The following is a 114,573-nucleotide window of genomic DNA, read 5'->3' on the forward strand; positions in this document are numbered from 1 at the left end:
CGAAGGTGGCGGCCGGTGTCCTCACCGGCCAGAGCTTGAAACGATAAGAAGGAATCGGTCCGCGCTCAGGCCATATCGTCGAAACATGCCAACGGATAATCATTTATCGCCCCGCCTACATTCTGGCCGGTGGGGACACCGGCCGCCACCTTTTGAGAGTGCCCCGGATGCATTTTTCCCACCCCAATGGGCCGAATTCCGCCCAAAACAGGGCCAAAAGTGACGTTCAGGTGAAAATGGGCAGGCGCCTTGCTTTTCCGATTGGGAAAATGCTGAAATCCCGACAAGGTGCGCAGTTCATGCAAACACTGGGCCGAATACTGCTGCTTGGGCTGTTGTTAATGACAACGGCGCGCGGTGCGTTTATCGAGATGCCCGCGACGATGCAGGAGACGCTCCAGCTCGGCGTGCAGGCCTTTACCAATGGCGAGTATGACAAGGCTGCGCAGGCCTTTGACCACCTCACGGAAAAGTTCGGCCAGGAGCCGCAATACCAGCCGCTGATCCCCACCTTGCTCCCAATCCACGGCTACGCTTGTCAGATGAGTGAGCGGCCCGAGGACGCCATCGAGCTGTATAAAAAATTCCTCGCACTGGAAAACCAACAGGAGTCGCGGCGCGCCTTCGTGCTCTACAGCATGGCGCAGGCTTATCAGGCCAGCGGCGACATTCAGGAAGCGGTCGACACCTACCAGCAGTTTATCGAGACGGCGCCGGACTCGCCCGAAGCCGTGCTCAGCGCGATGCGCCAGGCCGAGCTCTATTTCGACCAAGGGGACGACCAGGCGGGCATTGACCGGCTGATCGGCTTTGCCGCCAGTGACAAAGTCCCGCCGACCCTGGGCACACAGGCGCAGCTGCGCGCGTTGCAAAAGGCGCTGGACAACCGCGACTTCAAGCAGGCCCAGTCGATCCTCTTTGGCTACGATTGGAAAGTGGAAGTCATGCCGGAACTGGCGGTGTTGACCTTTGCCGCGCTGGAGGTGGGCAACCACTTGCTCGACAAGCGTGAGTTCGAGGACGCGATCCGCGCTTACCGCCTCGTCACCCCGGCCAAGGTGCTCATGGCCGCGCAGCAGGGCCGCCTGCAGGCGCTGCAATTCGCCTGGAATGAAAAGCAGCAGGAGGCCGGCGAGGGTCACCACGCCGAGGCGATTTGGAACGACTACTACCGCAACCTCATGGGCCGCGTGCAGGGCCAGTTGGAGAGTCTGCAAACCTCGGAAGACTTCACGCCGGGCTTCCAAATGCGGCTCGGTCAGGCTTTCCTTTTTGCGGAGCGCGAGCGCGAGGCGTATATCCTCTTTCGCATGTTGGCCGAGGATGAATCCTTGAGCAACCAACTGCGGGGCTCCGCGCACTACCGTTGGATTCTCGCCGCGAACGCCTTGGAAGACTGGGACGACTCCCTGCGCATTGCGAAGCTGTTCCTCGACCGCTATCCGGACCACCCCGAGGCACCGGCGGCGATCTTCCTCATTGCGAATGCCTATCAGGAGCTCAAGGAATACCGCAAAGCCGTCGAGGTGCTGACCGAGCTGCTGGACAATTATCCTGACCACCGCCTCGCCGTTCGCTGGCAGTTCAGCCGCGGTTACAACCAACTGCTGGCGCAGGATTACCCGCCCGCGCGCAAGGATTTCGAGGCGGTCCTCGCGGGCAAGCCCGACGAATACCTGGCTGCGCAGGCCCGCCTGTGGAACGCGATGTCTTACTTCTTCGCCCGCGATTACGATGAGGCCATGAATCGCTATGAAGAGGCGCTCGCCGCCACCGCCCCGGGCAACCCGTATTACCCGGAGCTCGAATACCGCCGCGCACAGGCGCTCTACTCTGCGCGTAATTACCCGGAGGCGCTCGTCGCCACGGATGAATTTATCGAGACCTATCCGGACAACCTCCGCACGCCGGAGGCTCGCGTGCTGCGTGGCGACATCCTGATGGGCGAGGGCCGCCTGCTGGAGGCGTCCAACCAGTTTGCCCGCGTGGGGCCCGATGCTGACGCGCTCTTTACCTACGCGGTGTTTCAGCGGGGTAAGATTCAGAAGGCCATGGGCGCACACGAGCTGATGGTCGAGCACTTTACCGACTACGTCCGCCGCAAGGATGTGAAGGACAAGACCCGCATCGCCGAGGCGCTTTATTGGATCGGCTGGGCCTACGAGCGCCAGGGCGAGCCCGAGCGCGCGTTCCCGCTGTTTATCGAGGCGATAGCAGTGCATGGCAACGCGGTTAAGGCTGGCGAAACCATTGCCATTCTCCAGGCCCTGCACAAGCAGCACACGCAGTATCACCGCGGCGAGCTGTTGCTCTCCAATGCCGACGGCGATGCGATGGGCCTGCTAACCGAGCCGGACTTTATTCAATGGCTGGACGACCAGCACAAGCTTGCCGTCGAGCGCAAGGAGTGGACCTGGATGGCCCGCATTAATCTCTACCGCGCCATGCTTTACGAGAAGGTCAAGGATCGCGAGCGCGCGGGCAACGCCTTGTTTGAGATCGTGGAAAAAGCACCGCTGAAGGACCTCGACCCCGAGGCATTGGCGAAGGTGGGCACGTTTCTGACCAGCCTGGAAATCGCCTCGGCGGACGAGTATTTCGACTACCTGATTGAAGAGTATCCCAAGAGCATGCAGCTCGGCGCGGCCTACTACGGCATGGCGCAGCTCGCCGTGCAGGCCCGCGAATACGCACAGGCCGAAGCCTGGCTCAACCGCTTTGAGAACGAGACCGCCTTCCATCCGGCAGGCAACGACGCCAAGCTCCTGCGTGGTCAGTTACTGGTTACGCTCGACGAACCCGACCAAGCCATCGAGGTGCTCCAGGAACTGCTTCGGCTCAAGGCCGCCCGTGGCCGCCCCCACGCCAAGGCGCTGCTCGGCATTGCCCAGGCCCACGAGCTCAAGGGCGAGGACGACAAGGCGATCGCCTATTACCAGCGCGTTTACACGCTCTACCGCGCCTACCCGGAGGAAATCGTCGCTGCCTACGTGGCCAGTGCATCGCTCTTTGAAGAACGGGGCGACCTGCGCGCGGCTTACAATACCTGGGAAGAACTGGCCGGCGACCCGCGTTTAACATCGTTTGAAGAAGCCCAGGCGCAGGCCGCTGAAGCCATGGCCCGGCTGGAGCCGATTTTACCACCGGAGCCGGAAGCCGTCACGGCCGAGGTCGAGTCTACCACCGAAGAGGAGGCCCCGCTGTGAGAACCTTAATCGCCATTTGCCTCTTTGCGCTAGCCGCAGCAACCGCGCCCGGGATGACGCTGGAGCAGGCGCAGGCCTCGCTCAACGAACCGCAGGGCCTCGTGCTCAAGGGCCGCCGACCGCTCAGCGGCAAGGCCATGGGCGTGATTGAGAATCAGCTCGTATTCCGCTCGGCGCGCGCGGGTGGATCCCTGGACTACCGCTATAATCTCGACGAGATCGAGCGCCTGCAATTTCCGGGGAACGACGTCGCCTACGCCGCGCAGCAGGCGCTTCGCGCGGGCAACAGCGAAGAAGCGCTCATGCTGATGAAGGCCATGTTTGAGCAGCGCGGCGGCTACCTGCAGTTTTTAACGCCGGGCGAGCTGGAGTTCTTTTATCAGTATGCGGAGCTGGAGTTTCAGGAGGGCGATGCCTATGCGGGCCTTGGTGCCGGGCTGGCCTTGCAGGAGATTGTGGAGGACCCGCGCCTCCTGCGCAAGGTGGACGACCTCGTGCTGCTCGGCCACTACAAGCTGCCGCTCAAAAAGAACACCCGCGAGCTTGCCGAAAAATGGATTACCGAAGCTGAGCCCTACGGGCCCTCGGCGCTGGGCTTTTACGTGGTGGGCCAGTTGGAGTTCGACGCCGAGGAGTATCAGGCGGCGCTGTGGCAGGCCCTGGAGCCCGTTACGCTGAGCAGCCAGTTCCCCATGGATTATTTGAACTACTGCTACGCGCTCGCCATCGCCTCATGCCGGGAGCTGGAGCTGCCCGCAGAGGAGGCCAAGCTCCGCGCCGAAATGGCCGAGCGCAGCCTCACCTGGCCCGATATCGAAGTCCTTGCCGCCTACGAACAACCGCTACCTGAACCTTTAAATACCGAACCAGAACCGTCATGAACGTATCCAAACTGACCAACCGCGCCTTCTTCCTGGGCAGTGCCGCACTGCTGACCGCCACCGCGCTCTATGCGCAAGAGGAAGCCGAGGCCGCTGCGCCCAGCGGCAAAAGCCTCTTTCAGCTGATTGGCGAAGGCGGCTGGGCGATGATCCCGCTGGGCCTGTGCTCGATCTTTATGTTCTTTTTGATCTTCTATTGCTGGAAGGAAACGGTGCGCAAAAAATTCGTTCCTGATGGCGTTGCCCAACAGGCTTCGCAATACCTACAGGCCCGCCAGGTTGCCGACGCGCAAACCATCCTGCAGGGCAGCGACAGTGTGCTCACTCGTGCGCTCGTGCCCGCGCTAAACAAGGCCCGCCCCGAGCGTCCCGACGCCAACCGCGCCAAGGTGGAGACAGTCCTCGTCGAGAATTTAGAGTCCGAGGAAAACGCCGTGGGCCAATGGGTGAACTACCTGAACGTCGTTGCCGCCGTGGCCCCAATGATTGGTCTGCTCGGCACGGTGAGTGGTATGATCAGCGCCTTCCAAACGATTGGCCAAGGTGGCATGGGCCGGCCGGAGCTGCTCGCGGGCGACATTGGTGAGGCGCTTATCACCACGGCGACTGGCCTGGTGATCGGCATCCCGGCGATGGTGTTTTACTTTGTGATGAAGAACCGTTTGGGTAACCAAATGATCGCCACTGTCCAGACCGCCTCCAACCTGATCGACGATCTTGCCGAAGAGCCGGTTTACGCCGAACAGGCTGAGTAGGGGATGACGGCGGGCGTCGAAGGCTATGAGCGCGATGTCGCGCGGTTTGTGACGTCGAGCCAGCAACTGAACTTTCACGAAACGAACCGCGATTTCCTCCCGTTTCTGCCCGCTGCTCCGGCTGCGGTGCTCGACGCCGGGGCTCGCGCGGGCCGCCATGGTGGGGCTGCGCTGCCAGTTCCGCATTGAGAACCAGGCCAGCCTATTCGCTCACAAGCCGGATGTCCGCTGGGCCCGCGTGCTGCTGGAGAAGCCGGCGTAAGCTTTCCACTGATTATTTGCCAATTCGATTTGACTGTATATGCAATAAGTGGAATATTCGTTCCATGGAGATTGTTCAGGTTTACAAATGCATGTGCGACATGCAGCGTTTGAGGATCCTTAACCTCCTCAAGGATGGCCCACTTTGCGTCTGCCACTTGGTGGAAATTCTCGATGCCGATCAGGTGAAAATTTCCAAGCAGCTGCGCTACATGAAGGAGAACGGCATGGTGAAAGCCGAGCGTTTTGCGCAATGGATGATCTACAGCCTCGCCGACCCCGAGAACCCGCTGTTGCAGGACAACCTCAAGTGCCTCCAGGATAGCTTCGGCGACCACACCGCCTTTGCCAGCGACATGCAAAAGCGCGCCAAGCTCGCCGATCGCATCAAGAAGGAAACGCCCGACTGCGCCTGCGCCTTGGAAAAGTAATTTTCCATCACACGATCATGACGAAGCCCAAAGTTCTCATTCTTTGCACTGGTAACTCGTGCCGCAGCCATATGGCTGAGGGCATCCTGCGCAACGCGGCGGGCGACCTGTTCGAGATTTACAGCGCTGGCTCCAAGCCCGCTGGCTACGTGCACCCCAACGCAATCGAGGCGCTGAAGGAGATCGGTATCGACATCTCCGCGCACACCTCGAAGCACCTCGACCAATATATGGAGGCCGGCATCAGCACCGTGATCACCGTGTGCGACAACGCCGACGAAAGCTGCCCGCTCTTCCCTGGCAAGGTCAACCGATACCACTGGGGATTTGAAGATCCGCCCAAGGCCGCTCGCGAAGGCGAGAGTGAGATGGATGCCTTCCGCCGCATTCGCGACGAAATTAAGAAAGTCTTTGAAGCTTACGCGGGTGGTTACCGCGAGGCGTTAAATCATCAATTAGTCAGCTAACGAAACACGGGAAATCTACGATTCCGCCCAGCGCTCCAGTCGGCGTTTGGCACTGATTAAGCAACCATTTGATTTGGCGTAGGTCGGTCTCTACAGAGCCCGATATTTATGGCGGGGCTGACATGCGGATGGCTAATGCCAACCACATACACCGTTACTTCACCAGGATCCGCACGGGTTCGCCCGGGGTGGGATTGGTGGGTGGGGCCATTGGCTGGCCGATGAAGTTGCCGTTGTGCCACAGGCCGGATATGGGCGTTTTGCCGGACGCTGGGTTGAAGATCAGCGTGCCTTCGCCCTCGAAAACGCCATTGGCAAACGAGCCCACATAACGGTCGCCATCGGGAAATTCGTAAACGCCCTCGCCGTGCGGTAGCCCGCGCTCGAAGTCGCCGTTGTAGCGCGCGGTGGTCGGGTATTCGATGGAGCCCTTGCCGTGAGGGAGGTTGTCAACGAAGTTGCCGTGAAATTCGCGTCCATCTGCGTAGAGAATTTTGCCGTAGCCATGGCGTTGGTTATCGCGGAATTCGCCACGGTAGATGTTGCCCTCGGCGTCGGTTAGCTCGCCTTGGCCGTGCCATTTACCGTTGAGAAATTCGCCAATGTAGCTCGCGCCGTCTTCGGTGGTTTGCTTGCCCGGGCCCAAAGCGCGCCCCTGCACGAAACGCGCTTCCAGACGCCCGCCGTTGGGCCCCGTAATGACCGCCTCACCCTGAGTGACGCCGCGGTCGAACTGTCCTTCGATACGTGTGCCGTCTTCGTAAATGAGTACGCCTTTGCCGGCGATTTCGTCGTCGTAGAATTGGCCTTTGTATTCGCCCATGCCGTCGCGAATGTAGCTGCCATGGCCGGACTTTTTGCCGTCCACCCAGTCGCCATCATAATACTCGCGATCGGAGCGGAAGACGCCGCGGCCATGAAATTTACCGGCGCGAAAGGTGCCTTCATACATTTCTCCGGAGGGGCGGCGGCGTTTGCCCTGGCCATCGAGTAAGCCGTTTTTAAACTGTCCTTCCTCCCGCGTGCCATCGGCGTGGATGAACAGGCCCTTGCCCTCAATGAGCCCGTGGTGAAACTGGCCTTCGTAAAAACCTCCATGTCGCCAGGTGAGCTTGCCTTGGCCGTGAAAAAGCCCGTTTTTAAATTCCCCTTGGTAGCGCGAACTGTCGGGAAGTTGCGCCGTGCCGGTTCCGCTCTGCGGATGTTCGGAGCAAGCGGCGACGAACAGCGCAAGCGCGGCGAGGATCAGGCAAATGACGGCGTTTCTCGGCACAGATTAACAGCATGCCAGAAAATAATGGAAACGCCAGTGCGCGCTGCGGGATTTTTTGAAGGGCCAGGCGCAGTTCCGCTGAGTGGGGCAAGCCGTATCGCCGGAGTGGTTCGTTGGCGGTTGGCTTTAGCCATCCGCCTAATTGGCAAGGTCTACATGTCGGCCTCTGAAGAGACCGACCTACGCCACTCCACCGTGGCGGCTTGTCCCGCTCAGCGGGACTGCGCCCTACCTCAGACAGTTGGATTGGCCATTTGCGCAATGCGCAAATCTATCGGTCCAGCCGGAGGCTGGTTAGACTTTGAGGTCGAGGGATTCGATGCGTTTGCGGAGGGTGGCGCGGGTGATGCCGAGCAGCTTCGCCGTCTTGACCTGGTTACCGTCGAATTCCTTGAGCGCACGGATGATCATTTCGCGTTCGATTTCGCTGAGGATGCTTTCATCGAACTGGTCGCGAAGGATTTTATAAAGTGTGTCGCAGGCTTCGCCAATGGTGCCGGCGGGGGCGGCAGAGACCGGCGCGGCGATGGGCTCCGCGGTTGTCGGCGCAGGCGCTGCGGCAACCGGCATGGGCGCGGGCGTTTTGCCTTCTGCCTTGGTCGACGCCTGGTTGGAAGCGGTCGCGGCATCTCCGAATTTGCCCAGGAGCTCGTCGGGCAGGTCCTTGCGCAGGATCGCCTCACCACCGGCGACAACGGCGCTGCGGTAAACGAGGTTTTCCAGCTCGCGAACGTTGCCCGGCCAGTCGTAGGCCGTCATGATCGCCATGGCGTCACTGGAGAATCGCTTGGCGCGCGTCTTGCGGTTGCGGCCCAGCTTTTGCAGGACGAAGTCCACCAGCGAGGGGATGTCTTCCTTGCGCTCGCGGAGGGAGGGCAGGCGCAGGCGGACGACGTTCAAGCGGTAATAAAGGTCTTCGCGGAACTCGCCTTCTTCGACGAGCTTTTCGAGGTCCTTGTTCGTCGCGGCGATCAGGCGGACGTCCACTTTGATCGTTTCGTTGCCGCCGACGCGCTGGATCTCACCCTCTTGGGTGGCGCGGAGAATCTTGGTCTGCGTGGTCAGCGACATGTCGCCGATTTCGTCGAGGAAAATGGTGCCGCCGTCGCACAGCTCGAACTTACCCCGGCGCTGGGTGGTGGCACCGGTGAAGGAGCCCTTCTCGTGGCCGAACAGCTCGGACTCGATCAGGTTTTCCGGAATCGCCGCGCAGTTGACCGCGATGAACGGCCGGCCGTTACGCAAGCTGTGCTGATAAATGCAGCGCGCGACGAGCTCTTTGCCCGTGCCGCTTTCGCCGGTGATCATCACCGTCACATCGCTTGCAGCGACCTGGCCGATGATTTTAAATACTTCCTGCATTGCCTCGGACGTGCCGACGATGCCTTCGCGGTAGTCCTCGCTGTTGAGCGTGGGCTCGTATTCGTCCTTGGACTCGTGGAGGTCGGCGTAGGCGGCGAACGCCTTTTCGATCAGGCCAAGGATCTTGGCGATGTCGAACGGCTTGATGATGTAATCAAACGCGCCGAACTTCATGGCCTCGATCGCCGTCTGCGTCGTGCCAAAGGCGGTCATCAGGATGACCATCGAGTCCGGGCTGGAAGTGCGCAGGTGTTGCAGCGTTTCGATGCCCGTTATGCCGCCCATACGGTTGTCGAGCAGGATGACCGACGGCTTCTCTTTTTCAGCGACTTTCAGGCCTTCCTCTCCGGATGAAGCCTGGATGATGCGGTAGCCGCGCGCCGAGAGCACGCGTTCGAGCGAGTAGCGAAGGCCCTCGTCGTCATCGATAACCAATATGGACTGTTCTTCGGACATAGTTTGCAGTTCTCCCCAAACGGCGCGCTTTCCCTTGCGCGCAGTTTGTATGCAACTAACGTAGAGCTGAATTGTCGAAGCGCAAGTGTCTAACACATCGTGGAAAATTGGCCGTTTGTTCGGCATTCAGCTGGAAATTCATTTCACGTTTTTCCTCCTGCTGGGTTTTTATATATACGTCGGCCATCAGGCGATTGGCTGGCGGGGTTCGCTGACGCTGGGTATCATGATCGTGCTGGTCTTTGTATCGGTGGCGCTGCACGAGCTGGGCCACTGCCTGACGGCGCAGCGCTACGGCATCAAGGTGCCGCGCATTGTGTTCATGGCCATTGGCGGCATGGCGCAGATGGGCAGCATCCCGCGCGACCCGCGCAAAGAAATGATCATCACCATCAACGGCCCGTTGGTAAACTTCGCCATCGCGGCAATCCTCTTCGTGGTGCTGTGCATCACTTACAGAGATGTGGGCTACGTGGCCGAAGGAAGCGTTAACTTGCTGCGCAAATACTTTACCGACGACTACGTGCGTTCGCCGTACAACCCGTGGTCGCTCAGTTGGGTGAGCTTTGCCTGGGGGCTGCTCGGGTGGAACATCGCGATGGGCCTCTTTAACTTACTGCCGATCTTTCCGATGGACGGCGGGCGCCTGCTCCGCGCCGCGCTGGCCAAGAAGTTTAACTACCTGCAAGCCTCCAAGATCGCCGCGACTGCGGCCAAGGTGATCGCCGCGGTGCTCATCGCGTGGGCGCTGCTGGTGTCGCAGCATTACCTGCTGGCGGTGCTGCTGGTGTTTATCTGGATCGGGGGCGACGAGGAGCTGAAGTATGTCGCCGTCATCGAGCAATACGTGGGCAAGACGGTGAGCGATGTCATGGTCGATCCGCCGAAGCTGCCCGACAATACCCCGATGTCCAAGCACGCGCTGCAGGCGCATTGGCTGGTGGACGACCATACAGCGGAAATTTTCTCCAGCGCCGCCGCGTTCCCCGTCCACGCCGAGGGCGAGCTGGTGGGTGTCGTTTACCCGGACCTGCTCTGGGAAAAAGCCGGGCATTGATTTTTCAGAAACAGTTGATTAACTGCACGAAACTTTAACCAAATCTACCATGCCCTCTATTGTTCAACCTTACGTCTTTTTTAACGGCCGCTGTGACGAGGCCCTCAAGTTTTACGAAGCCGCGATCGACGCCAAGATCGACTACGTCATGCGCTTCAACGAAAGCCCGGAACCCGTGCCCGCTGAGCAAGTCCCGGCGGACTTCGATGACAAGATTATGCACTGCAGCTTCAAGGTCGGCGACTGCGTGATCATGGCCTCCGACGGCTGCGAGGAAGGCGTCGATTTCAAAGGCTTCAGCCTGTCCATCACCGTCGAAGACAAAGCCACCGCACATCGCTACTTCAACGCCCTCGCCGAAGGCGGCAAAGTAGAAATGCCGATGGGCAAGACTTTCTGGTCCCCCTGCTTCGGCATGGTCACCGACCAGTTCGGCATGAGCTGGATGATCGGCCTGGCCGGGGAGATGTAGTTTGAGTCGACAATCGCGAATTGCTGCGTTACATTTTTCCTATGAGTGTTAAAGAAATGGCCATGGAAACGATCTCTCACCTGCCGGAGGACGTTAGCTGGGAGGTTGTCAAGGAACGCATTGACTTCATGGCTGCCATTGAACGAGGCATGCAGGAGCTGGATGCTGGGCAAGGAGTTCCGATTGAAGATGTAGAAAACGATCTTCGGGAATGGCTTTCAAAGTAATCGTTGCGCCATCGGCTCGGCAAGATCTCAGTCTGATCATTGAGTATATTGCTCAACGTGATCCAGCTGCGGCCGAGCGCATTGGTTTATCGATCATCTCCACGATTAAAAGGATCGGAGAATTCCCGAGAATTGGGCGTATCGTTCCTGAATTTGGGTGGGACACGATTCGCGAGATCGTATTCAAGAACTATCGACTCATCTATCGAATCAAGGATGAGGAAATGAAGATTGAAGTAGTCCGCATCTGGCACGCCAAACGCGGACATCCGTTAATCCCTTAATCCTCCAACTGCACTTCCTTGTTGCGGTGGCGGGGGCAGCCGGCGCGGAGCCAGCCGTTGACGAATGGGTCGAGGTCGCCGTCCATGACTGCTTGCACGTTACCGGTTTCGACGCCGGTGCGCAGGTCCTTGACCATTTGGTAGGGCTGGAAAACGTAACTGCGGATCTGGTTGCCCCAGCCGATCTGGCCTTTTTCGCCGTAGAACTTTTCCATCTCCTGCCGCTTTTCGTCGAGCTTGAGTTCGTAGAGCTTCGACTTGAGCTGACGCATGGCCTGGTCCTTGTTTTTGTGCTGAGAGCGCTGGCTCTGGCAATACACGACAATGTTCGTCGGCAAGTGGGTAATGCGGATCGCGGACTCCGTCTTGTTGACGTGTTGGCCACCGGCACCGCTGGCGCGTTGGGTGTCGATGCGCAGCTCGTCCGGCGGGATGTCCAGATCGATGTCGTCATCGACTTCCGCAACCACGTCCACCGCGCAGAACGAAGTGTGGCGGCGGCTGTTGGAGTCAAACGGCGAGATGCGCACCAGGCGGTGAACGCCGCGCTCGGCCTTGGTGTAGCCGTAAGCGTTGACGCCTTCAAAGCGCAAGCTGACGCTGGAAATGCCGGCTTCTTCACCCTGTTGCAGGTCGAGAACTTCGACTTTCCAGCCGCGGTTTTCGGCCCAGCGCGAATACATGCGGTAGAGCATGTCGGCCCAGTCGCAGCTTTCGGTGCCGCCGGCACCGGCTTGCACGGAAAGAATGGCGCTGTTGCCGTCCATCGGGCCAGTCAGGAATGAGCCGATTTCGAGGTCGTCGATTTGGCTGTAAAGCGCCTTGGTCGACTTCTCAATTTCGGCCATGTATTCCGCGCCCTCTTCCTCGTCGGCTTCCTCCACTAGCTCGACCATCGCATTGAGGTCGTCCACCAGCGGTTTGAACTTGGTAATGTCCTCAATGGCGGCCTTGCACTGGTTGCTCTCGCCAATGACTTTTTGCGCGGCCTTCTGGTCGTCCCAGAAGCTCGGCTCGCTCATTTTTTCTTCGAGCTCGCCAATGCGTTTTTGCTTACCCGCGACGTCAAAGATACCTCCAAAGATGCCCCGCGCGGCGGGTGATTTCTTCGATCTGGGAACGGACTTCGGGCTCAATTTGCATGGCGTGAAAAGAAGAGCCAGCACCGCGTGTTTTGCAAGCAGGAATGTTGGCGGTGGGGATCTGGCCGCATTGCAAATCGTAGCATAGGCGTCCCGCCTGTGGCCTACTCAATCATTTATTAAATCGTCGTTCAGGGTACAGGCGCGACGCCTATGCTACGGCCATGTTAGATGAAAAATGCTCTAGCCATTCATCGCCACCGTCACGCCCCAGCCGATTGCGATCAGTGCGAGCGGTAGCGCGAGCATGGGTTTGGATTTGCCCAGATCCGGCCAGCGGCGTTGCAGCCAGAAGCCTACTGCACCCAACGGCACGCCGGCGGCAAAGCCCCACACGTGCGCGAGCACATCGGTGTTGCCGCCGCTGAACCCCGTCAGCAAAAGAATGACTATCCCGGCGCCGAGTGGGATGGCACGGTGCTTGAGGCTTGCGCGCTCGGCGGGGGAGAATTTACCCGCCATCGCGTGGCCCACCAGCATGCCCAGTGCGCCGAAGATCGCCGTGGAGGCTCCGAGCGAGCCGTGGTATTCCGGCCAGTAGAACCAGGCGTTGAGCACGTTGCCAATGTAGCCGCTGAGCACGAACAGGGTCCACCCGAGGCCCGCGCCAAAGATGCGGTTGATCAAAAACCCGAAGCACACGCCGGAGACGAGGTTGGCGATCAGGTGGTCGATGCCGCCATGCAGGGTGAGCGCAGTCATCGGCAGTTGCCATTGGCCGTCGCCAAAAATCCGGGTATTCACGCTCACGCCCAGTTCCGTGAAGCGCGGCCAGCGCGACTGTGCCGCGAAGAGTGCGATGATCACCAAAGAGTAGCCCACAAGGCTCAGGGGCGAGGCGGGCTTGTCCGACGGCAGGGCGGTCAGCGGGCGTGGCGGCCAGTTTTTGTTTTCGCGCTGATACTTGCCGAGCTGGTCGTAAATGTCGTCCTTGTGTGCCTCGTCGATCCAGAGGTAGTAGCCGCCTTCGTCGCCGGGCACGAGCTCGTAGCTCAGGCGCATGGAGAGGATGACGAGGCCGTGGTCCTTCGCACGCTTGGGCGAGGTGTAGGGGCCGATGGCAAACACCCCCGGCGGCGGCGCAGGTTGCGGTTCATGAATCTGGTCGGCGGAATCGGCCACGGGATTCACAGGAAAATGCATTGCGACTGCCGTGGAAAGCTTCAAACTGGCCTCAACCGCAAACAACCACGCCATGAGCCTATCCGCACCTGATTCCGTCAATCCGACCGCCGAAGCCGCCACCTTGCTGGACCGTATCGAGGGTGCTGTGGCTGCCGGGGGGGATCGCCCGTCGTGGGATGAGTATTTTATGGCGACGGCCTTGCTGATCTCGTCGCGTTCGTCGTGCGAGCGCCTGCACGTGGGCGCGGTGATGGTGTCCGCCGGGGCGCATCCCAACCGTATCATTGCGGCGGGCTACAATGGCTTTTTGCCGGGCCATCCGCACCAGTCCCGCGTTCGGGACGACCACGAGCAGGGCACCGTCCACGCCGAGCAAAACGCCGTGGCCGATGCCGCGCGCCGGGGCATTTCCGTGCAAGGGGCGACGGCCTACGTCACCCATTTCCCGTGTATTAACTGCGCAAAGATTTTGTTGTCGGCGGGCATTGCGTGCATCAAGTATCGGCACGATTACAAAAACGACCCGATTGCGCTGGAGCTGATGCGCGAAGCTGGCGTCGAAGTGATAAAATTATAAACAATGAAGCGAACCCCTTTTTACCTGATGGCGCTGGCTGGCGCGGTCTCCCTGTTGGCGAATGACTCAATCGACGGGCCGCCGCCCGCTGCCGAGACTGCCGCGGAGGCCCCCGCACCGCAGCCGCACATTGGCCGCTTTCAACTGAGCGAAGCCGGTAATTTTCAATTGGTCATCGATACCGCCACCGGCCGCGTGTGGCAGGTAAACCGCAAGATGGGCGAAGTCACGATGAGCCCCGTCCACTACGAGCATGCCGACGAGGCCAAGACGCCGCTGCCGGACTACACCCCGCCGCCCAAGCAAAAGTGGAGCCCCGTGCCGCTGGACCCCGAAGTCGAGGCCGAGCGTCAGGCCACGGCACAAAAATTTGTCAACGAGACCATCCATGCCTCGATCATGACCTATGCGACGCAGGTCGGGCAGTTCCCAGGCAGCTTGGCGCAACTGGCGACCAACCTCGGCCGCAGTCCGCGCTGGCAGGGCCCTTACATCAACGAAACGCTGATCGATCCGTGGGGCAACCGCTACCAGTATGTCTTCCCCGGCGTGAACAACCCCGACACCTACGACGTGTGGTCGCTTGGCCCGGATGGCGTCATGAGCACCGACGACATCGGCAACTGGTGAGCGGCTGGCAAAACGCCGTTTTCACTGGCAATCGGCAGGGATGCGCGTAGCTTAAACTTGTGAAGATGAGTGATTCCAAGGCCGATTTCGCCGACTTGTCGGGGCAGTTGTTAATCTCGCACCCGTCCTTGCTCGATCCGAATTTCCGCCACACCGTTGTGCTGATCTCCGCTCATACGGACGACGACGGCGCGCTCGGAGTCATCATCAACCGCCCGCTGGGCGTCACGCTCGGGGAGAAAAATGACGACTTCACTTTCGGCCCCTTGTCCGATGTGCCGATCTACGAAGGCGGCCCCGTGCAGACCGATCAGGTAATCCTCGCCGCCTGGTGCTGGGACGACGATTCCCGCGTGTTCCGCCTCCACTTTGGCCTGAGCGAAGAGGCCGCGCGCGAGATGAAGCTCGCCGACGAAGATGCTGAGATCCGCGCCTTCCTCGGCTACTCCGGCTGGTCGCAGGGCCAGGTGGAGCACGAGCTGGAGCAAAACGCCTGGCTCGTCAGCCCCGTCACCGAAACGCTGACGGCGGAGGAGTCCGGCGAAGAGCTTTGGAAGACTTACTTGCATCGCTTGCGCCCGGAACTGGGATTCCTCGCCGACGCGCCGGACGATCCGTCGCTTAATTAATTTCTCCCGTATGAAGCTCCTGAGATTCTTTTTTATTCTGGCGTGCTGCGGCATGCCGCTGTTTAGCCTTTTGGCCGAAGAAGTCGAATACGTGTGGAACGTCACGGTGGATGTGAACAACCGTGATCCGCAGGCCAGCGATGGTGATCCGACCACGCCGTTTCGCACGATCCAGGCGGCCGCGACCAATGCGATGGGCTATGCGCGGGCGGGGAAGTCGGTCCTGGTGCGGGTGCACCCGGGCGTCTATCGTGAGTCGGTTACTTTGCGTGGCAAAGTAGATGAGAGCAATGCCGCGATTAAATTTGAGGGGACCGATCCGGGTAATGTCGTCATCAATGGCGCGCAGATCGTCAACGGTTGGGACATTGGCGAGTTCGATATTTTCGAGCTGCCCTGGATACCGACCAAGGAGAACCCGGCCGTCTTTGTGGAGGGGGCGCGCTTGGTGGAAGTCGCCTCGCCGCGACAGGTCATGCAAGGGCAGGTGTGCTTTGTGCGTGGCAAGGAGCCGAAGATTTATCTGCTGCCGCCGAAGGGAGGAGTCGTGAAAAACGGTACGGTGGAGATCAGCGGAATGGGCGTGGGCATCCGCGCGGAAAATGTCGATGGCCTGTATTTGGAAAGCCTGGCCTTCGAGCGTGGTTTCGACGCGGCGATCGATGTCCACGGCGGCGACGGCTTGATCATTAACAACGTGGCCATCGAATACGCGCACGGCGATGGCCTTCGCCTGGCAGATTTGGACAAGGTGCGCATTCGCCGGTTGATCGTGGATCGCTGCGGTGGCAATGGCATCGTGCTGGAGCGCCTTGGCGCGCTGGCGATGTCGGGCACGGAGGTGAAGTTAAATAACTGGTCGCGGCGTACGGACGATTTGGCGGGGCTGAAAATCTCGGGCTGCGGTCAGGTCAAGGTGTGGTCGCTGAAGGCTTCGGAAAATCACGGTGCCGGGCTCTGGATGGCGGACACTACCCACCAATCCGCGCTGAGCAAAGTGGTGGCGGTCAACAATGGCACGGGTGCGATCTTTGAGAATAATCAGGACATCGCCTCGCTCACTGAGTGCCAGTTTGCGTATAATCGCGATGGCGGGGTCGTGCTGAAGGGCGGCGGGCTTTACCTGATGGCCAATGTTTTCTACGGCAACGGCGGGGCTCAAATTACGCTGGCGGATTGTGATCAGCGCAGCGAGTTGCAGGCTTCGCGCAATATCATCGTCGCGCGCAAGGGAGAGCTCCTCATCGATGTCGAGGCGCGCGATCACGGCCTGCTGGCAGAAAAGAATCTTTACGAATCGCCGTCCAAGGAGCCGTTCCGCGCCCTGGGCGAGCCATTGACTTTTATCCAGTGGCAGGAGGTGGCCAGCCTGGATCTCGACTCCTATCTGGGCGAGGCCAAGCTGCTGGACCCGGAAAACTACGGTTTCACGCCGGCACCGCAAAGCCCCTACTTCAAGATGAGCAGCTGGCCGGTGCGAGAATTGGATTGATCCAGCGCGCAATTACGCTTGTTTAGGCGGCTTGTCTGAAACCCTCCAGCATTACCCTCTCGGGGCCACGATTCCAGACACCGTGCATGCGGTGTGCTGCAGCCTGCCCACGATGGACGACGTGATCGGCTACGAAGAGAAGCGACCGGAGACGATCCGCCAGGTCAAATACGCCTACCCGCGGTTCGTGCTGCACGACTATGTGGTGCAAGCCATGAATCTCGCTGCTGAGCGCTTGGGCCTGTCGGGCAAGTTACTCTACCTGCTGCCTTCGGAAAAGGCCGCGCGCGACTGCATTCAGTGGCTGGGCGCTGAAGCCGAGTTGCGCGAAGAGTTCGATTTCTTTTGCGTCGTTTTGGACGACACCGAGGAGCTTCGCCGTAAGGGCAAGGCGTTCTTACAGCACACGGGCTTGAGCATTTCCTCGCGCCATGCCGAGGATTACTTGAAGTCACACGGTAAGCTAGGCGCTGACGCGAACTTTGCACCGCAAAGTAACTCTGCGCGAGAAAGTAAGGCGCAAGTGTTAAGCGTGCTCAAGCGCTACCTGCCTACGGAGAATATTTATTTGGCCAACTGCGGGATGAACGCCTTCTACGGTGCCCTCCGTGCGGCTCAGCAGGTGCAGGCTCCCAAGGGGCGTCATCACTATTTGCAGCTCGGCTGGCTTTACCTGGACACGCAGCGCATTCTGGAAAGTTTCCTCGATGCGGACTCGAAGCTGACTGTTCACTACGACGTCTTTGACGAGGCATGGCTGCGCGCATTTTTCGCGGAGCATGGCCACGAGCTGGCGGCCATCGTTACCGAGCTGCCAACCAATCCGCTGATCCAGACTCCGGACGTTGCGCTGCTCGATGAGCTCTGCCGCGAGCACGGCGTGGTGCGTATTTTTGATCCGACCATTGCCAGCATTGCGAGCGTGGATGTGCTCCCGCATACGGATCTGCTGGTGACGAGCCTGACGAAGTACGCTTCGCACGAGGGCGATGTCATGATCGGTGCCGCCGCGGTGAATCCCGGCAGCCCCTTTGCCCGCGAACTGGCGGAGGCCATGCCCGGGCAATGCGAGCCGCCCTATGCGCGTGACCTCGCCAAGCTTGCCGCGCAGATCGATAAGATGCCTGAGGTGGTGGACCGCCAAAACGCCAACGCCAAAGCGCTCGCCGAATGGTTTGAAGCGCATCCGGCGGTGAGCAGGGTTTGGCATCCGCGCGTGGGCAAGTCCGCGAAAAACTTCGACGCCATTGCGCGCAGTGCCGACTCCTGTGGCGCGGTGTTGACGATCGAGCTCAACGTGCCGCTCACCCAATTTTACGACCGCGCCCGCGTGGTCAAAGGCCCGAGTTTTGGCACATCATTCACGATGATGTGCCCCTTCATGTATCTCGCGCACTACGATCAGGCCAGCACCGAGCAAGGCCGCGCGGAGCTGCGCGCCTGCGGCTTAAACCCGGAGCTGATCCGATTGTCTGCCGGAGCTGAAGATATTGAGGCGATTAAGCAGGCCCTCGGAGAGGGTTTGGAAGATTAAAGTGAGCAAATTAAAAATTAAAGAGTAGCGGCTGCTAGCTGTTTAGAATCCGATCTCTTTAATTTTTAATTTGCTCACTTTAATCTCCACCCACTACTTCGTCTTCATCACGAAGACGCCGTCCCAGTTTTCGCCCGGGGGCTCTTCCATATAGTAGAGGCAGCGGGCCAGGAGGACGTCGCTGGGAGTGGTGGGGGCCTCGGCGTTTTTCTCCGGTCGGTTGGGCTCGAGTTCCACGGATTGCTCAAAGTATTCGATGGCACCGTTGAAGTCCTGCTTGAGGTAGCGTTCGATGCCCTTTTGATAAATTTCCAGGCAGCGCTCGGTCTCGCTGTCGAGGTCTTCACGCAGGCAAACGAGCTCATACATTTCGGCGGGTTGGCTGCGGCCTTTGACCCGAATCTTGTCGAGGTAGCGGAAGACGCAGGCGTCGCTGGCGGCTTCGCAAGCGGCGCGGGTTTCGCCGGTGACCATGATGTAAACGCCGTAGGACTTCGCACCGGATTCACTGCGGGCGGCGAGGTTTACGGTGTCGCCCATCATGGTGTAGTTAAAGCGTGACTCCGAGCCCATGTTACCAACGACGGCGGGGCCGGTGTTGAGGCCGATGCGGGTCTGCATCTTGGCTACAATGTCGGGCCAGTCGTCACCTTCTTCCCGCCATTTGGCGCGTAGCTCGAGCTGTTTCTTCTGCATGCGGGCGGCCGCCATGCAGCCGCGCAGGGCGTGGTTCTGCACCGGCAGGGGTGCGTTGAACATCGCCACCATGGCATCGCCAATGTATTTATCGAGCGTGCCCTGCTCCTCTTGCAGGATGTCGGTCATTGCGGTGAGGTACTCGTTCATGAGCGTCACCAGACGGTCCGCCGAAAGCAGCTCGGAGAAAGTGGAAAAGCTCTGAATGTCCGAGAAAAACGCGGTGATCTCCACCTCTTCACCCCCGAGCTTGGGCTCCTCGCCGGACTCCACCATGTTGTTCACGAGGTCGGGCGACAAATAGGCACCAAACATCCCCTTAATGCGGCCGCGCTGCTTCTCCTCCACGATGAGCTGATACACCGCGCCGGCGAGTGTCGTCGTGATCGCCGAAGCGACAGGTGCCACCAGCGGAATGACCAGGTGGATGGAGCTAAACGCGGCAAATGCGATGAAGATATAACCGAGCAAGACGGCCCCGCCCGCAAACTTCATCCACACGTTATGCTTGCCGTTGTAGGTGCCTAGCGCGGCGACGATGTAAGTGATTACCAGAATGATGACTGCGTGCTGCCACCAGTTGAGTCGCTGGATGAATTTACCAGAGAAAATGGTTTTCACTGCGTTGCCATGCAGGCCGACTTTGGGGACCGGCACGGTGTCGAACGGAGTTGGTGCCAAGTCCTGTAGCGTACGGTCGACGGGACCGATGAGCACCACCGCATCTTTAAACATCTTAAAGAATTCTTGTGCCTCTTTTTTTTGCTCTTCGGTGCCGTGAAGCATCATGTAGTTGGCATCCATCACCATCCCAAAGCTGGCTCGCGGGTTGTTCTCATGATCCAGCCATGGCGAGAACCAATTCACTTCGGTCAGCTGGCTATGGCTCATTGGAATGCTTCGGAACGGCTCGCCGTCCTTCATGAAAATCATCTCATCCTCGTTGATGACGATGTCGTCCTGGCTGATGCCCAAATGCTTTCGGGCCAGCTCAATGCTGAAGTGGTAAAACGTCTGCTCGGTATTGAGTGGGAAAAGCTCGGTCTTGCCATCCATTCGGAAGACTTGCACGGACTCTCCCGGTGGCACGTCTTCGTCGGTCAGTTGAAGGAATTTTTTATTGTCTGAGGTTTCTTCGGGTGAGTTTTTAAAGATCGTCTCTCCGAATTTCAGCCCCATGTGATTTTCATAACCCTCGGCTAAATTGAGGGTGTAGTATGGCCCTTCCGCCTTTGCATAGAGCGGAATCCACCGGGGAACGCTGTCGGCTGACAGGCTGGAATCTTCTGCGATTAGTCCAATGCCGTCTGTCTGCGTATCGAAATCAATCAGCGGGTAGGTCGGCATCTCCGGGAAGGTATTGCGTGGGGTGTAGAGGTATTGGGCCCCATATTTTTCGCTCATGTAAACCAGGGGCATGTTGCGATTGCCCAGCTCCACCAGCTCACCCTTTTCCGCCTTCTCTCGTTGCTCAAACGTCGGTGGCATGGGCACCTCCGTGTAGTTGGCGGCCATCACGATGTTGTCATGGTTTTCGAGAATATTTCTGAATTCCTGATCGCTCTGTCGTACATTGGCGATGGGCACCATTTCCGAGCTGGTGAACTCGGAGAAAATAAAGTCAAAGCCAACTACGCTGGCGTCGCCATATTCCACGAGGGCGTTGGCGACTTGGGCATAGCGGTGGCGGGGCCAGGGGCGTTCGCCGAGCTTGGCGATGCTGGGCGCGTCCATATCCACATAGACCACCTTGACCTCGGGTGACTCAATGGGCCCGCGCACGCGGAAACGCCAGTCCATGGCGAGGTTTAGCAATTGCTGGGAGAAGTCTTTTGCGAACGATGCTTCGGTAAATACAATCCAGAATAGCGGGATCGGTAGCAGGCAAAGGAGTAGCTTGAGTCTGCCGCCAGTAGAGTTAGCTGCCATGATCTAGTGTTTATAAGGGTTTCTGGCATCGGGAAAAGCCTAAAGGGTTAACCACAGGCCCTTTGAAGCAAACCATCGACGCGTCGTTTCCCGCCTGACTGTAGGGGGTCTGGGGGCTCCCCTGTAGGGGCCTGAGGTATTTTTAGCTTGAGACTACTTTCTCAGGGGAGATAAAACCCTCTACGTTCTTGCTATGTCTGACGCCACTCTTGCCGACCTGATCCAACTGGCTGCCGCCGATGGCGGCTTGTCCTCAGAGGCGGCTCATAACGCCGCGCAACACCTGGTCTCCGCTGAGGTTTCCGCGGAAGAAAAGGCCACTCTGCTCACCACCATGAACGAGCGCGGGGAAACCCCCACTGAGCTGGCCGCCTTCGCCGCCGCCTTTCGTGAGATGGCCCGCGACCCCGGCCTGGGGGAGATCGCCAGCCGCGCAATCGATATCGTGGGCACGGGTGGAGACAAGTCTGGCAGCTTTAATATTTCGACGACTTCGGCCTTTATTGTCGCCGCTGCGGGAGTGCCGGTGCTCAAGCATGGTAACCGCTCCATCACCTCCAAGTGCGGCAGCGCGGACTTGCTTTCGGTCTTGGGTGTGGACTTGGAGGCATCGCTGCCGACGATCCGCCATTCGGTGGAAGAGCTGAACTTTGCGTTCTTTTTTGCTCCGGCCTTTCATCCGGCGTTTAAGGAGATCATGCCCGTGCGCAAGGCTTTGGCCGAGCAGGGGCGTCGCACGATTTTCAACCTGCTGGGACCGCTGATCAACCCCGCCAAGCCGGCCTATCAACTGCTCGGCGTCTACCCGGCGCGCTGGGTGGGCCCCGTGGCTTATGCGCTGGAAAGCGTGGGCCTGAAAAACGGCTTGGTCGCACATTGCGAGATCGGCGAAGACTCGGGCATGGATGAGTTTTCCACGGCAGGCATCAACCTCGGTGCGGGCGTTGGCCAGTTGGGGCCGTCGGGCGAAGACATTCGCTGGACCGCCGATGCGCCGCTCGATCTGGCCGGGCTCGGGCTCGAAACGGCCGGCGCGAGCGACCTCAAGGGAGGCGATTTGAATGACAACCTGCTGATCCTCGACCGCCTCATGGCGGGCAAGGCACCCCAAGGCCTCGAAGACACCGTGAGCCTCAATGCCGGCGCGGCGCTGTGGGTGGCAGGTCGCTGCAGCTCGCTCAAGGAGGGCATTGGCGCGGCGCGGGAGATCATGACCGGTGGCGCGCTACGCCGCTGGTTGACGCAACTTAAAGAATTTTACGCGGGATGAAGCTAAAATATTTCGGCACAGATGGGATTCGCGACCGCGTTGGCGGTGAACTGCTCAACGACGCGTTTGTGCGTCGCGTGGGCTATGGCGTGTCGGCCTTTTTGCGCAAACATAACCAGGCCAAGCCGATCACGGTGGTTGTTGGCCGAGACACCCGCGCCTCCGGTGAGCATCTGGAGGCGCTGATCACCGAAGGCTTCTGCCAGAATCAGATTCACGTGATCCACCTCGGCGTTGTGCCGACACCCGCCGTGGCCATGAGCCTGCGCGATCTGCATGCGGACTTCGGCGTCGCGATTACCGCCTCGCACAATCCGGCGAGCGACAACGGCCTGAAATTCTTCGACAACCGTGGCCTGAAATTTTCCCAGGGTGCCGAGGCCGAGATCGAGAACTTTATCGACAACGTGGAGATCAACCCCGCCAAGCAATGCGCTGACTGCGGCCACGCCAATGATGGTGCCGCGTTCTACGTCAACGTCATGCGGGCGATGATGCACCAGGGCTGCCTCAAGGGCTGGAAAGTCGTCCTCGACACCGCCAATGGTGCCACGGCGTTTACCACGCCCAAGGTGTTTCGCCATTTCGGCGCGGAGGTCATCCAATTGGGCGGTGAGCCTGATGGTAAAAATATTAACGACGGCGTCGGCAGCGAGCACCCGGATAAGCTGGCGGCGGCCGTGCTGGAGCACGGGGCCAAGCTGGGCATTGCGCACGATGGCGACGGCGATCGGCTGGTCGTTTGCGATGAGCTGGGCCGCATCGTGCATGGTGATTGCCTGCTGGGTCTACTGGGCCTTTATGGGCTGACCACCGGCCGTTTGCGCAAAAAGACCCTCGTGGCCACAATCCACAGTAACATGGGCCTGGACCGCGCGATCATGAACGCCGGCGGCAAGGTCGAGCGAGTCGACGTGGGCGACCGCAATGTGCTGCATCGCATGATGGAGGCCGATTATAACTTTGGCGGTGAGTCCTCCGGGCACCTGATTTTCCGCGACTATTCGGTGGCTGGAGACGGCCTGCTGGCCGCGATTCAATTGCTCGCGCTGATGCTCGACACCCGCAAGCCACTCTCCGAGCACGTGAATGCAATCGAGCTGTTTCCGCAGGTAACCCGCAATGTGAAGGTCGCCGAGAAGATTCCGCTTGCCGATTGTCCAACGCTGAGCGCGACGATGCAGGAGCTGGAGCAGGAGTTAACGGGCCGTGGACGCATTTTGGTGCGCTACTCGGGCACCGAGCCCAAGCTGCGCCTCCTGGCCGAGGGCGAATCGGAAAACCTCGCCACGGAAGCCATCGGCCGCCTGGAAAAGGCTGCCCGCGCCGACTTGCAGGTGGTGGGGTAGCAACTGCCCGCGAAGCTTGCCTTCTGGCAATTATCGCTAAGTCTGTTGGGCATGGCAGAGGCATCGCAGGCTCAACCGGTATCCCGTGCTCGTTGGTGGGCGGCGGTTGTGCTGTGGGCCGTTAGTTGGCCGCTGGGTTGGTTGATTGGCGGCGAGTCGGGGCGCTTGCTGCCCGCGCTTTGGCCCAGCATCGTGGCGCTGGGGGTGGTTTACCTGACGCGGAATGCGCTGCTCGGGCTGGTGGCCGGGGCCGTTGGCGGGGCGGTCATTTTGTCTGACGGGCGGCCACGGACGGCGTTTCTCTCGCTGATGGGCGATCACTTTGCCCCGCATTTTACCAGCGAGTGGAAGATGAGCGCGGTCGCCTTTACCCTGTTGTTGGGCGGGTTCGCGGCGGTGCTGGAGCGCAGTGGCGGGCTGGAGTATTTTTTGCGGCGATTCCTGCTGCGTGGCGGCGAAAGCCCGAAGCGGCTGCAAGCGGGCGCAGCGGGGCTGGGGCTGGTGTGCTTTTTTGACGGCCTCGCTAATAGTGTGCTCGTGGGGCGGCTCGTCAGCCCGATGGGCGAGCGGCACGGCGTGTCGCGGGTTAAGCTGGCCTACATCGCTGATTCGACCAGCTCGGCCGTGGCCTGTGTGGCGTTTCTTTCGACCTGGATTGCCTACCAGCTCTCGATGATCCGCGAGGGCTTCGCGCAGATCGGCGAGGAGACGAACCCCTACGCGTGGTTCTTGCGTTCGCTGCCGTATAACTACTACTGCTGGTTTACGCTGCTGATGGTGGCGCTGGTGATCTTCCGCAATTTCAACCCCGGGCCCATGGGTGCCTACGAGCGGTCAGCCCGGGAAAACATCGGCCATGGCAAGACATCCGCGCCGGAATCGACCGCCAAGGCTGGCGGGCTGGTCTTCTGCGCAATCAGTCTCGGCAGCCTTCTGCTCACGCTGCTCATCGGCCTCTATGGCTTTGGGCTGCCCAGTGCACTGGGAGAGGGGGCCGCGTATTTTCCGATAACCGCCGACAAGCTGACCGCTGCCTTTGGCAGTACTGCCGGGGCTTTCGTGTTGGTCTTTGGCGGGACGATTGCCTCACTGATCGCTCTCGGGCTGTTCCCGATGAGCGGGCGCAGCTACCCCGAGGCGGGCCGTGCGTTTGGTGCCGGGGTGAAGCACCTGCTCGCGCCGGTGACGATCCTGGTGGGCGCGTGGATGCTGAGCTCGACCCTGTCTGCGCTCAATACGGGGGATTTGCTCGGAGAGCTGGTCGGGGCCTGGGCACCGCTGTCGCTGCTGCCGGTGATTATTTTCCTCTTTGGCGCGTTGATCTCGTTTTCCACCGGCACTTCCTGGGGGACCATGGGCATCCTGATGCCGCTGGCGATCCCGCTGATTGCCAACCACCCGGATGCCGTTAACGCCGACTTGGCTCCGTTCTACGCGGCGGCCGTGGGGGCGGTGTTCAGTGGGGCGGTTTTTGGCGACCACTGCTCGCCGATTAGTGACACGACGCTGGTCAGCTCGATCACCTGCGATGTCGCGCCGCACGACCACGTGCGCACACAGCTGCCCTTTGCGCTGATGTCGGCGCTGGCGGCCGCATTATTGGGCTTTATACCCGGCGGGTTTGGGCTGGCTCCCTGGATTGGTCTGGCCTTGGGCGGTGCTGCCTTGATTAGCGTGACCTTTATAATTAAGCCTGCCCGCTGACGCCTCCCGCATTGCCATTGCCGGAAATTTTGTTTTCATGAGCACTGTGAAACTTACCCGGCTGCTTTGCTTAACCTCGATCCTTGGGATGGGCTTGGTTGGTTGTTCCCGTCCCGGACCCAACAGCGCGTTGCGGCCACGCGCCGATGACCGGGCTGAGTCGATTCGCGCGCAGTATATCGACCGGGAGGCAACGGTCGAGGCGTCCATGGAAGACCGAATCGCCTATCAGCCGCAGCCGCTGGATGAGTATTTGCGGCGGCAGTTGCTGCTGGGGCCAGAGTCATTAACCAAGCTGCCCGAGGGGAAAACGCGCGAGGAGTCCCTGGCGGATAACCGGCATTTCATCGCGAAGCATGTCGAAGAGCCGAACTGGACGGACAATCTCGTGGTTGCCCAAGCGTGCCTGGCCCTGCTGGAGGACGCCATTTTACTCGGGCAAAAGCCGGGTGACGAGGATTACGAGCAGGCGATAACCTGGCTGACGGAGATTATCAACGCCTCCGGCCGCTTCGCCGAGCGACCCGGTCCCGTCCTTGAGTGGGATACCATTAACGCCGCGTTGATCCGTGCTGCCTATCGGTCATCTCTGATTGGTGACAACCGACTTAAGGACCAGACGTACTTTGCCTTTCTGCCGCTGTGGTACATGCATCATTTGCAACCAAGCAGAGAGGATGGGTCCTATGAAACGCTTCTGGCGCTGATCAACAACTCGCTGATTGACCAGAGCCTGCTTTACCCGTCGGCCGATATCAAGTGGTGGCTGGAGACTATTCCCGAGGAGCCGGTGAACTCAGCCTTAATCCCACCAGCGCTGGCCGCGGTCGAGATCCCTGAGGATTTTACGCCTCCGCCGCCGTTTGCCGTTTATCCGCGTGCGGCAGTGCTCTTCTGGCGTTCCAACTGGGCTCCAGGCGCGGATGGGTTGGTGGTGTATGGTGCCCTTGATGACGATCTCAGCACATTCGAGCGCGCTGGACAGGTTGAGTGGATTGCGCACGGCGACCCGGTGTTGATTCAGGCAGCCCAAGCGTCGGAAGTCGTTGCGGTCGAGGCCAAGCCAAATCCCGACGGCGAGCTTACCCCGCAGTTCATTCCGAAATACAGCACGATGCTCATCGGTGACAACTTGCCTAAACCAGGGCGGGCACCGATCATTGCCCGTGACTTGAACGCGCTCGGTGGCAATCTTCGCGTGGATGGCTCGGCGATCTACCCGGAGTTGAGCCTCTGGCATCGTGATTTATTCTGGGAAGCCGGCGGCGAGCTTCGCATCATCGACACCGTGCGTTTTGACTTCGGTCAACGCGACCGGACGAGCTTTTACTGGCATCTCAGCGCCACTGAGCCGGTGACGATCGAGACCGACCGCTCCCGCTCGATTGTGGAGTGGGGCGAAAATGCGATCGTCTTTCAGGGCAACTCCTTGCTGGACCTGGAGCAGTTTCTCGTGCCCGACTCGGAAACGGGCGACGGTGTGCACGTCGTCATCCGGCTGAGAACGATTGGGCGCCCGCATTCACTGCGCCTGCTGACCCGCGTCCTGCCCCGCGAAGCCCCGGAAGAGGTGGCGGAAACTGACGCCAGTTCGCCGGAACCGATAGACAACTAAGCGCGCGAGAATAACGCGGTGCCGATGTGGGCGCTGAGGGCGATTTCGCCTTGGCCCTTTTCGCTGGAGGCGTCGACGAAGGCAAAGCCCAGTTTTTCGAGTTTGGCTTTTAGCTCCAGGCCGGGCTGTTCGGGCTCGTGCCACTCGATCAGGAGGTGCTTGGCCTTGGCGGCGAGCCAATCGCCCCAGTGTTCCAGCAGGATGGCCTCGGCCCCTTCGATGTCGATTTTCACCAAGTCAATCTGCTCACCGAGCTTGGCGGCGAGCTTGTCCAGGTCGGCCACGGGGCGGGTGACCTTCTTCCCGCGTGAGCCGAGGGAGGTCAGGCGGGATTTATGCGAAGTTTTGCCCTCGTAGAAGTCGATTGTCGCCACGCCGCGGGGGCCGACAGCGGCTTCAACCAGCTCCAGCTTGGTCTCGGGCTTGCTGATGGCAATCGCGTCGCGCGCGGCGGAGAGCGCCTCGGCGTTGGCATCGATCAGCACGGCCTGGCGTGGGGCAGCCCAGCCGTTTTTGCGGGCGGTGGACTCCATCAGCAGGCTAAACATCCCGCAGTTGCAACCGAGGTCGAGCCAGTTGGCCACAGGGCCGATTTTGGCGATAAAGGGGTCGTATTCTCCCTCGATGAAAATTTCGCGCAGGATGAGGAAGTCGCCGCGATTGCGCAGGACCACGGTGCAGCCCGGCCCGAGCTCCAGTTGGAGATTGGTCCAGGGGAAAAGGCGCCAGGCCAGCGAGCGCTTCAGGTCATCCAAGGCTTTCATGAGCTACGTTAATGGGGGCGTGGCCTGATGATGGCAAGTCCAAGCATTTTCGGAACGGCAGCCGGAAATTCGGGTCTATAAAAATGAACCAGCGGGGCGACCCGGTATGCCAATTGCTCAGTTACATTCGGCGGCAAACTGCATTTGAATGTTGATTTTCCGGCTTACTTCTTCAAATTAACACCTAACCCGAGAGGGCCAACCCATCATGAGTGCTCACGATTTCGATAATTCATCCGACGGAGATTGGGAAAACAGCGAAGAACTGAGTTGGAACGAATTTGATTGGCAGCGCTACCTCAAGCAAAACGAGAAGGAAATCGCGGAGTTTTTGGGGCATTATCACCGCCTCAAGCACAAGCCCGGCCACCTCGACGAAATTGCCCAGCTGATGCGCTGGGAAGTCGAAGACTGGAGCGGTGCTGATTTTGACGATTCCGACGAAGACTTCGAGCAAGAGGAAAAGGACGCAATCGACGCCAGTGATTTCGACCCTTACTCCGTGCACAAGCACCCGGTCTACATAGTCAGCCACGGCCTTTACCAACACCTCTTTCACTGCTGGGAGCATTTCCTGACGCAGTCCAAGGGCACCGTTGACGCTGTCATGGGAGCGCGTTTTGCCTCCAGCCTGCACGCGGGCGAGTTCAATGCCGTTATGGGCATCAATGCGCTCGACATGGGCGACTTCAATTTGGCCGTGTGCCACCTGAAAAACGGCCTCGCCGCGGTCAACCACACCATGGCCGTCCTGCAGGAAGTCCGTTGCGAAAACGTGCGCCTGCTCCAGGCCTTCCAGGGTGAAGTGCTCCAGGTGCTCTTTGACCTGCGCGACCTCTGGCTCCGCGTCATGAACGACTGCCGCGAAGAAGAACGCCGCCACAAGGAGCGGTAAGCCAGCCGGAGGCTGGCGTTGGAAGGTTTGAAAAGTTCGAAGGTTGGAACGTTCGAAAGGTTAGAATGTTGTACGTTGGAACGTTTGGCGGATGATCTCGGTCTGAGTGGATTGTTGTAGATTCTCGGGCGGAAGCTTGCGTTTGGGCGAATTGATCGTTGCCAGAACATTCGAACCTCCAAACATTCATACCTTCAAACTTCCCATTTTCGACTTTCCATTATGGCGATTAAACCCCGTTGCTTTTTCACACTTTTCCTCGCGTTGGCTTTAGGCCTGGCCGCGCATGCCGTGCAAATTGCGTCCGGGCCGATGGTCGGCGCGCCGGAGATGCGGGCCATGCCGCTGTGGGTGCAGCTGGATGGTCCCGCCAAAGTGTCCTTCGCCTACTGGCCGCAGGGACAGACCGGCGAACGCCAAACGACCACCCCGCAAGATGCCACGGAGGACAACGCCTTCGTGGTCGAGTCGATGGCCGGCCCGCTGACGCCCGGAACCGTTTACGAGTACGAGGTGCTTATTGACGGGCGCAAGGCGTCGGTTGATGCCGAGACGAAGTTCAAGACGTCGCCGTTTTACACCGACCGCGCGCCGCCACCGGACTTCACCGTAGCCCTTGGTTCGGGCAACTACGTGAACGAGGCCGCCTACGATCCGCTCAACCGCACACCGGGCGGCGGCTACGAAATCTTTCTCGCGATCCAGGCCAAGCAGCCGGACCTGATGATCTGGGCCGGTAACAGCGTCCACCTGCGCGAGCCCGACTGGGGTTCGCGCCCGGGCATGCTGGCGCGCTACTCGAAGAACCGCGCACAGCCCGAGCTGCAGCCACTGCTGGCTTCCGTGCCGCAAGTTGCCGCCGTCGGCCAAGGCGAGTTTGGCGCGCCGCACGCGGGCAAAAACTTTCGCAACCGCGAGGATGCGCAGGATGTGTTTCAGCTGTTTTGGGCCAATCCGCCGACGGTGAACGGCCTCGACAGCCTGGGCACCACCGTTCGCTATGGTGACGCCGAGTTCTTCCTGCTCGATGACCGATCGAACCGCGATGTCAGCCACGATCTGGAGAAATTCCGTGCGATCCTGGGCAAGGCGCAGGTGGATTGGTTACGGCAGGCGCTGCGCGAAAGCACGGCGGATTTCAAGGTGATCGTTACCGGCTCCTCCGCGCTTAGCCCCTCGAAGTCCGAGCTCAATCACAAGCTGGCCGAGTCCGAGCGCGACGACATGCTGGAGCTGATTAAGGGCGACCGCATCGGCGGGCTGGTCTTCGTTTGCGGCGGTAAGGACTTTGGCGAGCTCACTAAAATGGTCCGCGCCAATGCGCCCGACGTTTATGAGCTGAGCCTGGGCCCGCTAACGGCGCGCCCCACCGACTCCACCCGCGAGCTGAACTTCTACCGCGTGCCCAGCACCTCGACCTTCCAGCGCCAGTTCGCGCTGATGAAGTTTCACGGTGCTGAGAATGACCGCCAACTGACCGTCACGGTTTACAACGGCCTCGGCGATCAGTTGTGGACGCAGACGCTCGCGCTGAGCAGCATGCAATTTTAAATGACAGCCGGGCGGGGCGAACGTGGAAGTTCGCGATCCGTTTGGCACCTCAATTTCTTTAGCAAATACTATGGCAACTCCCGTAAATCCCTTTGCCGGCATCAATCCGGATTTAGTTAAGAAAAACGCGGGCAAGGCCCAGATGGCGGGCATTATCCTGATCGTGCTCGGCGTGCTGGCGGTCATGTTGCCGGGGCTGTTTTCGCTCGGGCTGGAGTTGTTTCTGGGCTGGCTGATCATCCTGGCCGGCTTCACCCAGATCGCCGCCGCGTTCTCGCACAAGGGCGTGCATGGGCAGGGTTGGGCGCTGCTCAACGGCGTGTTCGCAGTCATCGCAGGGGGGCTTCTCGTGGCCAAGCCAGTGCTGGGTGTCATCGCCCTGACCGCGCTACTAGGGATTTTCTACGCAGTCGACGGCGTCTTTAAAATCATCGCTTCGATCCAGGCTCCGAGCCAGCCCGGCCGCGGTCTTGTGCTGATCAATGGCGTCTTCGGCCTGATCATTGCCGGTATTGCCTTCTCCGAATGGCCCTCAGCGGCGCACTGGTTCATCGGCATCATGGTGGGCGTCAATTTTCTCATGGTCGGCATGACCTTGCTCAGCCTAGCCACCGCTGCGAAGAAAAGCGTGTAGCCCAGCGTTCTGCTGGACCGTGGTTAGTTAGGAGGTGGCGGCCGGTGTCCCTACCGGCCAGAGGCGAGTTCGAGTAGAGGGAATCCGTCCGCGCTAAGCCTATATCCGCGAAACATGTTTTCGCTAATCACGACTCTTTGCCTACATGATGGCCGATAAGGATATCGGCCGCCACCTTCGAATTCGTGGCGATGACGCATTTTGCCAGCCTAATTCTTGCTCGATGCTTCGTTGCCGGGTGGATTGAGGCGGCGGGATTTGGGCTCAAAGGGTTGCAGGAAGGCTTCGCGGAAATCGTAGCCGCCGGCGAAGTCCTCGGGCTGGTCGTTTTCGGTTTTGCCCAGCACGCCCCATTCGACGAGGTTAAAGACGATGTCGCCAAAGTCCTCGCAGCGCTTCACGCCCCAGTGGCTGAGCAGCGTGTAGGCGAGGGGGCCATACTGGTCGAGCGCATAATCGCGGATGCCGGAGAGCAGCTCATGCCCGGAAACATGGCGCGTTTCGCGCTCGGGCTCTTCCTTGAGGGACTTGATGGTGTGATCCAGCCCAAGCCGCACAAAGTGGTAGGCCCCGGCTTCAAAGCGCGAGTCCTCTTTGCGTATCAGCGATACGACTTCATCAAAATCCTTCGAGGGCATGGCTCACTAATCAAAATCCTCCCGGCTTCGGGGTCAAGGCCAAGCGCGGGATTGCTGGGGGGCGGATACTTGTAATTCAGATCAGCTATCCGCGCGAATGATTTCGAAGACTTTAACTTCTTTCACGGCGTGGTCAGGATAATAGCCGACGGCATAGGCACCAATTAACTTTGTGAAAATGGTGCGTCCTTCACGGTCAGTTTCGGGGAAGTCGCCCTCCTGGAACGGGTCCTCCGCCAGCGAGCGAATGAAGCTCCGAATCTCGTGCTTGTCCTTAGAGCGCAAGGTCATCAATACGTCGATTGCCTCATCATCGACGAAGATTTGGTAAGCGCTGCTCATTCACAACCGAGGCGCTTTTCCATTTCTTCAAGGCTAACCCATTTTGTGTCCTTTGAGTCCAGTTTATCTGCGATCCTCGCAGGCCGTTCGGGGTCCATCACCCGGCGAAGCTGGAGAATGTAGCTGGTTAGCTCCTGAAGAGCGGGGGCCTCCATGCGCCTTAACTCTTCTTTGATTTCCTGAACTGACATGGAAACAAGTTTATCCTCAGTTGGCCTTGCTGCAAGTGCAGAACTGCATGAGGCGTTGGGTGATTCGCAGATGAATCTAGGCCAGAAACTCTCTCAAATCAAGGCCACCCTCACCAGAACTTCGAGATGAAATACCGATTGTTGGCGACGCGGCGGTAGCCCCATTCGCTGAGGGCGCGGAAGAGGCGGCTTTTTTCGTAAAAGCGCTTCGTCCAGCGCCAGCCGGGGGCGTGAGCGAGGGCGCGGTAGATGGCCTCAGCGGAGTGGTAGATGCCGCCATCGGGCTCGACGAGGTGCACGGCTTTTTCGAGCTCGGCTTCGGGGATTTCGGGGAAGCGCTTGAGCATCGTCTGGTAGGCGGCGTAGTCGATCTGGTCGCCAGTGCGGCGCTGGAGGCGTTGGGCTGAGCGTTTGCAAAAGCCGCAATCCCCGTCCCACAGCATGAGCGGTTTGTCCGGCGGCGATTGCACGCGTTGCGTCATGCGGGCAATGTGGAGGCCGGGCCAGAATTTGTCGAATGAAGATGCCGGGTGGGGTAATCATTGCGGAAAATTTCCAGGGTGGCGGCCGATATCCTTATCGGCCAGAGCCTGTAACAAACAGATGGAGTAGGTCCGTTGCTGAGGCTATATCCGTCAAGAGTTACTTTCAGCCAATCATTTAGGTTCGAACTCGCCCCTGGCCGATAGGGATATCGGCCGCCACCTTATTGTGTTTACTGGCGGTGCAGCCCGGTGAGGTGATATTGTCGCTTTGCAATTTATTGAACACTGCCTTAATTGTGAGGTCACGTTGATTGCCCATGAGTCGTTCCCCCACGATTGCCAGTCTCCTGTTGCTAGCTGCGGCACCCTTGTGCGCGGCGGGTGGGGATGCCTTTGCCGCAGGGGAGACGCTGAGCTGGCATGACACGCGCATGCTGATGGCCGAGTATTGCTTCGACTGCCATGGCGGGTTCCTGACGGAGGGTGGGGTGGACCTTGTCCAGACGCAGTTTGAGCGCACCGTCGCCGAGACGCCGGAAAAGTGGGAGAAGGTCGTTAAAGCGTTGCGAATTCACTACATGCCGCCGCTCGACCACCGGGAAATGCCGCCCGAGCACCGCGAGGCCCTGCTGCGCGCCGTGGACGCCCGCCTCCTACAGGTCGCGGAGAAATCCACGCCCGACCACGAGACGCTGCGCCGGCTGAATCGCTACGAGTTTGCCAACACGCTCAACGACCTGTTGCTGGTGGACTTCCCCGCGCGTGAGCAATTGCCGGGTGATGACACCGGCTACGGTTTCGACAACAACGCCGACGTGTTGAAAGTTTCCCCGCTGCTCTTGGAGCGCTACCTGAGCCTCGCGGCGGATGCCGCGGAGTGGGCGGTGCCGCTGCCCGCCAAGACGCGTGCGGATCGCTACGCGGGCAGCATGTTTGACGGCAGTGGCGGCGACCGCGGCTCGGGCCAGAGCGTTTACGCGAGCGGTATGGAGCAGGCGGCCAAAATCGATCTCTCCTTGCCCGCGCGGGGTGTTTATCGGGTGAAGCTTCATTTGGCGGGTGACCAGGCGGGCGATGAACCGGTCCGCGCGCGGGTCCATGGCCTGGGCGAGGCGCAGGTGGTCGACGCGCCTTCGGCCGACATCGGTGCGCCCACGATGGTCGAGCTGGAATTCTCGCAAAACCAGCCTGGCGAGCGCCGCCTCGCCGTCGAGCTGGCCAACGATTTTTATGACGAGCACGCGCCGCCGCCGAATGACCGCAACCTGGTCTTGGTTGCCATGGAGCTGGAGGGGCCGTTTCAAACCGAGGCCGACTTGATGACGCCGTTTCTGGAGCGTCACTTTGGTGGGCTGCCGGAAGCCGTCGCCCCCGCGCAGATGCGGCAGGGGATTCAGCGTTTCGCCAGCCGCGCCTTTCGCCGCCCGGTGACCGGTGAGGAGCTGAATTCGCTGTGGATGGTTTACCAGCAGGAACTCAAGCGGACGGATAATGACCCCCGCCGCGCCTTGCATGCGGTGATGGACACCGTCATGGCCTCGCCGAACTTCATTTACCGCGTGGAGCCCGATGATGCGGCCAACGAATACGCGCTGGCCAGTTGGCTCTCGTATTACCTGTGGGGCTCGATGCCGGATGACCGCCTGTTCGAGCTCGCGCGCAAGGGCGAGCTGCGGGCGGGCCTCGACGCCGAGATCCAGCGCATGCTGCGCGACCCGCGTTCGCGTACGCTCACGGAAGAGTTCGCCGCGCAGTGGCTGCAGTTCCGTGATTTGCACAGCCTGCAAGTCGACCGCAAGACCTACCCCGACTACAACTGGCGGCTGCGCAACGCGATGTGGCAGGAGAACACGCGCTTCTTTAAAGACCTGATCGCGCAGGACCGCTCGATTCTGCGGGTGCTCGATGCGGACTACACCTTCGTTAACGACATCCTGGCCGAGCATTACGGGCTCGCCGACAAGCCCGGGCGTGGCTTTAAGCGTGTCTCGCTGGCGGACACCAACCGGCGCGGCATGTGGAGCCAGGCTGGGGTGCTGACCGTTACCTCGCACCCCGACCGGACCAGCCCGGTGCTGCGGGGGAAGTTCATTCTGGAAAATTTACTCGGCATGGCCCCGCCTCCGCCCCCGGCGAACATCCCTTCGCTCAGCGCGGCCAATGACCACCCGACGCCCAAGGATTTCCGCGAAAGTCTGGCGCTGCACCGTGCTGATCCCAACTGCGCCTCCTGCCATAACATTCTGGACCCGATCGGTCTGGCGATGGAAGGCTACGACGGCATCGGTGCCGAGCGCGATGAGGCCGCCCCGGCCGAAACCTTGTTCGATGGCGCGGTGATCGACAGCCCCAGCGCGCTCGTGGCCTACCTCGTCGAGACGCGGCGCGAAGAGTTTGTGGCGACCTTTACCGAAAAGCTGGCGACTTACGCGACTGGCCGCGGAGTCAACTACCGCGACCGCCCTGCTTTGGAGCAGATTGCCGCCGAAACCGCCGCGCAGGACTACCGCATCGGCGCGCTGATCACCGCCGTGGCCCGCCACTACGCCCCGGGCGGGGCGAACTGATTTCGCTTTTTATTTTAAAATAACTGGATATACTGCGTAGCTCATGTCCACGCCCATCCCATCCCAAGCTTTGCACCGCCGCACGTTTTTGCGGGGGCTGGGGTCGGTGGTGGCGTTGCCGTTGTTTTACTCGCTGCCTGGCAGTGCGCTGGCGGAGTCGCTAGCGCCGGCGGTGAAGCCGATTGGGCTGACTCCGGATGGCAAGCCGCTGCGAATGGGCTTCATTTACCACCCCAACGGCGTGATCAACGAGAACTGGTTTCCGGCGGCCACGGGGAAATTATCCTCATTGCCGCCGACGCTGGAGCCGCTGGCCGGAGTCATTAACAACGTGCGCGTCGTTTCCGGGCTCAAGCACGACAAGGCGGCGGGCAATGGAGATGGCGCTGGCGATCACGCCCGCGCGAATGCCACGTTTTTAACCGGCATGCAGGCGCGCAAGACGGGCGGCGAAGACATCCAGATCGGCCAGTCTATCGACCAGGTGCTCGCGCGTAAGATGGACGGCGTCACCGATCTGCCGTCGATGGAGCTCTCGTGCAGTCGCCAGCGCAAGACGGGCTCTTGCGACAGCGGCTACAGCTGCGCCTACCAATATAATCTTTCCTGGCGCACGCCGACCACGCCCAACGTGCCGGAGGTCAACCCGAAGCAGGCCTTCGAGCGGATATTTGGCGCGAGCGACCCAACCAAGCGCCGCCAGATCGAGGAGCGCTGGGCGCGCCGCCAAAGCGTGCTCGATGGTGTGCGCGACGACACCCGCCGCCTCTATCGCCAGCTTTCGGCTGAGGAGCGCGACAAGCTGGCCTCGTATTTGGAGTCGGTGCGCGCGGTGGAGAGCCGCATCCAGAGCAACCTGGAAATGCCGCGCCCACCCGAGGATTACGAGCTGCCGGTGGGCATCCCGGCCGACTACAGCGAATACCTCGACGCGATGTTCGACATCATGGCGCTCGCGTTCGCCTCGGACTGCACCCGGGTGGCGACCTTTATGCTCGCGCACGACGGCAGTAACCAGATTTTCCCCGAGATCGATATTCGCAGCGGCCACCACAACCTGTCGCACCACGAAAACGACGGTAGTAAAATCGAGCAGCTCAAGAAGATCGACCGCTTTTACCTGGAGGCCTACGCGCGCTTTTTGGAAAAACTCGCGGCAACGCCCGATGGCGAAAACGGCCGCCTGCTCGACTCCTGCCTGCTGGTTTACGGCGGCGGCATCAGCGACGGCAACCGCCACAACCACGACAACCTGCCGGTGCTCCTCGCCGGCGAAACGAAAGCCATCGGCGGTGGCGAACACGTCCGCGTCAACCACGAGCCGATGTGCAATCTCTACATCGACTTGGCCGAGCGCTTCGGCGTGGGCATGCAGTCCTTCGGCGATAGCACCGGGCGCTTGCGGATGGCGTAGGAGCGGACGTTTTCCAGCGGAACGATTTCTTAACCACGAAGGACACAGAGAGCACTAAGTTGCTTTTATGGTTAAATACTAAGAATCGTCGCCAAAACCTTCGTGTCCTTCGTGCTCTTCGTGGTTAAATTGTCCTGCCTCCAAGTCTTGTTGAGTCTCTGCTCAAATATCGGTTGATTTGCGTCATTTTTATTTAACGCAAAAGTGATTGAAAAAACTGGGCTGCCGGTCTTTAGTAGTAGTCTGATTTTTATGCCTAAGTATCCATTCGTTAGTTCAACGAACTCTAACCAAAGCGAGACCCCACGCGTTGGCGGCTCTCTGCGATCCACCGATTCTTAATGGGAAAAGCGCCATTTGGAAGAGGACGCGGCCGCAATTTTAATCGCGGCCCACGCAAAAACGAACGCATCCGCGTGCCAGAAATCCGGGTCATCGGCCCGGACGGGAAGCAGGTGGGCGTCATGAAAACCAAGGACGCCCTGGACTTGGCCAAGCAGGCCGGGCTGGACTTGTTGGAAGTTTCTCCGAACGCGCGCCCGCCGGTCTGCCGTATTCTGGACTATGGTAAGTTCCAGTACGAGCAGAGCAAGCGCGAGAAGGACAGCAAGAAGCACCAGGCCGCCACCCGCATGAAGGAGGTCAAGTTCCGCGTGCGTATCGAGGAGCACGACTTCATGACGAAGCTCCGACGCGCCGAAGAATTTCTCGATCATGGCTCGAAGCTGAAGATCACCCTTATGTTCCGTGGCCGCGAAATGCAGCACCAGGACTTGGGTTTCGTGGTCGTCAAGCGCGCCATCGAGGATCTTAGCCACATTGGCCATTTGGACAGCCCGCCGAAATTGGTCGGACGCAACATCACCACCACGATGTCGCCGCTGCCTGCCAATAAGAAGCAGCCGCTCAAATACAGCCACCACCACGGCGAAGATCCGGACGAGCACGACGACGAAGAGCACGAGCACGACGAAGAGCACGACGAGCAAGAAAAGGAGTAATGACCTTTCGCGCAGGCCAGCCCGACATGTCCTCACTCGCGTCGACGCTCCGCCGCCTTCATCTGAATCGCGTCATCTGGCTGATGATCGCCTGCATCGTTGTGGGCGCATCACTGGCCGATGCGGTGACGATCAATGGCCACCGTTACGTCTCGCTGCCCGATGTGGCCACCCGCTTTGGTATGGACCACTCGTGGCTGGTACGCGGCAAGGAGGCCCAAGTCGGCAGCCAGTGGTCGGACCTGCGCTTTACCCTGCACAAGCGGGACATCACCTACAACGGCGACAAGATCTACCTCGGTGCGCCGGTAGCCCTGCACAACGGTGTGCTGCACATTACCGAGGTGGACTACGAGCAAACGCTCAAGCCGCTCTTTTTCCCGCAGCAGTTCGACCCGAAGCCGAAGCTTTACCACATCGTGCTCGACCCCGGGCACGGCGGTAAGGACGGCGGTGCACAGAACCCCAGCCTCAAGCTGCAGGAGAAATACCTGGCGATGGACCTCGCCAACCGCGTGAAAAGCCGTCTCGAAAGATATGGCTACAAAGTCTCGCTGACGCGCACGACGGACAAGTATATCTCGCTCAGTGAGCGCCCGGCGATCGCCAACCGGCTCAATGCCGACTTGTTCGTGAGCCTGCACTTTAACGCCATTAACAACAGCAAGGTCGACGGCATCGAAACCTTTGTCATGACGCCGCCCGGCCATGCCTCGACGAATTCCACCAGCGCCGACAGCCGCAGCTACGCGGGTAACAAAGATGCGCCGTGGAGTCTCATGGCCGGTTATTATATCCAATCGGCAATGGTCGAAAAAACCCGGGCCGACGATCGCGGGCTTAAGCGCGCGCGCTTTGCGGTGCTCAAGTCACTGGAGTGCCCTGGCGTCCTGGTGGAAGGCGGCTTCGTGAGCCACCCAACCGAGGGGCGTAACATCGGCAGCTCGGCCTACCGTGACAAGCTGGCCGACGCGATCGTCACCGGCATCCTCAATTACCAAAAGGCGATCAACCGCGCGCGCGGCATCGATTCATGAACGCGTCGCAACTGCTCTACATCGCCATTGGCGGCGCGCTGGGCGCAGTCAGCCGCGCGATGGTGGGGCATTGGCTGAAGTCGGATTTCCCCTGGCACACCTTTACGGTCAACGTGCTGGGCTCGTTCATTATCGGGGTAATCTTGGGCTGGTTCAGCATCAAAAGCGACGCCCCCCACGCACTGCGTTTTCTTTTTGCGACGGGTTTTTGTGGGGCGTTTACAACGTTTTCCACGTTCAGCTTTGAGACGCTGGCCCTGCTGCAGGAGCAGCGCTGGGCGGCGGGCTTTGGCAACATCGCGCTCAACGTTGTCCTGTGCCTGGTCGCGACTTATTTCGGGATCAAGCTGGCCATCAGCCTGGGCAGCACCTAAGTTCCGCGCCATGCGTTTCTTTATCCACACCCTGTGCCTGCTCTTGGCGGTGAACCTCTTTGCGGTGGAGCCGCAACAAGTTGTGGTCGTCGCCAACGAAAACGACCCGGACTCGCTTGCCATTGCGGCGTATTACATGAGCAAGCGCAAGATCCCCGAGGCGAACTTAATCAAGATCGCGTGCTCCAAGGAGGAGCGTCTGAAGGGGGAGGAATTCATTGAGCAAATTTTCAATCCGCTCCGCGAAAAGCTGGTCGAAAAAAAGTGGCTCAATGCGGTGCTTTCCAACGATTACGACAGCGCCGGTCGCCGGAAAATGGTCCCCATGGGCCACAGCATCGGCTACCTGGTGCTGTGCCGACTGCCCTATCAGGTGGATGGCTATTCGGAGGCGACATTGAGAGGTTTGCCGAGTGATACTCAAGGCGCGATGGCCAACAGCCAGGCCTCCGTCGACAGCGAGCTGAATTACCTGGCCGTGGTCGACACCCCGCTGGCCGGCCCGGCCAAGAACCCGCTGTTCAAGCAAAAGACGCCCGACTACATGCAGCTCAACAGTATGGTGAAGGTTGCGCGGCTCGACGGGCCCAGCGTGGCCGCCGTGAAGCGCCTCATCGACAGCGCCCTCATTGGCGAGGCCAACGGATTGCGTGGCCGCGGCTACATCGACAAGGGCGGCCCGCATGCCCAGGGTGAAAAATGGATGGACGAGGCCATGGCCCAAATCAAGCAACTGGATTTCCCCGTGAGCCTCGATGAGAACAAGCCCCGCTTCCAGTGGACACACCAGTTAGACGCGCCGGCGATTTACTTCGGCTGGTGGACGCATCCGCCGGACGGCCCGTTTGAAGACCCGGAGTATCGCATGCCGCCCGGAGCCATCGCGATTCACATCAGTAGCTTTTCCGGACAGGCTTTGCGTCGGCCAAGCGCCCGCTGGACGGGTGCCTTTGTCGAGCGCGGTGTCGCGGCCACGGTGGGCAATGTTTACGAGCCCTACCTGCAACTGACGCACCAGCCCCACCTGTTCATGGAGGCTCTGGCCGACGGCATGCAAACCGGCGATGCCGCGTATTACTCGATGCAGGTCTCGAGTTGGATGGGGATGTTTCTCGGTGATCCGCTATACCGGCCCTTTAAGGTGGGTTTAGCCAAACAATTGGAGCGCCTCGACCCCACGGATGAGCTTGCCCAATATGTCGTCATGCGTGAGGCGGAGAAAATCCGCAAAGCCGAGGGCGACGATGCCGCATTTGCGTATCTGCGTCGGCAGTTTCACTACGCGCCCGGCCTCTCCATCGCTTACGAAATTGCCCTTGGGTGGCAGAAGCGGGACGAAAGCGAGAAGGCGATTGCCCAGCTGGAGTTTGTTTCGCAGATGACTTCCTTTACGCCCGAGAATGCCGGGCTGGCGTTCCAGATTTCCGAGCTGCTCATTACCCTAGGTGAGCGCAAAATGGCCTACCCGATCATGCGCGCATTGGCCGAAGGGGCCAGCGTACGCGGTGAAAAGCTGGCGTTCCTTCCGCAGGCGATCCCGCTGGCCAACCAGTATGGTGACCGCGTGCTTGCCACCAAGTGGCAGGAAGAGCTGGCCGCCGAACGCCAGAAAATCAAAGAAGAAGCCGAGCGCCGCAAGGCCGCGCGCGAAGCCGCGAACAAAAAATAAGGCGTGGATTGCTCCACGCCTCATTGGGATAAAATTTAATTCGCCGGCTTAGAGCGGGCCTTCGAAGATCGCGTCGGCCAAGCCGTATTCGATGGACTGTTGGGCGTTGAGATAGAAGTCGCGGTCGGTGTCCTTGCGAATTTTCTCGATGGATTGGCCGGAGGCACGGGCGAGGATGCTGTTGAGCTCTTCGCGGAGCTTTTCCATCTCCTCGGCCTGGATGTTGATATCGACTGCGGGAGCGACGATGCGGCCCATGATCAGCGGCTGGTGGATGAGCACGCGGGCGTGCGGGAACACGAAGCGACGGCCCTTGGTGCCACCGGACAGCAGAATGCTGCCCATCGAAGCGGCCATGCCGTGGACGATGCAGCTGATCGGCGAGCTGATGATCTGCATGGTGTCATAGACAGCCATGCCTGCGGTGATCGAGCCGCCGGGGCTATTGATGTAAAACTTGATCTCCTCGCCGGGTTTCTCGGCCTCGAGGTAGAGCATTTTTTCCATGATGGTCTTCATGGACTCATCATTGACTTCGCCCCAGAGAAAAATCTTCCGCTCCTCGAGGAATTTTTTTTCCATCTGCAGCTGGATGCCGCCCTTACCGGCGTCTTTGCTCTTCTCGTCGTCGCAGTCAAAAAGTGGAGTTTTCGCTTTGGATTCGATCATGATGGGTAATGTGATGCGGAAAGCGCAGAATTTCCAATCAAAAAGGTGTTTTGCGGGTAAGTCTCTCGACCATCGTAGCATAGGCGTCCCGCCTGTGCCTTAAATCATCACTTATCTTCAAGTTTTTCATCAATCCGATCAGTGCCGATCGCATCTTCCGCTAAATCGAGTCCCGCCTTGTTGGGATTCTCCAAAATGTATTCGCGGTAGTGCCGCAACTCAGCTTCATCCCGAATAATTCGACTGTAAGATTCACTCTGCCACACCGCGCCAGCACGTTCGGACGGCCGATTCAATCGCTTTGCCGTGAAGGATTTCCATGAGTGAAGAATGTCCGATAGCGCATGGTTGATGAAGGGAAGCACGATCAGATGCACATGATTCGGCATGATCACCCAATGATCGAGATGGTAGCGTTTGCCATCGAAATGCTTCCGCGCGTTGGCGACGGTTTCAATCGCTGGCCTTTCGGAAAGCAGGCAACTGCCCATGCCAGCGTCGAGCCAGGTTTCCAAACGGGCGGGGAAACGCTCATCATAGGCGGCCTGCTGCTGGTCGGTGGTGGGTTGACCATGCTGTGCTAACCAGAGATCGCGTTCTTCGCGCCATTGCCGGAGTTTGGCGGCTGGGATGGAGTCAGCTAGCCGAAAGGTGACGAAATAGAGGGCGTCGTCCTGCCGTCATTGAGGAAGGTTGCGATGGGTCGTTTCCAGTTCCTAGTGTGGATTAAAGAACACCGTTATGGAAATGATGGATTAGGGCACAGGCGGGAAGCCTATGCTACGGGCGTGCGTTGGTTAGTTGGATTTGGGGCACAGGCGGGACGCCTATGCTACGGCGCTTTTGCTAGATCAGGCCCAGCTCCATTTTGCCCTCTTCGGTGATCATGTCTTGGGTCCAGGGTGGGTCCCAGACGATGTCCACTTGGGCGGAGGTGACGCCGGGCACCGACTCGACGCGGCCTTTGGCGTCTTCGGCGATGGCCGGGCCCATGCCGCAGCCGGGCGCGGTGAGCGTCATTTGCACGGAAACATGGTATTGGCTGGCCTCTTCCATGACTTCCATGGAGTAAACCAGGCCCAGGTCGACGATGTTGACCGGGATTTCCGGGTCGTAAACAGATTTGAGTGCATCCCAGACGGCTTCGTCCGAGGGCGGTCCCTCGTGGTCGTCGCCGCCAGCCGCGGCTTCGGTCTTGGCGGAGTCGGGTGTTTCCTCGCCAAGGGCGTCGGCGTCGGTCCCGAGAATGCGGAACATGCCGTAATCGCAGACGACGGTAAAGTTGCCGCCGAGGCGGTGCGTGATGTCGACTTTGGAGCCGCTGGGCAGGGTGACCTTGTCACCGGCCGGGATGACCGTGGCTTCGACGTCGCGGGAGAGAACTCGCTGGTTGTTGGCGCTCATGATTGGGAATTTTCTGATTCTGGCTTTGGCTCAGGGGCGGCAGCCTCGATTTGAGGAAAGGGCGCCACCTTTTCACCCGCAAGATGAATCGTTTGCGTCGGAAATGCAAACTCGATGCCCGCTTCGGCGAAGCGACGCATGATTTCCTCGTTCACGCGCTGGCTGAACTCCATGAAATCCCAATACAGGGGCGGGTGGAACCAGTACATCATCAGGATGTTGAGCGAGTCGGCGTTGAATTCGTTAAAGAACACCCGGGGCGGAAAGTCCGGTTGGTTAATGCGTTCATTGGGGTGCTCCTGACTCTCGCCAGGCGCTTCCCCCTCGGGCAAGGCCAGGATTTCGCGGATGATCTGGACTGCGAGCGGGATTTTCTCCTGTGGCGTGTCGTAGGTGATGGTTATGCTCGACACGCGGCGGATGTAGGGGCGCATGCCGATGTTTTCAATGGAGGCATCGGCGACTCTCTCGTTGGGGATCGTGGTTACGTGGCCGTTGAGCAGGCGAATCTTGGTCGAGCGCAGGCCGATCTCTTCGACGGATCCGTCAGCACCCTCTATTTTAACGCGCTGCCCTACGCGGAAGGGCTTATCGAGCAAGATCATCAAGCCGCCAAAAATATTGCGCAGCATGCTTTGGGCGGCGAGCGCGATGGCCAGACCCGTTACGCCGGCACCCGCGATCACGGTGGCCAGGGAGAAGCCGACGTGCTGCAGGCCTTTGATTAATATCGCCAGGCAAATGATGATGCTGACGATGCGAATGCCGATACGCATCAGATGAGAATCGAAGCTTTGGTAACGGTAGCGTTCTGCTTTGACGGCGAGGTCGGCCACCAGCGTGCCAATCATGTAGGTGATGATAATGGCAGAAATCAGGATGATCGAATAAGCCACATAAACGACCACCTGGAACACATCTCCAGTGATAAAAATTTTGTCGTCGATCAGGTCGTAGGCAAAATAACAAATTCCGATCGCGTAGGCTGGGATGATGAGGTGAATCGCGTGGCGTGCGGTGGGTGCCATTTTCCTACTAATGCGGCTAATGATGAGCTGCATTAGCCAAACGGATAGCCCGGCCAGGACGATGACAATGAACATTGAAGCCCACTGCCAGACGGTCTGCTCGTAGAAATCCAATAGTGCCCAGTCCGGCAGGTTATCAATCCACTCCGACGGGATAACCGGGTTGGGCGTCAGGAAAAAATAGTAATAGAAATCTTCCGCAGCCTTGGTCTTGTAGGGCATGTCACGGATTTCGTTGAAGAGTGGTTTCACCTCTTCGATAGTTTCCTGGCTGAAGACGTAGTGGCCCTCCTCATCGCCGCTATCGACGCGGATGATTTCAAACGGCATTTCCGGCAATTGCCACCGCGCCGGGAAACCGTTCTTAATCGCCTGTTGCATGATGCGCTCGTCGGGAATTTTGTCGATGGGTGGCAGGCCGACGCGGTCGATCACTTCACGCAAATAGATCGCACTGGCCGAGGCGTAGTCGGCACGGAGGGACGGTGCGATGTTGCGCAAATCAAAGAAGTCCTGCATCTGCCCGAAGAGATGGAATACTTCCACGCGATCTTGGGGAGAATAGTTCTCGCTGGAGATCAAGTCATGAAAGCGCTGCGTCATTTTCATGAAGCTGATCATGGTGTCGCGCGGGCTGCTGGTGTTGGCCGGGTGCAGTTGGTAGGCTTCGCTTAAATGTTCGTCATCGGTGGCGGAGAGCTCGCTCAGGAGATCGAGGATTTCAGTCGGATCTTCGTAGGGAGTGACCGGGTTGTAATCCTCTTCTTGTGCCAGCAATAGCGCGGGCTGGGCAATGATGAGGCAAATGATCAATGCCAATAGTTTATGCGGCTGCATGATGGCGCTTAGCATCGTAGAATGTTTCACCTTGCTCAATGCTCTATTTGCTCTGTTGGGTGTCATGGCTGTCTGGGGGTGTCGCCCTTGATTTGTGGAAACGGTGCGGGGTTGGATTACCCGAACGCCAAGCTGGCAGCCCAGAAAGATGAATAACCAATAATAGTCCGCAGTAACATGCGGCTCATTGTGTGATAATTCTCCGACTGGCCAAGCCCGAATGAGCCCTTGACCCTGCTTTGGCGACAAAATGGCGCGTGGTCTCGTCGCGAAGATATCGCTGGTGAATCGGGAATTGAAACCTGAAGCGCGTGCGGTCGTAATGGCTGCCCATGAGGGTCTCCATGCGGCAGATAGCCAAGCAGCTTGGCGTCAGCATCGCCACGGTGTCGCGTGCGCTTAATCACGACCCGCGGGTGAAGCCGGAGACGCGTGAGCGCATCGAGCGGCTGGCGGAAGAGCTCGGCTATGAGCCCGATCCGGCGCTGTCGGCGCTCAATGCCTACCGCCACGAGTCGCAGCGCCATGCCTTTCGCGGAACGCTGGCTTGGCTGACGAATTACCCGGAGCCCGAGGGCTGGCGCAGCGTCCCGACGAGTGTGCGCCTGCACGACCACCTAAAAGACCTCGCCCCCAAGCGCGGCTACAACCTGGATGAATTTTGGCTGAACGCCGATGAGATGCCCGCGCGCCGATTGGACCAGGTGCTGCGCTCCCGGGGCGTGCGCGGCATATTTCTGTCCTCACTGCCGGTCGGCGTGAACGAAATCATGTTCCCATGGGAGGGCTACAGTGTCGTCTCTCTCAGCGAGACCGTGCAGCGCCCGCAAACCCACAGCATTCAAAAGAGCACGTATTTCGACGTGCGGCGCTGTGTGCGTCGGCTGGTCGAGGCGGGTTATCGCCGGCCAATTCTGGCTGTGCACGATCGCTTCCACCGTGGGATGCAGGGCGTTCACCAAGGCGCGTTTTACGCCGCGACCCAGGAGTATCTGGGCTACGATTGCCCCTGCCACGTAGCTCCGATAGCCGAGTTTCATCAGCGCGTGGAGGGCTGGGCGAGAGATTTCCAAGCGGATTGTCTGCTCAGCTCGCTCGCTCCGCCAGTGGATTACGAGTCGCACCGCATTCCGTGGATCGGCTTTACGGGAGATCTGCATCCCAGCCATCAGGCCGCCATCGTGCACGATTTCCGCAACCTCGCCAAGGCAGCGCTGGATATCATGGTGGTGAAAATCCAGCATTCCGAGTTTGGCCTGCCGGAGGCACCGCTCATCCTGCGTATCGCGGGTAAGTGGACCGAAAATGGCCTGCAACGCCGGAGCTAGCGGCCTTTTCTGCCCAAAATGTTACAGTTTGCATAATCGGGCGCGGGACTTTCCGGCGCTCATGGGTTTGGATGTGTGTATTGAGCCGTTCGTGGAAGTCACCTCCAGTCGACCGTCAGCCGACGGCTCATGTTTCAATCCTCAACATCCCCAAGCACAATGTTTACACTTAAGCAAATCTCGGGCGTCGCGCTTACTTTGGCCGCGTCTTTCAGCCTCCAAGCCGTCGTGATCTTCCAAGAGGATTTTAACGGAACACCCGGCTCGAACCTCGATGGCACGACGCCGACAATCACTACTGGTGGCGCGACCTGGAATGCCAATCCGGTTTTTGACGCCGATGGTTCCGTGGCCGATACGGCCGACGGCGGGGCCTGGCTGGCTTTCGCTCCGCAGGCCGGCGAGATTTATCAACTCACGGCAAGCTTCGATGTCACCGGCGGCGGCACGAACTGGCTGAGTCTGGGCTTTGCCGACACCACTGCCGACCAGCGCGCGGTGATTACGGGCTACACTTCCTATTTGCAGCGCAACAACGCCAACGTGGTAACCTTTACCGGCTTGGGCGTCTCGGCGGGCCGCATTGATTACGACGGCGTGCTGAGCAATGCCAACGTAACCGTCACCATGGTGCTGGATGCGACGGATGCCTCTTCGTCGAACTGGACAGTGTCGATCTTCGCCGAAGACTCATTGGGCAACACCGTCTCACGCCCGGCCTCCTTGGTGGGCAGCGGCAACTACGACGACATTTCCGCCGTTGGTTTCAGCGTCAACGAAGGTGCGTCCGCGCAAATCTCCAGCTTCGAGCTGAGCACAATTCCCGAGCCGCAGACGACTGCCCTGATGCTCGGCGCGCTGGCCATGGGCGTATTGCTCGTGATGCGTCGTCGCCAGAGTGGTCGCTAACGGACTCCGTTCAAAGCAAAGCATTTCAGCAGAAGCGGTGTTCGCCGCTTCTGCTTTTTTGTAGGAATTTCAAGCCGCCCACTGCCTAGCTGGCGAACTTCTTTTGGACGAGCTTGCGGACGTTTTCGCGGAGCTCTTCGTTGCTGATTTTTTCGATGATTTCCTCAAAGAAACCAAAGACCAGCAGCTGGTAGGCGGTCTCGCGGGGGATGCCGCGCGCCATCAGATAGAAGAGCTCGTTTTCGTCGACCTGGCCGGTGGTGGCACCGTGGGAGCACTTCACGTCGTTGGCCTCGATCTCCAGGCCGGGAAGGCTGTTGGCCTCGGCGGTTTTGGAGAGCAGCAGGTTGCGATTGGTTTGATACGCGTCGGTCTGCTGAGCGTCCTTGGCGACCTTGATCAGGCCGGAGAAAATCGTGCGCGAGTCGTCGAGCAGCGCGTTCTTAAAGAGCAGGTCGCTCACGGCGTTGGGCGCTTCGTGGATTTGCAGCGTGCGTTGGTCAAACTCCTGCTCGTCGCGGCCAATGGTCAGGCCATACATTTTGACATCGGCGCCGGGGCCCACGATGCGGGTGTGGTTCTGCAAACGCGCATACTTAGAGCCGAGGTTGACGGCGATGGTCTTCACCTGGCTGTCGCGGTTGGCGATGTTGGCCTCCAGTTGAACGGAGAGGCATTCCTCGTTGAAATTCTGAACGATCTTGCGGAAGACCTGGGCACCCTGGCCGGCGTAGATCGTGCCGACGCCGCAGGAGAGGGTGGAGCAGCAACCTTCGTCGAGGCTGCCGTAGTAATCCACAAAGTCGACCTTGGCGTTGTCTTCAGCCACGAGCAAGGTGTGCGGGAAAATGGCTTCGTTGCAATCAGCTGACCAGTAGTAGGCGCAAAGCGGCTTTTCGATTTCCACGCCCTTGGGGACGTAGAGGAAACTGCCGCCGTGGAAGAACGCGTTGTGCAGTGCCAGCAGCTTTTCCGAGCCGAGTAGATTCTCCTCTTCGAGGAAATACTTTTTAACTAGCTCCGGGTGCTCCAGTACCGCTCGCTGGAGCGGCATCCAGATGACGCCCTTGCTGGCGAGCTCTTCGCTGACGCCCTGGAACTCCAGCAGGTAGTTGTCGCCAAAGACGAGCTTGCCAGCGTAGTTGCTGACGATGTTGCTGCGCTCAATGGCGTCGGCTTTCTTGGCTTCACTGGGCTCCTGCGCCGGGCGGTAGCCCTCGAGCTTGAGCTTGCGAATGTCCGTAAAGCGGTAGCGCTCGTCGCTGCGGGTGGGCATCGGCAGCTCTTGAAAGCGCGTCCAGTTTTCTTCCTTGAGCTCCTGCACCCAGGGCGCGTTCAACCAGAAGGCATCCAGGTGGTGGCGGAAGTTTTCCTCGGTGAATTTTTCGGTGTCAGGTGTGGTCGTGACGACAGACATGGTCTTTTTATTCTAAAAAGTGTGCTTTGGTTTTTGGTTCTTAGTGCTTGGTTGGTAGCTCAACATAGAACTAAGAACCAAGCACCAGAGCACAGTTGGCGTTAGCCAACCGAGCCTTCCATTTCCAGGTCGATCAGGCGCTTCAGCTCGACGGAGTATTCCATCGGGAATTCGCGGGCGAGGTCGTTGATGAAGCCGTTGACCGCGAGCGACATCGCTTCGCCCTCTTCGAGGCCGCGCTGCTGCATGTAGAAGATCTGCTCGGCGCTGACCTTGGAGACGCTGGCCTCGTGCTGGACGGAGTTGTGGTCGCCGCGGACGGTGATCGCCGGGTAGGTGTCGGTGCGCGAGTTGGTGTTGATGAGCAACGCGTCGCACTCGGTGTTGTTCTTGCAGTTGGACAGCCGCTTGGGAATGTGGACCTGGCCGCGGTAGGTGCTGCGGCCTTCGCCGATGGAGATCGACTTCGAAATGACGTTCGAGGTCGTGTTCGAGGCGGCGTGGATCATCTTCGCGCCGGTGTCTTGGTGCTGACCGTCGTTGGCCAATGCGATGGAAATGACTTCACCGCGGGCGCGCTCGCCCTTGAGCACGACGCCGGGGTATTTCATCGTCAGGCGGCTGCCGATGTTGCAGTCGATCCAGCGGATCTCGGCATCTTCCTCGGCCATGCCACGCTTGGTGACGAGGTTGAAGACGTTGTTGGACCAGTTTTGCACGGTGATGTATTGGATCTTCGCACCCTTGAGGGCAACGAGCTCCACGACGGCCGAGTGCAGGGTGGCGGTCTCAAACTTCGGTGCGGTGCAGCCCTCCATGTAGGTGACTTCCGAGCCCTCGTCGGCGATGATCAGCGTGCGCTCGAACTGGCCGAAGTTTTCCGCGTTGATGCGGAAGTAGGCCTGCAGCGGTTGCGCTACCTTCACGCCCTTGGGCACGTAGATGAAGCTGCCGCCGGAGAAGCAGGCGCTGTTCAGCGCGGAGAACTTGTTGTCGCCGATCGGGATGACCTTGCCGAAGAATTTCTTGAAAATTTCGGGGTGCTCGTGGAGGCCTTCATGGGGGCCGACAAAGATCACGCCGAGCTTTTCCATCTCCTCCTTCATGCGGGAGTAGGCGGCCTCGGAGTCGAACTGTGCTTCCACGCCAGCGAGGAAGGCGCGCTCCTGCTCGGGGATGCCCAGGCGCTCGAAGGTTTCCTTAACGTCGTCCGGCACGTCGTCCCAGGTGCGGGATGGCTTTTGCCCCTTGGAGAGGTAGTAGCGGACGTCCTCGAACTTGATGGAGTCGAGGTCTTTGCTCGCCCAGTGGGTCGGCATGGGCTTGTCCTGAAAGATCTTCAGCGCCTTGTGGCGAAACTCGTTTACCCACGCTTCCTCGCCCTTGACCTTGGAAATGTAGTCAATGGTGTCGGGCGAGAGGCCGATGCCGGCGTCGTAGGCGTAATCTTCGGCATAGGAGAAATCTCCCTTGCTGCGGTCGATGTTAATTTCTGGTGCTTCGGTGCTCATGGCTGAAATAAGTTGGAAAGTTCGAAGGTTGGTGGGTTCGAAGGTGGTTATTCGGTGGTGCCAGCATTGGCTGGTTTTTTAGGCATGACGCGGCGGCGAACCATTTGCGGTTGTTTATTCTCCAGCCTGTCGATCACGGCCTTGGCAGCGCCTTCGGCGGAGGCCGGGTTCTGCCCGGTGATCAGGTTGCCGTCGACAATGACATTGGGCTCGAAGTTTTTCACGCGGACGTATTTGCCGCCCAGCTCGACGATTTTGTCTTCGAGCAGAAATGGCATTTCGTCGGTCAGGCCAACGGCGTCCTCTTCGGCATTGGAGAAGCCGGTCACTTCGCTGCCGGCGAAAATCCAGTTGCCGTAGTCGTCAGTCGCGGTGAGTAGGCCAGCGGGGCCGTGGCAAACCGCGGCAACGGGCTTACCCACGCCGTAGTGCTGCACGACAATCATGCTGACCTCCATATTGTTGGCCAAGTCGAACATCGGGCCGTGCCCACCGGGGATGAACACGGCGTCGAAGTCGTTGCCAACCACGTCGTCGAGCTTCAGGGTGCTGGCGAACAAGGCCTGGGCCTGCTCGTCGGCCTGGTAGCGCTTGACGGATTCCGTGACGCCGCGGCCTTCGAGGCTACGCGGGTCGATGGGCATCGCGCCACCCTCGGGGGAGGCGACCACCACTTCGTAACCCGCGTCGACAAACGCATAGTACGGCGTGGTGACTTCCTCCAGCCAGGCACCGGTAGGCTTATCACTGCCATCTCCCATCGTCCCCATGCTGGTGACGATGAACAGGATGATCATCTGGACGGTTTCGGTCATGAAAGGTTCGTAATGTTCGTACGTTCGTAAAGTTCGAAAGGTTGTTCGGGTTCGCTGGTTTGAAATTTAGCACCGCGAAAATCTGTATTCCGCAGATACTTGATGAGGCCGTTGATGCGGACCTCGGTCATCGAAGCATCGTTGTAGATATTCTCGAATTGTGCTTGGCCGATGTGCCCCACGTCCAGCAAGACGTAGAGTTGGCTTTTAACTTCAGCCAGGGAGCCGCGAGCGATGTGCAGGAAGTTTAGAAATTCCTTTACCCCGCCACGGGCAAATCCTTCGGCAATGTTAGACATTACCGAAACGCTGCTGCGCTGAATTTGATCTCGCAGTCCGTAATCTTTAGCGGCACTACCCTGATTGGTAGCCGTATAGACATTACGAGTCAGCGTCCGGGCTTTCTGCCAGGCGTCAATCTCCTCGAATGTCGTCCACGTTGCCATAACTTTACGAACCTACGAACATTTCAAACTTTCGAACCTTACGCCGCTACGCAGTAGCGCCGGCAAACTCCTCCTTCACCCAATCGTAGCCCTTGGCTTCCATTTCGAGGGCCAGGCTCTTGTCGCCGGTTTTGACGATGCGTCCGTCCCACATAATGTGGACCACGTCTGGCACGATGTAGTCGAGCAGGCGTTGGTAGTGGGTGATGACGAGGAAGCCACGGTCGGGAGAACGCATGTTGTTAACGCCCTCGGCGACGACCTTCAGCGCGTCGATGTCGAGGCCAGAGTCGGTCTCGTCCATGATGACATACTTCGGGTCGAGCATCTTCATCTGCAAAATTTCGCAGCGTTTCTTTTCACCGCCGGAGAAGCCGTCGTTGACGGAGCGGGCGGAGAAGCTGCGGTCGATTTTTAGCTCGTCCATGATGGCGCGAAGCTGCTTGTAATACTCGGTGGCGACGATTTTTTCGCCCTCTTCCAGGCGTGCCTGCAGGGCCGCGCGGATGAAGTTGGCGATGGTCACGCCGGGAATTTCCACCGGATACTGGAAGGCGATGAACAGGCCGAGGCGGGCAATTTCGTCTGGCTCCATGCCGACGATGTTTTCGCCGTCGAGCAGGGCCTGACCGCTAGTGATATCATAGTCTTCGTGACCGGCGAGGGCCTTGGCCAGGGTGCTCTTACCCGTGCCGTTGGGGCCCATGATCGCATGGACTTCGCCTGCGGGCACTTCCAGGGAGAAGTCGCGCAGGATCTGCTTTTCGCCGATGTTGACGTTGAGGTTCTGGATTTCGAGTGACATGATTTGTAAAGGTTCGAAACGTTGGAATGTTCGAAAGGTTGGAAAGTTGGGAGGTGTGGAAGTTGTTTCGATAATTTTCAGTTGGACGGTAACCAAGAACTAAGAACCAAGAACAAGGGCACTGTCATTATAAGGAATTGGTATCCAGATCTTGAGGGGCGTATCCGGTGAAGGTCAGCTTGACCTTGTTGGCCTCGAAGCCCTTTGGGAGGATTTGCGAAACCATGCTGCGGAAGTTCTCGGGGAGCAGGATGTCGTAAACGCGGCCATTGGCCTCGTCGAGAAAATGGGCGTGCTCGCCGTCGTTGGGGCAAAAGCGGCTCGGCTCGCGCTCGTAGTTTAGCTTTTTGACGAGGTTGCAATCGACGAGGGTTTCTAAGCAATTATAGACGGTGGCCAAGGAAATCGTGGGCATGACTTCCTTAGCGCGCGCGTAGACTTCGTCGGCCGTGGGGTGGTCGCGCCGCTTGAGTAGCACTGCATAGATTTGCTCGCGCTGACGCGTTGACCGCAAGCCACTGCTGGCAAGCGCGTCATCAAGGTGGGCCTTGGCTGCGTCGGTTAAATTAATCATAATCTTGTAGGCTAAATTGGAATGATTCCAAAAATCAATCTTATTTGAGAACTAATTTCATTCCAAATAGCGGATTTTCAACCGCGGGTTCCGAAAATATCGTAAATAAATCTAATCGGGTGAAATATTCATTCTCAATTACCCTTCACATGGTAATATAGCCTTGAAATTGTAACCATGCATCTTAGTCTTTTCCTCTCCAGTCTTCGTTAAATGAAAATATCCCCCTATCTTGCTTTCCTGGCAGCGTCTTCGCTTGCCATCACCGCCAATGCCGCAACCACGGATCCCATGGGTGGAATGGTTATTCCGGTTAAAGGTGAATCGGATACGCGTATTAGCGTGCCATTCAGCCGAGCGGTGACTTTCGAGGGGCGCATTGATTCGATTTCTGGCTCAACGCTCACCATTCTGGGCAGCCCTAGCTGGGATGACGGAGAATTCCTCTACGGCGACGCGGATTCCAGCGATCCCGCCAACACCTACTATGCGGTGTTTCTAACGGGTGCCAAAGAAGGGCTGGCCCTTGAAATCACAGCCAATGACGCAAACTCCATCACCGTAGCCTTGGGCGATGAAGACCTGACCGGCGTCACGTCCGAATCGGCAGATGGCTCAGGCAATGGCGACATCATTCAAATTGTCCCTTACTGGACCCCCGCAACATTGTTCTCCGGAACGACTGTGCCGGAGGGTTCAATATTGTATCGCTACATTAATTCTGGTAATGCTGTTAATCGCTCAGCCGCTGATGTATTAACCTATTTTGATGGTTATGGCTGGTACGATAATGGTGGTAATTTATCTGATGATGATACTCTGGATATTGCCGAAGGCGTTATCATACGTACACCAGCTGGAAGCTCTGATTTTGATCTGATTCTTTCGGGTGCCGTGCCAATGTTTAAAACACGCTACATTTTCTCTACGGATGATTCCGGGCAATCCAATGATATTATTTTCAGTGTTTATACTCCTGTAGATGTATCAATCGGGGATTCGGGGCTTGGTGGTGTAGCTGATCAAGCAATACTCTACGCCTACAACAATGACAGTGCAGACTATAATAAATCTGCATCATCTGTTTTGACTTATTTTGAAGGCTACGGTTGGTATGACAATGGTGGGAATCTAGTTGATAACACCTTTCAATTGGAGCCTGGCCAAAACTACATTCTGCGTAAGCCTGGAACCGTATCAAATGATTCTTTTGTTTGGTCCTACTTGCCATCCTATCTCGAATAACCTTACGTGCACTACTTTATACCTACACTTTTATGAAATTTAAATATGTACTGTTAATTTGCTCGGTAGCTAGCTCTAGTTTGCTTGCTACTACGTCGTTCCAGATTAATCAAAATGGTTTTACTGATTCAATAGGAGGTAGTGCAACTCCTGGGATGTCATGGGGTCTGCTGTTTGATGTTAACGGTGATGGTCTGACTTTAGGTTTGTATGATCCTTTTGATATTACCTCAAATTATGTAGAGCTCACCGCAAATGGTCTAGCTACCGGCGATGTTTTTATTTTCAGCGGAGATGCGTCATCCACAACGCCACCAACGACTCTTAACTTTGGACCGAATCAAGGTCGCGTTACTGGAATTGAAAATGTGCTTTACACCGGTCCTAATGGCTCGCCCGCTCTAAGTGATAGCCAACTAACTTCTTCGTTTGGAGTTATGTGGTTTCCATCTAACACTGCAGTAGCTGGATCTACTTACGGCTATGCAACTAATGTCGAAATGAATGGCATTCCTGCAGATGGCGAAAACTTTTCAACGACTACAGCAATCGCTCCGCTCGACCCTTTGTATACGGTTGTTCCGGAGCCCAGTACTTACGCAATGCTTCTAGGTGTCGCGATTCTGGGCTTCGCGGTGTGCCGCCGCCATCGTTAGTGTCTGTGAGACTTCTTTACCGAGCCTTCCTCCACCGTGGGGAAGGCTCTTCTGTATGTTGAGCTATGAATTTCTACCGTCAGATTCTTACTGCCTCCAGCTTCATCGCCACATTTTCGTGGTTAGGGGCAATTGGCGTCTACACACAAGGATTACATGAAATCTCAGAGAATGCATCAACGGTAAATCAGAATCGGTCTAAAGTGAGTTCGGATGTTCGGTCATTAATTCTAAAGCACCGAAAGGCTATGTTTGGCCAGCGCGACTCGGATGCGATTGTAGCTTTTCGTATGGATGGAATTTACGAGTTTGGTGGGGAAAGATATCCATTCGTAGTGCGGAAAATGAGGCCGCAATTATTCCGTCTGGAATTAACAACGCCAAACGGGATAATGATTCAGGGTTATGATGGCTCTCGTGGCTGGTTGACGCCGATTGGTGCTGATCCGTTGAAGGGTAGTCAATGGATGGACCGACATGGTGATTCGTCAATGCAGCGGGATGCAGTTTTGTTCAACTATTTGATAGAGCAGGGCAGTGATTCGATTAAAATGGATCCGCTCACGAATGATGCGGGTGTGCCCGGTGTTAAGGTCACGCTGCCCAATGGGGGTTTGGTCAATTACTGGTTGAACCCGGAGACGATGCTTGTGCAGCGGGAGATGAAGACGGACTTTGAGGATGGGGCGGTAAAGTTTCGAACGATTGAGCTGTCGGACTATCGCGAAATTGATGGCGTGCAAATCGCTCACCGCGCCGTGGGCTATGTGAGCGGGGAGCTGGAGTCGGTGATGAATCTTGAGCAATTTGAGTTTGTCGATGGTTTTGACGAGGCGATTTTTCAGTTTCCCGGTGCACCAAAACTCGAGGCTGACTAGTTTTTCTTTGCCTTGTTTTAATGGCTACTTATCCAAGCTTTATGGACATCGAAATTTTCCCGAATCCCGCCCCTGGGCGTAACTATGTCATCCAGCACGTGGCGGAGGAATTTACTTCGCTTTGCCCGAAGACTGGCCACCCCGACTTTGGCACCATTGTGCTTACGTTTGTGCCCGATGCGACTTGCGTGGAGCTCAAGGCCTACAAGCTGTATCTGCAGGATTTCCGCACTAAGGGCATCTTCTTTGAAGCGGCTTCTAACTCCATTTTCGACGAGATGTATAACCTGCTCCAGCCCCGCTGGATGCGGCTTGAGGCGATCTGGCGCGGTCGTGGCGGTATCCGCTCGAACGTCATCGTGGAAAACGCCAAGGAAGACTACGAAGGCCCGATCCCGCCGTATTTTGAGTAATGTTCGAAAGGTTTGAAATGTTCGAAGGTTCGTAAAGTTTGCTACCAAACTACCAACTTTTCGAACCCTACTAACTTACGAACATTTCGAACCTCTTAAAGAACGCGATACAGCTTGTGCATTTGCCAGCCGGCGCGGAAGGGGGTGCCGCGGAGGCGGACGGTTTCTGCAATCAGGGCGAGGATGTCCGGGTTGTCGCGTTGATCCCACTCCGGGTGCAGCCAGACGTGGCGGTCGGTGCGGGTTAGCTCGTTGCCGAGCTTGTCTTCCCAGTAGCGGATGCTGTCGGCGTTTTCGATGATCAGCTTCAGCTCATTGGCGCGCTGGATCAGCTCGGGCAGTGGGTCTTTGTAAACCTTGGGGCTCACGGTGACCCAGTCGAAATCCCCTTGCAGGGGAAAGGTGCCGCTGGTCTCGATGTGCACCGGAAGCCCGGCGGCATGCAGACCGTCTGTGAGCGGGCGCAGGTCGTGCACGGCGGGCTCGCCCCCGGTGATGACCACGAAGTCCGGCCGCCCGCTGCTGGCGAGGTCGACCAGTTCGCTGGCCGTCATTTTGGGCACATTGTTGGGGCGGTGCTCCGGGTGCCAGGTGTTGGCGGAGTCGCACCAGGGGCAGCGCACCGGGCAGCCATAGGTCCGGATGAAGTAGGCCGATCTACCCGCATGTACCCCCTCTCCCTGAAACGTATGGAAGTGCTCCACTAGGGGGTATCGTCGATTGCGCGCTTGTAAATCGTATGTCATAATTATCTTTACAGCCATAGGGGTTCGACATTCTATTACGATATACCCCTATAATATTCCTCAATTCTCTCGATGACTCTACCTCAGCTTAAGAAATTTTTAAAAACCGCTACCAAGCAGGATCGTTGGTGGGTGGCTGTCGGCGAAAATGTGTTGGACGAAACGCAGACGATGTCGGAGATCAAGGCCCTCAGCGAAAAGTATCCCGACTGGGAGATCTGCATGCTGCACGAATCGCAGACCGACAAAGACGGCGAATGGATTCTGCTGACCGAGGAAGAGGTGGAGGGCGAGCATAACCCGTTCCGCCCGGCTGGCCCGATCGAGACGATGCTTGGCGAAATGTCTAAGCTCAAGGCCGACTTGGCCGACGCCCACCGCATCGTCGACATCCTCCGCGAGTTTACCACCTTTAACGATCAATACACCGCGCGCAAGGAGGAGCTCGAAGAACGCGAGCGCTATTTGCAGGAGTCGGAAGACGCCTTGATGGAGAAAGCGCAGCACCTTGAAGAGCTGCGTGTGGAGCTCGAGCACAAGCAGGAAAAAGCGGCGGCTCGCGCTCGCTAACAGGCTACTGTTTGGCGGGCGGCGCATACGTGGCAGCGTTTTTACTGTCTTCCTCGATCTCAACTTGGGCGACCCACACGCGGCCGCCGGTGTGTTCGCGCACGAGTGCGTTGAAGACCTCGTAAACATGGATCGCCAGGCCTTCGTTGGAGCAGTCGTCAACCACGTAGACCTTCCATGCTTCCGGTGCGGCGTTGACGAGTTGGTCGAGCAGCGGGTCGTCCTTGTGGAACACACAGGCGTGGTCGAGGTTGTCGTTGATCCAGTCTTTGAGGAAGCCCAGCTTGCCGTAGTCGACGACAAAGCCATTCACGTCTCGCTCGGTGCAGGCGAAGGTGACCGTGATTGACCAGTTGTGCCCATGGATGAACGAGCAATGCCCGTCGTGAAACGGCTGACGGTGGCCAAAAGGCACGTCGTGGTATGTCTTGCGGCAAGTGATCATGAAAGCCTCCAGAATTGTGCGACGAGTTCCTCGACGCTCGGGGCGTCGGCCTCGTAGGGCGTCGGGTCGTCGACTTCTGCCAGATAAAATGCCTCGCGCCGCTCGATGCAGGTGCCGCAGCGGCCACAGTGCTTTTCGCCGCCCTCGTAGCAGGACCAGGTGTCGGCAAAGGGGATGCCCAGCTCGCTGCCGCGCTTGGCGATGTCGGCCTTGGTCCAGTCCACAAATGGCCGGTAGAGCTTCACGGCGTGCCAGTCGGCCAGTTGGATAGCGGCATCGAGCGCGTCGGCGAATTCGCGTCGGCAGTCCGGATAAATGGCGTGGTCACCCGAGTGCGCGGCGTAGGCGACGTTGTCGGCCTTTTGGCTGATCGCCCAGCCTGCGGCGACGGACAGCATGATCATGTTGCGGTTGGGCACGACGGTGGCCTTCATCGTGGCCTCGGTGTAGTGCCCTTTGGGGACGGCGGTGTTGGGATCCGTCAGGCTGTTGTCGCCCAGCAGCGGGGCCAGCGTGCGCAGATCGGCCTCACGGTGCTCGATGCCCAGCGCGGCGCAGTTTTTGCGGGCGCAGTCGATCTCGCGGGCATGGCGTTGACCATAGTTCACGCTCAGCGCGGCGATCTCAGTGCCGGCGGCGTGCAGGTGGTAAAGGAGAACCGTGGAATCCAGGCCTCCGGAATAAATAATGACAGATTTCATGGCGCATTCAGTTACGTTGCCTTCGTTGGCGACCCCTGGGAATGGCTTAGCAGGGAGATGGCCAATGTGAGGCGCGGCGCGGCCAATGTCCATCGAAAAGCCCCGCGGCAGTGAATACTTCGCCCGATTCCGTCCTTCACTTTATCGGTGAACAAGTCTTGCGCCCGCGGGTCCCAACGTCTTACCTACGGCCTTTCCAATTCCTTGCACACCACGAATTTCAATTGCTTGAACTACCGCTACACGATGCCTGATCAGGCCCGCCGCGCAGCAAACGCGTTGGCCCGCCGATGGAAGAACCGGTAGTTGAGCGCCCAATAAAATACCCATGGATATAGCACTTGTGACCGGCGCCGAGCGCGGCATTGGCCTGCAGATCGCCCGGAAGTTAATTGAACTAGGATTTCGCGTTTACGGATTCGCTCAGGACTTTTCCAAATGTCCCTTTGAGCATCCGGACTTCATCGGCGTCAACTGCGACCTTACCGCGCGCAGCGAGCTCGAGAGCGCCTTTGCGCAAATCCAGGAGCGCGACCCAATGGTCAACGTGGTCGTCAACGCCGCCCGCTACACGCCGGCTGAGTCCTTTGAGGCGACACCGCTCGAAGAGCTGGAATACGCGCTCCAGACCGAGCTGCTAAGCGCCGTTTACCTGACGCGCCTCGCCTTGCCGTCGCTGATCAAATACCACGGCTACGTGATCAACATCGCCTGGAACGGCCAGGGCAACGCCGCAAGCGTCACCTCCGCCGCTGGTCAGGGTGGGTTGCATCTCTTTGGCCAGCAGCTGTTTGAGGAAGTGCGCGACACTGGCGTCAAGGTCAGCACGCTTTACCCGCAGCCCAATGCTGGCGAGGCCGATCCCAAGGCGCGCGTCCAAATGGAGCCGCAAAGCGCGATCGAAAACGCCCTCTTTGCGCAGGCCGTGGAAACGGTTCTCCGCTTTAAGGAGAACAACTGCGTCAGCCAGATCGTCATCCGACCGCAGGGCACGCGCGAGGAGCCCAAGATCCCGGTCGCCGTTTCCCCGCTGCCCAAGGCCGCACACAAGGTCGTGCTGCCCGAGCGCAAGAATTACCCCGTCGAGCCCGAGCTCATTTACACGCCGCCGCGTCAACGCCCCGCCGACGCCCCGCCCCCAGGCGAGGACGACGATTGGGACGATGATGATGAATGGGAAGAGGACGACGAGCTCGACGAGCTGCTTGAAGAATCGCGCCGCCTGATGAAAAAGCAGAAGGAAGAGGCGCGCAAGCAGCTCGACCGCACCCGCGAGCGCAAGCAGAAGCAAAAGGACCGCGGCCGCGACAACCGGGGCCGTGATCAACGGCAGCAGGACAAGTCTGAAGGCTCCCAGGACGACGATCAGCAGACCGGCGATCAGTCCGGCGGTCAGCCAAACCAAAACGAAGACGACCAAGAGGACGGCAACAAGAAGCGCCGTCGCCGCCGTCGCCGTGGAGGCCGCAACCGCCGTAATCGCGACGGCCAGGAAGGCAATCAGCAAGGTGGAGACCAGGGCGGAGATCAGTCGCGTGGTGATAACCAACAGCGCGGCGACCAGTCCCGCGGGCGTCACCAGGATCGCCAGCGCGGCGATAATCGCGAAGGCGGCAAGCCGCAGGGCGACCAGCCCAAGCGCGACGACAACCGATCGCGCGAAAGCAACCAACCGCGCCACGATCAAAAGCCCCGCGAGTCTGATCAACCGCGCCAACCGCGCTCCCCCAGTGAGCTGGTGAAGCCGAAGTCTTCCGACGCCCCTAAGCCATCTTCCGAGCAATCTAAGCCATCTGGCGACAACTCTTCTGCTGAAAAGCCCAAGCCGTCTGCCGAAAAATCTTCGGAAGACAAACCGAAGCCAGCGAAGAAGGCCGCCAAGAAAGCGGCGAAAAAAGCAGTCAAAAAGGCCGCTAAAAAAGCGACCAAGAAGGCTGCGAAGAAAGCCACTAAAAAGGCCACGAAGAAGGCAGCGAAGAAAGCCGTGAAAAAAGCGGCTAAGAAGAGCGCTGAGCCGGCTGAGTCTTAATCAGGCTCGCCAAGTGGCAATAGAGGGGTTATGCGTTTGGGCGCGTAACCCACACCACTATTTGCCATGAAGAAAGCTCACCTTGTTTCGCTTGCTGCGGGCGCATTGCTCGCCGTTCACGCCTTTGCTTTGGACAAGACTTTGGTCCAGGCCGAAGCCAATCATTGGGAGACCAAGGAAGGCGGGGGCTGGGGTGATTATCCGGCTGCACTCGCCATCGATGGCGAGGTATCGGGGAAGTCCTCTTGGCGCGGCGAGATGCAGCCTGGCGTTGAGGGCGCTTTGGATCAGCCGCCGACGATCACCTTCACTTTCCCCGAGCCGGTCACGCTCGACGGCGTGACGATTATTTTCCTCAAGCACTTCGAGCGCCAATACACCATCGATATCCTCGGTGCCGCCAGTGACACCGCCGAGTGGAAGATGCTCGAAAAGGGCGCGAAGAATCCCGGCGAGGGCGAAAACGAAACCGTCTTCGACTTCAAGCCCACCAAGCTCAAGAAGCTCCAAATCGTCGGCCACGGCAACAGTGACCAAAAGTTCGGCGACTGGACGAACATTATTGAAATCTACTTCAACGAGCCAGCGTAGCGCGCAGGCAGCGCTTGTCGTAGCATAGGCGTCTCGCCTGTGCCTGATTCGATCACTTTTTTAAATCGTTGAATGGGGCACAGGCGAGACGCCTATGCTACATCTACGACTACCGGCCCAGGAACTTATCCCGGCCCGCGACGAGGGCTTCGATTTTCCGGTCAGCGACGGAGCGCTTGAGCATCCAGAAACCGCAGTCTGGGTGGACCCATTTTACGCGGCCGGGGCCGAGGGCTTGGACCGCCTTGTCGATGCGGCTGGCGACTTCGTCCGCCGTTTCAACGTGGTTGACCTTGATGTCGATCACGCCGATGCCGATGGCAATGTGCTCGCCGACTTCCTTGAGCGCGTCGAGGTCGGAGTCTGGCCGGTGCGCCAGCTCCAGCACGACGTGGTCCGTGTGCAGGCCATTGAGAAAGTCCACGAGCGGCTTCCAGGCACCGGACTGAATCGTCTGGCCGCCGTAGTTGCCAAAGCAGAAATGGACGGCCTTTTGCGCCGTGACTTTGTCGAGAATACGGTTGATCGCGGCCTGCGCGAGCGGGGCCTTGTCGGGCGCGCCGGGGACGTTGGCTTCGTCGACTTGCACGCAGGCACAGGGCAGGTCGGCGACTTGCTCAGCCAAGGCGTCGGCAATGGCCAGGGTCAGGTCGTCGAGGTTGCCGTAATGGTTGTCCAGCAGCGTGCGCGCGAGCATGAACGGGCTCGTCAACGTGAACTTCAGTGGTCCGCCGGCCACGGACGCCGAGCGCGAACAGGCTTCGTAAAGATCAAGCACACCTTCGGTGATGGGGCCTTCGACCACCGCGGCCGGCTTGCGGCGAAAGGACATCTCCTGCTTGGCGCGGAAGGCGGTGCCGTCACTGCGGCCCACCTCGGAGCGGATGCCGCCCAGGCGCGAAACGAAGTATTCAATCATCCCGTTGGTGTCGGGGTGGCTCGGGTCGTAGCGGTAGAGCTCGCCATCGGTCGGCAGGTCGATGCCGGCGCGCTTTTGCGTGTTGATCACGACCGAGGTCGCGTCGAGGACGGCCTGCTCGCTGGGTAGCGCGGCCAGCCAGTCAATCGGCGAATACGACCCAACGGTTGTTGTGAGAATTTCGGGTGAGGTGGGTAACGACGGGGTGGTCATACGTGTTATGAAAACATGCGCTCGCGCTTAATGCACGCCTTAACTGCGCGGCAGGCGGTAGGTGATCTCGTCTTCCTGGCCGCCCTTTTTGATGGTCAGGGTGATCTCGTCACCGTCGGCGTGGTTCATCTTAAACCACGTCAGGAACTCGCGGGTGTTCATGTCCTCGCGCATGCCGTTGACGGCAACGATTTCCGCGTTGGGCGTCAGGCCAGCCTTGGTCGCGGGGTGGTTGGGCTTGCCCTTGGTGAAGGCCTTGAGCGAGAGCGAGCCCTTGCCCTGGTTAGGCCCCTTGAGCGGGAAAAAGCCCGGGCTCGGGCCGATGGGGCCGTCGTAGATCGACTTGCGCCAGTAGTTTTTCGTTTCCTTCCAGTTCTCGTCGGTTTGCAGGACGGCTTGTGCAGGCTGACCGTTGCGATTGTAGTAAACGGCGATCGTGGCCGGGCCATTGCTGGCGCGGTGGAGCGCCCCGCGAAAATCGGTGCTGCTGAAAAGTTTACGGCCATCGGCGACCATGATCACATCGCCCTTTTGCAGGCCGGCCTTGTCGGCAACGCCGCCCGGGGTCACCTCGGTTACGAGCAGGCCTTCGTCGATGTCGAGCTTCATGCCGACGTTTTCCGGGAAGGGCCAGTCGTAGAAATCGGTGGCTTTGTTGAAGTCCGGGCTGGCCATTTTTTCCGAGCGGATGATGTCGTTGACCTGGTGGCAATGCAGGCAGGGCTGGCTTTTAAGACCAGGGCGTTCGCGCAGGTAGCTGCTGGCTCCGGGGAAGTCATACGGGGTGACGGGGCGGCCGCTCAGATTGGGAATTTCGCCATCGATGTTCCACTGCGGGCGACGCGGATCGTAGTGGTGGGCGAGCACGCGCTCCATGGCATTGGCCAGGCCGTCCTCGCTGATCCGCGTCTGGTCGGAGACTTCGTCTTTGCCGCCATAGACGCCGTAGATCTGGCCGTCGGGCGAGAGGAAGTAGCCCCACCAGGACATGTCGAGGTCCTGGAACTCGCGCACTTTGAAGACACGCTCATCGAGGTATTTGGCGTCGGTGATGCGGGCTGTGACGAACTGCTTGTAGAGCGGGGTCAGCGTGTTGCTGCCGCGCAGGACCACGGCGTCAAACCACGAGCATTGGTCGCAGGGCGGGCAGCGAAAGGTAACGAACAGCGGGCGGTTTTCGCGCTTGGCCTCGGCAAAAGCGGCGTCGAGATCGTCGCGCCACTCGACGTTTTGCTGGTAAGGGGCGGGCACGGTCCCCTCGTTCGGGCCCATGACTTGACGCCAGTCCGTGGCGGCAAACGAAGTGACCGCGACCAGGCTTACGGCGAAGGATAAAAAGCGACTACGAAGGCTCATCAGTAAACGGGGTAAAGGTGGATTGGATCAGTAATCAACCGATGAATATAACCTCAGCTAATCCGTCTGCAAGCCGCATCCTATCATGATATGCAGTCTCACTGCTTCCAGAGTAGGTCTCAGTTTCGAATGGGTCCGTAGCCCATCTTGGGCAGGGTGGTGCGGCTCATGGAACATCCGCCCGCGATAGAAAAATTGCATCCGAAGCTTGAGGCGGGGGCGGCGATTTCCATGATGGGTAGCTTGTCCAACACCATCGACAGTTCCACGGCACCGCAGATCCGCGTGCTGCCCGACCGCGTCATTAACCAGATCGCGGCGGGCGAAGTCATCGAGCGCCCGGCGGCGGTGGTCAAGGAGCTCGTGGAAAACTCACTCGACGCCGGCGCGACACGGGTCGAGGTGGAGTTCCGCCACGGCGGCAAGAGCTACATCCGCATCGAAGACAACGGCTGCGGCATGGCACCCGACGCCGCGCTGCTCGCCATGGAGCGCCACGCCACGAGCAAGCTCCGTGAGGCCGAAGACCTGCATAAAATCACCAGCCTGGGCTTTCGCGGCGAGGCCCTGCCGTCCATTGCCAGCGTGAGCCGGTTCACCCTGAAGACCCGTCCTGCCGACCGCGAGCACGGCACGGAAATTTTCATTAACGGCGGCAAGTTCATCCACCAGCGGGAGTGCGGCATGCCGCCGGGTACGCGCATCGAGGTGGCGCATTTGTTCAACAGCGTGCCTGCGCGCCGGAAGTTTTTAAAGACCGACAACACCGAGGCCGCGCACATCATCCACCTCGTGCGACTGCTCGCCGTGGCGCGGCCGGAGACGGCGTTCACGCTGATTGAGGACGGGCGCACGGTGTTTCAATCCCCCGAATGCCCGACGATGAAGGACCGCGTCGCGGAGATTTGGGGACGGCAACTGGCCGGGCAACTCGTGGAGCTCCCGGAGGTCTCAGGCAACAGCGGTCTGCGGCTCAAGGGGCTGATCGGCCAGCCAGGCGTCGGCCGCACCACGCGCAAGGAAATGATCGCCCTCGTCAACGGGCGCGCGGTGGACAGCCGCACGCTGAACTACGCGCTGATCGAGGGCTACCACACGCACATTCCCAAGGGACGGTTCCCGCTGGCGTTTCTCTTTCTCGAAATCGACCCCGCCGCGATCGATGTCAACATCCACCCGGCTAAGCGCGAGGTGCGCTTTCGCGACGAGGGTGGGGTGAGGCGCTTCGTGCTCAACGCCGTGCAAGACCGCCTGCGCGAACTGGCCACCTTTGAACTGAAAAAATCCGTGCCCGAGGAGCCGGTGGATGACGCCGCGCGCACCGCCAAAGAGCAGCTCGCCAAAGCCAGTTTGCCGAAGCCGGCGATTACTCCGCCTGCGCCTGAACCACCCGTCAAACCGCCGGCGCCCTCCAGCTACCCGCGCACGAAGCCCAAGCCTGTTTCAGAAGATTTTCGCGCGAAATACGTCGCCAAGGAATCGCCCGCCAAGCCGGTCGCGAAGAAGCCGCTGCCCGACGAGCCCGCAAATGCTGAGCTGTCGACGTCCGCTTCGTCGACACCGCAGTCCCCCGCAAGACCGCCTTCGGTTAAAGCCGAGTCCGCTCCAATAGAAACGCCCGAATCCGAAGCACCGCTAGCACCCACACCCGAGCCCAAGGCCACGCGTTTCAAGTGGCGTTTTCTCGGCCGGTTCAAGGTGGACTTCGCGCTCTTTGAGACCGAGACCGCGCTCACTCTGGTGCGCCTGCGCGCCGCGCATGAGCGCATTTGGTATGAGCGCATTGCGGGTTACTTTGCATCGCAAAGTCAGGCACGGCAGCAGTTGCTCTTTCCCGTGCCGTTGGAGTTCGAGCCGCGCACGGCAGCCGTGATTCAGGACCACCTGGACTGGATCGATGAGCATGGCTTTACGCTGGAGGAATTTGGCCGCAACTTCTACCGGCTCGAAGCGCACCCGGACTGGTTGCCCGAGGCGCAGGCGGAATCCTTTTTGCGCGACATGATCGACCGTCTGCTCGCGGGCGAGATCGACCCCAAGCGCACGCAGCTTGCCCACGAGGCCCTGGCCAAGATCGCCGCCACCCGCGCGATCCGCTACGATGACAACCTGCCCGATGCCGCGATCGAGCACCTCGTCGAGCAGCTCCTCGAATGCCGCCAACCCTTGTCCTGTCCCCGCGGTCGCCCCACGATCGTCGAGCTCTCCGCCAACGAAATGCGCAAGCGCTTCGGGCTGGGTTGAGGGAAGGGAAAAAAATAAAGGAAAAGGGCGGGACTTATCGTAGCATAGGCGTCCCGCCTGTGCCCCAATCTATGACATGTCCACGTCGCGCTGTAGGGCTCGCGCTTGCGCGATGCCGCATCCTGCTGGTCGTGAGGCAATGGCGGCGTCGCGCAAGCGCGAGCCCTACATGATGACGCAACTTTAAGGTGATGGTATTGAGCACAGGCGAGACGCCTATGCTACGTTAGGTCCGCGCTTTAGCGGCGGCGGTAGATCACGCAGACGATGCCGAGCAGGCCGACCAGCAGCGCGTAGGTGGACGGCTCGGGGATGGCCGCCACGCTCAGGCGAACGTCGTCAAAGAATGCTTGGTTTGCGACGGACGTCGTGCCGCCGCCGGTGCTGCCGACTTGTCCGTAGGCGGCGACAACCACGCCGATATTACCCGAGCGCAGCAGGTCGGCGGCGACGATGGTATAGTTGAAAGACATGTCGCCGAAGGTGCCGCTGTCGATACCCGTTGGCGGTGCGGTAATCTCACCTGAGTTGGCCACGGTGTTGCCCCGCAAGGTGCCATCAATCAACGAGCCGGACGCCAAGCCATCGGTCAGACCGAAGAAGGACTGGTCCGACCAACTGGGGCCAGCCGTGCGGTCACCCACGGAGACGGTTAAAGTCAACACATCGCCGACGCTCAGGCTGGACCACGCCGTTCCCGAGACTTGCCCAATGCTAGCACCGGACATCAGGCTCATCACCTGGCTGCCATCGGGAGGCGTCAAATCCTTGAAGCCGACGGCGGTTTGCTCTCCAGAGCTCGCGTTGAGGTTTTGCGTGGTAATCACCGTCCACCCCGTCCAGGGGCCGACGTCATCAAAGGCACCAGCGTTAAACGCTCCCCCGCTATCGGGATTCACTTGGGCCTCGAAGCTGTTGTTCGAAATGGGAATCGCTTGCGCCTGGAGCGTCACGTTGGAAAGGCCGAAGGCACCCAGGGCGAGCACGGTAACACAGGTAAGTTTCTGAGGCAGGGGGAAGTGGTGCGATAATTTCATGTTCTCTGGAGTTAGGGTTAACGAGTTTGATTCTAGACGACACATGACTTAGCGCAAACGATCGGTATTGCACAAAGCCATCCCGGGCTTGCACTTTTTCAACCTGCGTTGCGCAGTCGCATCTGCTGGCGCGGTGCGCAACGGCGGTTAATTTCCCCCGCGCAACCGCTTAACCCTGCGTCGCCATTTTGCCAGTCCGCCGAAACTCGCTGGGGCTGATGCCTTCCTTGAGCTTGAACTGCCGCGAGAAGAAAGCCGGGCTTTGGTAGCCCACTTGAATGGCCACCTCTTTGAGGGAGCGGTCGGAATTGGCCAAGAGATCCTTGGCTCGCCGAATGCGCAAATCGGTGATGTATTCCTTCGGCGGCTTGCCGACGACTTTGGTGAAGATGCGGGTAAAGTGGTTGATGCCGTAGCCGGCCGTTTTTGCCAGGGCTTCCACGGTGGGCGTGCTCTGGTTGTCGTCCTCAATCGTGCAAAGGATATTCTGGATAATTTGTCGGTGCCGCAGGCTGACGCCCGAGCGGTAAGGCGTCTGCTCATGCTCGGCCTGATAAAGAAACTCCAGCACCAGGGACTTAAACAGATTGTCCGCGAGTGATCCCAGAAAGCCGTCTGGCGTCTCGGCCGGTATTCTCAGGTTGGTGAAGAGCGGCGCGGATTCCCAAAAGCGAAACTTCATATCCACATCCCAATAGCCGGCGACGTAGCGACGCTCCGGGGGCAGTTTCTTGCCGCGCTGCTCGTTGAACATTTCCCAATGCAGCTCCTGAATGCGGCGCAGCATGCTGTCGAACAGCATCTCTCGCGTGCGGGCCAACGTCGTGGGTAAGGCATCCGGAAAGAGCTCCGTGACCGGTGAGCCTTCGTCATCCAGAACTTGAAAAGAGATGTGGGTAATGCAGGCCGGGTCCTCCAAGTCCTGCCAGCTTTCGTAGCGGCTATCGGCTTTGAGAAAAAGCAGTGACCCGCTGTTGAAGCGTATCGCCTCTGCACCTTCTTTTTGGATGTAGCCAACGCCGCGCCACACGTGCCAGATTTCGTTATGCTCCATGGTGCGCGGTTTGTTCCAAACCGGGTCGTTGCGCTGCCCCGGAATGCCGCGCCGACTGCCCAGCTGCAATAATCGAAAATGACAACGATGAAGTAAATCCGCAGAGGGGTAGCCTTTGGATTGACCTTTCATGTTAGGACTCAAGCAGGTCTTTGGCGCGGAATCAATATCGGATCGTATGGAGCGCTATTGCCTACTGATTGAAACGCATGGCGCTCTAGGCACGATAAAGCCCCCGCTGGGTTGGCGGGGGCTTTGAGGAGTGTGGATTATTTTTCGAGGGCTATGGCGCAAAGCTAACCACATCGACCTGGAAGTTATCGAAGTTGGTCCGGTTGTGAACTTGCGGGCAATCATCATGAACGCCGATGCCGCCAGCGGTGAACGTGCTTAGCGCCGTAGGATCGGTATCCGTGTAGCTGAAGTCGACCGAGCCGTCATCATCGGCGTCGACTTCGATCGTGATGCCGGTCCCATTCTGCCGAACGGTAACGAAGTATTCGCGCGCTCCATTGTGAGGTAATTCAATGTCGGAGTCGGTGGCCAGAATGGTTTGCACGCCGTTCATGATTCGGATGAGGCGTCCATTGTCGCGGCTGATATCCAGCCAGTAGGCATTGTCTTCGTCGATGGTAAGCACCGTGACCCCGCTGCCAATGGCGACATAGGCGTTCTTCGCGAGGAAGTATAAGTCATACTCTGCCCAATCGGCGCCTTGCTCGGTGATTAGCCACGAGATGCGCGTCTCGCCGTTGGCGCCTTTGGGTGAGAACAAGGCGTTGCGGTCAGGCCCGTTGGTATAGATTACCTCGTTGAGGTGATCATCGTAGCCGCTCGGGCGATACCAACTGAGGCCTTGCGTCGCGACATCGTTGAGCCAGGGGTCGACATCCTTGTAATGGCCATCCTCGAAATCGTCGACGAAGGTCGTCTTCAAGTCATTGTAGATGATGGGCAAGGGTTCCGCCGCCGGTGAATTGCCGGGCTCTTCCCAAGCGCCGATGTCGGGGCGTAGGTCGATCAACGTGCCGGCCAAGTCTTCGCCGGGAAGTATGGTTGGCGCGTACTCGTAGGTGCCAGCATTGATCGCGGGGCTCGTGGATTCCAGTGCGCCGTCGAAGTCTGCTGCGTTCACGAGTTCGTAATCGACGCCCACCTGAGTGAAGCGTCCGAAGGCGCGCCGACCATCCACACCTTTTGGTGATTGAACTGGATTCTTAAGTAAGATGTTCCAATCGAGAATATCGATCTCGGCTCCTGGATCCACGCCAATCTCAACCAGGTTGTTGTTATAGATTTGCACGCCGGTGGATTCCCCAATGCGCACCTTGTGGTTATCCAAGTGCCAACGCCCGAAATCGCGGCCTTCGGGAAAGTATGCGATCGTATTATGGCGGAAGATGAGGCCATCCGTTGCGGCTGCATTGTTGAACAAATTAGCGTTGGTCGGGCCGAACACGTTGTATTCGAAGGTGATGTTTTTATTACGCAAGGTTGATTCGTAATAGTTGTTGAACTGCACGCCTTGGGATTCGACATCGAACAGCACGTTATAGCGGAATACGACGCCGTTGTTCTCCATGCCTGGGGAACCATCGCCTTGGATGAAGATGTGAATCAAGTCGCAGTGGAATGACGGAACCCCTTCGCCGTCGGCCGCGCCGTCATCAAAGCGACAGATGATATTGTCCTCGACCAACGAATTCCACCAACCGGCTACCCGTATTCCGTCGTGGGTGCCGTCGTGGATGTAATTGCCGCGCACGGTAATATCATGTCCGCTTCCACCAATGCCGGTGCCGGTATTGGTGATTTCACAACCTTCAATGGTGATGTCTTTGCCAGTTTGGAAAGAGACTGCTGCTTTCTTCAACGCTTCTACTGATCCGTTATGGGGAGGTAATCGCTCAATCAGGCAATTGTAGAGGCCCCAGTGCTGGCCACCTTTACTATCCCAGCCATCTCGTATTATCAGGCCTTCGAGCCGCAGGTATGCCTTGTAGCCGCCAATCCGCCCCTGGCCGCCGGAATCGGTGGGCCCCAGGATTGTGAATCTTCCAATTTCAGGTGCGGCACCTGGGGCGGGCTTGATCGTCACCCAGTCGTTGAAGAGGTCGCCATTTTTATACAGGCTAAAGTTTCCGTAATGGCCGTCCTGCAACGCGATGGTCTCGCCTCCAACGGCGACGTTGTTGAGCACATACTGCAAGGTCTGGTAGGGGTTGCCCACGGAGCCATCCCCCGTAGTGTCGCTGCCGTTATTGATGTCCACATACAAGGCCGACTCGACGGAGTTCGCACTAATCGCATAAATGACGGCCTCGCGCTGCTGCCAGTTATCACTGTCGTGGATTGCCAGGGTGAAGCCGATCAGCTCCTTGGTGTCATCGAGCGCAAGGGGATCGTCAAAGGTCCACAGCGTGGCTGTGACATCGCGAATCAGGGAATAGTTGCCGGCTTGCGACCAGAGCTTGTCCATGGTCAGGGCGGCGACGATGTCTGGGTTGTCGGGTGTGCCACCGGAGTTGGCTTCAGGGAAACCGGTTTCGCTGGAGGTCTTGGGCGTGCCGGGTGATTCGTAGATTAACTGCGAGTCCACACCGCCGAAGCCGTCATCGTAATCGGCATAGATGTAGACTTTGCGATTGTTGCCGGAGACCAGGAAATTACAGCTATCGTAATGCCCCTGCTGAGCCACCGGCAGATCGATGGAGGTGATTGTCCCGGGGTTGCCCGTGCTACCGGAGTGGGGACGAAAGACGCGGACGACATTCGATGCTACCGGCAGGCTAGGGGTGGTTCCAACTGACGGCTGCACGAATCCACCGACTGGCTCGGCATCGCGCATGGTGCTCAGTTGAAAGTCGCCGTAGCTGGTCGTCACGACGCCGTTGGCGGGGAGGCCGGAGGTTGCTTGGTCATCCCAGCAATAGAGTCGGCCAAAGTCCGTGCCGAAGGTGTGCTCGCCAAAGATGTTTGGAACCATGCGGGCACCCTTGTTCCAATCGCCGGGCGGGTCGTAGAGGTAGGCGTGATCGGCTTCGGCCGTGGAGATGTAGCCGTCGTAGTTGTAGCCAACGGTCAGATCCAGCGGGATCACTTCAGCAATCAGGGAAGCTGCACCAGCGCACAGCGAAGCCACGAGGGCCAGTCCGGTTTTCCATCCGGAAACGGGGGTATTTTTAGACATATTGGGATGGGGGTTGAGGGGGAGCGAAAGCGAATCACGAATCATCACGGCATTGCCTGCCTGGGATTTTGTCATGCTTTCAAGGATGAAGGGATACGAGCCTGATCCTAAGCTAGCCTCAGGTTAGCGCAATCCATAGCCCTTGCATAACCCCACCTCTGGCTTGCACTTTTTCACTCGCCGCCTGCCCGAAGCACCAGCCCACCAACGCTTCTACGTCAAACCACGTCTCGCTGACTTTGCGCTCGGGCGAACGGACATTCAACTTTCAGTAAATTTGCCCCAATGGGGCTACGCAACCATCGCCCAGGGTTAGCTTGAGGCCGCAGAGCGGCTGAACGCCTACCTTGGGAATAACAAATACGCAAATTGCTATCCCAACGGGATTGCGTAAAACGACAGCTTGCGCAGCCCCGTTGGGGCAGGGAGATAACCGAGCATCCAGTTTCCCAGGGTGGCGCTTCCCGCAAGCGGTTCGCTTTAACCCTGGGCTATTGATGCGTAGCCCCGTTGGGGCAGTTTTTGCAGCGATCAAGATACAAAATCAATGTCCGTTGATCCTAGGGCTAACGGATATTTAGAAGCATGAATCACCCTCCAGTTAGATTATCATAAATACTTAAGATGAGCACCAAAGGTGCGAACTCATCCTAGCCTAGGGTCAGCGTAAGTCGCAGGGCGACTGGAGCGCAGCCCTAGGTATTGTGGTCAACCAGCAGCCTAAGCCCTGAAGGGGCGACTTCAAGAGGCCGTGCTTACAGCACTCCAACAACACAATGTTGATTATTCCTAGGGCTGCGCTTCGTCGCTTCGCTCCTTGCTGACCCTAGGCTAGGATGAGCCCGCGCCCTTGGCGCTAGAATGAATGTCCGTTAGCCCAAGAATAGGCCTACCGGATCTTTTCCGAAAGGCTACTGCGGCTTTTTCAAAAAGCCCTATGCTTCTTTTCCGAAAAGCCTACTGCTTCTTTTTGAAAAAGCCCTATGCTATGTTTCTCCAACAACACCACTGTTATTGCCTCAACATAAGCAGTGTTGTTGACCCAACACCACTACTGTTGTTTTCGAAAAGCCTCATTAGGCTTTATTGCATCACCCGCGGCGGGGAATTCGACTTACCCGCGGCGACGGCGAACCATTACGGCCAGCAGGGCGGTTGCCCCCAGCAGCGCGGCCACGGTAGACGGCTCGGGGACGGCGGTCAGCGTGATGTTGTCGAAGCGTGGGTTTTCGACGCCGCTGTTGAAATCCGTGAGAATGGTGAACTGTGTCAGGTCACCCAAGAGGTTCGCAAACTCAACGCTAGTCGGCGCAATTCCGGTGGTGTCGACCAGCCAGCCGGCTCCCGCTGTGAGATCAATGACCGTCGTCGACCACTCTCCGAGCGTTGGCGAGCTGAGGTCATAGCGAATCGTCATGCCGTTGCCCGTTAGCTCCACGTCATCGTTGAAGTTGGTCGGCGAGCTGAGGTTGTCGGTTTGCCAATCAAAGGACAAGGTCCCGCCCACGTAGGCCGACCGATCGCCGAGAAATTTCGCGGGCGCGCTCATGCGGTCAACCCCGCCATTGGCGGCCTCATCGTAGAGGATATTCCCGCCTGGGTTGCCGCCAGTCGCTTGCCATAGCACTTGCGAGGCGCTGTCGCCATTACTCTGCATCCAGCCATCCGCATCGGTATCGAACGTGCTGGAAATTGAAATCGCATGCCCATGAACGCCGGCCAACGCAAGGCCCGCGGAAAAGAGAAGTCCGTGTAATTTCATCGCTGTAGTAGTAATTGAATGAATTTCGTAGTCGTGACTACCCCTACCAGCTAAGCGCGCATTCGCCAAGCGTAAACCACGTCCCGCTCGGCTGTTGCCAGAACAATTCTACCGGTTGTTGTTTCGCTGGAGAGCGATGGCCTCTCATCACCAAGCGGTGCTTAGGCTGCTTAGCAATGAGAGACCGCGTCGAGAAACCTCGTCTATTTATCGGCTGGCGTTTAACCTCAGGAAGACGGTGGGCAGCTGGCTTTGCGGCTTGTCCAAGGCGTAGGTGCGCCGCTCCAATGTCGCGGATACCGGGCTGGTTTCCAGAAGAATTGGGTTGGCGTCGACGCTGCCCCAATTTTGCAGATTGGTGGCCACTTCGATGTTGAGCGTGCTGCCGAGCAAGTCGACCGGCCACAGGATCTGGAACGTCGGGTAAGTTTCGCCGGGCTCAAAGCCAGAGCTGGGATATTGCGTGTTGAGGCTGGTGCCCGTTTGCAGCACGGCGGGCTCAGTCAAATTCAGCAAATCGCTTTGGGCGGGATTCAGCCCGTAGAGGAACTCCAACAGGTTGGAGATTGAATCCAAGTCCGGGTCATCCGACGGGCTACGTTGGCCAGCTGGGAGTGACGCGACGAAGGCATCAAAGGCGTCAGGCTCCGTGCTGTTATCGGTGAAGACGCGCACGAGTCCAGTTTGGCGTGTTTCGCGGAACGAGGAATTCGTCTCACTGGAAATGTAGTAAATGCCGCCTTCCGGATCAATCACACCAAAGCCGATAGGGTGATGGTTCACGACGCCAAAGTTACGGAATGCAAAGCCATCGCTCGCATCGTAAGTCGGATCAAAGGTGCCATCCGGATTCAGGCGCACGTGGCCCATCGCTTGATTGCTTCCATAAGCTTCAAACTCTCCGTAGACGTAAACACGTCCCTGGCTGTCCGTTACCATGCCATAGACATCGTCTTCAAACTGAGTGCCCGCCACATTGAAGCTCAAATCCCGGGTGCCATCAGGCAAGAGACGGCGGACCTCACGATTACCCGAAACACTCCGGTAGTAGATGGTGCCATCGGCGGCGATGTGGTCGATGGTATCGCTTAGCAAAGTTTCCCTGAAGGTTTCATGGGCAAAAGTGTTGTCCAAGGTGCCGTCCGAATTGAGACGCCGCCAGTTCACGAATTCATCGTTGGGGAATCGTCCTGACACGCTGATGTAGACTTTCCCACCTGGGGCCGCTACGATTTTGTTGCCAACGGGCGGGAAGTTAGTGCTGGAATTCTTAATGCCGAAACCTAAATCGGACACGAAGTTACCCGCATAGTCGAACAGGGCAATGGGCGGCATCGGCACGCCGTCGAGCTCGGTCCCGCTCGCCAGCGCCAGGATGTAGCCGACGCCCGGCAACTCGGCAGCTCCGTTAATTCGTATTGTCGTGCTTTCGAATACCACGGGGGTGAAGGCGGGATCATTCGCCAGTGTATCGAGATCATAGCGGGCCAGCGTAAACTCCCCCCAGCCCATCAGGCGTCCCTGCGAATCGATGAAGCCGTTGCGTATGCGGCTGTCACCGGCACCGGTGCGTGTGGCCAGCGTTGCACCATTGCGATCGAATACGTGCATGCGCGGCGCTTCGATTTGCACAACGCGGCTACCGGGTGCCATCACCGCGACGCCACGTATCGGGTTCACCGTTTGGCGGAAGCTGACGTCCTGGTTGCCAGGCCCGCTGGGAATGACTTGGATGTTGATCGAATTTTCCAACTCAACATTTCGGTCGTCACCGGTTACCGTCAGGTTCAAGTTGCCACTTTCCGTTGGGAAGAAGCTCAGGTCGGGCAAGGTGGCGCCCGGAACTGGCTCTCCGTTGAATGTCCACTGGTAGTTAATGTTGGGACCGACCGCATAGGCCGATACGTTCAGGGATAGCCCGACATTCGCAAACAGACTCGAAAATTGCTTGGATGGATCGTCCACCATTCGCGTTTCCAAGCTGAGGTCCAGGGAGTTCAGCGGGCGGCGGTAAAGACGATTCTGCCCATCAACATTCGCCAGGGCAAAGAGATGCGTGCCATTGGGCTCAAGCCAGTAGGCATTGACGCTTCCGGGCAAGCCAGTGGTGTCCAGGTCCTGCCAGGTCAATCCCTCGGAGGCGGAGAACTTAAAATTACTACCGGAGGCCGCAAACAGGTGATTGCCGTTGCTGCGGATATCAGTCCCGAGCCCGCTACTTGGCCCCTCGTTTTGGCGCCAGGTTTCACCATTATCAGTGCTCGTGTAAACGCCAGCGTCGGTCGTGATGGCGCCTGAAGTTGAGATCGCGATCGTATTGTTAATTTGCGCCAGTTCGCCCACCGAGCTGGCCGGAACGCCCGAGTAGCTCCAGCTACTGCCGGAATCGCTCGACTCGTAAACTCCACTTTGGGCGCCAGCCAGGATCGATAAAAACAGTTTGCCATTCCGGGCGGCTACGGTGTCTCCATGAAAAAATGTGCCGACGCCAGGTAAGGACATTGCGGGCAGCCCATTGTTGCTGGCCTGCCAAGTGACGCCATCCGTTGAAATATAGGATCCGGCATAGATGCTGGATGCGATGTAGGTTCCCGTGGTCGCGTCATAAGCAATATCTTCAACGCTGTCGCTAATCACACTGTCGGGCAGGTTGAGCTGGGAAGCTTGTGACCAACTGGACTGGCCGTTCTGAATGCGGTGCAGCGGCGTATAGCCATTGTTGCCAGTCACGCTGTCCGTAGCCGTTCCCACGTAGATAAAGTTGTTGGCCTTCTCCACGAATCGCAGCGCTGCGAGGTCCAAGTCGTAAGACTGGCCCGAGACATCGTTCGCGAACGCAAAGGAGTCTCCGTTGTTATCACTCCGGTAGATTCCGGTAGCCCCAAGCAGGTAAATGGTGGAGCCATCGGCCAGCATTGGCCCGATCACACTGTCAGAAATGTCGCCGGGCACATTCACCGTAATGTCGATCCACTCGGATGGATTGCCAGTAATATACGGGCTTACCACGGCTGCGTCCGAATCAACGCTGCCGCTGGCATTCGTCGCGCGCACCCAGTAGCTCTGCGCTACTGCGCCAATGGTGACCGAAAGCGTATTCGACGTAGCGCCCGAGACGGCGTCACTGTCATCGCCGGATTCACCCCGATACCATTGAAAAGTCTGCCCGCTGCCATCTACTTGCACGGAGAGGGACACGCTGTTGCCTTCGTTTCCGGCAACTGATGTCGGCTGCTGGGTAATGGCGAAGTCCACACTACTGCCTGCCTCGGCGTCTTCTACTGAGTAGCTGCCCTGCCACGAGCCCCAGCTACTAGAAGAAACGCCATTTCGCACAGATCCGGTGTACGATGACTGACCAGGCAGAATTGTTACTTTGACGATAGCTGTCTCACCAACACCAATGACACCTGCATGGACAGCGACCGACGCTAGACCGGAATCGTCTGTGTAGATGTCTGTGCCATAGACGCCACTGTAGGAATTACCCGTAACTTGGAAGTAGAATACCGCATTATTTTGTCCGCGATATGCCGTCATGCTGTAGGGCGTTGGCGTCGTCAACACTGCCCCTGGCGGTAGCGATGCAAATGAAGGGAGCGCCATCAACGCTCCAAATAAAAGTAACCAGCACGAACGAATGAGGCAGTTTAAACAGTGGTAGGACATAATGTGTGTAGGAGAACTGTGGGTGAAATATAGCACATGCGTAAGGCACAAAGTCGTATGAGTTGTAAGCGGCTACTAGTATTCCACGTAAGACGAAATACCCTGCTCATAAACCCCTTTTGGTCAATAAAAACAACCAGTGTGCATACTGATATTGGTCATTGGTGGCCATTCGCTCCAAGCAGGCAAACGCAGATTTTAAACATCTGGCCCTTGCCCACCATCACTCCGGCTTAGCCCCCGCTTCAGTACCTCTTCAATCTGCTCTAGCTCAATCAAGTCGTCAGCGTCAGCGTCGCGGGCTCCTTCTTTACGACGTTGGGCGTCGAAGGTTTCGTAGCGATCTTCGGCGAGGGTGTGGGCTTCGTGGCTGCGCGCACAACCAAACACTGCGAGCGCTTTACCTACGGCTCATCGAAAACAGCAAACCGAAGAAAGTGCCCCTAACCGGCTCATGCGTAAGCTCATCTTCATGCTCAACGCCATCATCAAAAACCCAAACTATAAAATAGCATGAGCTCGAATAAAGACAGTTGCTCCAGCGATTATATCACCATCGGCCACGGCGAGACATCCCCATCGGTTACGCCAGTACAACCCAATGTGATGACACTACAGATCCTCATGTGTTGATGCAACAGATCGTAATGTGTTGATGTAACAGATCGTAATGTGTGCTTAAAAACGATCCTAATGCTTTTCCCAAAACGATGGTAATGCGTTTCTTAAAATGATCCTAATGCTTTTTGAAAAACGATGGGGATCGTTTTTACGGAAAGATGCCTAGGGGGCTGGACGTAGAAGTGGCGATCATGTCGCTTTGCCTGTCCAACGATTAATTAACCACGAAGCGCGCGAAGACCGCCCAACCCCTCAAAAATAAGGGGCCAAATAAATCGCTAAACCCACTCTCGAATAGGGTAATGACTTCAATGATCGTTCGGGGCATTTTCTCTGTCATTTTCATTGGTCCGCTGTTGGGGCTCTTAGTCTGGTTCTTCTGGCAGATGCGGAAGTTCAAGCGAAGCGCGCGCCCGTTTTCCAAGGAGACCTCGCGCCCACCGGGCGAAAGCCTGCGCCGCGAAATCATGGCGCTGGATGAAAAGATGGTGGAGTGTTTCATCTGGCCGGTATTCGCCGCACTCGTTGGCGTGGGTCTCTGGTTCATGCCCCAACCATCACCAACGACCGAAATGCCTCCTCTCTGGAAGACGTTGGTTAGCATTTTGGGAATTGGTACTGTCGCAATCGCGGCGCTTTGGAATGCCGCCCGCTTGCGCGAATATCTGGAACGCTACCGCAATCTGAGCCTCGGGTTCGACGGCGAGCGCCACGTCGGCCAGGCGCTCAATCGGCAAATGCGGCGACCGGAAGTAAACTGCGTTTACCACGACTTTGTTTTCGAGCACGCGGGTAAGAAGTTCAACATCGACCACGTCGTCGCCGGGCCGGGCGGGGTGTTCGTCATCGAGACGAAGACGCGCCGGAAACCCCTCGACGCCAATCAGAAAAAACAACACAAGGTCGCCTACGACGGCGCGCGCCTCAAGTTCCCCCATGGCAGCACCGAGGAGCCCATCGCGCAAGCCGAGGCCAACGCCCGCTTCTTCCAGGAATGGCTAACCGGCCAGCTCGGCCACGCCATCACCGTCACCCCGATCATCGTCATCCCCGGTTGGTGGATCGACTACCAAAACCAGGGCCGCGGCCCCGCCGTCATCAACGACGCCATGATCAAAAGCTACGCCTTCCACTCCAACAACCCCCTCGAACCCATCACCCTCAACCGCATCGACGCCGCCCTCTGGCGCGAGAACGCGGAGTCGTTGAATTAGTTCTGGGAGATAAACTTTTTTATCGTGATTTGTAATGATATATAAACGATTGACTATGGCACCAGTGAGCAGGATATTATAGTGGCTTTGCGTATCTCTTATTGTAAATTTAACTGATTACTCTTTACCATTAATTATGCCTTCGAGCTTTTTTTATCTTGGTGCAGAAAAAACGCAAGAGAATGAATTTATTCTCAACGGCTTTGCTCAATATGCAGAGCAGAATAATCTGCAGACTTACATTATAGACAGGCCTCTAGGGGAGGACAGATATACCTATGGATATGAAAAGTCTTTTCTCTTACTAATTCCAAAGCATAAAATTACATTTATTAACTATGGACCGCAATCCATAGACTTCGACGATTACATAGAAGACTTCTTGGAAGACCTTGGGTCTATATCTGACAAATTCAGGTATAAAGAGTTTATTGGACGGCCTAGAAAATGGCGTAGCGAACTAGTAGCCGATTTTCAGGTTGATTCCACTTCTTTTGATCCTGAATGTATAATATCCCAAATAGCGTTAACGGAAGGAGAAAAGCAACGTAGCATTGAATTGATAATCTCACTGCTTACGGGAAGCATTAATGACATATCTAAGCTTCAAAGGGATATGCCGGAGGCGATACTTGATAAGTTGAAGCAAAAGATACTGCTATTCGATGGTGAGCAAACTCGATTCATTTATGATGTTCCAGTGGGTAATGAAGTCATAATACAAGGATTATCAGGAACTGGAAAAACCGAGCTTCTGTTACATAAGCTAAAGGAAATATATACAGCTGATAGTGAAAGCAGGATTATTTTTACTTGCCATAACAAGATTCTGGCATCGAATTTGAGACAACGTATACCTGAGTTTTTCAACTTCATGAAAGTTGAGGAGCAAATAGAATGGGATCATAGACTTTGGTGTATTAGCGCTTGGGGTTCTAGCTATGATAGGAATAGCGGAACGTATAGGTATATTTGTGATAAGTATAACCTGAGTTTTAACAGGTTCAGCTACACGTATTCATTTGACGACGCCTGTACGCAAGCAATTGCTGAACTAAGTAAAATTGACGGTTTTGATTTCGCATTCGACTATGCCTTGATTGATGAGAGTCAAGATTTCCCAGAATCTTTCTTTGAATTAATGAAGCTGGTTACCGCTAAAACAGTATACAGAGCAGGGGATATCTTTCAGAGTATTTTTGATACAGACATAATAAGTGAAATAGCTCCAGATTTCCTGCTGAGTAAATGCTACAGAACTGATCCCAGAACTCTAATGTTTGCCCATGCGTTAGGTATGGGTTTGTTTGAGAAAGACAAGCTTCGATGGCTAGAGGACCCAGAATGGCAAGCATGTGGGTACGTTGTAAACAAGGATCCTGCTGATAATAACTATACGCTTACGCGAGAACCCCTAAGGCGATTTGAAGACCTTGTTGAAGAAGGAGATTCCAGCGTGGAGATCGTGGAAGACGATCTACTTCTCGCAGCAGATTTTGAGTCTGAAATTATCAGTCTACTAGTGCAAATCGTATCTGAGCACCCGACCGTCCAGCCGGATGATATTGCGGTCATATTTATCGATAGAGCTAAATACACTTATAATGTTGGTGACAGGTTGTCTATTTCGGTTCCTGAAAGAATGGGCTGGCGCGTAAATAAAGCTTACGAAAGCAAGAGGAAGTCAAAGGGTGCGTTGTTCGTTAGTAACAAGAACAATGTGAAAGGTCTAGAGTTCCCCTTCGTAATATGTGTCACCCAGAACGTACTTAATACTAGAAGCTACAGAAATGCTCTCTACATGATGATGACTAGATCCTTCTTGAAGTCATTTCTAATTATATCTAAGCAAAATAATGAGGAGTTTATCGATGCTATAGGTGGCGGATTGGAATCAATTAATGAGACCGGAAGTCTTATATTCAAAGAACCCACGCAAGCAGAAAAATCAAAAATTAAAACTACAATACTGCAAGCAGATAAGCATACGTCGTTCTATGATTATGTATACGAAATATTTGATGAATTTGGAGTCGAAACTAAATATCGAAGCAGATTATACAAGACTGTCGAATCCTTGTTGGGGCCAAAGTTTGACCATGACTCTATATACGAAGTTATAGCATTTAGCTACTCAAGAATTCAAGAAGGATAGCCAAGTGAAGCGATTCAACTTTAATTTATCGGAGATTGAAGCGAATTATCTCCAGAAGTCATCAATTAGAAGCAAGGAAACATCCATACAGTTTCTCATTGAGTCAATTAAGCTCATGGCTGTTAAGAAGCCTAGCGCGCACATTACAACCTCCTCACGCATATCATTGATCGTTTCAAATATGAGCAGGCTGTTTTTCAGTCACGGAAACAAAATAGTAAGCGTTAATATTCCATTCTACATATATCAAGGCGAAGATGGTTACTTACACTTTGAATCAAAGGCAATTGGCGAAGTAACACCATTTCTCACGTCCCTAGCGCTTTCAATTGTAAGTAGTAGTCATTTTGGGAAGTGGAACTCCATTTGGGATTACATTGATTTATTTGATCTTCATGACGATCAATCTGATACAAGAACCGAGCAATTTCTTATGGATTTCAATAATTTCTTCTTTAATTTAATGTGCACGGAAGATGGCTACTTGAGATACGATTACGATAACGACCCCGACCGAGTTGATCCAGAATATCACCCAGAGCATCACATAGACATATTTTACTCCACTAGTAATACTTTCAAGGTTGGGCTTCGTGGTGCTTTGAACTGTGAAGATGTCATATCAATATTGGACATTGAATCCAAATGCCACTTCATCCTTCCACCAAATTGAACATAGCCCGCCGGAAGGAACAACACGTGATCAAACGTAGATCTCAAACATCCGCCCCTAACCCAGCATCACTCCGGCTTCGGCCGCTGCTTCAATCCCTCTTCAATCTGCTCTAGCTCCATTAAGTCCTCGGCGTTGGCGGCGAGGACTTCTTGTTGGCGGCGGTGGGCGTCGAAGGTTTCGTAGTGGTCTTCGGCGAGTGTGCGGGCTTCCTCGGCGGTCAGGGAACCTAGGCGGTCAAGGACGGGGCGCTCGTTGAATTCGAGGAGGCGGTCGACATTGCGGTGCCAATAATCGAGGGTGAGGTCTTGGCGCTGTTTGGCGCGTAGCTCGGCCTGCTCCAGGAAGATCACTACGAGGCGGTTGAGCATATCGATCTCGTCGATGGTGAATTGGGTGGCCGCGCGTGGGGCTATTGGTGTGAAATTGACTTGGGTGCGTGGTGCGAGTTTGGGGTGAGGGCTAGTCAAATAATCTGGTCAAGTGGAGGGCGACGCTCCGTCGTCGCCGTTTTCAGATGCATGGGGCGGCGACGACGGAGCGTCGCCCTCCAGTGGGTTTTGAGATGGATGAGGCGGCGACGACGGAGCGTCGCCCTCCAGTGGGTTTTCAGATGGATGGGGCGGCGACAATGGAGCGTCGCCCTCCAGTGGGTTTTGAGATGGATGAGGCGGCGACGACGGAGCGTCGCCCTCCAGTGGGTTTTGAGATGGAGGAGGCGGCGACGACGGAGCGTCGCCCTCCAGTGGGTTTTGAGATGCATAGGGCGGCGACGACGGAGCGTCGCCCTCCAAGATAAACGGAGGGTTGTCTTCCAAGGTTGGTTGAGGGGAGGCGGCGATGATGGAGTGTTGTGCTTTAGGTGGCGCCGCTAGTCGTGCCAGAACAATACATTCAGCTCACCCTGAAATGGCCAATTTTCTGGTGAGTCGACCAAGCCATGGCGCACGGGATTGTTTCTCACATAGAGCCACTTTGCGGAATAGCTTTCGCCGGAGCGCAATTGGCGGTCCCATCCGTCCATCTGCCAGATTGGCTGATCCTCCTTGGCTGGCCATTGGCGGGATGCGGTTGATTTCCAGTAGGCGACCCATTTCTTCAGCGGAAGGTGATCGACACGCGCTGGCGAACAAAACAGATGAATGTGGTCCGGCATGATGACATAGCGTCCAACCCGCCAATGGTCAGCCTCTTGCCAGCATTGCCTTAAGCGTTCGTGAGCGGCATGGTTTGCCAGAATTGGTTTTCGCTGAGCGGTGCAGACGGTCAGGAAGATGATATTTGCCCGATTGAATTGATCATAAATGGGCTGCCGGGCTGGGCGTTTTCGATCTGGGAGAGGTTCCGCCATTGAGCGACTGAGTGTTAGGTTTTCTCATCCGATGCACAACACTATTGACCAATATTGGAGGGCGACGCTCCGTCGTCGCCGCCGTTGCTGAGCGGTGATTTTCAACGGTGATTAATCAACCAAACTAACGTTCGGCGACGACAGAGCGTCGCCCTCCAGAGGTTCAACGGCGATGACAGAGCATCGCCCTCCTCAGATGCAGCGGCGACGACGGAGCATCACACTCCAGAGGTTCAGCGGCGACGACGGAGCGTCGCCCTCCAGGGGGCTAGGTGTTCTTACTTTGCGATGCAAAGCGACTACCACCCCAGATGATGCCGAGGTTAATCAACACTGCCCAGAGGCCGGCGTGGATGCCCAGGGGTTTGGCGATGACGGCGTCGGGCCAGTAGGCGTGGCCGATGTGGAAGAACAAGACGATTGCTATGCCCGCGATGAGGCCAGCGAACACGGCGCGGCTATTTACCTTGCGGAAGTGGATGCCGCAGAGGAGGGCGGGGGCGGTTTGGGCGAGCAGCTCGACCTTGATCTGGATCAGCGCCCAGATGCTTTGGGGGAGGTTGATTGAGAGCAGCACGCAGGCGATCATGACGCCGGTGGAGATTACTTTGCCCAGCAAAGTAAGTTGCTTTTGGTCGTTGGTTTTGAGGAGGGGGCGGAAGAGGTCTTGCGTGGCCGAGGAGGCGATGGCCAGCAGCACGCTGTCGGCGGTGGACATGATGGCGGCCACGACGGCGGCGATGAACACATACACGACCCACTTGGCCGCCGGGTGCGTGGCGGCGTAGTCGTTGAGCACGAGCATGGTGATGCCCTCGCTGCCGGCTTTGTCGAGGCCGGGGTGCGCGATGTTGCCGAGCAGGCCGATCGCAACCATGAGCAGCGTCGTGACCAGCGGCATAAACACCATGACCTGCAGCGAGCGGCGGAGCACCTTGGGGCTTTTCGCGGCGTAGATGCGCTGGATGGCCTGCGGGTAAAGCGAGAAGCCGAGCGAAACAATGATCGCCGTGGAGACCCACGTCAGGCAGCCGCCGAAGTCGAGCGGCTGCCAGAAAGTCGGGCGGACTTCCTGCAGGCGCTCGGCGGCGCCGGTTAGCCCGCCGAGGTTGGAGAGCGTGGCGGTGAAAATGATTGTGCAGCCGAGGAGCAACAGGATGCCTTGCAAAACATCCGTCCACGCGACGCTGCGCAGCCCGCCGAGGGTTTCGTAGATCAGGATGATTATAGCCAGGATCACGATGCCTTGCGCGGGGGAAAGGTAGTCGCCCGCGACGACGGCCGTCATTTGGCCCATGGCCTTGAGGTTGGTGATCATGAAGTTGCCCAGCGCGACGATGCCCGAGATGGCGATGGCGGTCGTGAGCCAGCGGTGCTGATAGCGGCGTTGGATGTAGTCGCCCAGCGTGATGAAGTCGTGCTCGCGGGAGAGCTTTTGCAGCTTGGGCGCGTAGAGCAGGTAAAAGCCGATGCCGGCCATCATGAAGGGCAGGCTGACCAGGTAGGCAAAGCCGTTGCGATACGCCGCGCCGGCAAAACCGATGAGCGTGTTGCCGCTGTATTGCGTGGCGTAAAGGGTGAGCAGCAGGACGACAAAGCCCAGGCTCCGGCCGCCGAGAAAGAAGTCCCCCAGCGAGTTTTCCTTGCGGGCAAAACGGCCCGCCACACCAATCGCGATCATGATGCCCAGGTAAACCGCGATTACCGCGATGCCGCCGGGCCCGAGATTGGAGGGGGTTTCCGAAGCGGCCGCGAGGGGGATCATTGGCCGTCCTCCGTGTTGGCGCATTTATCCCAGCAGCGTGCGTAGGACACCGCTACGAACACCGCGTAACCCGCGGACATGGCAATCGTATAAACCGCCCACAGCGGCAGACCGGCAACGGTGGTTTCGCGTCCGCCCAGGAGGAAAACCCACGGGGCGGTCAGGGTAATGATGATGAGATGGCCGAGGAGATAACGGAGCATGGAAGGCAGTGTTTAAAACGGGAGAAGCGTCACGCTGACACCTTGCCGCCCATCGTGCAAAGCGATTTTCGAATGCGGGGGTGGGGACATGAAAAAGGCAACGCGCGGTGCGTTGCCTTGGGTGGTGGTGGTGTTTGAGAGAGGTTGGCAGTGAAAAAGGTAGCGCGGAGCGTCCCCGCTCCGCAAGCCACCGCTGTTTGAAATGTCAGTTCGTTGAATCGGTTTAGCGCAAGGCGCGTTGCGTGAACCTTATAATGCTTTACCTCAATCCTTGCGGACCGAGACGGTCCGCGCTACCTGAGAGTCGTCGAATAGGGCCACTCTAACGTGGCGGCTTGCCTGGAGATCGCCGCTGAGCGGGACAGGCTCCGCCCTACCTTTGGTGAGTTGGATTGGCAATTTGCACAATGTGCAAATCTATCGGTCCAGCCGGAGGCTGGTTAGTCGCGGGAGAGGGCGAAGAGGTAGAGCAAGTTGGCGAGGCTGCTGACGAAGGCGGCGACGTAGGTCATGCCGGCGGCGTTGAGCGTCTTGACCACGCCGGGCATTTCGTCTTGACCGACGATGCCGAGTTTGGCGAGTTGCACGCGGGCGCGCTTGCTGGCGTCGAACTCCACGGGCAGGGTGACGAGCTGGAACACGGTGAGCACCGCGTAGCAGAGGACACCGAGTTTGATCAGCCCAAGGGCACCGAAGAACATACCACCAAGGATCACAAACGGCAGCGCTTGCGAAGCGATGGTGGTGAGCGGGATCAGGCTCATGCGGGCCTGCAATGCTTTGTAGCCCACCTTGTGCTGAATGGCGTGGCCGGCTTCGTGTGCGGCGACGCCGACAGCGGCCAAGCTGTAGCCACGATAGTTTTCGCGGGAGAGGGCCAGGCGCTTGTTGGCCGGGTCGTAGTGGTCGGTGAGGTGTCCGGGCACTTCAACGATGTCCACGTCGTAGATGCCGGCGTTGCGCATGACGGCGTCGGCGGCTTCGCGTCCGGTGATACGGCTACGGGTTGGCACGCGCTTCCATTGGTTGTAAGCGCTGCTGACCCGGTGCTGGGCCCAGAAGCCCAGGATCATGGTTGGTACGATAAGAAGTAAAAAGAGTCCCATAGTTGTTAATTGGTTGGTAAGGGATTAGCAGGGTTGGTTCCAGCTATTCCATGGGGCAACCATTACCGGATTTAGCCTGAATGCAAGCGGCGTCGGTCGGTTTTCGATGGAACTCGTTCGGCCACTGGGCAGCGTAACGGTGGCGCAAAATGACTCAGGGATGAGACATTTTTGCGCGCAGTGATGTAGGGCTCGCGATCGCGCGATGCCATTACCGCTCAAGACGCGCCACCTCATGCGGCGTCGCGCAAGCGCGAGCCCTACATTAGGCAGAATGCTAAGAATGATTGTTCGCTAACGGATCGCGATGAGGCGCACAAACTGGACTTTGACGCCGGTGTCCGCTGCGCGGACGGTGATAGTCTCCATCCCAGCTTCCGGCGTGTCGGCCTCCACGGAGACTTGGTAATTCTCGTCCAGCGGATCGATGCTGGTCCAGCTGTCGGGAGCCAGGTCGGGCGAGACTTCGAGCATCAGTGTGACGTCGTCACGGCCAGGCTTACGCGTCATGGTGTAGAGGTAGCCCTCAGCCTCATCGAGGTAAAAGCGTGGCGCACTGGGGTGATTGGCATGGTTGACCAACGGGTCGAGACCGAGCGCGTATTTAATGATATTGGGCAGGCCGTCGCCCATCGGGTTGGCGTCATCCGCCGCGTCGCCCGTGGACTCATCCGTGCCGAAGTATTGCTGACGCCAGATGGTGATGGTCTCCGTTTCGCCCCCGGGCGTGCCGACCGTCAGGATCAACTTTGGCGGCGCAGTACTGCTGTCTGAAGCATGGAAAGTCATGTAGTAATTGGCAGTCGAGTGAAGCGCATCGGGCTTCACGGTGAGGAAAACGTATTTCTGACCCGTGGTTCCGAGCTCTTGCTGAAGCCAGGTCAGCAGCTCGCCGTCTTCGGTGGTTGCGATGCCGTTGTCGTTAACCTGGCCCGCCTGGATGGGGAACCAGTCGTCCACGAGCAGCGTACCGGGATCGGTGTAATCGGTGGCGATGGTGGTCGCGCTGTTGGCGTCCGAGCGGGCGCCATACAGATCGGCATTAGATAAGTGTCGCACCCAGCTCGCGGCTTCGCCCTCCTGCGTGAGGATTAGCTCTGCGGCTAGGATGGTGTCGCCTTCCAAATCCGGAATCCAAAATGGCATGACAATGCCCTGGCTTTCGTCACTGCCTCTGGAGCCAATGCGCACCGTAGCATTGCCGTACCACCCCGAAGTTTCGCCAGCGGAATACCATGCCTGATCCAGCGTATCGGGATTCAATTCGATGCGTAGGCCAGCCAGCGCATCGAGCACTTCGATGACATCGACCTGGGTATCGGTGTGGCTGCCGCCAGGCCCGGTTGCGGTGAGCGCAACGGTGTAGTTGCCCGCAGTGTCGTAGGTGTGGGTGACCGAAGTTTCGGTGGTGGCGAGGGTATTGCCATCGCCAAAGTCCCACGAACGGCTGGAAATCGCGCCGGTGGATTCATCGGTGAAGGTGACCTCCAGCGGCTGTCGGCCTGACACCGGAAATGCGGTAAACGACGCCACGGGAGCCGGAGGCGGAGGCGGCGGGGGCGGCGGGTCAAAGCCTTCGGTCCCGGCCGTTTGGATGATCAGCTTGGGCCGCACGGAAGACGTGGCATGCCGGTTCATCACGCGCGCCCAGTTTTGCCAGGAAACCGAGGTCTCGGAGTGCAGGCGCACGGTCATGAGCTTGCTGGGATCGTTAAGCAGGATTTCGTAAACCATGTAGGACACATCGATGGTCACGGTGCCGCCCGGCACGGGGAACTGGTCCGCCGCTTCACTGGGGATCGCCTCGTTGATGTCCGGCATCGTGTCATAGGTGATGGTGGTTTCATCCCAATCGTCGTCGCTGTTCACGCCCAGCGCCGCTTCGATCACCACATTGCTGCCGGTGACGTTGGAGTCGTCGATGCTCAGCACGAGCTTGGCGCTGACGAAGTTGACGTTTTGCTCCACGGACGAGAGGTCAAAGCGCAAGTAGCCCATATAGCCATCAGCGACATGGAGAGCCGGTTCGTATGAGCGGGAGGTGTAGCTGGTGCTGTTCTCGCGGACATATGCGCTGGCCTCCGCCTCGACGACTTGCACATCGAGCCCGACCACAGTCAGGCTAAAAGATTCCTGCGCGCTTTCGCCCAGCGCGTCCGTCGCTTCCACGGTAAAGTCGAAGTCGCCGATCTCGGTTGGCTTGCCGCTGAGCACGCCGCGCGTTGACAGGGTGAGCCCGGCGGGGAGGCTGCCGCTAACGACTTGCCAGGTGTAGAGCGGGTTGCCGCCAGTGGCTTCGAGGGCGGCGTAGTAGTCGGTGTCCCAGTTTGCCTCGGGCAGGATGGCAGCCGTTACGACGACGTCGGCAAGCGTCGCGTCGAGGTCGATGCTTTGCTCAGCGGCCAGGCTGGAGTTGTAATACGTGCCGCCGCCGCTTGCTTCCAGGCGAACTGCCTTCACCTGATAATACCACGCGCCGCTTGAGACGGAGTCGTCCACATAGCTGGTTCCGGCGATGGGCGCGGTGGTTAAACGCGTGAAGGGGCCATCCGCGCTAGCGGAACGGTAAACATGATAACCGATAACCTGCGGCTCGCCAGCGGGCGCGGTGGACGCACTCCACGAAAGCGTTGGGTTCGACGAACCGGTGACTTGCAAATCCGTGGGCGGTGGAAACATGAACAAGCGCAAGGCCGGGTCGCCCATGTGGTTCATGAACATCGGCGAATTGGCATTGTTGTAGATGGTGCCACTTGCCCGGTTGCTCATGCTGGCGCGCATCATGTCGCCCGCATTGCCGCCCATGCCGAAGCGGTGATAGAGGAAGTTGACGTCCCAATTGAAAAGGGCGATGGACCACGTGTAGCTGAGGGTGAAGTTGTCCTCTGCGAGGCGACTGGACATGGCGTTTTGGCTACTCGTCACTGTGGACTCAAACCAATAGCCCCAGTGGCTCTGCATGCCGGTCCAGAAGACTGCCTGGCTGCCATTGCTGATCCCGGGGCCACCGTTGCCCTTGAAGTAGAATAGGTAAGGATTGCCCTGGGCGGTGTAGGCAGCGTCGGCGTCCAGATTGTCCGGGACGTTGGGCAGCTCGCTGGAACGCGTGAAGTCCATATTCTCCATGCCGACGACGCCAGGCATGGAGCCCATGAATTCATGCGCCAAGGCGCCAAAGCCGGAGCGGTGAACAGCGCGGCGCCCCGGGCGGAAGTCGGGGCTCGCCGTCTTGTAGCGGTGCAGCTTGTTGAAGTAGTTGCGCAGCGAGGCATACTCGGCGCCGATCTGGTTGGAGAAGTCGATGCGGCCAAAGCCGAGCTCGAGGTTTTTATTGGGGCCGCCGACCTGGCTCATCTGGTCAGGGTCGAACTTATTGTCTCCGGGCACATTGATTCTTCCCTGGCTGATGGCGGTGCTCAGGCTGCTGCTGTAGGAGCTAAGATTGCTGCCGGTATCGGTCCAAACGCCGTCCATGTCCGCATAGTAGGCGTCGGCGCCAGCGGAGTGCCGGTTGCCGTGACCATCGGGGCCGATGTACCCGACGCCGCTGCGCGCGACCGCGACTTTACCCACGATGGACACGTTTTTCACTTCGCCCGGGTGGTCATTGTAAATCTGGATAATCTGGTTGCGAATATTGATGTGCTCGTCCGGGTAAGGCGCGCCAGGGACGCCATTGGCGTCGTTGGGGCCGGTGCCGTTGGAGGTGTAGTCGGCGGCGCGCGGTGTGGTGATTTCGTGCACCAGCCAACCATCGCGTTTGAGGTCTTCCTTGTATTGGCCGTATTCCTCGGGCAGCTCGGTTAACACGTCTTCGGCGACCACGATCACGATGCGCCCCTTGGCGTCGGTGCGGTCCACGTTGATGCCGGCAATCACGTTGCCATGGGCATACTTCAGGTAAAGGCTTACGTTGTCATCGACGATTTCAGTGGGATAGACGCCGTATTCGTAGGCCACGCCGGGCGTTACATTGCTGTCCGTCCAAGTGGTGACTGTATCGCCGATGGTCACGGAGCCAATCGCGGCGCCCCAGCTCAATGCGTCAGGATCTTTGCGAAAAATGTCGTAGGTTCCGCTGAGGTCGGTGTCATAAACACTGGAGCTGCCGAACCCGGGCGATGAGTCCGGCGATGAATAAAACTTGAGCGTAATTTCCGCCGGGTCTTCGCTGACCACGGCCTCCATCGGCACCGTGATTACTCGGCTGGGTTCGTACTGCGTGCCGAAGTGGTTGGCGGGCGGCGTCCAGTCGCCCGTGCCCGGATAGTTCCACAGTGCATGTGCGACGGGGGCTAGGATTAGGGATAAAGTTAGGCTGCTCCAAAGCAGACCGAAGGCTCGCTTACGATTCATCAAAGGGTGGGGTTGTTGGGCGTTGCGGCGTGTCGTAGGTTTTTCTCGCCGACAAGGATTACATGGATAAGAGGCACAACCTAAATTGTTATTCCTGCCAAGGCAAGCCTTTGATTGAGGTCTTTTGTCACGGACATAGCCTGCGGTGTCAACCCGCTGGACATGGGTAAGCACGGGCAAAGGTTGCGGGCAGGGTGATACGCCACCACATGCCGAACCATGCAGTCACCGAATGGGTGGAGACTGTCGACTGGGTGCCGCTACACCTCTTGCAGCAGGCCAGCGCGTCGGAGGAGGGCGTCGGAGTCCGGGTCGCGTCCCATGAAGTCGCGGAAGAGTTTTTCGGGTGGTTCGCTGTCGCCCTTGGAGAGGATGCAATCGCGGAAGGCGCGGCCGGTTTCGCGGTTGAGCACGCCTTCTTCTTTAAAGCGCGTGAAGCAATCGGCCTCCAGCACCTCGGCCCATTTGTAGGAATAGTAGCCGCAGGCGTAGCCGGTGGGTCCGGAGAACAGGTGGCCAAAGCGGCGCACGATGGAGGGCGGCTTGGTGGCGTATTGCGCGGAGTAGCCGTCGAGGATTTCATCGATCAGCGCATCGAGGTCGCGGTCGGCGGCGTCGTTGGCGTGATTGATATGGAGGTCCAGGTCGAGCTTGCCAAAGGAGAGTTGGCGCATGGTAGCGTTGCCCTGCATGTAGTTGCGCGCGGCGAGCATCTTGGCGAACAGGTCGTCAGGGATGGTCTCGTCGTTGGCGTAATGTCGGGCGAAGAGGTCGAGTGCCTCGCGTTCCCAGCACCAGTTTTCCATGATCTGTGAGGGCAGTTCGACGAAGTCCCAGGCGACGTTGGTGCCGTTGAGTGAGCGGATTTCCACCTTGCCGAGCAGGTGGTGGAGCAGGTGGCCGAACTCGTGGAAAATAGTCTCCACCTCGCGGTGCGTCATGAGCGCGGGCTTATTTCCGGTGGGCTTGGTCATGTTGCCCGCCATGAGGCCGAGATGCGGGCGGAAGCCCTTCTTGGTCGGGCCGCCAGTGCGCAGGGCGTTCATCCAGGCACCGGCGCGCTTGCTCTCGCGGGGGAACCAGTCGGCGTAGAAGGAGCCGAGGTGCGTCTCGTCCTCATCGAGCAGGTCGTAGAAGCGCACGTCAGGGTGCCAGACTTCGATTGGGTCGAGGTCGCCGGGCTCGTCGGCGTGCTTTTCTTCGCCGGTTTTGGGGTCGCGGTAGAAGGTGCTACGTTTGACAATGCTCACGCCGAAGAGGCGCTCGGTCAGCGCGAAGAGGCCGTCGATCACGTGGTGAATCGGGAAGTAGGGGCGCAGCTCTTCTTCGTCAAAAGAGAACTCGGCCTGGCGACGCTTTTCAGCCCAGTAAGTAGTGTCCCACGGTTCCATTAGCTCGTCGGGCGCGCTGCCGGTTTGGCCGGACTTAAAGACGCGCAGTTCAGCCATCTCTTCGCGGAAGGGGGCCTCTACTTTGTCATGCAAAGTTTCAATGAACTCCAGTGCGGCCTTTCCGTTTTTAACCATGCGCTGGGCCAGGGTCAGTTCGGCAAAGTCCTTGCGGTCGAGCAGCTCGGCTTTGCGCTGGCGGAGCTTTAAAATCTTGCCGATCAGCGGCGTGTTGTCGTGGCCTTCGGTGTGGCCGATCTTGCTGCTGGCCTCCCATACTTTGCGACGCAAAGCTTCGTTACTGCAATACTGCATAACGGGCAGGTAGGACGGCATGTGCAGGGTGATACGCCATTTCGGCGAGGCTTCATCGCCATGGCCCTTGGCGGCGGCGTCTTCCTTCATCGCCTCTTTGGCGCTTTCGGGGATGCCGGTCAGCTCGGCCTCGTCGTCCACGATCAGCTCCCACGCGTTGGTGGAGTCCAGGACGTTCTCGGAATACTTTTGCGTGAGCTGGGAGAGCTCGGTGGAGAGCTTTTCAAACTCCTCGCGGCGGTCGTTGTGAAGATCCGCGCCGTGGTCCTTAAAGCTGCGCAGGGTGTCCTCAACGAGGCGCTGATGGACGGGCGGCATTTGTTTAATCTCTGGCTTTTCGGCGACGGTCTTGATCACCTGCCACAGCTTTTCGTTGAGGTAGATGCGGGTGGAGAACTCGGTGACCTTCGGCAGCATGGCGTTGTAGGCCTTGCGGATTTCCGGCCCCTCGCAAACGGAGGAAAGGTGGTCGGCGTAGCCCCAGGCGCGGTAAAGCTCCTCCACGGCATCTTCGAGCGCGAGAATGGTCGACTCATACGTGGCGGCCTCGGAGTCCTGGCTGGCAATGGCGTCTACATTTTGCTGCGCCTTGGACATGGCCAAGGTGATGTCGGCCTCAATCGCGGCCGGTTCGAGGCTGCTCCAAGCAACGTGGAAAGACGGGTCAAGAAAGGGGTGCGGCTGTGGTTCTTCGCTCATTCCCTACTGATCGCCGAGAGCGGGCGTAAAGTCAATTGCCTATGCGGGTTGAGGAGTTGAGGAGCTTCTGGTCGGATTCAATGTTCATTATAGCTGCTGGCTAATGCAAAATGCCCTTTGCGTTTTGGGTGACCTTGGATTCATTGAATGTATGGAAATCCAAGCCCTGCGATATCATGAGCACGGCGCGCCTGGCGACGTGCTGAAACTGGAAACGATCGACTGCGCTCAGCCTGGCCAAGGCGAGGCTTTGGTGGCGCTGCGTGCGGCGGTGCTGCATCCGTCGGACCTCGGTATCATCGGCGGAAGCTATGGCAAGCTACGTGAGCTGCCTGGTGTGGCGGGCCGTGAAGGCGTGGGCGAAGTGCTGGCCGTAGGCGAGGGCGTGGCGCGCCTCAGCATGGGCGACCTAGTCCGCATGCCGGAGGAAAGCGTGCTCGTGGACGCCGTGTGTGCCGACGCGGATGCCTTTGAGAAAGCGCCGCGAGACCTGGCTCCGGAGCTGGCAGCCATGGCGTTTATCAATCCGCCGACGGCGTATCGCTTGCTCAAGGATTTCGTGGACCTCAAGGCTGGCGACTGGGTTATTCAAAACGCGGCAAACTCCGCCGTTGGCCAGTGTGTGATCGGCTTGGCCAGGCACCTGGGCGTGCACACGATCAACCTGGTGCGCGACGTCGCCAAGTGGGAGGCCCCGCTCAAGGAGATGGGGGCCGACGTCGTCCTGGCCGATGGCGATGAATTTTACAAGCAGATCGAAGACGCTACCGGCGGCGAGAAGCCGGTGTTGGGCCTTAACTCAATTGGCGGTGAGAGCGTCATCAAAATGATTCGCTCCGTGGCGGACGAAGGTGTGGTCGTCACCTTTGGTGGCATGGTGGGCGACAAGGTGCGCTTCCCGACACGCAACCTGATCTTTAATGACGTTTGCCTGCGCGGTTTCTGGATGGATAAATGGAGCCGCAAGGCGAGCGCGGATCAGCGCGGCGCGATGCAGCACGAAGTCAACGAGCTAATGCGCCAGGGCGTCTTCCAGATGAGTATCGCCGGCAAGTATTCGCTGGCCGACGGCGTGGCTGCTTTTGAGGCTGCGCAAGCCGGTGGTCGCGATGGCAAGGTAATCATCACCGGGGACTTCACGCTGTAGTTCCGGAGCGTTCGCTGCCGTTTTAAACACCGTGTAAATCACTTTTCTGATTGGCATGCGCGCGTTCTTCGTCATCCAAGGCATGGCATGACGCAAGGGCCTTCGCTGAACAGCATTGACGTATCCCCGGACGGGGCGCCGCTGCATTGGCGTCTGCTGCTGCCGCCTAACCTGCCGCAGTGCGCGCCCAAGGACCGCATCCCGGTGAAGCTGGAGGCGGAAACCGGCGGCGAAATTTACCCGCCTGAGCGTTTGCCGAAGCAGCCGTATTGGCCGGAGCCGCCGCATTTACTGGCGGCGATGCTCGTCGAGAGTTGGGCCAACGGCAAGGCACCGAGCATGATGCAGCTTACGCGCGACCAGTTGAGCCAGCTGCTGCAACCGCTGACCGGCGAGCCGTCGGTCTTTTCCTTTCGCAATCCCAAAGAGCCGATGCCCTGGGTCGATGGAAAACTGCCCGACGTGCACCCGCATTTGGTAGTCGAGGCCAAGGCACCGCCCAAGAAGGACACGCCCAAGCCAATGCCGCTGGCACCAGAGAAAAGCCGCCGCGAGATGGAGCGCGATTTGACGCCGATGGTTGTCGATGGCTCTACGAATTATTTGGCCATTACGCTGCCCTCGCGCGAAAGTATTGTTTACGACGAAGCCCTGGAATTGCTCAAAAGCCACAGCTTCAAACTGGAGCCCAGTAACCGCAAATGGTGGCTGCGCGACCGGCACAAGACCCTGCAATTTCTGGCCGAACACTGGGACCGTTTAAAGAATCACTACCGCGCGAAGTTCACGCCGGCTTTCCGCAAATACACGAAGAAGCTCAAGCCGCTCGAAGCACGCATTCATCTGCGCAAAGATGGCGACGATTTCGTGGCCGACGCCGAGCTGGCCGCGCCGGGTATCGAGGCTGGGCAGATCGCGCAGGCGCTCAATAAAGGCCAGCCATACCTGGAGACGCACAAGGGCGTGTTCCTGCTTGATCATGGTAAGCTGAACACGATGCAGGAGGCGCAGCGCCGCCTGACGGGTGATGCGGATCGCCTGCTCACGCCACGCGTCACGAAGCGCATCACGACGGTCGAGGCCGCCGCGGTGAACCAGCAACTGGAGGCGTTGGACCTCGCCATCGAAGCGCCCGAGGAGTGGAAGCGCCGCAGCGGTGCGCTCAGTGATCTTTCCGCGCTGCAACCCCCGCCTGCGCCCGAGGCATTGCTCAAAATGCTGCGGCCGTATCAGGCGCTCGGCGCAGCGTGGCTCTGGCATTTGTATAATAACGACCTGGGCGGTATCCTGGCCGACGAAATGGGCCTGGGTAAAACCGTGCAGGCGCTAACGGTGCTTTCCGCGATTCATCAGGAAACGCAGAAGCCATGCCTGGTGGTTTGCCCGGCGGGTCTGGTGGAGAACTGGCGCCGCGAAGCCAAGAAGTTCGCGCCGGACTTAAAAGTATTTGCGCACCACCGTGCGTCGCGTTTGGAGTCGGCGGAGCACGCGCTGCAATACGGCTTGGTGGTCACGTCTTACAACACCTTGGCGCGCGATGAGGAAATTTTCCATACCGCGCCGTTTGCCGCGGTCGTGGGGGATGAAGCGCAGCACGTGAAGAACCGCCAAACGCAAAACGCGAAAGCGCTGCGCGGCGTGCTGGCCAAGCGCCGCTTCTTGCTGACGGGCACGCCCGTGGAGAATTCGCTCGATGACCTCGCGGCCTTGTTTGAGTTCGTGCTCCCGGGCTACGTGCAACCGCCGCCAGCCGGTGCTTCGCGGGAAGAGCGCGAATGGCACGGCATGCGGATTAAGGACCGCGCGGCGCAATACATTTTGCGTCGTTCCAAGCGCGAGGTCGCACCCGAGTTGCCGGAGAAAATTGAGCAAGTATTCTATTGTGAGTTCAGTGACGAACAGGAAGCTTTGTATCGCAAAGTTGAGGAGTCGGCGCGCCGCGAAGTCTTTGAGCTGGAGATGGCGAACGCCTCGGAGGGTAAGCTCCGTGTGGCCGCCTTTAAGCAACTGCTGCGCATGCGCCAAGCGTGTATCGACCCGCGACTCGTGGAGAAAGAAGCCGCCGATGCAATCGCATCGACAAAGCTCGACGCCTTCCGCGAACTGCTAGAAGAATCGATCGACGGCGGTCACCGCATGTTGGTGTTCTCGCAGTTTACCTCGGCACTGGCGCTACTGAAAGACGAGCTAGAAGCGCAGAAAATGCCGTATCTTTACCTCGATGGCTCGACGCCGAATCGCGCCGCACTCTGTGAGCAGTTTAACGAAGACGACTCGATCCCGGTGTTCCTGATCTCGCTGAAAGCGGGTGGCACGGGCTTGAATTTAACCGGCGCAGATACCGTGGTGCATTACGACCCATGGTGGAACCCGGCCGTCGAGGCGCAGGCAACCGACCGTGCGCACCGCATTGGCCAGTCGCGCACGGTGACGAGCTATAAGCTGATCGTGAGCAACTCCGTAGAAGAGCGTGTGCTCTCCATGCAGCGCCAGAAGGCGGCGCTGCTCAAAGACCTGTTTGAGGCCAGTGAAGCGGCCAATGCCAAGATCGGCTTTGCCGATATGAAGGCACTGATGGGCGAAGAGTAGCTTTGTGACGCATCGGTGGAGGTGGGTCGCTCACGCAGTTTTGATATCGGGTGAATCCGTCATGCGACTGGGTTTTATACCGCAGATGAGTAAATGCGATTGAACCCGGTCCTGTAAAATATATGTTAGCACATTACTACCGCGATGGTTCATCCATCATTGATTCTTACACTACTGTCTGGAGGTTTCCATGTTCACACGCTCTCTTTTATGCGTATCGCTCATCTGTTCTAGTGCTGCTGTTGCACAAAATACCTACGTAGAAACTTTTGAAGACCCGTCTTTTGACGCTTCGGTTTCGAACCCGAGTTGGAACAATTACGGAGGCACTATTACTCGGCAGACGGGCACGGTAAACGGTGTCTCGGCCAGCAGCGGCACTGCGTTTGGTCTGGTGCTGGATCCGGCGAACGATGGTGGTGTCTTCAGCCGGCTTGGTGGTTCGCAAACCGACTTTATGGACGGCTTCACGGTCTCACAGGATTTCTACGTGGACATGTCAGATCCGTTGATCAATAGCGGTAATTTTGGTGACTACTCCTACGATTTGACCACCGCGACCAACGACACTTCGGAGGCCTACCAGCGCGATTTCTTTTTCAACGTGGCCAGCAGTGGCACGGGCGAAGTATGGGTGACGACGACGAACCAAACCTTCTTCGGGCCCTCGCCGGTAGACCGCTTTGACGACCGCGCAGTCATCAATTCATCGGGCTGGTACACGATGGAATGGCAGTTCACGAGTAATGGCTCCAATGCGGCGCTAAACTCCATCATCCGCAACAGCGCGGGCAATTCAATATGGGCCTCGCAGGAGGTTAGCCCATTCCCCATTGCCACGACGGGCGGCCACCGCTACCTCTGGAATACCTTTGAAGACACGACCAACGGCCTCGCCTTGGACAGCTCTTTCTCGGAGGGAGTGGATATCATTACGCTGACCCCTTCTACCGTCGAGATCGTCGACGGCGGGAACGAAATTGGAAATCAGCTTTTCCTTATCGACGGCGCGCAGACCTCGGATGCGGTGTCGGTCGAGAATGTGATGGGCGGGCAAACGACCCTCAAGCTCAACCCCGGTGCTGTGGTCACATCGGACGTCACGGTTAACGCAAATGGAATTTTGGCGGGCACGGGTGGCATCATCGGTAGTGTGGCTATCCACGTGGACGCGATTCATGCGCCGGGCAGCTCACCCGGAGTGCAGACAATCACTGGAAGCTACGACAATGACGGCTCATTGGAAATCGAAGTGGCAGGCCCCAACGGTGCCACCGGCACTTTCGCAAACCCGGTGTCCGGCGATTATGATCAGCTTTTTATAGATGGCGATGTGGAGATCACCGGAGACATCATTGCGATGCAGTTCGGCGGTTATGATTTCAGCATCAATGACCGGCTGGCCATTGTCTTGGCAACTGGCGAAATTACCTTTACCGGAAACGCCGACCTGTCTTCGCTGACGGGGTTGGCGAATGCACAAATCATCTTGGGCACCGAGGAGTTCGACGGGCAAACCTACAATGCATTGCTTATCATTCCCGAGCCGCGTGATTACGCGCTGTTGGCTTCGCTCGGTGTGCTGGGGGTGGTGTTCGTCGCCCGTCGCCGTAAGTAAGTCGCGGCTGGCGGCGATACTTTGCATCGCAAAGTTAGCATGCCATGATTTAGCAGTATTGCACTGTCGACTTGCTTGAGGGCGTTATTCGTTCCAAAGCGTGGTAACGACAGAGCGTTGCGCTCCGGTGCGCAATGTTAGAGCAGCGGGCTGGCGAGGCGGACGATGTTTTCCAGAATGCGCTCCTGCTTCGGGCGCTGCGCCCAATCTGAGGCCTGGAGCTCTTCGCTTTGCAGGATGTATTGCCGCTGCTGGTAGCACAGGTGATCGCAGAAGGCGTGGTTGTAAACGAAGAGTGTGACCTCGTGGTTTAGCCACACGCTGCGCATGTCGAAGTTAACCGAGCCAACGAGGCAGAATTCTTTATCGACGCTAATGGTCTTGGCGTGCAGCAGGCCAGCGTTGAAGCGCATGATGCGCACGCCCGCCTTCAGCAAGCTGTCGTAGTGCGAACGCGAAGCGTAGCGCACGAGCCAGGAATCATTATGCGCCGGCAGGATAATCGTTACCTCCACGCCGCGCGCCGCCGCTGTTCGCAGCGCGGTGTGCAGCGCATCATCGGGCACGAAGTAGGGCGTGGTAATGATCAGCTCTTCGCGCGCGCTGTATATTGTGGTGAGCAGCAGTTGGTAAATGGCGTCGGGGTAGAAGCCCGGCCCGGACGGCACCACCTGCACCATCGCGTTGCCCTTGGCCTCTTGGCGGACCACGCCGGTGTCCTCGTTGAGGTCGATTTGCCGGCCTTCGGTTTCCACATCCCAGTCAGCGAGAAAAGTTGTAGCCAGCACCTCGACGGCGGGTCCTTGCACGCGGACCATGAGGTCCACCCATTGGCCGACGCCAGCGTCCTGCTTGAAGTAGCGCGCATCGACGAGGTTGAGGCTGCCAGTGTAGGCGGTGTGGCCATCGATGAGGACGATCTTGCGGTGCAGGCGCAAATCCTGACGGCGGAAGATTGCGCGGAAAATTCCCGCCGGAAGCGCCTCGACAATTTCCACACCGGCCTTGCGTGCGCGTTTGCAGTTGGCGGACTTCAGGAAGTCTTTGCTGCCAACAGAGTCCAGTAGGACGCGGGTAATAACGCCGCGGCGACGCGCCTTGATGACGGCCTCCAGCACTTCGTCGGCCACGCCGCCGTTGTGCCAGATGTAGAACTCCATGTAGAGTGTTTCTTCGGTGCGGTTGATGTCTTCAATGATTGCACGCAGCACGCCTTCGCAGTCATCGAGCAGCTCCAGCGAATTGCCGGGCAGGGTGGGCGTGCCCTCGGAGCGGGCAGCCAGGCGGTCCAGATATTTCGCGGCGTCCGGCGCGTTGGTCCAGTCGACCTGATAGCCTTCGGACAGTGATTGAATCCACTGTTTGTAAGGATCGATCAGTTGGCGGATGCGGCGTTCGCGCCGTTTGCCGAGCCGCATTTCGCCCAAGAGCAAATATACGCCTACGCCGACATAGGGGAGGAGCAGCATAACGCTGACCCATGCCAGCGTAGCACCGATGTTGCGCCGCTTCATGATGATGCGAAAGCTAAACGTCAGCGAGAGCAGCCAATGAAATAAAATTGGCGAGAACAACCAGAAGCCTTCGGAATCTTGTGACACGCATTCAGTTAAAGCTCAACGTGATGTGATGGGAAGGCAAATCCTTGGGCTACCTTTGGGCTGGAGCTATGAGAGCTCGCGTTTGAATGTCGCTATTACCCACCTGGTGCTGCCGTAGGCTTCGTTGGTGTCAAAGACAGAGACGGCTTCCCAGCCCTCTTGCCCAGGGGCATTCATCTTTTGCTCCATGTCTTGCATGTCGACCTTGCCACCGAGAATGCCTTTTCCGTCAAACTTGATCACCTTGTATTCGAAGCGTTTCATGAGCGCATTTTATTTTTTATAGGAGGATTTGGGAATTACAATTTTTGCCCCCATTTAGACTCAGTAGGATTCCATAAAAAAGCCCCGGCATTGCTGCGCGGGGCTTTGGTGAAAACGGAGTCGCCTTTTAGAAGTTATACCGGGCACCTGCGTAGTAGGTGCGGCCGTCCAGGGGCTCGATGCCGCCCGTGCCACCGCGCACGCGGGAGTAGTATTTCTTGTCGAAAAGGTTGTTGATGCCGGCGAGGATGGTGAAGTCCTCAATGGGCGTGAACTCGATGCTGAAATCCCAAACCTGGTAGGAGGGGATGGTCTGCGGGTTTGAGTTGGAGGCAACGGGCGTAGCGCTGCCGGAATTGGTGTTGGCGTCGTTCCAGTATTGGCTGCCGACGAACTGCGAGGTCAGGCCAATGCGCAGGTAATCGCGGTAGTCGAAGACACCACCGGTCTTGATCAGGTAGGTCGGTGCATAGCTGGGCTTGTTGCCGTTGAACTGGCCGCCGGTGAACTCTGCCTGCAGCAGTTGGGCGTTGGCAAAGAGCGAGAGCGCGCCGACTTCTTCGGAGAGCTTGGTGCCGTTTTGTGCATCGAGGAAGGCAAACAAGTCGGCATCCACTGCGGCTTCGATGCCGTAGTAGAGCGCGTCGCCCGCGTTGTTGACGATGGTGTTGTTTGCGCCGACGTTGACGGTTTCGACGATGTTGGTGTTGTAGTCGACGAAGAGGCTGCCGTCGTAGCTGAACCACGAGCTGTAGCTGCCGCGGCTGCCGAGCTCACCCTGGTAATTGTAGGCTACTTCGTTAGTTGCCGTATTGACTCGTTTACTGGTGGGGTTGCCGATATCGCCATAGGTTTTGGGCGTGTAAGAGGTGGCGAAGCTGGTGTAGAGCTGCTTGGTGTCGTCGAGCTCGTAGGTGAGGCCGAGCGCACCCAGGGGCACGACCGAGGTGACGGTTTCGTCGAAAAGTGCACGCGTGATGGTGGGGTCAAAGTTGTATTCCTCCTTCGCGCTGATGGTCGGGATGTCCAGGCGGAAGGCGGGGATGACGGCCAGGTCACCAAAACGGAAGATGTTTTCCACGAAGGCAGCGCCGTAAACCGTGGAGTTTGCCACATCGAAGACCGGTGTGCCTGTAGTGCCGGTGGCGAAACCGGTTTCGCGGGTGCGCGGCGCATCGGAGTAGTAGAAGGTGATGCCGGTGGCGAGGGTGTTGTCGCCGTCGGTGAAGTCCGTCTCGTAGTCCTTGCGGATGCGCGCATCGAGGCCGTAGAAGTTAAACTGGCGGTCGTCGATGTTGGTTGCAGTCGCTGCTATTGTGGAGCCTCCTTTGGCGCGGCGGGACAGGCGATCCTGGAAGCCGCCCCAGGTCTTCACTTCGATCAAGCCGTCTTCGATATCGCGAGTATAATAGATGGCCGGATAGTAGCGCTCGATCCAGACACGGTCGATCGGGCGGGTGGTGGTCTGCGGGTTGGCGTCCCACTCAGTGGGCGTCAAGCGGCCGGCTTCACCATTGCTGGAGCTGTAGGCGTCGAAGTCGAACTGGATGCGCTGGGCCTCGTCGATTTGATAGGCGACGGTTGCGCCACCGGTCAGCACGGCGTAGTCGGCATTGGCGCGGGCACCGTCGGCACCGGTCGCCTGGAAATCGGCTGCGTAGCCAAAGCGATCCTGCGTGCCGCTGGCCTCAAGGTAGGTCGAGTAGAAGCCGTAGCTGCCGCCAAAGGCTTGAATGCTGCCGCCGAACTCGGTGTCGGTGCGGGGTCCGGCGCTGACGTAGTTGATAACCGGGCCGGGCTGCGGGCCGTAAAGCAGCGAACCGCCGCCACGGATGATTTCCACGCGGGCGATGGACTCAATCGGCGGGACGTAGTATATGGTCGGGTAGCCGAACCAGTCGCTGTTTAGCGGGATGCCGTCCTTCATCGTCAGGATGGATGACGACTCGTGCGGGTCGCCAATGCCACGGTAACTGATGTTGGCATGGGACGGCGTGGCCTGCTCGGACACGGTGATGCCCGGCGTGGTGATGAAGACCTGAGCGTAGTTGTTGTCGACGATCTCGGGAAGCTCTTCTAGGGCGACGTTGGTCGTCTTTTTCGCACCGATGATCTTCGTGCCCTGAACCTCAGGCAGGTAAAGCATCGCGTCGGGGATCACCGGTGAGTACATGTGGACCGGCTCCAGTTCTTGCACGGCCTCATCTGGTGCGACTTTTTCTTGCGCAGTGAGCATTGCGGGAGTGGCGGCCAACAGCAAAAGCGACGGCTTGCCGACTCGGGAGAGAGCGGATTTCAACAGCATTGTCAGTATTTCTGGTCTAGGGTTTTTGACGGGAGGGGATATTTAGACTCAGTCTTATCACCTTCTCGAAGCGAACTACCCCACGCAAAAAGCCAGATGCGTCAACTAATTAAATGGGCTAATGTTGAGCAATCCTTGCAGCACTATCTTTCATCTCGATTCGAGAAGCCCTATATTGATAGGGTTACAGGGTATAAGCCGCAGCTGGCTTCGTCAGGTCCCGTGTAGCTCGCGGCTCACCGGACCATCGTAAGCGATTGAGGCTTTATAGGGCTCATGCCGACCGTTTTTTGCGGGCTCTGCGGTCTTGGCCAGCAGGGCGTCGATGGCCTCTTGGCTCATCGGCTGGAAGGATTGGGCGGCGGCCACATTTTGGTCGACCATGTCGTTGGTCGTCATGCCGCAGACGATGGTGCTTACCGGCTGCGACCACGCGAAATTCAGGCAATCCTGATAAGTAACGGCACCGGAGCGGAGCAGATTGCCGCCACCGCCGCCCATGGTTTTCATGGCGATCACGCCTGCCCCGCGGTCGACGATGTAAGGCACGGTGCCCTTGATGAAGCTATGATAGTGGGGGTCGAAGGGGTTGACCGGCATTTGCACGGCGTCCCACTCATAGCCGGCGACCATCATGTTGCTCAGCACTTCGGGATACTTGTGGCCCGTGAACCCGATGAAGCGGACCTTGCCGTCTTGCTTGGCCTGATCGGCGGCGGCAATCGCGCCATCGTCACCAAAGATCCAGTCAATGTCCTGCTGATAGCCGATTTCGTGAAATTGCCACAGGTCGATGTGGTCGGTTTTTAGCCGCTTGAGCGAGGTCTCCAGCTGCTCCATGGCCTCGGCTTTGGTTTTGCGGCCGTGGTGCTTGGTCATCAGGAAAACTTTCTCGCGGTAGCCGTCTTGAAGCATCTGGCCCATGCGCTCCTCGGAGCGACCGCCGTGATAACACCACGCGTTGTCCAGGAAAGTGACGCCTTTATCGATGGCGCGGCGGCCCAGCTTGATCGCGGTACGCTCGTTTTTTATTTGGCCAAAATGATGCCCGCCCAGGCCGAGCATCGCCACATCGACGCCGGTCTTGCCCAAGGGCCTTAGCGGCACGCCGCCATCGTTGGTGGGTGAATTCTCGGCGGCGGTTACCCACTGCGGTGCCATGGCACTGGCGGCGAGGGCGAGGGTCGATTGTTGGATGAAACGGCGGCGGGTCGTATGCTGGGAGCTCATGGCAAGGAACGGTTAAATGGAGTTGCGTCGCTGCCACCTTACCTACGTTGGTGACGACCTGCAAGTTAACTCGCCCGATTCCCACCGCTGCTCAGCAGGAGAATGATTGGTTTGCCCCGCTAAGCACGCTCGGCAAAAGGCGACCGGGTAAAGCCGAACGGTGCGCGGGTGGAGCTTTCCTTCTCCCACTCATAGATGCCAACGACGATCTCCATCGGTAGGCCGACGGCATCGGTTTGTGGCTCGCCGGGTAGGGAGCGCAGGCGGCGGGCCGAGCGCGCCATGATCGCCAGCGCCATGGCGTCGAGGATGTCGTCGCGGGCCACGTCTTTGCGCTGCGTGGAGTCCACCGCATAGTTGTAAAGATCGCGGGCGTGCGGATAGTGGCGTTCCAGAACCTTGAGCCGCCCTTGGAGCCCGGCCTTTTGCTTTTTGGAAATTTGCAGGGCTTTGCGGTTGTTCATCGCGGCAAAGGCCAGCTCGGGGTGCGCCTCGCGGACTCGGCCCACATAGTCGCGGTGGCGGCGCAGGATGTCGTCGAGCTGTTTGATCTTGGGCGCAATATTGAAGCTTTGGCGGCTGATTTTCTTGCCGATAATCGTCTCGCTCAGCGTGCAGGCATCTTCGTAAAAGCTGACATCGAGCACGCGCCGGGGCGGGGGCGGAAACACGCGGGAGCCGAGGCCTTTGCCCAGGAGTTTGCGCGCGATGACGTCGCATTCGCGGGTGGGCGTCATCGAGTCGGGCAGTCCGATGGGCATGTCGATCAGGATGGTATCGGCCGTCGGGTGCATGATCAGCGCGCGGTAAACGGTGTCGAACACGCCGACGGAGCCGTTGCCGCGGTTGTCGATTTCGACCGCGATCCATCCGGCTTTACAGCCATCTATACCCACCGTGTGCATCCTGAATTGACGTATGGTGTTCCTGCCCGTTGGATTAGCTGGAGGTAAAGTAACTTTTCACCACATGGCAACAACAAGTAATTCCACCCCGACAGTCGGCGTTATCATGGGCAGCGCGTCCGACTGGGACACCATGCAACACGCGGCAGACACCCTCATCGAGCTGGGTGTGCCGTTTGAGAAAATGATCGTCAGCGCGCACCGCACGCCGGATCGCATGGTCGACTATGCCCGCAGCGCCGAAGGGCGCGGCATCCAGGTGATCATCGCCGGTGCCGGTGGAGCCGCCCACCTGCCGGGGATGACTGCTGCGCTCACGCACCTGCCGGTGCTCGGCGTGCCCGTCCAGAGCAAGGCGCTCAGTGGCGTGGACTCGTTGCTTTCGATCGTGCAAATGCCGGCCGGCATCCCGACGCCCACCTTGGCCATCGGCCGCGCAGGCGCGGTCAACGCCGCGCTATCGGCCGCCGCGATCCTGTCTTTGGCGGACAAGGAACTTCGCGACCGCCTTGTCGCTTACCGTGAGGGCCTCAAGGCCAAGGTTGAGGCCATGGAGCTGCCGGAGGAGTAAGGCAGAGTCTGAACATACACTTTCGTTGCTAAAAGGGCAACGTGATGGCAATCAGGCTGCCGTGTTCATGGATCAGCTCAATCGCATCGATCATCACGATGGCGGCAAAAAACCAGAATACTTCTCGCAGACCGCGTTCTAAGGCCGGCGTTGAAATGCGGATGTTTGGCTGGCCTTGGCGATAACCGCTAAATGCTGGCATCAGCCTTGGGGTGGATCGGCGGTAGTCCAGATACTCCTGACCAAAGAGAAGTGACAACCTAGCCTCTTCACTGCGAATGACGTAGGTGTAATATGCATTGAAAATGCAAGCCATGATCACCGTTAGCAACAGACTTTGTAGGGCAAGACAGATACCCAACACTCCAATGAACGAAAAGAGGTATAGCGGATTGCGGCATAGCGAATACGGCCCCTCTTGGCAAAGCTCGTGGTCTTTGCGGCCAGCAATATAGATCAGGCACCAGACCCGACCAAGTCCGGCTATAATTAGGAAACTAAAGCCGAGGTATTCCAGCAGCTCGCTAAAATTGCTCTGAAAGCCCGCAGGTACGGTGAATAGCGCCGCCGCGATTAATGACGCTGCGACTAGTGCTGATATCGGTTTACGCAGGCGCTCAACTGGTGACTTATATTGCTTTATCATTGAGGGATTAGACCCCCGAACACCCCGATCGTTCAGGTATTTTACCAGTCTTTTCACTTCCAGTTGGCCTATTTGCCCAATGGGCAAATCTATCGATGCAAGGCTTCGACAAGCTCAGCCCTGGCCGTACGCTGCCTAGATCTTCATGGCGTCGGGGATGGAATTCTCCCAGACCTTGCGGAGTTCGTTGGTGTCCCACTCGATTGGGTTGTCCAGATTCGGCGCTTCGATGTGGAGCACGCCATCGTCGTTGGCTTCGCCCAGAATGTCGGCATGGATGTCGTAGCGCTCGGCGTCGTGGACGACGTGATCGGCGCGGTTGGCATCGACGGCGAGCAGGATACGGCCTTGGCTTTCGCCGAAGAAAAGGGCGTCCCAGCGATCGATGGGCAGGTCTTCCAGATTGAGGTCGGCACCGAAGGTCTTGCCCTTGGTGAAGAGCATTTCGCAGAGTGCGACGAGCAGACCACCTTCGGAGATATCGTGCGCGGCGTGGATGCGGCTCTTTTGGATCTGAATTTGAAGGAAGTCCATCAGCGCGGCCTGCTTTTCGAGGTCCATCGCGGGCGGTTTGCCGGTTTTCAGGTCGTGGAGGACGCGCAGGTAGGCGCTGCAGCCGAGCTCGTTTGGCACGTCGCCGAGCAGGATGAAGGCTTCGGTGCCTTTCTTGATCTGGCTCGAGGTGATGTATTGGCGGCTGTCGATGATGCCAACGACGGAGACGACCGGTGTCGGGTCGATCTTGGCGTCGAGGTTTTCATTGTAGAGGCTGACGTTGCCGCCAACCACGGGCACATCGAAAAAGTCGCACGTTTCAGCGAGGCCGCGAACGCACTCCTTGAGCATGTAGAAAGACTCGGGCTTGTTCGGGTTGCCGAAATTGAGGTTGTTCGTCATCGCGAGCGGACGGGCCCCGGAGCAGGCGAGGTTACGAATGGCCTCGGCGACGGCGATCTTGCCGCCCTCGTAAGGATCGGCCCAGCAGTAGCGGTTGTTGCAGTCGTTGCTGATGGCGATGTATTTGTCCTTATCCGGACCACCGCAGCGCAGACGCACGACGGCGGCGTCGGACTCGCCGGCATGCTCGATGGTGCTGGTCATGACCATCTGGTCGTATTGGCGGTAAATCCACTGCTTGCTGGCGATGCTTGGGTCGGCCAGGAGCTTGGGTAGCGCCTCGAAAACACCGTCTTCGGTCAGGTCGGTCAGGCTTTCCAGATTCCAGGCCTGCACTTCGTCAAGGTAGGCGGGGCGCTTGGCCTCGGGATTGTTCAGCGGGGCTTGCTCGGTGAGGTCTTGCGCGGGGATGCGGGCGACGACTTGGCCGTGCTGCTTGACGACCATGTCCTTGCCGTCAACGACGGAGCCGACCTTGGCGGCGTGGAGGTCCCACTTATCAAAGATTTTTTCAACTTCCTCTTCGCGGCCAGCCTGCACGATGACGAGCATGCGCTCCTGTGATTCGGAGAGCAGGATTTCGTAAGAATTCATGCCGGTTTCGCGCTGTGGGACGAGGTCCAGCTCGATCTCGACGCCGGTGTCGCCACGGGCGGCGGTTTCGCAGGTGGAGCAGGTGAGGCCGGCAGCACCCATGTCCTGAATGCCCACGACGAGGCCATCGACGGCCATCATTTCGAGGCAGGCTTCCATGAGCAGCTTGCCCATGAAGGGGTCGCCCTTTTGGACTGCCGGGCGGTCGTGGCCAGACTCCGAGGAAAGCTCCTTGGAGGCGAAGCTGGCGCCGCCGAGGCCGTCGCGACCGGTCGCCGCGCCGACGTAGTAAACGGGGTTGCCGATGCCGGAGGCCGCGCCGCGCTTGATCTGGTCATGCTTGAGCACGCCGAGGCAGAGCGCGTTGACGAGCGGGTTGCCCTCGTAGCAATCGTCGAAATAGGTGTCACCGCCGATGTTCGGGATGCCCACGCAGTTGCCATAATGGCTGATGCCGTGGACGACGCCGCGCATGATGCGGCGTGAGTCGGCCGAGTCCAGCTTGCCGAAGCGCAGGGAGTTGGTGAAGAGCACCGGGCGTGCGCCCATGGTGAAAATGTCGCGCAAGATGCCGCCTACGCCGGTCGCTGCGCCCTGGAAGGGCTCGACTGCGCTGGGGTGGTTGTGGGACTCGATCTTGAAGCAGATTGCGAAATCGTCGCCAATGTCGACCACGCCGGCGTTTTCCTCACCTGCCTTGACGAGGACTTTGTTACGGGAGTCTTCGTCGAACTTCTGGGTGGGGAACTGCTTGAGCAGGCGGCGCGAGTTCTTGTAGGAGCAGTGCTCCGACCACATGACGCTGAAGATGCCGAGCTCGGTCAGGTTGGGCTCGCGGCCGAGGATGGATTTGATGCGCTCGTATTCTTCCGGCGTCAAGCCGTGTTTGTCCACCAGTTCAGGCGTGATGGGCGCGTTGAGCGTTTCGTCGGGATTTGGCGCGGGTGCTTCGGTGGCCATGGAAATTTAGGAATGTTCGATTTTCAGTTGTCGAATATCAATCGTCAGTTAGGCGTTTCGCTGAAGTAATTTTGCGTGCTGACGGTTGATTACAGGTAATTTTGACTACGCCTTCTGGCGGGCCATTTGGGACTTGAGAAACGCCTTGAAGACGCCGATGCCGTCGCGACTCGGGTGGAGGTCTTCCACGGCGCGCTCAGGGTGGGGCATCATGCCGAAGACGTTGCCTTCCTTATTGCGGATGCCAGCAATGTCGGCCTTGGAGCCGTTCGGGTTGTTGGCGTAGCGGAAGAGAATTTGATTGTTCGCTTCGAGTTCGGCCAGGCCGTCGTCATCGATGCGGTAGTTGCCCTCACCGTGGGCGATCGGGATGTCGATGGTTTCGCCGAGGCTGCTCTGGTTGAAGTAGTCCATGCTATCCTCGACCTTGAGCTTCGACGTCTCGCAGATGAACTCCATGCCTTCGTTGCGCACGAGGGCACCGGGGAGCAGGCCAGCTTCGCAAAGAATCTGGAAGCCATTACAAATGCCGATGACGGGACCGCCGTTTTGGGCGAACTCCACGACGGCTTTCATGACCGGCGAGAACCGGGCAATCGCACCGCAGCGCAAATAGTCGCCGTAGGAAAAACCGCCGGGCAGGACGACGCATTCGGCCCCGGCCAGGCTGGGGCGCTTATGCCAAAACAGGCGCGTCGGCTGGTTGAAAACGCCCGCCAGCGCATAATAAGCGTCGCGGTCGCAATTGGATCCGGGGAATTGGATGATGGCGATCTTCATGTGGGCGGGACCTTCCTTTTAGGCGAGCTCGTAGCGGTAGTCTTCGATGACGGGATTGCTCAGCAAACCGTCGCAAATCTTATCGATCTGCTCGCGTAATTCCGGGGTGTCGGTGCCGTCGACATCGAACTCAATCGTCTTGCCTACGCGGACATCGCTGCTGGGATTTAGGCCCAAGTGCTCCATTGCGTGACCAACAGCCGCGCCCTGGGGATCCAGCACCGTTTTCTTTGGAGTGACAAATACCGTGACCTTCATGGCACTAGTTGTGCGGGTCTGCGCTTCGCTGACAAGTGTTATTCGCCGTCTGGCCGTGAATTCGCGTGCTTAGGCCCCCCGCTGGGGGGATTTGCCGTAACTTTGGTCCCTGCTGGTATACTGAAAAGGCATGGCCGTGAAGCCATGCCTTGAAAGGAGTCGTCCGACTTGCGCGTTTTGCGTTAACCGCAAGGGACGGCGTCGGTTTCCATTTCCGACTGGGCGGTCTCGCCGGACTTAACCGGGAAATAATAAGCCAGGGGCACCGCGTAGAGCCAGTGGCGTGTCATCGAGAGCACCGGAAAGAGCAGGCCGCCCTCCAGCCCCGCAATGCCCAGTCCGAGCAGCGGAAACAGCAGGAACCAGACGAGCATCACCGTTTCCAGTGTGGTGAAGACGAGGGCGCGGAACCAGCCCGGGCCAAACAGAGAGGGGGCCAGCGCAGCGTAGATTGCCGCCAGGGCCACCCCGTTGCCGTAGTGCATCAGCAATGCGACGGGGAAGGGAACGCCGACGGCGTCCGCGAGCACGTGGGGGATGTCCCACCAAGTGCTGGTGAAAAGGAAGCCGGTGACATCGAACAGTAGCGTTCCAATAACACCGGCGAGGAGTGCTTTGATCCAGTTGATTTTCATGGTCGTGGTATGGTTGGTTGTTGGTGTGGATGTTGGTTGGTGTGGGTTTCGGAAAGTGGTGAAGATCTCTTTGAAGCAGAGGTGCCGTCATGATGTAGGGCTCGCGCTTGCGCGACGCCGCAATAGGTGGCGCGTCTTGAGCGGGTGCGGCATCGCGCAAGCGCGAGCCCTACATTCCGACGAGGGAGAATCGAATCTCTAGTCGCTAGGCCTGCCCGCCGAAGCGGACGTAGTCATCGACGTCCAGGTATTCGAACAGGGTGCTGACGTCGGGCCGCGGCGGTTCCAGGCTGGCGGAGAACTCCGCAAACCAGGCGCGGGCCTCCGTGCTCAGGCCGGGCACGTTTTCGATCCAATGGCTCCAGGCCGCAATCTCGTGCGGGAGCAGTGAGCGGGTGGCGTTGGTGAGAACCCATTGCAGGATGCTTAGGTCGCCGCCGCCGCGGGAAACCTCCGCCAGTAGCGCATCGGCGGTGATGCCGATGAAGCGGAAGAATTCGCGGTCGAGCAGGCTGGCGTCGCCGTATTCATAAACGCCGAGCGTTTGCGAGGTCTGCGCGCGGGCCTTGTCGATCAGGCGCGGCAGGTGGGCGAAGCCGCCGAGGCGAACGCGGGGGCTGCGTGGTGGGCGCGTGGTGAGGTCGGTATTGGTAGTCATGGTGGTGTGGTTGGTTTGGGTTAAAGGCGGCGCTCGGAGGCGTCGATGCGTTGGTCGTTGATGGAGGCGAAGCGCTTGGCCATGAAGCCGTCGGCGTTGAACTCCCAGTTTTCGTTGCCATGGGCGCGATACCATTGGCCGGAGTCGTCGCGCCACTCATACTCGAAGCGCACGGCGATGCGGTTGTCGGAAAAGGCCCACAGGGTCTTCTTGAGTTTGTAGTCGAGCTCGCGTTGCCATTTGCGGGTCAGGAATTCGACGATCTCCTCGCGGCCGTTGAGAAACTCCGCGCGGTTGCGCCACTCGGAGTCCTCCGTGTAGGCGAGGGACACGCGGACGGGGTCCTGGGAGTTCCAGGCGTCTTCGGCGAGTTGGACTTTTTCGCGGGCGGTCTCCTCGGTGAAGGGAGGCAGCGGCAGGCGTTGGGCCTTCGGGACGGCGCAACCGCAGTCGCAGGCGTGTTGGAATGGGTCGTTCATGATGAAAGTGGGTGGGAGGCCGGCAGCGGGTGGACGCCGCCGGCCCCGGGTGGTGTTGGATTGGATGATTGGAAGTTACGGGCGCTTAGGCGGCACCCACCTCGACGCGGGGGAAGTCGATCTCCGGCTGCGCGAAGTTGTTGACGTAGTTCGTGAGGATGTTCACGGCGACGTTGGCCACGACTTCGAGCGCCTCTTCGTCCGTGACGCCCTGATCGACGGCGGCGGCGTAGTCCTCGGAGGAGACGACGCCCTTGTTGGCGACGATGGCCTCGGCCAAAGTCAGGATGGCCTGCTCCTTGCGGATGGGAGACTTGCCACGGCGGGCGGCCTCGACGTCCTGCGCGGGAATCTTCAGCAAGCTGCTGATCGCGGTGTGGGCACTCAGGCAGTAGTCGCAGCCGTTGCGTTCGGCCACGAGCAGGGCGATCTTCTCGCGGGTGGACGGGCTGAGGCGACCGCTGGAAACCGCGCCGCTCAAGCTAAGGTAGCCCTGGAGAGCCGCGTTGCTGTTGCCGAGGACTTTGACCATGTTGGGGACGAGCCCCAGCTTCTTCTTCACTGCGTCATACAGTGCGGCGATATTCTGCGGCGCATTGGCCGGTTCGATGGTGTTTATTCTGCTCATCTTGTTTATTGGTGTTGGTTTTTAGTTAATGACAGACCGGTCGGTCTGTGCGGGTGTAAAAAAAGGAACGTTTTAAAGAAGTTGCTCAACGTGCTGCTTGGCGGCGTCGAGTGGCCAATGCTCACAGAAGTTCTGCATTTCCACGAGGGCACCCTCGAAGAGGATATAGATCACGGCGCCAGTCTGGGCGTTGGCGGCAGGGTTGTTATTGGGAAAATGCTGGCCGACGAGCCGCTCGAAGAGATCGCGCAGCTCTTGCTTGTGGGCGGCGATTTCGGCACGGAGTGGGCTGTCGCAGTTGGGCGTTTCGCAGAGGGTATTAAGGAAGGCGCAGCCGCGGTAATGGCAGTCCGCCATCCACTGGCCGAGGAAATCGAATGCGGCGAGGATCTTGTCTCTGGGCGAATCCGCGGCATCGACTGCGTTGTGCAGCCAGGTGTTCCAGGTGACGTGCCGGCCGCGGAGCCAGGCGACACCGAGCTCCTCCTTTGACTTGAAATGGGTGTAGAAGGTGCCCTTGGCGGTTCCAGCCTCTTTGATGATTTGCTGGATGCCGGCCTGATTATACCCCTGCTCGTAAAAGAGCTTCGAGGCGACCGCCAGGATTTCGTCCCGCTTGGTCTTGGCTGGTGTGGCTTGCTTCATGGTCGTAATAAAAGCACAGACCGACTGGTCGGTCAAGTGTGTTTTTGAAAAAAAATTTTGCTGTGCTTAAATGTTCGAAGGTGGCGGTCGATGTCCCATCGGCCAGAGATTAGTGAAATAGATGGAATCGGTCCACGTTACGCGATGTTGGCGAATTAATACTTGGAGCAAATGATTCTCCATCTGCCTACATTGTGGCCGATGAGGACATCGGCCGCCACCTCAGAGTCCTTGAGTCGCGCTTACCCGCCAGTCATCTGCGAGAGGCGGTTGAGCGCGGCGGGGCCAATCATGTCGATCGACAGGCTTTCGTGGGCGGCCCCGATTTCGACTGCCGCCTTGGGCATGCCGTAGACGACCGAGCTTTCCTGGTCCTGCGCAATGGTGCGCCAGCCGCGTTCGCGGAGCAGCTTGAGGCCTTCGGCACCGTCTCGGCCCATGCCGGTGAGGATCATGGCTACGCCTGGCTTGGGCCAGTGCGAGGCCAGGCTTTTAAAGAAGACATCCACCGAGGGACGGTTGACGAGGTGCGTCGGCTCGACGGTAAACTCAAAGATGCCGCCAGTTCTGATGCGCATGTGCGCGTCTTGCCCGGCCATATAAACATTGCCCGGTTGCGGCCGCATGCCGTGCTCGGCGAGCTGCACGGGGAGCTTGCAGCGGGCGTTCAGCCAATCAGCCATGCCGGGGGCGAACTGCGGGTCGACGTGCTGGACGATCCCTACGATGCCGGGGAAATCCTCATCTAGATTACTCAAAACCGTGGCCAAAGCCTGTGGCCCGCCGGTGGACGAACCAATCGCGATAAAGGGCGGTTTCTCCAGGCTGTGGGCGGAGGGCATTGGAAAGCCGGGGCGCGTGATGCCGGTGCTGTGGCTAACCGTTGACTTGCCGGCAATCAGGCCGATGCGTTGAATTTTCTCCAACAACGGTTGCGCGCCATCCATGTTGCCGCCGGGCCCCAAGGTGGGGGTCACCGTGGCGTCGAGCGCTCCGTGGCCCATGGCTTCGTAAACCAGGTCGCCATTGGTCGTCATGGAGGCTGTCACCACGAGGATGGGCACGGGCGATTTTTCCATGATCTCACGCGTGGCTTCGGCACCGTTCATGACGGGCATCACGAGGTCCATCAAGACCAGGTCCGGCAAATCGGCAGAGCAATAATCGACAGCCTGTTGGCCATTTTCCGCCGACCAGGCCACAACGTGTTCACCGCTGGACTCCACCACCCGGCGCAAGCACTCGAGGGCGAGATTCATGTCGTTGACCAAGCCTATTCGCATGAGCAGGAAATTTCTACGGTCTTTTTTACCAAGGAGTTAACCCCGCGCGAACTTTTAATGCAGTAAAGTTGGGGATACTGGAACGTCTTCGTTGCTCTGGGGCGGCACGACGGCGTTTTTAACACGAAGTGGCTGGTGGCGAACTAGTGAAGACTTATTTAGAGGCAAATGGGGCACATGTCTCTATCGCACTAAGCATCTCTGTCATGACTTTAGTCCCCTAAATTAACTTGTCTATTGAGTGAATTCATGTATTACCTTTATTCTATGTTTTCCTACGCAACTGCGAGACTCTGCTCTCTATTACTAGCTCTATTACTATCAACACTATCACTCTCTGCGGCGAGTCCCTATGCCGGTGATTATTTGGGGACGCTCTCCATTAATGGCACTGCAAGCGGACGTCTTTTCCTCGCGATTGATAGCGATGGTAACTTCTCGGATTATTCGGAGTTACTTACGGGAACCACGAGCGATGCGGGCGTTATCACCTTTGACGCCAACGACTTCGGGTTCACCACTGCCACGATTGACGGGAATTTCTCCTTTGTGGCCACGGGTTCGGCTAACACCCTGAGCTATCGTCTTGAGGGTGAGAAGTCGGCAGCAGTGTTTTCCAGCCCCTCGCTGGACGATGTGCTGACGCAGACTAACCCACTTAATTACTTTGCCGGTGCTACAGACTTAATCTGGGACGGTTCGCAATTCGTTGCCCTGACGAGCCAATCTATCGCAGTATCTAACGACGGTATCAACTGGGAGGTCAGCTCGATTGGCCTGACCGGTGACTTTACCCGCATTGCTTATGGTAACGGCGTGTATGTGATCATTGGTGACGGTAATGTAGTCGCCACTTCCACCGATTTGGACACTTGGACGCTTCGCAGCTCAGGCATCCCTGGTTTAGCGCAGCAGAACATTGAGGAAGTGGTATTCTTCAATGGCCGGTTCTGGGCGGTGAACATTCAATACGCTTACATCAGCTCGGCGGATGGCGTTAGCTGGACGCAGGAAACACCTTTTCAGGGTGGCTTCGGTGGCTATTCCCGCATGGAAGTCATCAACGGCCAGTTGGTCGTCGCGACTACACAGAATGGCAACAGCGCCAACACCGTTTTTTATACATCTGCCAATGGCCGTGATTTTACTGGACCGACTGCCGGGGTAAACATTGGCGGCACACCAGTTTCGATTGTGGCAGGCAATGGCGTAATCCTCGCGGCCTCCACGGGCGGGCTGGCGATTTCAACGGATGGCGTCACGTTTTCGCGCATAACATCGTCGCTCCCCGCATCCTATCCGCGGGCGATGGTGTTTGACGGCACGAAGTTTATCGCTGCCTGGTATAACAGCTTTCACACGTCAACAGATGGCGTCAGCTGGACGGCCAGCACCGGCCCCGGCGGAGACATGGAGGCCATGGCAGTCAACGGTTCGACGGTAGTCGCTGTGGGGGAGGAGCCCTTTCACTCCACTGACGGCGGTGCCTCCTGGAATGCCACCTCGACTAATGCACTAGGCAGCACGCAAGCTTATGAAGTGGTCGCGGGTAACGGCGTCTTCCTGTTCCAAGCCGACGGCTTGAATACCTTTCGCTCGACCGATGGTGAAACGTTTACCGACATCGGGCTGCAACTGGACGGCATCGGCTACGGCAACGGAATCTTTGCGGCCTATGACCGGGTCAACGACAAGCTGGTGTATTCCGTGGACGGTCTGGAGTGGTTTGACGCCATCGTGGCCGTGGATCCGCTTTACGTTTCCTATGGTAATGTTGTCTTCAACGGCGAAGTCTTTTACAAGAATGGCCTCGTCTCTACCGACGGCATTAACTGGGACTGGGCAGAGGACGTATCGAGCTTTGGCAGTGATGTCCGCCGCGGCGGTAACGGTGAGTTGATCAACTACGGCAGCGGCCCGACCTACCAAATATCTCTGGATAACGGCAAAACCTTCCAAGGGCGTAACCTCAGCAACCAGCAGGCCCACGCCGCTGCTTATGGCAACGGACTCTGGGTCATGGGCTTCAGCAGTGGTTACTACGCATACGGGCCAAGCTTGGATTCGTTGGCCTCCGGTCGCTACAGCGAAGGCGTCGAGACTCCCAGCATTCGCTCCATGAATTTCCTGGGCGACGTCTTTTATGGTTCTTTGGAAGACAATCGCGTGATCCTCTCAACCGACGGC

General features: G+C 58.3%; 100 protein-coding genes (1 of these 100 only partly in view). 46 read left to right on the forward strand and 54 right to left on the reverse strand.

The window, feature by feature from the left end; translation table 11 throughout:
* The first annotated feature begins 269 nt into the window (after positions 1-269).
* The 6 genes from O3S85_RS08820 (at position 270) to O3S85_RS08845 (ending at position 6,001) form a co-directional block, all read left to right on the forward strand.
* A complete protein-coding gene (locus O3S85_RS08820; protein ID WP_269539705.1) occupies positions 270-3,206 on the forward strand; it encodes a tetratricopeptide repeat protein in 2,937 nt (978 codons plus the stop codon).
* The gene (locus tag O3S85_RS08825) at positions 3,203-4,087 is read left to right on the forward strand and encodes a hypothetical protein (protein WP_269539706.1); all 885 of its coding nucleotides are present in this window, start codon (positions 3,203-3,205) and stop codon (positions 4,085-4,087) included. Before O3S85_RS08820 ends, O3S85_RS08825 begins: the two co-directional genes overlap by 4 nt.
* Positions 4,084-4,842, forward strand: a complete 759-nt coding sequence (locus O3S85_RS08830) for a MotA/TolQ/ExbB proton channel family protein (RefSeq protein WP_269539708.1) — start codon at positions 4,084-4,086, stop codon at positions 4,840-4,842. The genes O3S85_RS08825 and O3S85_RS08830 overlap by 4 nt, the downstream gene beginning before the upstream one ends.
* 3 nt (positions 4,843-4,845) lie before the next feature.
* Positions 4,846-5,031 carry a hypothetical protein gene (locus O3S85_RS08835; protein ID WP_269539711.1) on the forward strand — a complete coding sequence of 62 codons (186 nt, stop codon included), beginning with the start codon at positions 4,846-4,848 and terminating at the stop codon, positions 5,029-5,031.
* Between the two features lie 137 nt (positions 5,032-5,168).
* Positions 5,169-5,534, forward strand: a complete 366-nt coding sequence (locus O3S85_RS08840; RefSeq protein WP_269539715.1) for an ArsR/SmtB family transcription factor — start codon at positions 5,169-5,171, stop codon at positions 5,532-5,534.
* 17 nt (positions 5,535-5,551) lie between these two features.
* On the forward strand, positions 5,552-6,001 hold the full coding sequence (locus O3S85_RS08845) for an arsenate reductase ArsC (RefSeq protein WP_269539717.1): 450 nt from the start codon (positions 5,552-5,554) through the stop codon (positions 5,999-6,001).
* 154 nt (positions 6,002-6,155) lie between these two features.
* On the opposite strand, the gene O3S85_RS08850 is transcribed toward O3S85_RS08845, so the two are convergent.
* Positions 6,156-7,274 carry a hypothetical protein gene (locus O3S85_RS08850; protein ID WP_269539719.1) on the reverse strand — a complete coding sequence of 373 codons (1,119 nt, stop codon included), beginning with the start codon at positions 7,272-7,274 and terminating at the stop codon, positions 6,156-6,158.
* Positions 7,275-7,568: 294 nt separating this feature from the next.
* Positions 7,569-9,092, reverse strand: a complete 1,524-nt coding sequence (locus O3S85_RS08855) for a sigma-54-dependent transcriptional regulator (RefSeq protein WP_269539722.1) — start codon at positions 9,090-9,092, stop codon at positions 7,569-7,571.
* Between the two features lie 85 nt (positions 9,093-9,177).
* Between O3S85_RS08855 and O3S85_RS08860 the strand changes: the two genes are divergently transcribed.
* From O3S85_RS08860 to O3S85_RS08875, 4 genes are read left to right on the forward strand one after another with little or no spacing between them, the layout of a single operon-like run.
* Positions 9,178-10,149 (forward strand): site-2 protease family protein, encoded by a 972-nt coding sequence (locus O3S85_RS08860; RefSeq protein WP_269539724.1) that lies wholly within the window; start codon positions 9,178-9,180, stop codon positions 10,147-10,149.
* A 49-nt stretch (positions 10,150-10,198) separates the two neighbouring features.
* A complete protein-coding gene (locus O3S85_RS08865) occupies positions 10,199-10,621 on the forward strand; it encodes a VOC family protein (protein ID WP_269539726.1) in 423 nt (140 codons plus the stop codon).
* A gap of 41 nt (positions 10,622-10,662) precedes the next feature.
* Positions 10,663-10,848 carry a hypothetical protein gene (locus O3S85_RS08870; RefSeq protein WP_269539729.1) on the forward strand — a complete coding sequence of 62 codons (186 nt, stop codon included), beginning with the start codon at positions 10,663-10,665 and terminating at the stop codon, positions 10,846-10,848.
* Positions 10,833-11,132, forward strand: coding sequence for a type II toxin-antitoxin system RelE/ParE family toxin (locus O3S85_RS08875; RefSeq protein WP_269539732.1), 300 nt, complete (start codon positions 10,833-10,835; stop codon positions 11,130-11,132). Before O3S85_RS08870 ends, O3S85_RS08875 begins: the two co-directional genes overlap by 16 nt.
* On the opposite strand, the gene prfB is transcribed toward O3S85_RS08875, so the two are convergent.
* Positions 11,129-12,275 (reverse strand): peptide chain release factor 2 gene (gene prfB, locus O3S85_RS08880; protein ID WP_269539734.1). Its coding sequence is split into 2 segments (ribosomal slippage): positions 11,129-12,199 and positions 12,201-12,275, totalling 1,146 coding nucleotides; the frame shifts between segments, so codons are not numbered across the junction. The two genes, O3S85_RS08875 and prfB, sit on opposite strands and share 4 nt — an antisense overlap.
* Before the next feature lie 182 nt (positions 12,276-12,457).
* Positions 12,458-13,396: a rhomboid family intramembrane serine protease gene (locus O3S85_RS08885; RefSeq protein WP_269539737.1), complete on the reverse strand. Its 939-nt coding sequence runs from the start codon at positions 13,394-13,396 to the stop codon at positions 12,458-12,460.
* A 73-nt stretch (positions 13,397-13,469) separates the two neighbouring features.
* Between O3S85_RS08885 and O3S85_RS08890 the strand changes: the two genes are divergently transcribed.
* The 5 genes from O3S85_RS08890 to O3S85_RS08910 all read left to right on the forward strand — a co-directional run bounded on the left by O3S85_RS08890 (position 13,470) and on the right by O3S85_RS08910 (position 18,261).
* Entirely contained in the window at positions 13,470-13,976 is a 507-nt protein-coding gene (locus O3S85_RS08890; protein WP_269539739.1) for a deoxycytidylate deaminase, read from the forward strand.
* A 3-nt stretch (positions 13,977-13,979) separates the two neighbouring features.
* The gene (locus tag O3S85_RS08895) at positions 13,980-14,606 is read left to right on the forward strand and encodes a type II secretion system protein GspG (RefSeq protein WP_269539742.1); all 627 of its coding nucleotides are present in this window, start codon (positions 13,980-13,982) and stop codon (positions 14,604-14,606) included.
* Positions 14,607-14,671: 65 nt separating this feature from the next.
* The gene (locus tag O3S85_RS08900; protein ID WP_269539745.1) at positions 14,672-15,235 is read left to right on the forward strand and encodes a YqgE/AlgH family protein; all 564 of its coding nucleotides are present in this window, start codon (positions 14,672-14,674) and stop codon (positions 15,233-15,235) included.
* Positions 15,236-15,245: 10 nt separating this feature from the next.
* The gene (locus O3S85_RS08905) at positions 15,246-16,727 is read left to right on the forward strand and encodes a right-handed parallel beta-helix repeat-containing protein (protein ID WP_269539747.1); all 1,482 of its coding nucleotides are present in this window, start codon (positions 15,246-15,248) and stop codon (positions 16,725-16,727) included.
* A 31-nt stretch (positions 16,728-16,758) separates the two neighbouring features.
* On the forward strand, positions 16,759-18,261 hold the full coding sequence (locus O3S85_RS08910; protein ID WP_269539749.1) for a PLP-dependent transferase: 1,503 nt from the start codon (positions 16,759-16,761) through the stop codon (positions 18,259-18,261).
* A gap of 93 nt (positions 18,262-18,354) precedes the next feature.
* Here the strand turns inward: O3S85_RS08910 and O3S85_RS08915 are convergent, their stop codons facing one another.
* Positions 18,355-20,886: a CHASE2 domain-containing protein gene (locus O3S85_RS08915; RefSeq protein WP_269539751.1), complete on the reverse strand. Its 2,532-nt coding sequence runs from the start codon at positions 20,884-20,886 to the stop codon at positions 18,355-18,357.
* A gap of 193 nt (positions 20,887-21,079) precedes the next feature.
* Between O3S85_RS08915 and trpD the strand changes: the two genes are divergently transcribed.
* From trpD to O3S85_RS08935, 4 genes are read left to right on the forward strand one after another with little or no spacing between them, the layout of a single operon-like run.
* Positions 21,080-22,156 (forward strand): anthranilate phosphoribosyltransferase, encoded by a 1,077-nt coding sequence (gene trpD, locus O3S85_RS08920; protein ID WP_269539753.1) that lies wholly within the window; start codon positions 21,080-21,082, stop codon positions 22,154-22,156.
* Complete coding sequence (gene glmM, locus O3S85_RS08925) at positions 22,153-23,505, forward strand: phosphoglucosamine mutase (RefSeq protein ID WP_269539756.1); 1,353 nt, start codon at positions 22,153-22,155, stop codon at positions 23,503-23,505. The genes trpD and glmM overlap by 4 nt, the downstream gene beginning before the upstream one ends.
* Positions 23,506-23,556: 51 nt before the next feature.
* Positions 23,557-25,209, forward strand: coding sequence for a Na+/H+ antiporter NhaC family protein (locus O3S85_RS08930; RefSeq protein WP_269539759.1), 1,653 nt, complete (start codon positions 23,557-23,559; stop codon positions 25,207-25,209).
* Between the two features lie 37 nt (positions 25,210-25,246).
* Complete coding sequence (locus O3S85_RS08935) at positions 25,247-26,824, forward strand: hypothetical protein (protein WP_269539761.1); 1,578 nt, start codon at positions 25,247-25,249, stop codon at positions 26,822-26,824.
* Here O3S85_RS08935 and O3S85_RS08940 read toward each other — a convergent pair.
* On the reverse strand, positions 26,821-27,588 hold the full coding sequence (locus O3S85_RS08940) for an FkbM family methyltransferase (protein WP_269539764.1): 768 nt from the start codon (positions 27,586-27,588) through the stop codon (positions 26,821-26,823). The genes O3S85_RS08935 and O3S85_RS08940 overlap by 4 nt on opposite strands.
* A 208-nt stretch (positions 27,589-27,796) precedes the next feature.
* On the opposite strand from O3S85_RS08940, the gene O3S85_RS08945 reads away from it, so the two are divergent.
* From O3S85_RS08945 to O3S85_RS08955, 3 genes are all read left to right on the forward strand, one after another.
* Positions 27,797-28,483 (forward strand): hypothetical protein, encoded by a 687-nt coding sequence (locus tag O3S85_RS08945; protein ID WP_269539767.1) that lies wholly within the window; start codon positions 27,797-27,799, stop codon positions 28,481-28,483.
* A 222-nt stretch (positions 28,484-28,705) separates the two neighbouring features.
* Positions 28,706-30,034, forward strand: coding sequence for an alkaline phosphatase D family protein (locus O3S85_RS08950; RefSeq protein ID WP_269539770.1), 1,329 nt, complete (start codon positions 28,706-28,708; stop codon positions 30,032-30,034).
* 70 nt (positions 30,035-30,104) lie between these two features.
* Complete coding sequence (locus O3S85_RS08955) at positions 30,105-30,668, forward strand: HdeD family acid-resistance protein (RefSeq protein WP_269539772.1); 564 nt, start codon at positions 30,105-30,107, stop codon at positions 30,666-30,668.
* Between the two features lie 209 nt (positions 30,669-30,877).
* Here O3S85_RS08955 and O3S85_RS08960 read toward each other — a convergent pair whose 3' ends face one another.
* The 4 genes from O3S85_RS08960 to O3S85_RS08975 form a co-directional block, all read right to left on the reverse strand.
* Entirely contained in the window at positions 30,878-31,306 is a 429-nt protein-coding gene (locus tag O3S85_RS08960; protein WP_269539775.1) for a Minf_1886 family protein, read from the reverse strand.
* A gap of 81 nt (positions 31,307-31,387) precedes the next feature.
* Positions 31,388-31,648, reverse strand: coding sequence for a hypothetical protein (locus tag O3S85_RS08965; RefSeq protein WP_269539777.1), 261 nt, complete (start codon positions 31,646-31,648; stop codon positions 31,388-31,390).
* Entirely contained in the window at positions 31,645-31,839 is a 195-nt protein-coding gene (locus tag O3S85_RS08970; RefSeq protein ID WP_269539780.1) for a hypothetical protein, read from the reverse strand. Before O3S85_RS08970 ends, O3S85_RS08965 begins: the two co-directional genes overlap by 4 nt.
* Positions 31,840-31,949: 110 nt before the next feature.
* On the reverse strand, positions 31,950-32,321 hold the full coding sequence (locus O3S85_RS08975; RefSeq protein ID WP_269539783.1) for a thiol-disulfide oxidoreductase DCC family protein: 372 nt from the start codon (positions 32,319-32,321) through the stop codon (positions 31,950-31,952).
* Positions 32,322-32,641: 320 nt separating this feature from the next.
* On the opposite strand from O3S85_RS08975, the gene O3S85_RS08980 reads away from it, so the two are divergent.
* The 6 genes from O3S85_RS08980 to O3S85_RS09005 all read left to right on the forward strand — a co-directional run bounded on the left by O3S85_RS08980 (position 32,642) and on the right by O3S85_RS09005 (position 40,386).
* Positions 32,642-34,891: a DUF1592 domain-containing protein gene (locus O3S85_RS08980; protein WP_269539786.1), complete on the forward strand. Its 2,250-nt coding sequence runs from the start codon at positions 32,642-32,644 to the stop codon at positions 34,889-34,891.
* Between the two features lie 43 nt (positions 34,892-34,934).
* Positions 34,935-36,305 carry a DUF1552 domain-containing protein gene (locus tag O3S85_RS08985; protein WP_269539789.1) on the forward strand — a complete coding sequence of 457 codons (1,371 nt, stop codon included), beginning with the start codon at positions 34,935-34,937 and terminating at the stop codon, positions 36,303-36,305.
* Between the two features lie 341 nt (positions 36,306-36,646).
* Positions 36,647-37,306: a translation initiation factor IF-3 gene (gene infC / locus O3S85_RS08990; RefSeq protein WP_269539792.1), complete on the forward strand. Its 660-nt coding sequence runs from the start codon at positions 36,647-36,649 to the stop codon at positions 37,304-37,306.
* Positions 37,306-38,343 carry an N-acetylmuramoyl-L-alanine amidase family protein gene (locus tag O3S85_RS08995; protein ID WP_269539794.1) on the forward strand — a complete coding sequence of 346 codons (1,038 nt, stop codon included), beginning with the start codon at positions 37,306-37,308 and terminating at the stop codon, positions 38,341-38,343. The genes infC and O3S85_RS08995 overlap by 1 nt, the downstream gene beginning before the upstream one ends.
* Positions 38,340-38,717 (forward strand): fluoride efflux transporter CrcB, encoded by a 378-nt coding sequence (gene crcB, locus O3S85_RS09000; RefSeq protein WP_269539797.1) that lies wholly within the window; start codon positions 38,340-38,342, stop codon positions 38,715-38,717. The genes O3S85_RS08995 and crcB overlap by 4 nt, the downstream gene beginning before the upstream one ends.
* Before the next feature lie 10 nt (positions 38,718-38,727).
* Positions 38,728-40,386, forward strand: a complete 1,659-nt coding sequence (locus tag O3S85_RS09005) for a TIGR03790 family protein (RefSeq protein WP_269539800.1) — start codon at positions 38,728-38,730, stop codon at positions 40,384-40,386.
* A 48-nt stretch (positions 40,387-40,434) separates the two neighbouring features.
* Here the strand turns inward: O3S85_RS09005 and O3S85_RS09010 are convergent, their stop codons facing one another.
* The 4 genes from O3S85_RS09010 to O3S85_RS09025 all read right to left on the reverse strand — a co-directional run bounded on the left by O3S85_RS09010 (position 40,435) and on the right by O3S85_RS09025 (position 44,339).
* Positions 40,435-41,055, reverse strand: a complete 621-nt coding sequence (locus O3S85_RS09010; protein WP_269539803.1) for a ClpP family protease — start codon at positions 41,053-41,055, stop codon at positions 40,435-40,437.
* A gap of 107 nt (positions 41,056-41,162) precedes the next feature.
* Entirely contained in the window at positions 41,163-41,570 is a 408-nt protein-coding gene (locus tag O3S85_RS09015) for a transposase (protein ID WP_269539806.1), read from the reverse strand.
* A gap of 331 nt (positions 41,571-41,901) precedes the next feature.
* Positions 41,902-42,459, reverse strand: a complete 558-nt coding sequence (gene sufT, locus O3S85_RS09020) for a putative Fe-S cluster assembly protein SufT (RefSeq protein ID WP_269539809.1) — start codon at positions 42,457-42,459, stop codon at positions 41,902-41,904.
* Positions 42,456-44,339, reverse strand: a complete 1,884-nt coding sequence (locus tag O3S85_RS09025) for a mechanosensitive ion channel family protein (RefSeq protein ID WP_269539811.1) — start codon at positions 44,337-44,339, stop codon at positions 42,456-42,458. Before O3S85_RS09025 ends, sufT begins: the two co-directional genes overlap by 4 nt.
* Before the next feature lie 329 nt (positions 44,340-44,668).
* Between O3S85_RS09025 and O3S85_RS09030 the strand changes: the two genes are divergently transcribed.
* Both O3S85_RS09030 and O3S85_RS09035 read left to right on the forward strand, forming a co-directional pair.
* On the forward strand, positions 44,669-45,652 hold the full coding sequence (locus O3S85_RS09030; RefSeq protein WP_269539814.1) for a LacI family DNA-binding transcriptional regulator: 984 nt from the start codon (positions 44,669-44,671) through the stop codon (positions 45,650-45,652).
* A 159-nt stretch (positions 45,653-45,811) separates the two neighbouring features.
* Positions 45,812-46,561 carry a PEP-CTERM sorting domain-containing protein gene (locus O3S85_RS09035; protein ID WP_269539817.1) on the forward strand — a complete coding sequence of 250 codons (750 nt, stop codon included), beginning with the start codon at positions 45,812-45,814 and terminating at the stop codon, positions 46,559-46,561.
* A gap of 85 nt (positions 46,562-46,646) precedes the next feature.
* On the opposite strand, the gene sufD is transcribed toward O3S85_RS09035, so the two are convergent.
* The 6 genes from sufD to O3S85_RS09065 all read right to left on the reverse strand — a co-directional run bounded on the left by sufD (position 46,647) and on the right by O3S85_RS09065 (position 52,129).
* Positions 46,647-47,978, reverse strand: coding sequence for a Fe-S cluster assembly protein SufD (gene sufD, locus O3S85_RS09040; protein WP_269539820.1), 1,332 nt, complete (start codon positions 47,976-47,978; stop codon positions 46,647-46,649).
* 101 nt (positions 47,979-48,079) lie between these two features.
* On the reverse strand, positions 48,080-49,489 hold the full coding sequence (sufB, locus tag O3S85_RS09045) for a Fe-S cluster assembly protein SufB (protein ID WP_269539823.1): 1,410 nt from the start codon (positions 49,487-49,489) through the stop codon (positions 48,080-48,082).
* A gap of 47 nt (positions 49,490-49,536) precedes the next feature.
* On the reverse strand, positions 49,537-50,304 hold the full coding sequence (locus O3S85_RS09050; protein WP_269539825.1) for a type 1 glutamine amidotransferase domain-containing protein: 768 nt from the start codon (positions 50,302-50,304) through the stop codon (positions 49,537-49,539).
* On the reverse strand, positions 50,301-50,750 hold the full coding sequence (locus O3S85_RS09055) for a four helix bundle protein (protein WP_269539827.1): 450 nt from the start codon (positions 50,748-50,750) through the stop codon (positions 50,301-50,303). The genes O3S85_RS09050 and O3S85_RS09055 overlap by 4 nt, the downstream gene beginning before the upstream one ends.
* Positions 50,751-50,796: 46 nt before the next feature.
* Positions 50,797-51,555, reverse strand: a complete 759-nt coding sequence (gene sufC / locus O3S85_RS09060) for a Fe-S cluster assembly ATPase SufC (protein WP_332107541.1) — start codon at positions 51,553-51,555, stop codon at positions 50,797-50,799.
* Between the two features lie 127 nt (positions 51,556-51,682).
* Positions 51,683-52,129, reverse strand: coding sequence for a Fur family transcriptional regulator (locus O3S85_RS09065; RefSeq protein ID WP_269539829.1), 447 nt, complete (start codon positions 52,127-52,129; stop codon positions 51,683-51,685).
* 213 nt (positions 52,130-52,342) lie between these two features.
* Between O3S85_RS09065 and O3S85_RS09070 the strand changes: the two genes are divergently transcribed.
* The 4 genes from O3S85_RS09070 (at position 52,343) to queF (ending at position 55,321) form a co-directional block, all read left to right on the forward strand.
* A complete protein-coding gene (locus O3S85_RS09070; RefSeq protein WP_269539831.1) occupies positions 52,343-53,374 on the forward strand; it encodes a TIGR02597 family protein in 1,032 nt (343 codons plus the stop codon).
* Between the two features lie 32 nt (positions 53,375-53,406).
* Positions 53,407-54,030, forward strand: a complete 624-nt coding sequence (locus O3S85_RS09075; RefSeq protein ID WP_269539833.1) for a PEP-CTERM sorting domain-containing protein — start codon at positions 53,407-53,409, stop codon at positions 54,028-54,030.
* Positions 54,031-54,095: 65 nt separating this feature from the next.
* Positions 54,096-54,908 (forward strand): LolA-like protein, encoded by an 813-nt coding sequence (locus O3S85_RS09080; protein ID WP_269539835.1) that lies wholly within the window; start codon positions 54,096-54,098, stop codon positions 54,906-54,908.
* 20 nt (positions 54,909-54,928) lie between these two features.
* Positions 54,929-55,321, forward strand: coding sequence for a preQ(1) synthase (gene queF, locus O3S85_RS09085; protein ID WP_269539838.1), 393 nt, complete (start codon positions 54,929-54,931; stop codon positions 55,319-55,321).
* 95 nt (positions 55,322-55,416) lie between these two features.
* Here queF and O3S85_RS09090 read toward each other — a convergent pair whose 3' ends face one another.
* Positions 55,417-56,067 carry a 7-carboxy-7-deazaguanine synthase QueE gene (locus O3S85_RS09090; protein WP_269539841.1) on the reverse strand — a complete coding sequence of 217 codons (651 nt, stop codon included), beginning with the start codon at positions 56,065-56,067 and terminating at the stop codon, positions 55,417-55,419.
* A gap of 72 nt (positions 56,068-56,139) precedes the next feature.
* On the opposite strand from O3S85_RS09090, the gene O3S85_RS09095 reads away from it, so the two are divergent.
* Positions 56,140-56,637, forward strand: a complete 498-nt coding sequence (locus O3S85_RS09095; RefSeq protein WP_269539844.1) for a hypothetical protein — start codon at positions 56,140-56,142, stop codon at positions 56,635-56,637.
* A 4-nt stretch (positions 56,638-56,641) separates the two neighbouring features.
* On the opposite strand, the gene O3S85_RS09100 is transcribed toward O3S85_RS09095, so the two are convergent.
* Both O3S85_RS09100 and queC read right to left on the reverse strand, forming a co-directional pair.
* A complete protein-coding gene (locus O3S85_RS09100; RefSeq protein ID WP_269539846.1) occupies positions 56,642-57,082 on the reverse strand; it encodes a 6-pyruvoyl trahydropterin synthase family protein in 441 nt (146 codons plus the stop codon).
* Entirely contained in the window at positions 57,079-57,783 is a 705-nt protein-coding gene (queC, locus tag O3S85_RS09105) for a 7-cyano-7-deazaguanine synthase QueC (RefSeq protein ID WP_269539849.1), read from the reverse strand. The genes O3S85_RS09100 and queC overlap by 4 nt, the downstream gene beginning before the upstream one ends.
* 328 nt (positions 57,784-58,111) lie before the next feature.
* Between queC and O3S85_RS09110 the strand changes: the two genes are divergently transcribed.
* Both O3S85_RS09110 and O3S85_RS09115 read left to right on the forward strand, forming a co-directional pair.
* On the forward strand, positions 58,112-59,812 hold the full coding sequence (locus O3S85_RS09110; protein WP_269539851.1) for an SDR family NAD(P)-dependent oxidoreductase: 1,701 nt from the start codon (positions 58,112-58,114) through the stop codon (positions 59,810-59,812).
* A 66-nt stretch (positions 59,813-59,878) separates the two neighbouring features.
* Positions 59,879-60,403 carry a discoidin domain-containing protein gene (locus O3S85_RS09115; RefSeq protein WP_269539853.1) on the forward strand — a complete coding sequence of 175 codons (525 nt, stop codon included), beginning with the start codon at positions 59,879-59,881 and terminating at the stop codon, positions 60,401-60,403.
* 109 nt (positions 60,404-60,512) lie between these two features.
* Here the strand turns inward: O3S85_RS09115 and O3S85_RS09120 are convergent, their stop codons facing one another.
* Positions 60,513-61,535, reverse strand: coding sequence for a cobalamin-independent methionine synthase II family protein (locus O3S85_RS09120; protein WP_269539855.1), 1,023 nt, complete (start codon positions 61,533-61,535; stop codon positions 60,513-60,515).
* Between the two features lie 39 nt (positions 61,536-61,574).
* Positions 61,575-62,891, reverse strand: a complete 1,317-nt coding sequence (locus O3S85_RS09125; protein ID WP_269539858.1) for a PDZ domain-containing protein — start codon at positions 62,889-62,891, stop codon at positions 61,575-61,577.
* 168 nt (positions 62,892-63,059) lie between these two features.
* Here O3S85_RS09125 and mutL point away from each other — a divergent pair, with 168 nt between their 5' ends.
* Positions 63,060-65,135, forward strand: a complete 2,076-nt coding sequence (gene mutL, locus O3S85_RS09130) for a DNA mismatch repair endonuclease MutL (RefSeq protein ID WP_269539860.1) — start codon at positions 63,060-63,062, stop codon at positions 65,133-65,135.
* A gap of 239 nt (positions 65,136-65,374) precedes the next feature.
* Here mutL and O3S85_RS09135 read toward each other — a convergent pair whose 3' ends face one another.
* The 6 genes from O3S85_RS09135 to O3S85_RS09160 all read right to left on the reverse strand — a co-directional run bounded on the left by O3S85_RS09135 (position 65,375) and on the right by O3S85_RS09160 (position 76,237).
* Entirely contained in the window at positions 65,375-66,172 is a 798-nt protein-coding gene (locus O3S85_RS09135) for a PEP-CTERM sorting domain-containing protein (protein WP_269539862.1), read from the reverse strand.
* Between the two features lie 169 nt (positions 66,173-66,341).
* Positions 66,342-67,358, reverse strand: coding sequence for a helix-turn-helix domain-containing protein (locus O3S85_RS09140; protein WP_269539864.1), 1,017 nt, complete (start codon positions 67,356-67,358; stop codon positions 66,342-66,344).
* Between the two features lie 151 nt (positions 67,359-67,509).
* The gene (locus O3S85_RS09145; protein ID WP_269539868.1) at positions 67,510-70,416 is read right to left on the reverse strand and encodes a right-handed parallel beta-helix repeat-containing protein; all 2,907 of its coding nucleotides are present in this window, start codon (positions 70,414-70,416) and stop codon (positions 67,510-67,512) included.
* 1,114 nt (positions 70,417-71,530) lie between these two features.
* The gene (locus O3S85_RS09150; protein WP_269539871.1) at positions 71,531-72,178 is read right to left on the reverse strand and encodes a laminin B domain-containing protein; all 648 of its coding nucleotides are present in this window, start codon (positions 72,176-72,178) and stop codon (positions 71,531-71,533) included.
* 207 nt (positions 72,179-72,385) lie between these two features.
* The gene (locus O3S85_RS09155; RefSeq protein ID WP_269539873.1) at positions 72,386-75,718 is read right to left on the reverse strand and encodes an LCCL domain-containing protein; all 3,333 of its coding nucleotides are present in this window, start codon (positions 75,716-75,718) and stop codon (positions 72,386-72,388) included.
* Positions 75,719-76,045: 327 nt separating this feature from the next.
* The gene (locus O3S85_RS09160) at positions 76,046-76,237 is read right to left on the reverse strand and encodes a hypothetical protein (RefSeq protein ID WP_269539875.1); all 192 of its coding nucleotides are present in this window, start codon (positions 76,235-76,237) and stop codon (positions 76,046-76,048) included.
* Positions 76,238-76,770: 533 nt separating this feature from the next.
* Between O3S85_RS09160 and O3S85_RS09165 the strand changes: the two genes are divergently transcribed.
* The 3 genes from O3S85_RS09165 (at position 76,771) to O3S85_RS09175 (ending at position 80,510) form a co-directional block, all read left to right on the forward strand.
* Positions 76,771-77,682 (forward strand): nuclease-related domain-containing protein, encoded by a 912-nt coding sequence (locus O3S85_RS09165; RefSeq protein ID WP_269539878.1) that lies wholly within the window; start codon positions 76,771-76,773, stop codon positions 77,680-77,682.
* 136 nt (positions 77,683-77,818) lie between these two features.
* Complete coding sequence (locus tag O3S85_RS09170) at positions 77,819-79,837, forward strand: STM2767 family DEAD/DEAH box helicase (protein ID WP_269539881.1); 2,019 nt, start codon at positions 77,819-77,821, stop codon at positions 79,835-79,837.
* Between the two features lie 4 nt (positions 79,838-79,841).
* A complete protein-coding gene (locus O3S85_RS09175; protein WP_484487962.1) occupies positions 79,842-80,510 on the forward strand; it encodes an STM2766 family helicase-associated protein in 669 nt (222 codons plus the stop codon).
* 68 nt (positions 80,511-80,578) lie between these two features.
* Here O3S85_RS09175 and rhuM read toward each other — a convergent pair whose 3' ends face one another.
* The 8 genes from rhuM to O3S85_RS09215 all read right to left on the reverse strand — a co-directional run bounded on the left by rhuM (position 80,579) and on the right by O3S85_RS09215 (position 91,693).
* Positions 80,579-80,980, reverse strand: a complete 402-nt coding sequence (gene rhuM / locus O3S85_RS09180; protein ID WP_269539887.1) for a RhuM family protein — start codon at positions 80,978-80,980, stop codon at positions 80,579-80,581.
* A gap of 9 nt (positions 80,981-80,989) precedes the next feature.
* Complete coding sequence (locus O3S85_RS09185) at positions 80,990-81,328, reverse strand: hypothetical protein (protein ID WP_269539889.1); 339 nt, start codon at positions 81,326-81,328, stop codon at positions 80,990-80,992.
* A 53-nt stretch (positions 81,329-81,381) separates the two neighbouring features.
* A complete protein-coding gene (locus O3S85_RS09190; RefSeq protein WP_269539892.1) occupies positions 81,382-81,861 on the reverse strand; it encodes an REP-associated tyrosine transposase in 480 nt (159 codons plus the stop codon).
* Positions 81,862-82,129: 268 nt separating this feature from the next.
* A complete protein-coding gene (locus O3S85_RS09195) occupies positions 82,130-83,626 on the reverse strand; it encodes a sodium:solute symporter family protein (protein ID WP_269539895.1) in 1,497 nt (498 codons plus the stop codon).
* Complete coding sequence (locus O3S85_RS09200) at positions 83,623-83,829, reverse strand: hypothetical protein (protein ID WP_269539898.1); 207 nt, start codon at positions 83,827-83,829, stop codon at positions 83,623-83,625. Before O3S85_RS09200 ends, O3S85_RS09195 begins: the two co-directional genes overlap by 4 nt.
* Positions 83,830-84,269: 440 nt before the next feature.
* The gene (locus O3S85_RS09205) at positions 84,270-84,935 is read right to left on the reverse strand and encodes a zinc metallopeptidase (protein WP_269539901.1); all 666 of its coding nucleotides are present in this window, start codon (positions 84,933-84,935) and stop codon (positions 84,270-84,272) included.
* Positions 84,936-85,229: 294 nt separating this feature from the next.
* Positions 85,230-89,291 carry a PKD domain-containing protein gene (locus O3S85_RS09210; protein ID WP_269539904.1) on the reverse strand — a complete coding sequence of 1,354 codons (4,062 nt, stop codon included), beginning with the start codon at positions 89,289-89,291 and terminating at the stop codon, positions 85,230-85,232.
* 260 nt (positions 89,292-89,551) lie between these two features.
* Positions 89,552-91,693, reverse strand: coding sequence for a M3 family metallopeptidase (locus tag O3S85_RS09215; RefSeq protein WP_269539905.1), 2,142 nt, complete (start codon positions 91,691-91,693; stop codon positions 89,552-89,554).
* A gap of 151 nt (positions 91,694-91,844) precedes the next feature.
* Between O3S85_RS09215 and O3S85_RS09220 the strand changes: the two genes are divergently transcribed.
* From O3S85_RS09220 to O3S85_RS09230, 3 genes are all read left to right on the forward strand, one after another.
* Entirely contained in the window at positions 91,845-92,840 is a 996-nt protein-coding gene (locus O3S85_RS09220; RefSeq protein WP_269539907.1) for an MDR family NADPH-dependent oxidoreductase, read from the forward strand.
* 87 nt (positions 92,841-92,927) lie between these two features.
* Positions 92,928-95,429: a DEAD/DEAH box helicase gene (locus O3S85_RS09225; protein WP_269539909.1), complete on the forward strand. Its 2,502-nt coding sequence runs from the start codon at positions 92,928-92,930 to the stop codon at positions 95,427-95,429.
* Positions 95,430-95,619: 190 nt separating this feature from the next.
* Positions 95,620-97,047 (forward strand): hypothetical protein, encoded by a 1,428-nt coding sequence (locus O3S85_RS09230; RefSeq protein WP_269539911.1) that lies wholly within the window; start codon positions 95,620-95,622, stop codon positions 97,045-97,047.
* A 137-nt stretch (positions 97,048-97,184) separates the two neighbouring features.
* Here the strand turns inward: O3S85_RS09230 and cls are convergent, their stop codons facing one another.
* From cls to O3S85_RS09255, 5 genes are all read right to left on the reverse strand, one after another.
* Positions 97,185-98,648 (reverse strand): cardiolipin synthase, encoded by a 1,464-nt coding sequence (gene cls / locus O3S85_RS09235; RefSeq protein ID WP_269539914.1) that lies wholly within the window; start codon positions 98,646-98,648, stop codon positions 97,185-97,187.
* Between the two features lie 66 nt (positions 98,649-98,714).
* On the reverse strand, positions 98,715-98,912 hold the full coding sequence (locus tag O3S85_RS09240) for a DUF4177 domain-containing protein (protein ID WP_269539915.1): 198 nt from the start codon (positions 98,910-98,912) through the stop codon (positions 98,715-98,717).
* 127 nt (positions 98,913-99,039) lie between these two features.
* Entirely contained in the window at positions 99,040-101,217 is a 2,178-nt protein-coding gene (locus O3S85_RS09245) for a TonB-dependent receptor family protein (RefSeq protein WP_269539917.1), read from the reverse strand.
* Between the two features lie 213 nt (positions 101,218-101,430).
* Positions 101,431-102,447, reverse strand: a complete 1,017-nt coding sequence (locus tag O3S85_RS09250) for an aldo/keto reductase (protein ID WP_269539920.1) — start codon at positions 102,445-102,447, stop codon at positions 101,431-101,433.
* Positions 102,448-102,566: 119 nt separating this feature from the next.
* Positions 102,567-103,343 (reverse strand): DUF429 domain-containing protein, encoded by a 777-nt coding sequence (locus O3S85_RS09255; RefSeq protein ID WP_269539924.1) that lies wholly within the window; start codon positions 103,341-103,343, stop codon positions 102,567-102,569.
* Between the two features lie 73 nt (positions 103,344-103,416).
* Between O3S85_RS09255 and purE the strand changes: the two genes are divergently transcribed.
* Complete coding sequence (gene purE, locus O3S85_RS09260) at positions 103,417-103,923, forward strand: 5-(carboxyamino)imidazole ribonucleotide mutase (protein ID WP_269539926.1); 507 nt, start codon at positions 103,417-103,419, stop codon at positions 103,921-103,923.
* Positions 103,924-103,951: 28 nt separating this feature from the next.
* On the opposite strand, the gene O3S85_RS09265 is transcribed toward purE, so the two are convergent.
* The 10 genes from O3S85_RS09265 to cheB all read right to left on the reverse strand — a co-directional run bounded on the left by O3S85_RS09265 (position 103,952) and on the right by cheB (position 112,386).
* On the reverse strand, positions 103,952-104,569 hold the full coding sequence (locus tag O3S85_RS09265) for a methyltransferase family protein (protein WP_269539929.1): 618 nt from the start codon (positions 104,567-104,569) through the stop codon (positions 103,952-103,954).
* Positions 104,570-104,704: 135 nt separating this feature from the next.
* Positions 104,705-107,020, reverse strand: coding sequence for a phosphoribosylformylglycinamidine synthase subunit PurL (gene purL, locus O3S85_RS09270; protein WP_269539931.1), 2,316 nt, complete (start codon positions 107,018-107,020; stop codon positions 104,705-104,707).
* 105 nt (positions 107,021-107,125) lie between these two features.
* Positions 107,126-107,800 (reverse strand): phosphoribosylformylglycinamidine synthase subunit PurQ, encoded by a 675-nt coding sequence (purQ, locus tag O3S85_RS09275; RefSeq protein WP_269539932.1) that lies wholly within the window; start codon positions 107,798-107,800, stop codon positions 107,126-107,128.
* A gap of 18 nt (positions 107,801-107,818) precedes the next feature.
* On the reverse strand, positions 107,819-108,058 hold the full coding sequence (gene purS, locus O3S85_RS09280) for a phosphoribosylformylglycinamidine synthase subunit PurS (protein WP_269539934.1): 240 nt from the start codon (positions 108,056-108,058) through the stop codon (positions 107,819-107,821).
* A 182-nt stretch (positions 108,059-108,240) separates the two neighbouring features.
* Positions 108,241-108,693: a hypothetical protein gene (locus O3S85_RS09285; protein ID WP_269539938.1), complete on the reverse strand. Its 453-nt coding sequence runs from the start codon at positions 108,691-108,693 to the stop codon at positions 108,241-108,243.
* A gap of 205 nt (positions 108,694-108,898) precedes the next feature.
* A complete protein-coding gene (locus O3S85_RS09290) occupies positions 108,899-109,351 on the reverse strand; it encodes a DUF5069 domain-containing protein (RefSeq protein WP_269539941.1) in 453 nt (150 codons plus the stop codon).
* A gap of 20 nt (positions 109,352-109,371) precedes the next feature.
* Positions 109,372-109,830: a nuclear transport factor 2 family protein gene (locus O3S85_RS09295; protein ID WP_269539944.1), complete on the reverse strand. Its 459-nt coding sequence runs from the start codon at positions 109,828-109,830 to the stop codon at positions 109,372-109,374.
* A gap of 85 nt (positions 109,831-109,915) precedes the next feature.
* Entirely contained in the window at positions 109,916-110,458 is a 543-nt protein-coding gene (locus tag O3S85_RS09300; RefSeq protein WP_269539946.1) for a carboxymuconolactone decarboxylase family protein, read from the reverse strand.
* Positions 110,459-110,530: 72 nt separating this feature from the next.
* The gene (locus O3S85_RS09305) at positions 110,531-111,103 is read right to left on the reverse strand and encodes a TetR/AcrR family transcriptional regulator (protein WP_269539947.1); all 573 of its coding nucleotides are present in this window, start codon (positions 111,101-111,103) and stop codon (positions 110,531-110,533) included.
* 242 nt (positions 111,104-111,345) lie between these two features.
* Entirely contained in the window at positions 111,346-112,386 is a 1,041-nt protein-coding gene (cheB, locus tag O3S85_RS09310; protein WP_269539949.1) for a chemotaxis response regulator protein-glutamate methylesterase, read from the reverse strand.
* Between the two features lie 267 nt (positions 112,387-112,653).
* On the opposite strand from cheB, the gene O3S85_RS09315 reads away from it, so the two are divergent.
* Positions 112,654-114,573, forward strand: the start of a protein-coding gene (locus O3S85_RS09315) for an immunoglobulin domain-containing protein (protein WP_269539950.1). 2,442 nt of this gene lie beyond the right edge of the window; 1,920 of the gene's 4,362 nt are visible here — the first part of the coding sequence; it begins with the start codon at positions 112,654-112,656; its stop codon lies off the right edge, out of view.

Source organism: Cerasicoccus sp. TK19100, assembly GCF_027257155.1.
Classification (GTDB): domain Bacteria; phylum Verrucomicrobiota; class Verrucomicrobiia; order Opitutales; family Cerasicoccaceae; genus Cerasicoccus; species Cerasicoccus fimbriatus.

What these genes read in the sequence shown, in the direction of transcription:
- O3S85_RS08890 (WP_269539739.1), top strand. Translation starts at nt 13,470, where the DNA reads ATGAGCCTATCCGCACCTGATTCCGTCAATCCGACCGCCGAAGCCGCC.
- crcB (WP_269539797.1), top strand. Translation starts at nt 38,340, where the DNA reads ATGAACGCGTCGCAACTGCTCTACATCGCCATTGGCGGCGCGCTGGGC.
- O3S85_RS08950 (WP_269539770.1), top strand. Translation starts at nt 28,706, where the DNA reads ATGGCGATTAAACCCCGTTGCTTTTTCACACTTTTCCTCGCGTTGGCT.
- O3S85_RS08915 (WP_269539751.1), bottom strand. Translation starts at nt 20,886, where the DNA reads ATGGCAGCTAACTCTACTGGCGGCAGACTCAAGCTACTCCTTTGCCTG.
- O3S85_RS09220 (WP_269539907.1), top strand. Translation starts at nt 91,845, where the DNA reads ATGGAAATCCAAGCCCTGCGATATCATGAGCACGGCGCGCCTGGCGAC.
- O3S85_RS08820 (WP_269539705.1), top strand. Translation starts at nt 270, where the DNA reads ATGCTGAAATCCCGACAAGGTGCGCAGTTCATGCAAACACTGGGCCGA.
- O3S85_RS08835 (WP_269539711.1), top strand. Translation starts at nt 4,846, where the DNA reads ATGACGGCGGGCGTCGAAGGCTATGAGCGCGATGTCGCGCGGTTTGTG.
- O3S85_RS09215 (WP_269539905.1), bottom strand. Translation starts at nt 91,693, where the DNA reads ATGAGCGAAGAACCACAGCCGCACCCCTTTCTTGACCCGTCTTTCCAC.
- O3S85_RS09080 (WP_269539835.1), top strand. Translation starts at nt 54,096, where the DNA reads ATGAATTTCTACCGTCAGATTCTTACTGCCTCCAGCTTCATCGCCACA.
- O3S85_RS09285 (WP_269539938.1), bottom strand. Translation starts at nt 108,693, where the DNA reads ATGAAAATCAACTGGATCAAAGCACTCCTCGCCGGTGTTATTGGAACG.
- O3S85_RS09200 (WP_269539898.1), bottom strand. Translation starts at nt 83,829, where the DNA reads ATGCTCCGTTATCTCCTCGGCCATCTCATCATCATTACCCTGACCGCC.
- O3S85_RS09095 (WP_269539844.1), top strand. Translation starts at nt 56,140, where the DNA reads ATGACTCTACCTCAGCTTAAGAAATTTTTAAAAACCGCTACCAAGCAG.
- purL (WP_269539931.1), bottom strand. Translation starts at nt 107,020, where the DNA reads ATGGCCACCGAAGCACCCGCGCCAAATCCCGACGAAACGCTCAACGCG.
- queC (WP_269539849.1), bottom strand. Translation starts at nt 57,783, where the DNA reads ATGAAATCTGTCATTATTTATTCCGGAGGCCTGGATTCCACGGTTCTC.
- O3S85_RS08960 (WP_269539775.1), bottom strand. Translation starts at nt 31,306, where the DNA reads ATGCCCTCGAAGGATTTTGATGAAGTCGTATCGCTGATACGCAAAGAG.
- O3S85_RS09165 (WP_269539878.1), top strand. Translation starts at nt 76,771, where the DNA reads ATGACTTCAATGATCGTTCGGGGCATTTTCTCTGTCATTTTCATTGGT.
- mutL (WP_269539860.1), top strand. Translation starts at nt 63,060, where the DNA reads ATGGAACATCCGCCCGCGATAGAAAAATTGCATCCGAAGCTTGAGGCG.
- O3S85_RS09120 (WP_269539855.1), bottom strand. Translation starts at nt 61,535, where the DNA reads ATGACCACCCCGTCGTTACCCACCTCACCCGAAATTCTCACAACAACC.
- O3S85_RS08840 (WP_269539715.1), top strand. Translation starts at nt 5,169, where the DNA reads ATGGAGATTGTTCAGGTTTACAAATGCATGTGCGACATGCAGCGTTTG.
- purS (WP_269539934.1), bottom strand. Translation starts at nt 108,058, where the DNA reads ATGAAGGTCACGGTATTTGTCACTCCAAAGAAAACGGTGCTGGATCCC.
- queF (WP_269539838.1), top strand. Translation starts at nt 54,929, where the DNA reads ATGGCTACTTATCCAAGCTTTATGGACATCGAAATTTTCCCGAATCCC.
- O3S85_RS08905 (WP_269539747.1), top strand. Translation starts at nt 15,246, where the DNA reads ATGAAGCTCCTGAGATTCTTTTTTATTCTGGCGTGCTGCGGCATGCCG.
- O3S85_RS09090 (WP_269539841.1), bottom strand. Translation starts at nt 56,067, where the DNA reads ATGACATACGATTTACAAGCGCGCAATCGACGATACCCCCTAGTGGAG.
- infC (WP_269539792.1), top strand. Translation starts at nt 36,647, where the DNA reads ATGGGAAAAGCGCCATTTGGAAGAGGACGCGGCCGCAATTTTAATCGC.
- O3S85_RS09170 (WP_269539881.1), top strand. Translation starts at nt 77,819, where the DNA reads ATGCCTTCGAGCTTTTTTTATCTTGGTGCAGAAAAAACGCAAGAGAAT.
- O3S85_RS09155 (WP_269539873.1), bottom strand. Translation starts at nt 75,718, where the DNA reads ATGACGGCATATCGCGGACAAAATAATGCGGTATTCTACTTCCAAGTT.
- O3S85_RS09250 (WP_269539920.1), bottom strand. Translation starts at nt 102,447, where the DNA reads ATGAGCTCCCAGCATACGACCCGCCGCCGTTTCATCCAACAATCGACC.
- O3S85_RS08930 (WP_269539759.1), top strand. Translation starts at nt 23,557, where the DNA reads ATGGCAGAGGCATCGCAGGCTCAACCGGTATCCCGTGCTCGTTGGTGG.
- O3S85_RS08955 (WP_269539772.1), top strand. Translation starts at nt 30,105, where the DNA reads ATGGCAACTCCCGTAAATCCCTTTGCCGGCATCAATCCGGATTTAGTT.
- O3S85_RS09050 (WP_269539825.1), bottom strand. Translation starts at nt 50,304, where the DNA reads ATGACCGAAACCGTCCAGATGATCATCCTGTTCATCGTCACCAGCATG.
- O3S85_RS09100 (WP_269539846.1), bottom strand. Translation starts at nt 57,082, where the DNA reads ATGATCACTTGCCGCAAGACATACCACGACGTGCCTTTTGGCCACCGT.
- O3S85_RS09195 (WP_269539895.1), bottom strand. Translation starts at nt 83,626, where the DNA reads ATGATCCCCCTCGCGGCCGCTTCGGAAACCCCCTCCAATCTCGGGCCC.
- O3S85_RS09225 (WP_269539909.1), top strand. Translation starts at nt 92,928, where the DNA reads ATGACGCAAGGGCCTTCGCTGAACAGCATTGACGTATCCCCGGACGGG.
- O3S85_RS09290 (WP_269539941.1), bottom strand. Translation starts at nt 109,351, where the DNA reads ATGACTACCAATACCGACCTCACCACGCGCCCACCACGCAGCCCCCGC.
- O3S85_RS08900 (WP_269539745.1), top strand. Translation starts at nt 14,672, where the DNA reads ATGAGTGATTCCAAGGCCGATTTCGCCGACTTGTCGGGGCAGTTGTTA.
- O3S85_RS09240 (WP_269539915.1), bottom strand. Translation starts at nt 98,912, where the DNA reads ATGAAACGCTTCGAATACAAGGTGATCAAGTTTGACGGAAAAGGCATT.
- O3S85_RS09265 (WP_269539929.1), bottom strand. Translation starts at nt 104,569, where the DNA reads ATGATAAAGCAATATAAGTCACCAGTTGAGCGCCTGCGTAAACCGATA.
- O3S85_RS09055 (WP_269539827.1), bottom strand. Translation starts at nt 50,750, where the DNA reads ATGGCAACGTGGACGACATTCGAGGAGATTGACGCCTGGCAGAAAGCC.
- O3S85_RS09145 (WP_269539868.1), bottom strand. Translation starts at nt 70,416, where the DNA reads ATGTCTAAAAATACCCCCGTTTCCGGATGGAAAACCGGACTGGCCCTC.
- sufT (WP_269539809.1), bottom strand. Translation starts at nt 42,459, where the DNA reads ATGAGCGCCAACAACCAGCGAGTTCTCTCCCGCGACGTCGAAGCCACG.
- sufC (WP_332107541.1), bottom strand. Translation starts at nt 51,555, where the DNA reads ATGTCACTCGAAATCCAGAACCTCAACGTCAACATCGGCGAAAAGCAG.
- sufB (WP_269539823.1), bottom strand. Translation starts at nt 49,489, where the DNA reads ATGAGCACCGAAGCACCAGAAATTAACATCGACCGCAGCAAGGGAGAT.
- O3S85_RS09295 (WP_269539944.1), bottom strand. Translation starts at nt 109,830, where the DNA reads ATGAACGACCCATTCCAACACGCCTGCGACTGCGGTTGCGCCGTCCCG.
- glmM (WP_269539756.1), top strand. Translation starts at nt 22,153, where the DNA reads ATGAAGCTAAAATATTTCGGCACAGATGGGATTCGCGACCGCGTTGGC.
- O3S85_RS09110 (WP_269539851.1), top strand. Translation starts at nt 58,112, where the DNA reads ATGGATATAGCACTTGTGACCGGCGCCGAGCGCGGCATTGGCCTGCAG.
- O3S85_RS09075 (WP_269539833.1), top strand. Translation starts at nt 53,407, where the DNA reads ATGAAATTTAAATATGTACTGTTAATTTGCTCGGTAGCTAGCTCTAGT.
- sufD (WP_269539820.1), bottom strand. Translation starts at nt 47,978, where the DNA reads ATGTCTGTCGTCACGACCACACCTGACACCGAAAAATTCACCGAGGAA.
- trpD (WP_269539753.1), top strand. Translation starts at nt 21,080, where the DNA reads ATGTCTGACGCCACTCTTGCCGACCTGATCCAACTGGCTGCCGCCGAT.
- O3S85_RS09070 (WP_269539831.1), top strand. Translation starts at nt 52,343, where the DNA reads ATGAAAATATCCCCCTATCTTGCTTTCCTGGCAGCGTCTTCGCTTGCC.
- O3S85_RS08845 (WP_269539717.1), top strand. Translation starts at nt 5,552, where the DNA reads ATGACGAAGCCCAAAGTTCTCATTCTTTGCACTGGTAACTCGTGCCGC.
- O3S85_RS08965 (WP_269539777.1), bottom strand. Translation starts at nt 31,648, where the DNA reads ATGAGCAGCGCTTACCAAATCTTCGTCGATGATGAGGCAATCGACGTA.
- purE (WP_269539926.1), top strand. Translation starts at nt 103,417, where the DNA reads ATGGCAACAACAAGTAATTCCACCCCGACAGTCGGCGTTATCATGGGC.
- O3S85_RS08875 (WP_269539732.1), top strand. Translation starts at nt 10,833, where the DNA reads ATGGCTTTCAAAGTAATCGTTGCGCCATCGGCTCGGCAAGATCTCAGT.
- O3S85_RS08865 (WP_269539726.1), top strand. Translation starts at nt 10,199, where the DNA reads ATGCCCTCTATTGTTCAACCTTACGTCTTTTTTAACGGCCGCTGTGAC.
- O3S85_RS09245 (WP_269539917.1), bottom strand. Translation starts at nt 101,217, where the DNA reads ATGCTGTTGAAATCCGCTCTCTCCCGAGTCGGCAAGCCGTCGCTTTTG.
- O3S85_RS09035 (WP_269539817.1), top strand. Translation starts at nt 45,812, where the DNA reads ATGTTTACACTTAAGCAAATCTCGGGCGTCGCGCTTACTTTGGCCGCG.
- O3S85_RS09150 (WP_269539871.1), bottom strand. Translation starts at nt 72,178, where the DNA reads ATGAAATTACACGGACTTCTCTTTTCCGCGGGCCTTGCGTTGGCCGGC.
- O3S85_RS08870 (WP_269539729.1), top strand. Translation starts at nt 10,663, where the DNA reads ATGAGTGTTAAAGAAATGGCCATGGAAACGATCTCTCACCTGCCGGAG.
- O3S85_RS09210 (WP_269539904.1), bottom strand. Translation starts at nt 89,291, where the DNA reads ATGAATCGTAAGCGAGCCTTCGGTCTGCTTTGGAGCAGCCTAACTTTA.
- O3S85_RS08980 (WP_269539786.1), top strand. Translation starts at nt 32,642, where the DNA reads ATGAGTCGTTCCCCCACGATTGCCAGTCTCCTGTTGCTAGCTGCGGCA.
- O3S85_RS09025 (WP_269539811.1), bottom strand. Translation starts at nt 44,339, where the DNA reads ATGCTAAGCGCCATCATGCAGCCGCATAAACTATTGGCATTGATCATT.
- O3S85_RS09135 (WP_269539862.1), bottom strand. Translation starts at nt 66,172, where the DNA reads ATGAAATTATCGCACCACTTCCCCCTGCCTCAGAAACTTACCTGTGTT.
- O3S85_RS08940 (WP_269539764.1), bottom strand. Translation starts at nt 27,588, where the DNA reads ATGAAAGCCTTGGATGACCTGAAGCGCTCGCTGGCCTGGCGCCTTTTC.
- O3S85_RS09065 (WP_269539829.1), bottom strand. Translation starts at nt 52,129, where the DNA reads ATGATTAATTTAACCGACGCAGCCAAGGCCCACCTTGATGACGCGCTT.
- O3S85_RS08970 (WP_269539780.1), bottom strand. Translation starts at nt 31,839, where the DNA reads ATGTCAGTTCAGGAAATCAAAGAAGAGTTAAGGCGCATGGAGGCCCCC.
- O3S85_RS08975 (WP_269539783.1), bottom strand. Translation starts at nt 32,321, where the DNA reads ATGACGCAACGCGTGCAATCGCCGCCGGACAAACCGCTCATGCTGTGG.
- O3S85_RS09010 (WP_269539803.1), bottom strand. Translation starts at nt 41,055, where the DNA reads ATGATCGAATCCAAAGCGAAAACTCCACTTTTTGACTGCGACGACGAG.
- O3S85_RS09205 (WP_269539901.1), bottom strand. Translation starts at nt 84,935, where the DNA reads ATGGGACTCTTTTTACTTCTTATCGTACCAACCATGATCCTGGGCTTC.
- cheB (WP_269539949.1), bottom strand. Translation starts at nt 112,386, where the DNA reads ATGCGAATAGGCTTGGTCAACGACATGAATCTCGCCCTCGAGTGCTTG.
- O3S85_RS08935 (WP_269539761.1), top strand. Translation starts at nt 25,247, where the DNA reads ATGAGCACTGTGAAACTTACCCGGCTGCTTTGCTTAACCTCGATCCTT.
- O3S85_RS08830 (WP_269539708.1), top strand. Translation starts at nt 4,084, where the DNA reads ATGAACGTATCCAAACTGACCAACCGCGCCTTCTTCCTGGGCAGTGCC.
- O3S85_RS08985 (WP_269539789.1), top strand. Translation starts at nt 34,935, where the DNA reads ATGTCCACGCCCATCCCATCCCAAGCTTTGCACCGCCGCACGTTTTTG.
- O3S85_RS09005 (WP_269539800.1), top strand. Translation starts at nt 38,728, where the DNA reads ATGCGTTTCTTTATCCACACCCTGTGCCTGCTCTTGGCGGTGAACCTC.
- O3S85_RS09230 (WP_269539911.1), top strand. Translation starts at nt 95,620, where the DNA reads ATGTTCACACGCTCTCTTTTATGCGTATCGCTCATCTGTTCTAGTGCT.
- O3S85_RS09305 (WP_269539947.1), bottom strand. Translation starts at nt 111,103, where the DNA reads ATGAAGCAAGCCACACCAGCCAAGACCAAGCGGGACGAAATCCTGGCG.
- O3S85_RS09115 (WP_269539853.1), top strand. Translation starts at nt 59,879, where the DNA reads ATGAAGAAAGCTCACCTTGTTTCGCTTGCTGCGGGCGCATTGCTCGCC.
- O3S85_RS09300 (WP_269539946.1), bottom strand. Translation starts at nt 110,458, where the DNA reads ATGAGCAGAATAAACACCATCGAACCGGCCAATGCGCCGCAGAATATC.
- O3S85_RS08995 (WP_269539794.1), top strand. Translation starts at nt 37,306, where the DNA reads ATGACCTTTCGCGCAGGCCAGCCCGACATGTCCTCACTCGCGTCGACG.
- O3S85_RS08895 (WP_269539742.1), top strand. Translation starts at nt 13,980, where the DNA reads ATGAAGCGAACCCCTTTTTACCTGATGGCGCTGGCTGGCGCGGTCTCC.
- purQ (WP_269539932.1), bottom strand. Translation starts at nt 107,800, where the DNA reads ATGAAGATCGCCATCATCCAATTCCCCGGATCCAATTGCGACCGCGAC.
- O3S85_RS09030 (WP_269539814.1), top strand. Translation starts at nt 44,669, where the DNA reads ATGCGGCAGATAGCCAAGCAGCTTGGCGTCAGCATCGCCACGGTGTCG.
- O3S85_RS09190 (WP_269539892.1), bottom strand. Translation starts at nt 81,861, where the DNA reads ATGGCGGAACCTCTCCCAGATCGAAAACGCCCAGCCCGGCAGCCCATT.
- O3S85_RS08945 (WP_269539767.1), top strand. Translation starts at nt 27,797, where the DNA reads ATGAGTGCTCACGATTTCGATAATTCATCCGACGGAGATTGGGAAAAC.
- O3S85_RS09140 (WP_269539864.1), bottom strand. Translation starts at nt 67,358, where the DNA reads ATGAAAGGTCAATCCAAAGGCTACCCCTCTGCGGATTTACTTCATCGT.
- O3S85_RS08855 (WP_269539722.1), bottom strand. Translation starts at nt 9,092, where the DNA reads ATGTCCGAAGAACAGTCCATATTGGTTATCGATGACGACGAGGGCCTT.
- O3S85_RS09125 (WP_269539858.1), bottom strand. Translation starts at nt 62,891, where the DNA reads ATGAGCCTTCGTAGTCGCTTTTTATCCTTCGCCGTAAGCCTGGTCGCG.